We start from the raw sequence: 96,334 nt of genomic DNA, 5'->3' as shown, positions 1-96,334 counted from the left end.
CCCCCCCCCCGCTTTTCTGCGCCCGGATGTCTTTGCCGCTCAGGACCCGTCCCGCCGCAGGAGAACCGCATGGTGCACTTCCTCCAGGGCGGCGGCGATCTCGTCCCGCCCTACGCCGGCGATGTACTGCAGGACCAGTCCGTCCAGTGCAGCGAACAGGGAACGGGCAACCACGCGGACGTCACCCTGGATACCGAACGCCTGCAAGCCCTCGGACAAGGCGTCCACGTAACTCTCATACAGCTTGGCCACCGGTCCTGCCAGTTCCGGGCGGCGCCGGGCCTCAAGGATCATCTCGTACTGGAAGACCTGCAGGCCCGGGTCTTCCAGCAGCAGGTCCAGCAGCGCCTCCGTGAACGAGGCCTCGGTTTCCGCCGCTTCCCGGAGCCGGGAGGCGGCAATGGACTGCTCGGAGGACCACTCCAGTGCTGCGGCGATCAGGGAGTCCCGCGTCCCGAAATGATGGGCCACCAGGCTGTTGTTGACGCCCGCTGCTTCAGCAACGGCACGGTAGGTGAGCCCGCGCAGACCTTTTGCCGCAACCACATTGACGGCAGCCCGGAGCAATGCCTCCCTGCCTTTGCCGTATGCGGGCGTGGCGGAGCGGGCTGCGGAAGCGGTCATAGCGTCGATTCTAGCGAGCGCCGGTTCCCGCAGGGCCCGCCGATTGACTTAAAACTAAGCAATTGCTTAGATTGCTTTCACGCGGTGACGCTCATCGCAGGAGCGGCCGTCCCATCACCACCACGGCAACGCCTTTGCGACGAGCCGCCCAGCCCTTGGAGTAACCATGACAACAACCCCTGCCTTCACCACGTCCTCTTCCCTTGACCCCGCCAAGAACGAACCCTTCGAACTGGGGCAGGTCCAGTGGGTCCGCCGGTTTGGCGAGGGCGGCCGGGACGCCCTCGCCTGCGGTTACTGGCACGTCAACCCCGCAGAGGCCCCCGAGCCCTTCGATCTCCTCATCGAAGCCGACGAGACCATCCACATCATCGACGGCCACCTTCGGATCGAGGTGGAGGGCGGCGATACGTACGACCTCACCGCCGGCTGCGCGGCGTCCTTCAACAAGGGAGCGCAGACCAAGTGGGCCGTATTGGCTCCCACCGTCGAGTTCTTCGTCTACTCGTAGGACGCTGCGCCATGAAACAGGACAACAGCGCGGACCCGCAGGATCTGGATGTCATCGTCGTGGGTGCCGGGTTCGCCGGCCTCACCGCCGCCCGTGAGCTCACCCGACAGGGCCTTAGAGTCCGCATTGTCGAGGCCCGGGACCGCATCGGCGGCAGGACCTGGCTGGAGCACCGGCTGGGCCGCGACCTGGAGATCGGCGGCACGTGGGTCCACTGGACCCAGCCGTACGTCTGGGCGGAGTTGAAGCGGTACGGCATCGGCACTGTCGCCAGCCCGGAACCGCAGCGAGCATTCTGGTGGGCCGACGGCGGCCGCCGGGAAGGTGACCCCGGAACCTTGCTTGACCTGATCGGCCGGCACAACGGCCAATTCATCAAGGAGTCCCGAACCTACTTCCCCGAGCCCTTCAGTCCGCTGGCCTCAGATGCCTACAAGGAGATTGACCACGTCTCGGTCCAGGACCGGATCCGTGAGCAGTTCCCGCCGGGAGCGGCCCGGGGCATCCTCGAATCCTTCTGGGCCCTGAACTTCAACGGCCCCCTCCAGGATGCCGCGCTGACGCAGGCCATGCGCTGGGTGGCCCTCACCAACGGTGACTGGGCCGTCAACTTCGAAGCCTGCGCCACGTACAAGATCCAGGGTGGAACCGCCGCGCTCGCCGAGGCCATCGTCAAGGACTCCGGCGCCGCCGTCACCTTCGGTTTCACCGTGGAAGGCATCACGGACGACGGCGGCTCCGTCACCGTCCGCGGCAGCGGCGGGCGGAGCTTCAGCGCGAAGGCCGCCGTCGTCACCGTTCCGCTTCCTGTCCTGGGGACCATCGACTTCCAGCCGCCGCTGCCGCCGGCCAAGGAAGAAGGGGCACGGCTGGGACAGGTGTCCAAGAGTGTCAAGGTGTGGATCCGGCTGCGGGGTGAGCATGCTCCCTTCGTGGCGCTGGGAGAGGCGGACTGGCCCTTGAACTTCTTCCAGGCGGAGTACACGCTCGACGGCGACACGATCGTCGTCGGCTTTGGCCCGGACGGCTCGAAGATCGACGCTGCAGACCCCGCGGCGGTCCAGGCCGAACTCGCCCGGCTGGTGCCCGGCGTCGACGTGCTGTCCACCGCCACCCATGATTGGGTGTCTGATCCGCTGGCGGGGGAGACCTGGCCGATGCACCGGACAGGCTTCCTCGGGAACCATCTGGCCGCCATGCAATCCGGGCACGGCCACGTACTTTTTGCCGGGTCGGACATTGCCAACGGCTGGGGCGGCTTCATCGACGGCGCCATTGAAAGCGGCATGGAAGCGGCCCTGGCCGCCGCATCACTTCTCGCCGGCCGCCCCGCCGTCCAGGAACCCGCACGCCAGTAATCCGCACTGCGCTGACAAACAACAACTGGGCGCTGGCGGACAAAGCCCTTTGGTGCCCCGGTGCCAAGCTGGATTCCACAGCAATTTTCCCGAACTCATGACCGTTAAGAAGGATCAAATGAGTATTTCGAATTCCGAGCCCCGGACCACTGACGCTCCGGCCAAGGAGCATTCAACGGCACTGCGCGCCGGCAGCATCGGCGTCCTGGGCATCCTCTTCTTCGTCCTGTCGGCACAGGCGCCCCTCACGGGGATCGTGGGCGCCTCGCCGCTGGCAGCAGGGCTGGGCAACGGCGCCGGCGCGCCGGGCGCCTACCTCATCGTGGGCATCGTCATCGTGATCTTCGCCGTGGGCTTCGTGGCCATGAGCCGCAGGATCCAGGCCAACGGGGCGTTTTACGCCTACGTCACCGCGGCCTTTGGCAGGAAGACCGGCGCCGGGGCTGCGTGGCTGGCCCTGCTTGCGTACAACACTGTCCAGGCCGCGATGTACGGCCTGTACGGTGCGGCGTTCTCCGGGCTGCTGGCCTCGATCGGGCTTGAAGTCCCGTGGTGGCTGCTGGCGCTGGCCACCATGGCCGGCGTCCAGGTGCTCGGCTCGCTGAACATCGAACTCGGCGCCCGGGTCCTGGCCCTGCTGGTAGGGCTCGAGGTGGCCATCCTCCTGCTGTTCGGCTTCACGGTCCTGTTCAATGGCGGGGGTCCCGAGGGCATCAGCGTGGCCGCGTCCTTCTCACCCGAGGCCATTGGCGCCGGGGCGCCCGGCGTGGCCATCATGTTCGCCGTGGCCTCCATGTTCGGCTTTGAATCCACCGCCATCTACTCGGCGGAGGCCAAGGACGCGCACCGCACCGTTGCCCGGGCCACCTACCTGTCCGTCGGCGTCATCTCCATTTTCTTCTCCTTCATCTCCTGGATGCTGGTCAGCTACTACGGCCCGTCCCGGGTGATGGATGCCGCCGGCGCTGCCCTCCAGTCAGGGGACGCCACATCCTTCGTCCTGGGACCCCTGGTTGAACTCTTCGGCCCCTGGGCGGGCATCGTGGCGGGCATCCTGCTGGTCACGTCACTGCTGGCCGGGATCATCGCGTTCCACAACGGCATTAACCGCTACCTGCACTCCCTGGCCCTGCGGGGTTCCATGCCCGCAGTCCTGGCCCGGACCAACCGGCACCGCGCACCTGCCCTTGCCGCCTGGGTCCAGTCCGCAACCGCCGTCGTCCTGGTGCTTCCGTTCGCCATCCTTGCCATGGACCCGGTCCTGACCCTTTTCTCCTGGTTCAGCGGCCTGGCCGTGGCCGCCCTGCTGGTGCTGTACATGCTGTGCTCGGTGGCCGTGGTCAGCTTCTTCCGCCGCGAACGGGAAGGGGCCAAGCTGTGGCAGACGCGCATTGCACCTGTCCTTGCCACAGTGCTGCTCGCCTGGGTCCTGTCCCTGGTGCTCAGCAACTTCACGGCCCTGATCGGAGGCAGTGCCGAGACAGCCATCGCACTCCTGGCGGCCGTTCCGGTGGTCTTCCTGGCCGGGCTGCTGGTGGAGTCGGGGATCGAGCGCCGGCACCACGTCGCCGCCGGCAGTCCTGTGCTCAGCCAGCCGTAAGGCGCTCCGGCCCTACTTCCTGCCCCTCACCGCTTATACCGGCCCGGCGCGGACCATCATGTCCGCGCCGGGCCAGCGCGCGTGCTGCCACGAAGAGTCCTGCCAGGAGCGCAGCCGCCACCAGCGCTGCCCAGGAGTTGCGGGGCCACAGGCCGGCCAGGCCCAGGAAGGCCGGGACCGTGGCGGTCACCTGGCTGGCAAGGACAAGGGCCCAACCCGTGAACGGTTCCAGCCGCGCGGCACCCATAACGTTGGACGCAAACAAAAGCCCCCACAGGACCGCCCAGCAGACCCAAAGGACGGCGAGCAGCGGGTCGACGGCGAGCCACGCCGCGGCCAGCAGAAGGCCAACGAACGCCACCATGCCGCAGAACCACCCGAGCCCCCTGGAGCCCAGCCCCAGCAGGACGTCCATTCCGCCATACACGTATGTCAGCCCGAACAGGAACATGCCCGCGGCGGTCATCAGCGCTTCCGCACCATTCCCGGCTGCGTAGAGATGCACGACGCCGAGCACCAGCTGGGTGCCGCCCAGCACCAGGCTGAAGGCGGCAGCGTCACGGCGGGGGAGATGCCCCAGGCCGGCCAGGCCGTTGACCAGCAGTGCGGCGCCCGAGAGGAGCAGGCAGACGTAGGGCATCAGGACGCCCGCCGGCTACTGAAAAGAACCACCGGGGTTATCGATTGGTGGAATATCGCTATCACAATACGGATGTTAGCCGGGAGTGCCCCCGGCGCCTACTGCCCCTCAGTCGCAATCCGACAGGTTGTGCGAGGTTCTGCGCTAGCTGCCCCTTGCGCCACTCGGTGGGTGAGATGCCGAAAGCGTCCCGGAAGGTCCGGCTGAAATGCGCCGCATCCAGGAATCCCCAGCGGGCAGCCACCGTACCGACGGACTGCCCGGCGTGCAGCGGGTCACGAAGGTCGCGGCGGGCACCCTCGAGCCGCTGGGTCCGGATCCAGCTGGCCACGGTGCTGCCCGACTCGTGGAAGACATTGTGCAGGTGCCGGGTGGAGATGAAGTGGGCGGCGGCGATGGTGGCGGGGGACAGCAGCGGATCGGCGAGGTTTGCCTCAATGTACTCGCGGATCGAGACTGCCAGCAGCGCCTGCGGCTTCATCCGGTCCGGGGCGATGTCCATTTCCGCGTGCAGCATGGTGGACACCAGGTCCAGGGCATTGGTGGCAAGCCTGGCGCCGCTGGGTCCGTTCAGGACTTCCAGGTTTGACGAGAGCTGCCGGATGAACTGCCCTACAATCCCGCTGAGGCCTCCGCTTCCCATGCGTACCGCTGCGAGCTGTCCCACGAAATCCGGCGGCAGGGACAGGGTGTCGCAGGGGAACATCAGGACCATGATCCTGGTGTTCTCTTCAAAGGCGAGGGTGTAGGGCCGGTTGGTGTCGTAGATGGCCAGGTCACCGGGCTGCAGGACCACTTCGCGGTTGTCCTGGATCAGCAGGCCGGTGCCCTCCAGCTGCAGGTTCAATTTGAAGTAGCGCTCGTGGGCCTGGACGATCAGGGCGGGGGTGCGGTGGACCTCGTGCGAGCTCGCGGTCACTTCCGCGATGGACATCCGGTCCAGGACGCGGGAGCGAATCCGGCCCTGGAAGCCGTCGACATCTGCCGTCCGGGCGGTGAGGGGTACAAATGATTCCGCCACCAGGTGCTTCCAATGCTCAAACGACGTGGCAACGCTGGAGGTGACGTCCTGGCGCTGGGCGTGGGCGGTTGTAGCTGATGGCATGGTGTTCCTCGCGACGGATGGCCACTCGACGACTTTCCCCCGGGTCTGTGCCCTGCGACACATGCATTCAGGTTAACGCTCGCGTAATCTTTTTTCAACGGTTGGCGAAAATAAAAATTCCTTTTCCATTCAGCGAAGTCCAAGTCTGCCGTGGCAAGATCTGCCAATGAACTCCATGCCGGCCGCCGTGGACCACCATCGGAACTTCAACTCCCGCGCGCACCACTCGCGGCTACGGATGATCGTGATGCTTGCGGTCGGCCTCCTCGCCGCCCTGGCCACCGGCTCGCTGGGAAACTGGACCTACGCCCCGGCCCTCGGCTGGGCCGCCGCCTCGGCCACGTACCTCATCTGGGTGTGGAGCGTCATCGGCCGCCTGGGCCCTGCAGCAACGGCTGCCCACGCCAGAAGGGAAGACCCCGGCCGGGTGTTCTCGGACGCCCTGGTCCTCACCGCCACGATGGCCAGTTTCGCGGGCGTAGCCCTTATCCTGCTTGACGCCTCCAGCGAGCAGGGCGGTGCCAAGGACGCCACTGTGGCCATGGCCCTGGGCAGCATCGCCCTCTCCTGGTTCCTGGTGCATACCCTGTTCACCCTCCGGTACGCCGCCATTTACTACCGCGACGGAACCGGCGTCGACTTCAATGAGGAGGGCCAGCCCCGGTACTCGGACTTCGCCTACCTGGCCTTCACCGTCGGCATGACTTTCCAGGTCTCGGATACCAACCTCAAGACCAACGCCATCCGGTCCACGGTGCTGCGGCAGGCACTCCTCTCCTACCTCCTGGGCGCCATCGTCCTGGCCACCACCATCAACCTGGTGTCCGGGCTCATCCACTAGGCGTGCCGTTCCGCCGGCGGGGCCGGTGCACGTGCGGTCTGCCGGAAGCCTATTCTGGGCGCATGGTTGAGTTGAGAGTTAATTGGCACCGGCGGCACAAAGAGGGCCTGACCGCGGGCGACAGGGCCGCGGACACCCTGCGCAACGGCATGGGCAGCTGGCCGTTCGTGGGCTTCTTCATCGGGTTCATGGCACTGTGGGCCGCGGTGAATTCCTTCCTCCTGGCGAACAACGCCTGGGACCCCTACCCCTATATCCTGCTGAATCTGTTCCTGTCCATGCTGGCCGGCCTGCAGGGTGCCATCCTGCTGATCGCAGCCAAGCGCCAGGACGCCATTGCCTCGGCAATGGCCCAGCACGACTACGAAACGGATGTCCGGGCCGCGGCGCAGGTCGAAATGCTGATGAACATGAACGCCGAGCAGCTGAAGCTGCTGCAGGAACTGCGGGACATGAGGGATAAGTCCTAGGAAACGCCAATGGGTGCAACTCCTTGCGGAGTCGCACCCATTCTTGGGGCGTCGATTAATCCTTCTTGAAGGCGTCCTTGACGTTTTCGCCCGCCTGCTTCAGGTCCGATTTGGCCTGGTCGGCCTGGCCCTCGGCCTTCAGGCTCTCATCGCCGGTAGCGCTGCCCGCAGCTTCCTTGCCCTTGCCGCCCAGCTTCTCTGCTGCATTGCCGATCTTGTCGTCCAAACCCATGGAGCTGCTCCTTACAGTTGGTGCTCTCCCTGGCCAAAGCCAGAGCCTGACCCCTCCATACTAAGCATGCTTTCCAGTTCGGCGCCCATCCGCCGTCGTATTTTTGCCCAGCAGGGCCAAGTAGCCCTCCAGTTGTTCCGCGTGGCCAAAATCCGTGTGGCCCTCCGCCGCAAGGGCTGCCTCAATCTGGGCTCCGAGCATCATGTTCAGCAGCTGGCCGGCGAGGGTTGAATCGTCGACGGCGGCATGGATGTCGCCGCTGTCCCTCGCCTCTGCGAGGAAGCGGCGGATGGCCGCCAGCCACTCATCCATGGACTGCCGGTGGATGGCGGCCTTCTGCGGATCGTTAACTGCCTTCTGCCAGAAGGGGATGACGATCCGCGCCTCGTTGATGCGTTCCTCGTCCAGGGGAAGGACCTCCAGGCAGAAGGCCCGCAGGGCGTCGAGCCCGGACTTGCCCTCGGTAACCTGCGCAATCCGCTGGTTGGTCCGGTTGAACACGTGGCCAAAGGCGAATTCCAGCAGGGTGTCCTTGGTGGGGAAGTAGGGTTTGAGGGCGCCGTTGGCAAAGCCGGCCTCCGTGGCAATCTCCCGCATGGTGGCACCTTCCATGCCGTGCCGGGCGATGATCCGCCACGTCGCGTCCACGAGTTCCATGCGGCGCTCGTCATGGTCAACAATCTTCGGCACCGCGGCCACTCCCCGGAAATATTTGCTCAAACCCTTGTGGGCCATCTTACTTAAAGCTTATTCTCTACAACTATAGAAAATAAACCAGTGGCCGGACACGGCCCGGACAAAGGTTCTCCCATGACTCTTGCACCCACCGAAACCGCCTCAGCCTTCCGTCTGGCCTCAGCGGAGGAAATCCTGGACGTCCGCTCCATCCTGGAGTCGGCAGGCCACCTGGACTCCGGGCACCGGATCGCCTATCTCGGCCTGCTGGACCCGGCGCGGGAAACGGACCCGAAGCCAGCGGACCGCCGGTTCCGGGCCTTCATCCACGATGTCTCCGGGGCTGCGCCGCGGGACGTGGTGGTCTCCACCACGCAGCAGAAGGTGCTCTCCGCCGCCGAACTCGACACCGCCGTGACCGGTGAACTCCCGGTGCTGGAGGAGGAGTTCGAGGTGGTGGAGTCGCTCCTCGCCACGGATGAACGCTGGCTCGCGGCGCTGGCTGCCCGGGGCCTCCAAGTCGAAAAGGTCCGGGTGGCCCCGCTCTCGGCAGGCGTCTTCGAGTACACGGAGGAGAAGGGCCGCCGCATCCTGCGTGGCCTGGCCTTCGTCCAGGACTTTCCGGAGGACAGTGCGTGGGCGCATCCGGTGGACGGCCTGGTGGCCTATGTGGATGTGGTCAGCAAGGAAGTCACCCAGGTGATCGACCTCGGCGCCGTGCCCATTCCGGCCGAGCACGGCAACTACACGGACCCGGAACTGACCGGCCCCATCCGCGAAACCCAGAAACCCATCAGCATCACCCAGCCGGAGGGGCCCAGCTTCACCGTCACCGGCGGCAACCATGTGGAGTGGGAAAAGTGGAGCGTCGACGTGGGCTTCGACGTCCGCGAAGGGGTGGTCCTGCACAACCTGGCCTTCCAGGACGGCGGCCGGAAGCGGCCCATCATCAACCGCGCGTCCATCGCGGAAATGGTGGTTCCCTACGGCGACCCGTCGCCCGTCCGGTCCTGGCAGAACTATTTCGACACCGGCGAATACCTGGTGGGCCAGTACGCCAACTCGCTGGAGCTCGGGTGCGATTGCCTGGGTGAGATCACCTACCTCAGCCCGGTCATCTCCGACGCGTTCGGCAACCCGCGGGAGATCCGCAACGGTATCTGCATGCACGAGGAGGACTGGAGCATCCTCTCCAAGCATTCCGACCTGTGGAGCGGAGTCACGTACACCCGCCGCAACCGCCGCCTGGTGATCTCCTTCTTCACCACCATCGGCAATTACGACTACGGCTTCTACTGGTACCTCTACCTGGACGGCACCATCGAATTCGAAGCCAAGGCCACCGGCATTGTCTTCACCTCGGCGTTCCCCGCGGGCGGATCGGACAACATCTCCCAGCTCGCCCCGGGACTGGGCGCGCCCTTCCACCAGCACCTCTTCAGCGCCCGGCTGGACATGGCCATTGACGGCTTCACCAACCGCGTGGAGGAGGAGGACGTGGTGCGCCAGGCCATGGGTCCCGGCAACGAACGGGGCAACGCCTTCTCCCGCAAGCGCACCCTGCTGGCCCGGGAATCGGAGGCCGTCCGTGAAGCCGACGCCCGCGCGGGCAGGACCTGGATCATCTCCAACCCGGAATCCAGGAACCGGCTGGGCGAGCCCGTGGGGTACAAGCTGCACTCCCACAACCAGCCCACGCTGCTGGCGGATCCGGATTCCTCCATCGCGCGGCGTGCCGCCTTTGCCACCAAGGACCTGTGGGTCACCCGCTACGCCGAGGATGAGCGCTACCCCACAGGCGACTTCGTCAACCAGCACGCCGGCGGCGCGGGCCTTCCCGCCTACGTGGCACAGGACCGGGACATCGACGGCCAGGACATCGTCGTATGGCACACCTTCGGCCTGACCCACTTCCCCCGGGTGGAGGACTGGCCCATCATGCCCGTGGACACCGTGGGCTTCAAACTGCGGCCCGAGGGCTTCTTCGACCGCAGCCCCGTCCTGGACGTCCCAGCCAACCCCAACCAGCAGGCGTCCGCCTGCCACAACGAGGGCAACAGCGGTGGCTGCCACTAGCCTCGCTGCAGCCACGGCAGGGAGCACGACGGCGGCGGGGCGGGTCCGTGCCAGCGGGCCCGTCCTGCATCCCCGGCTCGTCGCCCTGGTCACCGCGGTGTCGTGTGGGGCGCACCTCTGGCTGGCCCTGTCCGGTCACCACACAGTATGGCTGGGCGTCCTGATGGTGGCACTCGCCGCCGTCTGCGTGCCCTGCACCGTCCATATCTGGCGGCACTGCAGGCCGGGCGCCCTGCACCAGGTCACGGCTGCCGCCGTGGCCATGGCCGCGCTGCACGCCATACTGCTGCTCGGCGGTGGTGCCGGGCATGGCCATGGCGGGGCGCCGCCGTCGTCCGCTGCTGCTGACTCAGGCGGCACCCAACTGTTGCTGGTGATCGGCCTGGAACTGGCGACCGCGCTGCTCGCCGCCACGCTGGTGGCCCGGCTCAGGCGGCTGGCTGTGTAGATGGGCCGGATCACCCGGCCGGGACTCCCAAGGCGCGGGCGACGTGCAGCTGTTCGTGCTCGACAAGCCATTGGATGGATTCAAGGATGGCTTGCTCCGGCTCGTACCGCGGCGCATAGCCGAGCGCCGTGGCGGCCTTGTCGATGCTGAAGCACTGGCTTCGGTAAAGGTGGCCCCAGCTCGATTCCGCGTACTCCCGGGAGGTGTCCTCGCGGAACCGCTCCCAGGAGACAGTCTCCAGCACGGCGGCATGCCCAAACCATGCCGCCGCAATGTCGGCGTAGCCGCGGACCGTGAGTGCCGTGGGCGCCACGATGTTGAAGTCCTCTCCAGTCGCCCCGTCCCGCCGGGCGATGGCCTTTTCGAAGGCCTGGGCAACGTCATCGGCATGCACGTGGTGCATCAGCTCGGCGCCGCTGCCGGGGACCCGGAGCGGCTGCCCTGCGGAAATGGTCTGCCAGACGTGGGGATCGAGGTTTCCCAGCGGGCCGATGGGGTGCCATCCCCGGCCCACGATATGGCCCGGGTGCAGGGAGGTGGTGGCCAGGCCGCCCCGCGCCGTTTCCTCCTTCAGCATCAGGGCGATCCTGTTCTTCTGGATCCCATACTCGCCAAAGGGCGCGGCAGCTGAGTCCGAACCTTCCCTGATGGGCAGCTTGAGGCTTTGCCCGTAGCGCCAGACGGAGCCGCAGTGCAGCAGGTGGCCCACCTCGCCGCGCAGCCGCTGCACCAGCGATATTGCCGAGTCCAGGGTGAAGCAGACCAGGTCCACCACGGCGTCCGGCTTCAGCGCCGCGACCCGGTCGCCAAACGTCCCGTCCCCGTCTTCCGCCTGCCGGTCCGCCATGACCTGGTGCACCTGCTGCCACTCCTCCGGTGACTCGGTGTAGGGCTTGCTGGTGCCGCGGCTGATGTTGGTGACGTCGTGGCCCGCGCGGACCAGCCGGGGGACCAGGAACGAACCGATGTGGCCGCTGCCGCCGATGACGGTGACTTTCATTGCTCTCCGATCGTTGCGTTCCCTCCACGGTAGGGCCGCGGCAGCAGGAAAGGGAGGCCCTGCCGGACCTCCCTTTCCTGGCGATAGGTGTGGAACCTAAGGGTCAGGCGGGCTTGGCGTACTCTGCCGCGCTTATGACCTCGTAGCCAACAAACGTCTCATCGCCCTCCACCCAGGCGTCGTGGCCTGCCGGAATGGAGTATGCGTCGCCGGCCTGGATGGTTATGCCGGTTCCGTTGTCCAGCTGGACTGTCAGGGTGCCGGAGGTGCAAAAACCAAGGTGATTGTTCTGGCAGCTGTCTGTATGAACAACCGTCTTGACGGTTTCCGACCACCGCCAGCCGGGCTCAAACGTGAACCGGCCCAGGGTGGCGCCACCAATGGCGACAACGTCTACTTGGGTCCTGGGTGGCCGGCGTTTTTCGTCGGGTTCATTGAAGGATTTGGATTCGAGGTTGGTGACCGTTACTGCGGGCATTGCTGGCTCCTGAAAAGGAGTAATTAATGAGTTCGTCCGGGGTGGGGACCCCCGGGAGGATAGGGCCGGCAGGGTGGGTGGTGCCCGTACAGAACCTGCCGGACCCCGCATGCGACGATCTCAATCTGCTCCCCGCCGCAGTGCATGTCAATGATGCTTTTCTTCCTGGAACCATTCCCGCGGAGGGTTGCTGACGCCTGGGGCGGAGCGGTCCAGGCCGGGCTGCGCGGCCCAGCGCACCCCGTTGGCCAGGACCCGCTGGATCTGCGGGTGGTGGTACACGGGGTACTCCTGGTCGCCGGGGCTGAAGTAGAAGATGCGGCCCTTGCCGCGGGTGAACGTGACGCCGGACCGGAACACCTCGCCGCCGGCGAAGGAGCTGATGAAGATCAGGTCGTCAGGGTCAGGAATGTCGAAGAGCTCCCCGTACATCTCCTGTTCCGGGATGACGATGGGGCTGTCCACGCCTTCTGCGATGGGGTGCGAGGGTTTCACGGTCCACACCAGCTCCCGCTGGCCGTCGTTCCGCCACGCCAGCGAGCAGCTGGTGCCCAGCAGCTTGGTGAAGATCTTCGAAAAGTGCCCCGAGTGGAGCACCATCAGCCCCATCCCGCCCAGCACGTGCCGGTAAACGCGTTCGACGACGGCGTCGCCCACCTCGGCGTGCGCCACGTGGCCCCACCAGAGCAGGACGTCCGTCTCCGCGAGCACCTCCTCACCCAGGCCATGCTCGTCGTCCGTGGCGAGGAGCGCCGTCGTGATGTCCGCGTCCGGAAGGTGGGAGCGAAGCCCTGCAGCGATGGCTCCATGGATGCCGTCCGGGTACATGTCCCCGATGTGGGGCGGCTGCTTGTTCGCCTCATGGACGCCCTCATTCCAGACCAGGATCCTGAGTTTGCCGTTTGTCACAGCCGAACCTCCCTTTGCTCCAGCGCCGACTGGTAGCACGCGTCGATGATCTGTGCCCGGTAGAGCGCCAGGGATCCGTCATGCCTGGCCCATTCCGCTGGGCCGCCGCGTACTGCGGTGACAAAGTCCTCCACCACCTCATCATGCGCGCGGCCCGGCAGGACAGGGGGCAGGTAGTCCGCGGACGCCCCATCCCGGTCGGTGAACACCCGCAGTTGACCCACCGGGGGGAATGGTGCCCCGTGCGCCCTGAGTTCGGCTCCGCCATCGGTCCCGTACACCGTGAAGTCCAGCTGGTCGTCCGTTTCCCGGTAGGCCGCCCAGCTCGCCTCGATCAGCAGCGTCCGGCCGCCCTCGAGACGCAGGAACGCCGAGGCAAAGTCTTCCACTTCGAACGCGTGGCTGGACGCCTGGGCCGTGAACCGGCTTCCGCCGCCCCGCCCGCGCGGCCCCAGCTCTGAATGGGTGGCCGCGGAAACAGCCACCACCTTGGGCTCGCCCAGAAGGTACAGGGCAAAGTCGATCACGTGGACGCCGATGTCAGCGAGCGGGCCGCCGCCCGCGAGCTCCGGGTTGGTGAACCAACTGCCCAGCGTGGGAATGCCCGAACGCCGCAGCCACGAGGCCTTCGCATAGTAGGGGCGGCCCAGCCCGCCGCCGTCGATCACTTCCTTGAGCGCCTTGATATCACCCCGGCGGCGATGGTTGAAGGCAACGTCCAGGACGCGGCCGGCCTTGCGGGCAGCGTCCACCATGGCCCGGCCCTCCACGGCGTTGCGGGCAATGGGCTTCTCGCTGAGGACGTGGATTCCCCGTTCCAGGGCGGCGATGGCGATGGGCGCGTGCAGGAAGGTGGGCACCGCCACGCTGACTGCGTCCAGGCCGCCGTGGTCCAGCATCTCCTGCCAGCCGGCAAAGGCGTCCGGGATGGAATACTCGGCCTGCAGGGAGTCCCGGAGGTCCGGCTCCATTCCTGCCACTGAGGCAATCCGGACGCCGGGAAGGCCGGAGTAGGCCTTCAGGTGCTGCTGGCCGGCCCACCCGATGCCCACTACACCCACCCGCAACTCCTGGGTAAGGGCCTCTCCTGGCATGGGCGGCTGCTGGCTTGGGGACTGATCGCTGGTCAAAGGGCTGCCTCTTTCCTTGCCGGCTGGTCCGCTGCCGCCGTCGTCACTGTCACGTGGAGCATTCTTTCCGCCAAGCCTCTGCACCCCGCCCCGCGCAAAGCCGCGGTTCCGTCCCGGGCGCCCCGTCAAAAGCATGCCTGGCGTGACGGATCCGTACCCGGCATTCCACGAAACATGCAATTAACCTGGGCGCCGGACAACGGAAATGTGCTTTTGGCTAATCTGATGCAACAAGGTTTACTCTTAGCTAACACCAACCCGGACAGGAATGTTTCGATGACCAGTGTCGCAACCCCTGCTGTAACCCCCGCCCCCGGCCTTGCCGGGCAGGCGCCGTCATCGCTGGCGGAAAGCATCACCCTGGCGGACATCGCCCGGGCCCACGACGTCCGCTTCCTGCTGGCCACCTTCGTGGACATGACCGGCAAGCCCTGCGCCAAGCTGGTCCCCGTCGAAGCCGCCGGCGAACTCGAAGCAGGCGCCATGGGCTTCGCCGGCTACGCCGCCGGCCTCATCGGCCAGAAGCCCCAGGACGGGGACCTCATCGCCATCCCGGACCTCGCCTCCTTCACCCCGGTCCCCTTCATCAGGGAGGGCCTGGCCATCATCCACTGCGACCCGCACGTGGACGGCAGGCCCTGGCCCTACGCCCCGCGCGTCATCCTCAAGAACGCGCTGGCCCGCCTGGCGGACAAGGGCATGCAGGCCAAGGTGGGCGCCGAGGTGGAGTACTTCCTGGTGAAGAAGAACGACGACGGGACGCTGAGTACCGCCGATGCCCGCGACGATTCGCCCCGCCCCTGCTACGACGCCCGGAGCGTCACCCGGATGTACGAACACCTCACCTCCATCAGCGATGCGATGAACTCGCTGGGATGGGGCAACTACGCCAACGACCACGAGGACGCCGCCGGCCAGTTCGAGCAGAACTTCAACTACGCGGACGCGCTCACCACCGCGGACCGGGTTGTCTCCCTCCGCTACATCCTGAACATCCTGGCGGAGCAGCGCGGCATGACCGCCACCTTCATGCCCAAGCCGTTCACGGACCGCACCGGCACCGGGCTGCACTTCCACCTCTCGCTGTGGTCGGGCGCGGAAGCGCTGTTCCCGGCGGGGGAGGAAACGGACGGCGACGGCCGCGGCCTTGGGCTCTCCGGCCTCGCCTATTCCTTCATCGGCGGCATCCTGGACCACGCCCCGGCGCTCCAAGCCTTCCTCGCCCCGACGGTCAACTCCTACAAGCGCTCCGGCGCCACCACCAGCTCCTCCGGCGCCACCTGGTCGCCGCGGAAGGCATCCTTCGGCGGCAACGACCGCACCCATATGATCCGGGTGCCGGACGACAAGCGGATCGAGCTGCGCTCCGGCGACGGCTCAGCCAACCCCTACCTGGCCATTGCCACCGCCATCGCTGCCGGCCTGGATGGGGTGGGGAAATCCCTTGACCCGGGGACGCCGTCCGGGCCGGGGGAGTCCAGGCCGGATGCGCACCTGCTGCCCGCCACCCTCCTGCATGCGGTGGAGGCGCTCCGCGGCGACCCGGTGATCCTGGCCAGCCTCAGCGGCGACCCTGACATCGGTGCCTACTACGCGGATGCCAAGGAAGAGGAATTCCTCAGCTGGCACAACCAGGTCAGCGACTGGGAAATCCGCACGTATTTGACCTCCATCTGATCCCTACGAAGTAAAGGACTCCCACCATGTGCGGAATCGCCGCGCTGCAGCTGCGCAATCCCTCGCTGCACCCCCAGATGGGCAGCCTGCTGTCCTCAATGCTCTGCCAGATCGTGGACCGGGGACCGGACTCCGCCGGCCTCGCCGTCTACAACACCCCCGGCCTGGTCGCCCCCGGCGCGTCCACCCTGAGCCTGCTCGGCAGGAACCAGGGCATGGCGACGGCGGACATCACCGCAGGCGTCGCGGCGCTCCTGCCGTCCGATGCGGCACCCTCAGTGCAGGTGGTGGGCGACACCACCCTGGTAAGCGCCGCCGTCGGCACGGACCTCCTGGTGAAGGCCGTGACCGAAACCCTGCCGGACGCCACCATCATCGGCCGCGGCGAGCATGTGGCCGTGATGAAGAGCGTGGGCCACCCGATGGAGATCGCCGCCGAGCACGGGCTGGAAGCGATGGCCGGAAGCCAGGGCCTCTCCCACACCCGGATGGCCACCGAATCCGCCGTCACCGCGGGCGGCTCGCACCCCTTCTCCGTCGCCGACGACCTCTGCCTGGTGCACAACGGCTCCTTCTCAAACCACGCCACCGTCCGCCGTGAGCTCAAGCGCGAAGGCGTGGTGTTCGATTCCGAGAACGACACCGAAGTGGGCGCCCGCTATGTGGCCTCCCGGCTGCAGCAGGGCGACACCCTCGAGGAAGCCCTGGTGAACCTGGGCAAGGTCCTGGACGGCTTCTACACCTTGGTGGTCACCACCGCGGACAGCATGGCCGTGGTCCGCGACCCCATCGCCTGCAAGCCCGCCATCATCGCTGAAACCGGCGACTACGTGGCCATGGCCTCCGAATACCGTGCCCTGGCGGCCCTGCCCGGCATCGACAACGCCCGCATCTTTGAACCGGAACCCGGAAAGGTTTACACATGGTCACTCTGACAGCCCCCGAAGCCACTGCCCCCGCACTGGACGGCCCCACCGTCGTGGACCTCGCCGGAGCCCCGGTCCGCGACCTGAACCAGGCCCTGCACCAGGCCGCCGACGGCCAGTCCTGGAGCATCACCAACCCCGGCGGAAAGCACAGCCTGGCCGTCGGCATCAACGCCGACGTCTCGGTCACCATCGAAGGCCACGCCGGCTATTACGCAGCCGGGATGCACCAAAAGGGGACAGTGAAGATCACCGGCAACGCCGGCGTCGGGCTCGCCGAGAACATCATGTCCGGCACCGTCCACGTCAAGGGCGACGCCTCCCAGTCCGCGGCCGCCACCGGCCACGGCGGCCTGGTGGTCATCGACGGCAACGCCGGCGCCCGCTGCGGGATCTCCATGAAGGGAGTGGACATCGTGGTGGGCGGCAACATCGGCCACATGTCAGCGTTCATGGCCCAGGCCGGGCGGCTGGTGGTCTGCGGCGATGCCGGGGATGCCCTGGGCGACTCCATCTACGAGGCCCGGATCTATGTCAAGGGCACCGTGGCCTCGCTCGGTGCGGACTGCATCGAAAAGCCGCTGAGGGCCGAGCACCTCGAAGAGCTCGAGGACCTGCTGGCCGCCGCCGGCCGCACCGACAACCCGGCCGATTTCAAGCGCTACGGCTCCGCCCGGAACCTCTACCACTTCCACGTCGACAACTCGACTGCCTACTAGGAGGCCCCCAATGACCATTACCTCCGTCCCCACTCCCGCCGCAGCACCCGTCCAGGACATCGCTGAGCTGGGCCTCCGCGAGTCCGCCACGTTCGACCGCGCCACCATCGCCGACATCCAGCGCGCCGCGGCCACCGGCGTCTACGACATCCGCGGCTGGGGCGCAAAGCGCAAAGTCCCGCACTTCGACGACCTGCTCTTCCTCGGCGCCTCCATGTCCCGCTACCCGCTGGAGGGCTACCGCGAAAAGTGCGATACCGACGTGGTCCTCGGCGACCGGTACGCCAGCAGGCCGCTGCACCTGGCCACCCCGGTGACCATCGCGGGCATGAGTTTCGGCGCCCTGTCCGCCAACGCCAAGGAGGCGCTGGGCCGCGGTGCCAGCGAGGTGGGCACCTCCACCACCACGGGCGACGGCGGCATGACCCCTGAGGAGCGCGGCCAGTCCAAGCACCTGGTGTACCAGTATCTGCCCTCCCGCTATGGCATGAACCCGGACGACCTCCGCAAGGCCGACGCCATTGAGATCGTGCTGGGCCAGGGCGCCAAGCCCGGTGGTGGCGGCATGCTGCTCGGCCAGAAAATCACCGAACGGGTGGCCGGGATGCGCACCCTGCCGGTGGGCATCGACCAGCGCTCCGCCAGCCGGCACCCGGACTGGACCGGCCCGGACGACCTGGAGATCAAGATCGGCGAACTGCGCGAAATCACCGACTGGAAGACCCCCATCTACGTCAAGATCGGTGCCTCACGCCCGTACTACGACACCGCGCTGGCCGTGAAGTCCGGCGCCGACGTGGTGGTGCTGGACGGCATGCAGGGCGGCACCGCGGCCACCCAGCAGGTGTTCATCGAGAACGTCGGCATCCCCACCCTCGCCGCCATCCCGCAGGCGGTCCAGGCTCTGCAGGAACTCGGAATGCACCGCAAGGTCCAGCTGATCGTCTCCGGCGGCATCCGCACCGGCGCCGACGTCGCCAAGGCCATGGCCCTGGGCGCCGACGCCGTCGCCATCGGAACCGCTGCGCTGATCGCCCTCGGCGACAACGACCCCCGCTACGCCGCCGAATACTCGGCCCTGGGCTCCGCCGCCGGGTTCTACGACGACTTCCAGGACGGCCGCGACCCTGCCGGCATCACCACCCAGGACCCGGAGCTGTCCTCCCGCCTGGACCCGGTGGCCGCCGGCCGCCGCCTGGCCAACTACCTCCGCGTCCTCACCATGGAAGCCCAGACCATCGCCCGCGCCTGCGGAAAGTCGCACCTGCACAACCTGGAGCCGGAGGACCTGGTGGCGCTGACCATCGAAGCCTCCGCCATGGCCCGGGTGCCGCTGGCCGGGACCAGCTGGATCCCCGGCGTGCAGGGAAGCTTCTGATGGCGGAGTCCTCGGACTATGTGGTGGTGGGCGCCGGCCTGGCCGGTGCCGCCACCGCCTGGCAGCTCGCCGCCCGCGGCCACCAGGTCACCCTCCTGGAACGCGACATCCCGGCGGCGCACGACGGCAGCTCGCACGGCTCCGCCCGGATCTTCCGCTACGCCTACCCGGACCCCTTCTACACGCAGGCGGTCCAGGATTCGAAGGTGCTCTGGGACGGGCTCGCCCTGGAGGCCGGCACCGAACTGATCACCCCCTTCGGCGCCGTGGACTACGGCCCCAAGCGTAACCCGGCGCAGCTCGCTGACGTGTTGGCCGGCGCCGGCGTGGACCACGAGCTGCTGTCCGCCGCGGAAGCCCGGTCCCGCTGGCCGCAGATCGTCTTCGACACCGAGGTCCTCTGGCACCCCGGCGCCGGCGTGATCGACGCCGAAACGTCCGTCCATGCCATGGTGGCGCTCACAGTCCGGCACGGGGCGAAGGTCCTGACGGGCTGGGAGCTGCACAGCGTGGAATCACGGGACGCCGGCTACCGGCTGCACTCCTCCACCGGGGAAACGCTCGACGCCGGCAACCTGGTGGTCAGCGCCGGCGGCTGGCTGCCGCGGCTGCTGGAGTCCCTGCCGCTCCCGGCAGGGTTCGTTGGAGGCCTGCCGGAGTTCAGCGTCCGGCAGGAGCAGGCCTTCCACTTCCGCTACCGGGAGGACTCCGGCTCTTCCGGCGCCAGCTGGCCCACCTTCATCCACAAAGCCGCTGATATCCAGGCCTACGGGCTTCCCGGCGGCCGCGACGCGGGCTTCGCCGGCCAGAAGGTGGCCGAATACAACGGCGGACCGCGGATCCGTTCAGCAGCTGACCAGACGGGTGAAGTGGACCCGGCCAACCGCGCCCGCGTGGTGGACTACGTCCGCCGCTACCTGCCAGGCCTGGACCCGGAACCCTACGCCGAAACCACGTGCCTGTTTACCAACACCCCCAACGAGGACTTCCTCATCGACCGCGCGAACAACCTGACCATCGTCTCGCCGTGCTCCGGGCACGGGGCCAAGTTCGCGCCCCTGATCGGGCAGTGGGCCGCGGACCTGGCCACCGGTACCGGCACTGTTCCTGCCCGGTTCCGCAGCGCATCGACCACAGCATTGACCTCGTAGAACGGATCCCCGTGAGCCTTTCCCAGACAGCACCCGTGCTTCCCGCGGTACCCGCCGAAACTGCCGGCGCACCAACTGTGGCCGGCCTCCTTAAGGACATTTCCGGCGTCGGACGCGACACCACCCGCGGCGGCTACTCCCGCCCGGTGTTCTCCACGGCCGAAACCGACCTTCGCGCCTGGTTCATCGAACAGGCCGGCCGGCGCGGGCTGGACGTGCACACGGACGCCAACGGGATCATCTGGGCCTGGTGGGACACCGCAGGGGGTGTCCGGACTGACGCCGTGGCCACCGGCAGCCACCTCGACTCCGTCCCCGGCGGCGGCGAGTACGACGGTCCGCTCGGTGTCGCGTCGGCGCTGGTCGCCGTCGACCTCCTCAAGGCCCGGAACTTCCGGCCCCGGCGCCCGCTGGCGCTTGCTGTGTTCCCGGAGGAGGAGGGTTCGCGGTTCGGTGTCGCCTGCCTCGGCTCCAGGCTCCTGACCGGGGAATTGGACGCTAACAAGGCCCGCAACCTCAAGGATCCGGACGGCAACACCTATGCGGACGTCGCCGCCGGGAACGGCCAGGACCCGCGGTTCATCGGCCCCGACTATATGGCCCTGCAGCAGCTGGGGATGTTCGTTGAGCTGCACGTGGAGCAGGGAAGGGGGCTGATTGACCTCAACCAGCCGGTGGCCATCGGCTCGTCCATCCTGGGCCACGGCCGCTGGAAGCTGAGCATCGCGGGGGAGGGGAACCACGCTGGCACCACCCTCATGAAGGACCGAAAGGACCCCATGATCGCTGCAGCCAACATCATGGTGTCCATCCGGGATACGGCCCGAAAGTACAAGGACGCGCGGGCCACTGTGGGCCGCGTGCAGCCTGTTCCCGGGGGCACGAATGTCATCGCCTCCCGGGTGGACCTGTGGATCGATGTCCGGCACCCGGAAGACTCGGTGACGGCGGCTCTCGTGGAGGCCATCGGGTTGGACGCCCAGGTCCTCGCTGCCGAGGAAGGCTGCACGGCGGTCCTGGGCACGGAGTCGCTCAGCCCCACCGTGCATTTCGACGGCGTACTGCGGGACCGGCTGCGGGAACTGCTGCCTTCCGCCCCCGTACTCGACACAGGGGCAGGACACGACGCCGGGGTGCTGGCGGCGCAGCTGCCCACTGCCATGCTGTTCGTCCGGAACCCCACCGGCATCTCGCACTCGCCGGACGAACTGGTGGAGGACCAGGACGCCGAAGCCGGCGCACTCGCCCTGGCGGACTCCCTTGCGGGGTTGCTCGGTGAGGCGCGGACCATTGCCTAGCGCCGGCGTCGTACACGGCACCTCCCGCGGCCCGCCTAAGATGGCTGACATGACCGAACAGGCCGGAGAGCGCGGCGACGACGTGAGCCGCGACCAGGAAACCGGCCAGCCAGCCGGCCGGCTGGAGCAGGTCATCGCGGCGCAGGTGCGGCACTACCGCACCACGCAGGGTCTTTCCTCGGCCGAACTCGCGGCACGCACCGGCATCTCCAAGGCGATGATTTCCCGCGTCGAAACCGCCACCACCTCCTGTTCCCTGACTACGCTGCAGCGGCTGGCGGACGGCCTGAAGGTTCCCGTCACGGCGCTGTTCCGCGGCGCGGACACCGACCGGGACGCCACCTTCACCAAAAGCGGGCAGGGCAGCCTCACCGTACGCAGCGGCACCCAGCACGGCCACGAATACCGCGTCCTGGGCACGCTCAAAGGCCGCACGGATGCGCTGGAACCCACGCTGGTGACCCTCACGGACGCCAGCGACGTGTTTCCGCTCTTCCAGCACCCCGGCACCGAATTCATCTACATGCTCGCCGGGAAGATGGTCTACGGCCACGGCTCCTACGAGTACGCCATGGAGCCGGGCGACTCACTGTTGCTCGACGGAGAAGGCCCACACGGCCCGCTGGAGCTGCTGGACCTGCCCATCCGGTTCCTGGCCATCTCCGCTAAATAAGGCCGCCCGTTACGGCTGGCTCCTCCAGTAACTTCCTCCGGTAACTCCTGCGCTCTGCGGGACAGCTGAAACCGGCGTGCAGATGACTGAAACGATCATTTAACACACCGGAAACCCACCCAAAAATCACCGCCATACATTGGTATCAGACGGCAACAGCCGCCCCTCCGCTGAACGTGGTTTCTCCGGCCACGTCCGTCCGCAGAGCGGCTCTGACGGCACTCGGCCGTTATCTCTTCGCATCACGAAAGGGGTTTCCCATGGATTCGGGAAATGTCGCTTGGATTTTGGCCAGCTCGGCGCTGGTGTGCATGATGATCCCCGCCCTGGCCCTGTTTTACGGGGGCATGGTGGGGTCCCGCCGCATTCTCAACATGATGATGATGTGCTTCGGCGGCGCCAGCCTGGTGGCCGTCCTCTGGGCACTGTTCGGATACTCCATGGCCTTCGGCAACTCGGTGGGCGGCCTTGGCCTGATCGGTGACGTCACCGAATTCCCCGGCATGGGGCAACTGCTGGCCAAGGATGATTCGGCGTCCATCCCGGTCATCCTGTTTGCCGCATTCCAGCTCTTCTTCGCCTGCGTCACCACCGCACTGGTTGCCGGGGCCGCCGCCGGGCGCATGAAGTTCGGCGCCTGGATGGTCTTCGCAGGTATCTGGGCCACCGTGGTCTACTTCCCCATCGCGCACTGGGTGTTCGCGTTCGACTCTGCGGACGGCAGCACGGTGGGCGGCTGGATCGCCAACGGCATCAAAGCCATCGACTTCGCCGGCGGCACCGCGGTGCACATGAACGCCGGCGCCGCCGCACTGGCCCTGGCCCTGGTCCTGGGCAAGAGCTCCGGCTGGCCCAAGGTTGAACATGCCAAGCCGCACAGCCGGCCGCTGGTCCTGGTGGGTGCAGGCCTCCTGTGGGTGGGCTGGTTCGGCTTCAACGCCGGCTCCGCGCTCGCCGCCGGCCAGTCCGCGGCCGTGGTCTTCCTCAACACTGCCGTCGCCGCCTCGGCCGGCCTGCTCGCCTGGGCCCTCGTGGAACGGTTCCGCCACGGCGCAGCAACCAGCATGGGTGCCGCCTCCGGCCTGATCGCCGCCCTGGTGGCCATCACTCCGGCCTGTGGCGCGGTCAGCCCCCTGGGTGCACTGGCCATCGGTGCCATCGCGGGCGCCGTCTGCTCCCTGGCCATCGAATGGAAGTTCCGCCTGGGCTTCGACGATTCGCTTGATGTCGTGGGCGTCCACCTCGTCGGCGGCATCCTTGGCACCCTTCTGATCGGCCTCTTTGCCACGGACAAGGCTCCGAACGGCGTCAGCGGCCTGTTCTACGGCGGCGGCTTCAACCTGCTCGGCGTCCAGGCACTGGCCACCGTCACGGTGCTGGTCTACTCCTTCGGTGTCACCTGGATCCTTGCGAAGGTCCTGGACAAGGCCATGGGCGGCCTGCGCATCAAGCCGGAGGACGAACTGCGCGGCATCGACCTCGCGGCCCACTCCGAGCTGGCCTACCTGATGGACGAGGATCCGGTGGAACTGGGCTCGCCCCAGCGGGTCTAGCTCCGGCAGGACCACCACACACTGCCGGGCGCCCGCCTGCTGGGGGCGGCGCACGGCACCTGCTTCACCAGTCCCAGCGCACGAACAGGGCCAAACCCTGGACCGGTGCCGGCAGCAGCCGGCTTATAGTTCCAGGGTTTGGCCCTTCGTTGTGCCCTGGCCCCCGTATCGCCGCCGCGAACATCGATGCGCATATGAGGCGCCGCGGCGCAGATTACCTGGCGCTGCGCAGATGTGGGCCGCGGAGCGGAAGGTGCGCGTCGAAACTGTCGGTGCGCGTCGAAGCTGCGGCCCTACTCCTTGAAAAGCCCGGCCAGGTCCTCCGCCGTGATGGCCCCGCCGGCCAGGGCGTCGCCTTCCATCACGTCCGCGAACAGCTGCGACTTCCGGGTCTTCAGCGCCATGACCTTTTCCTCGATGGTGTCCTTGGCCACCAGTCGGTAGACCATCACGTTCCGGGCCTGGCCGATCCGGTGGGTCCGGTCCACTGCCTGCGCCTCGGAGGCCGGGTTCCACCAGGGATCCAGCAGGAAGACGTAGTCCGCCTCGGTGAGGTTAAGCCCAAAGCCGCCGGCCTTCAGCGAGATCAGGAACACCGGCGCCGTGCCGTTCTTGAACTCGCTGACCACGTCCGCGCGGTTGCGGGTACCGCCGTCGAGGTAGCAGTACTCGATCTCCTCCTCGTCCAGCCGCTCCCGGACCTTGCCCAAAAAGCCCGTGAACTGGCTGAAGATCAGTGCCCGGTGCCCCTCAGCCACCAGGTCCTCGAGCTGCTCGAACAGGACATCCAGCTTGCTGGAGCGAACAGCCGAGAGCGAAGGATCCACCAGCGAAACATCCAGGCTCAGCTGCCGCAGCAGGGTCAGCGACTGGAAGATGGTGAACCGGTTCTTGTTGACGTCCTCGATCAGACCCAGGATCTTCTGCCGCTCACGCTGCAGGTGGGTCTGGTACACCTTCTGGTGCCGCGGATTGAGCACCACTTCCAGGACCTGCTCCTGCTTGGGCGGCAGGTCCTTGATCACCTGGTCCTTGGTGCGGCGCATCATCAGCGGCCGCACCCGGCGGCGGAGCTTCTCCAGCTGCCCCTTGTCCCCATTCTTCTCCACGGGCTTCTGGTAGTACTCGGCGAAGCGCTTGGGGCTGGAGAAAAGGCCGGGCGCCACGATTGACGTCAGCGCCCAGAACTCCATCAGGTTGTTCTCCAGCGGCGTGCCGGTGATGGCCAGCTTGAACGCGGCCGGCAGCTTCCGGGCGCACTGGTAGGCCTTGGACTGGTGGTTCTTCACGAACTGCGCCTCGTCCAGCACCAGCCCGTTCCACGAACGGGAAGCGTAGGACTCGTAATCGATCCGGAACAGCGCATAGGAGGTAATCACGACGTCGGCCCCGCCGAGAACGGCCGCCACGTCCAGGCCGTTCTTGGCGAAGGTTTCCCCTACCGTCTGCACCGTGAGTCCAGGCGCAAAGCGGGCGGCTTCGGCGGCCCAGTTGCCCACCACGCTGGTGGGCGCCACCACCAGGAAGGGCGCGACGGCGGCGGCCCGGCCTTCGCCGCCGGCCTCAGCACCGGCGTCGGGCGTTTCCAGGGACGAGGCTGCCGCGACTGCCAGCTCCTTCGCCGCGCACATCAAGGCCAGCGCCTGGACGGTCTTGCCGAGGCCCATGTCGTCGGCCAGGATGCCGCCCAGCCCGTGCTTATAAAGGAAGCTGAGCCAGTTGAAGCCCTCGAGCTGGTACGGGCGCAGCTCGGCATTCAGCGTAGGCGGCAGCGGCAGGCCGTCCGTGCCGCCTTCCAGGAGGCCCCCCACCGCGGACCGCCATGCAGCGGCCTGTTCGTCCACCACCCCCAGTTGCGCCAGTTCGTCCCACAGCCCGGCCTGGAACCGGCTGATCTGCAGCGGTGCGTCCTTGTTGTCCTGCAGCGACCGCGCTTCCTCTATCAGGGCCCGCAGCTGGTGCAGCTCGGGCAGGTCCAGGGAGAAGTACGCGCCGCTGGGCAGCAGCATCTTGGTCTGGCCGGCAGCCAAGGCGGAGAATACGGCAGCGAAGGACACCGGCTGGCCCTCCAGCGAAATCTGGATGCCCAGGTCGAACCAGTCGCGCTGCTCCGTTGCCTTGGTTGAGATCGAGACCACCGGTGCTTCCCCGGCTTCGCGGTAGTCCGCGATGTCGCCGGCCGTCTCCACCTCCACGTCCGGGGCTTCGCGGAGCCGGGGCAGCACTTCCTCGGTGAAGGCCAGGGTGTCCAGGCCGGCCAGTTCGGCGGAGGCGGCCAGGCGGGGAGTGCCCCAGCCGCCCGTAGCGGATTCACCCAGTGCCGGAACCACGTCCCACGGGCGGCCGATGCCTTCCAGGATCCGCGACTCGGCGGTGTCGTCGCGGTAGCCCTGGTCGCCCGGATGCCGCCACAGCGGCTGCGCCGTGACCAGCTTCCCGGTCCGGTAGTGCCACTCCCAGTGCAGCCGCACCCGGTGGTCCGCCCCATAGTTGGCCAGCGATGACAAGGTGGGGACGGCCAGTTCGGGCAGTTCCACGGACTCGTCGCGCGCCGTGACCCGGGCTGTCTGCTTGAGCTTGGGGTAGAAGCCGGTCAGGAACCGGGATTCGTCCCTGGCCGGGATGTGCAGGGTGCTGCCGGCGGTGACGAACGCCAGCAGTTCCTCGCTCAGCCCGTTCTCCAGCGGTGCCAGCGTGATGGCCCCGTTGGGGTCGGGGACTCCGGGCAGCGCCGCCTCGCCTGAGGTGAGGAAGATTCCGTGCGCGGGCCGCCCAATCGTGCCCACCGCAGCCGGATCAACCTCCTCCCCCTCCACGGTGATGGCGGGGGAAAGTTCCAGGCCGCCGTCGGAGGTCGCCGCACCGTCTCCCGCGCCGCCGGGTTCAGCCACGGGAGCGCCGTACCGTCGCAGGGACAGCCCGACGGCGGCCGGGGACCCGGCAACCCGGACCGGGTCGGTGCCCCGCGAGTGGACCAGGGCGAGGCCGATCTTCCGGGCATCGGAGAGCAGGCTCCACAGGTTCCTGCCGGCGTAGGAGTTCAGGCTCAGCCACAACCCCGCGGAGTTGTGCATCCGGCTGGCGGAGGGGGAATGGCCGGCCAGGAACTCCTGCAGCCATTCCACATGGGCCTGGTTCGATTCGCGCCGGAAATTCACGTAGCTGAGGGTGTTCCACGAAACATCGCCGCGGATCCACTTACCTTTGGCACCCATGATGACGGGCCGGACCTTGAGCTGGCGGACCCCGCGGACAGGGTCCCGGCGTCCCGTATAGGAGAAGTGGGGTGGCGGTTCCTCAATCTCGAACTGCAGCGCCAGGGGAACGCCGCTGGTCGAGGAGGCGGAGCCGGGCTGGGAGATCAGCGGACCCAGGGCCTGCTCCCAGTCGGAAAGGGCGGTCGCGGGGGCACGGGAAACCTGGGTTGCGGTGGACGGTGCCAACAGTTGCACCCTTACTGACGGGCTGTCCTCGGCCGCGAAGAGCAGGGCGGCCACATGCTTGCAGTCCTTGCGCACAGGGCAGCTGCACACGCCCACGGTGCAGCTCCAGCCGGCACCCTTCCGGACCAGCTTGGCCGTGGTGGAGTACGGCAGCTCCGCCCCGCCCCGGACTTTTCCCAGCAGGAGTCCGGTGCCGCCGTCGAACGATATGCCCGAGACCCTGCCCGCCATGGCATACGCCAGCCCGGCCGCCAGGGAGCGGTCGTTGATGGCGGGTGTCTGAATTGCCAGGTCCGCACTTTCGTCCGGTTGGGATGGCATGGTGAGCGCTACTTTCGGCAGGCCACGGCGGAGCCGGGTCCGGTGGGTGGTTATCTGATCCATCTTAGTTCTCCGCAGGGGACGCCCCTGCCGGCACCCTTCCAGGGCAGCCCCGAAAACTTCGCTTGCCGTTCATGTCCTCCACGCTGCCTGCGTGAAGCTGTGCCCGTAGCGTGAAAGCGTCCCGCGCACCACCACCCGGCAAGGATTCCCATGAACCCCATCAACCAGCCCGTCATCCTCACCAGCAGCAGCATCGAAGGCAGGGACGAGGAGGTGGTGGAGGTGAATGCGGCCATCGTCGACGCCCTCCACCATGCCCTCCCGGGCGCGGATCTGTCGCCGGTGGCTGTCCGCAGCTACTTCGTGGATTACTACCTTTCGCAGGCGCTTGAGGGTGGATTTGAGCAGTACGCCGCGATGGCCGGCGGCCGGCTGGGCACTGACAGGCTGGTCCGCGAAGGGATGGCGGCCATGGGCGCCATGGCACACCTGGAACTTTTCGAGCGCGCCGTGGGCGCGTGCGACCCACCGAAAGATTCCCTGCGCATCGGGGAGCTTGACCGTGAATTCGAGGAGCTGCTGGAACGCGAAAACATTACCGCCCTCAATGCCCGCTGGCTGCGCGGCCAGCCCGACCTGCTGGTGCTGGACGACGAGGAGGTCGGCCCGTACATCCAGCGGCTGGCGGTCCTTTTCCCGCACCCGGCGGACCGCAGCGCCACCCGGGACAAGCCGGCGGAAAAAAATACTTTGGGGCGTCCGTAACTTTTCCGGGACCGCGGGCGATGTAGTGCGTGATGGGCCCGCCCGGCGGGCCCAATCCGATGTGTTGTCTAGGTTTGGAGAAGTCTTATGTCTGTGTTCACCGTTCTCGCCACCAGCAAAGTCGCCGCCGGAGTCCTGGCCGCCGGAACCCTGGCCGTAGGAGGCACCGGCGCCGCCGCCATCTCGGGCGTCCTCCCCACCCAGGCCCAGCAGACCGCCCACGAAATCTTCGGTGCACCTGCCCCCAAGCTTGCAGCCGACGCAGCTTCCGACGCCCAGGCCACCCCGGCCCCCACCGCAACCGCAGCGGTCACCGATGCTGCAAAGGCAGACGCTACGGCCAAGGCTTCCGCCACGGCTGAGGCCTCGGACGACAAGGCCAGCGCAGAGGCAACCGAATCGGCAAAGGCCGGCACCGCCGTTGACGCCGCAGGTCCGGCAGCCTTTGGCCTGTGCACCGCCTTCACCCACGGTGGCCTGGACGCTTCCTCCAAGGCGTTCTCCTCGCTGTCCATCGCGGCCCACGGTGATGCCAACATCAAGAGCTACTGCACCGACGTCGTGGCCAAGGCCGATGCCGCAGCGAAGGCCGGCGCCGAAGCCAAGGGCTCCGCTTCCGTCCAGGCGGAAAAGCCGGCTGTTCCTTCCGCTCCGGCAGTGCCCGCAGTCCCGGCCGTTCCGGGTGTCGGCGGCGAGACCGCTGTTCCCGCCGTTCCGGCTGTTCCCGCCGTGGGCGGCGGCACTGTCCACGCGCCGTCGGTTTCCACCCGCTAAGACCCATTGGCTAGTCTGGACTGCGGCTGCGGCCGCAGTCCGGGCAGCCGGGTGGTCCGCCCCTTGGGGGAGATACCCCTGGAAGGCCCGTAAGGGCAGCCGGAAGACCGGGGGACTGGCAGTCCGTACCGGAAACCGGGGAACGGCGTAAGCCGCATCCCGGGATGGAGGAGCCGCAGGTGCCGGACACTTTGGCCCATAAAGAGATGGACATATTCGACAACGCAGCCGGAACAGATCCGGCCGCGTTGTTTGGCGCTGCTTATCGAACCTTCGCGGGTCCGGTGCAGGGATATCTCAAAGCGCGCGGGCTTGATGATCCGGAGGCTGTCACCCAGGACGTCTTCATGGCCTTTTACGGCAGGATCGGCACCCTCACTGGCGGAATCCAGGGGGCCAAGTCGCTGATCTTCTCCATCGCCCACGCCCGCATGGTGGACCACTACCGGCGGCTGGAACGCAGGCCTCAGCTGACACCGTACGATCCCCAGTTCGACGGCCGGACCACACCCTCCGCCGAGGACCATGCAGTGGAACTCTCAGACGGAGCCGCGGCCATGCTGGAAGGGCTCAGCGACGAACACCAGGAAGTCCTGGCCCTCCGCGTCGTGGCGGACCTGTCCATAGAACAGGTCGCCGCCATCATGGGCAAGAGCGCCGGAGCCATCAAACAGCTCCAGCGACGGGCCCTGCAGAACCTGAAAGCACAAACGCTCAAGAGAAACCAGGCGAATCATGAGTGACACCGCAGGATCCCGCACCGAAGGGGCCGTTGACCGGCTCCTGCTGGAGGCTGGCATGGGCGGGGACGGGCAGCTCCGCGACGCCCTGCTCGACCTGCGCGCCCTTGCAGCCGATGCCCCGGCGCCCTCCGCCGAAATCGCCGCTTTGATGGCCGGCCCGCACGGTGCGGCCACGCCTGGTGCCGGCGCTCCCACCACGGCGCTTCCCGCCGTAGCGTCGACCGTTACGTCTGCGGTTCCGGCAACCCGGCCGGCCGACGAACTTGCCGCCCGCCGCAAGGCCAAGCGCCGCATCACGCTCACCACGCTCTCGGTTGCCGCGTCCCTCGCGGCCGGGGGGGCCGTTGCCGCCGCTTCCGACCAGGGCTTCCGCGATTCCTTTGCCCAGCTGAACCATGCCGTCACCGCTTTCGTGACGGGCTCCGCTGCAACGCCGGGAGGCAACACCGGCGGCCAGGCCCCTGCTCCCCAGCCCGGAACCACCCGACCGCCGGCAACCAGCAGCGCGGATGCCGTCCCGCATGCATCCGCGCCCGCTTCGGCACCCTCCGCTGTGGCGCCGTCGGAAGTTCCTGCGCGGCCCGACAACGTCCCCACCCATGGCGCTGCCGCCCAGAAGCCGGCCGAAGCCTCCACCGGCCCGTCACTGCCTGCCAACGTCCAAGAGGATGTCAGGAAGGGCCTGGAACAGTCGCCCAAGCTGCCGGTTCCCGTGCCCACGGAAATCCCGCTGCCAGGCAAGTCCCCCGGGATAGCCCTGAAGTAGCCGCGCCCGGGGCAGCTGCCCTAGTACGCCTGGTTGGCCGCCTTGATCATTGCTCCGGACGGATCCGACAGGTACCACACGCCGCCCACGCCCTGGCCCAGGATGTCGCCCGGCTTCGCGTCCTTGGCGAAGTAATACAGGGGCATGCCGTTCAGGGTCACCTGCTTCTTGCCGTCAGGGGTGCTGATGGTGCCCAGCTTTCCGGTGACTCCCTCTGCGGCCGGCGAACCCGAGGCAGTGGTCAGTGGCGGCCACTGGACCAGGCAGGAACCCGTGCAGGCGCTGGTCCCGGAGTCCTTGGTGTCCTTGGTGAAGAAGTACAGGCTCATTCCCTTCGCATCCACCACAATGCTGCCGACGGATGAGGACGCCGTTTTGAGGTCGACGGCGGCACTTGCCGTCGATGACGCCGCAGCGGATGAGGCGGCGCTGGAACCCGACGTGCCCGCGGCGCCCGGACTGGTGGCTGCCGGCGTGGTGCCGGTGCTGCTGCCGCAACCGGAAAGGGCTGCTGCCAGGGCCAGGATGGCAAGGCCTGCCCCGAGATGATGCTTCATGGTGTACTCCTTGGCTGTGCGACTCTGTGGCTGGTTGATTCCCGGGACGCGTCGGGCATCGGAACACCGGACGCTATTCCGTACCACGCCGTCCGGGGAAGAATGGTTCACAGGCGCGGTCGGATCCGGCCATTGAACCGTTCCGCGTCTCCGTACGTGGTTACAGCCAGGAGCACGGGCAGCAGGAACCGCGGCGCTCGGCAGGTTCGGGACAGTGCAGTGAGTGCGAAACAGAGTGACGGGAGGGGTGGGATGCCGCTCGACGACAGCGTGGTGGAGGCCATCTACCGTGAACACGGCACGGCCCTGCGCCGGTTCGTGCTCAGTGCCACCCGGGATCCCCAGCTTGCCGAGGACGTGGTGCAGGAAACCGTGCTGCGCGTCTGGCAGCATGCGCCGGACGTCAACGGAAGCGTCCGCAGCTACTTGTACCGCACAGCCAGGAACATCATGATTGACAACTACCGCCGGAGCCAGCGCCGGCCGCCGGAGGCCCTTGAGGGCAGCCCCGCAGATCCGGTCGAGGTGATGGGCCGCGTTGACGAGCTGCTGAACCGGGTGCTGATGGAGGAAGCGCTGCTGCGGCTGAGCAAGGAGCACCGGGACGTCCTGGTGGCCCTGCATTACCGCCGTTTCACGGTCAACGAGGCCGCCATCCAGCTCAACATCCCCAGCGGCACCGTGAAGTCGCGGGCCTACTACGCCCTCCGCGCACTGCGCACCATCCTCGACGAAATGGGGGTGGAACGGTGAGCACCAACCCGCACCACCTGCTGGGCGCCTACGTCCTGGGCGGCCTTGACCCCTCGGACGTCACCCTGTTCGAGAACCATCTTCACGGGTGCGCCGGCTGCCGGAAGGAGCTGGCGGTGCTGGAGAAGGTGCCGGCACTCCTGGACGCCCTCCCCGCGCCCGACGCCATGGCGCTTACCGCCGTCCCTGCCGGTGTTACGGCACAGGCCGTCCCTGCCCGCCTTTTCGATGAACTGGCGCGCCGCCGCCGGACCCTGCGACGGCGGTGGGTTGCGCTGGCAGGCGCCGTCGCTGCCGCCTGCCTGGCCGTCGGGCTGGCGGCCGGACCGCTCCTTGTCAGGCCGCCGCAGCCGGATGCCACCTACTCCGTGGCGTCCGGGGGAGGGCTGCAGGTGAACATTGACATGGCGCGGAAGGCCTGGGGGACCGAGCTTGCCGTCAGCGGCAGCAGCCTTCCTGCCGAAGGAACGTTGTCGCTGTGGGTCCGGGACCGCGCAGGCAGCGAGGACCGTGCCTGCGCCTGGACCGCAACCCCCAGCGGGAAGGTCAAGGTGACCGGGGCGACGCCCATCCAGCTGGGCAGCATCTCCAGTGTGGAGCTGCGCGACGGCGCCCAGCACGCGGTGGCGGTCATTACCGTTCCGTAGCCCCTTTCAGGGCCTTGAACTCCGCCACCAGGGATTCGTCCTCGCAGGCACGGGCGAAGGCGCCAATCCGGCGTTCGATCTCGTACCCGAGGATCCAGCCGCCGATCCGCTCCATGAGGGGCCGGAGCAGGGCCGGGCGGCACGAAAAGGTGTACTTCCAGACTGCCCGGGTGCCGCCGTCGTCAGCGGTGAAGCGCCAGCCGCCGCCGAAGTTGGTGAAGAACCAGGGACCGGACACCATGGTCATCCCCACGTTCCGGGGCGGCGCATAGGAGACGTACCGGCTCACCATGGCCAGGCCAAACCGCGACCTCGTGCGGGTGCGGACCCCTTTTCCCGGGGCCTGTGCCCCGTCAAGGAATCCCTGGGCGGAGATGAAGGGATCCCACTTGAGCCGGAAATCACCTGTGGTCTGGGAGAAGGCGAAGGCAGTCTCCGGATCGATGCGGATGAAGCGTTCGGCGCGTACTTGGGGCATGGCCCCACCTAACCATGCTGCCGGCGGTCACCGGGTCATTTTCGCCAGCCGGGCGCGCATGATCATGTAGGCGCCGTAGCAGACAAGCCCGGCTCCCACCGCGGCCAGCAGGTAGGGCCCCATAGGCTGGTCCCGGAGGGCCCGCAGGCCGCCATCCAGGCCGGTGGAGTCCTCCGGGTGCTCCTTGATGGTGGCGATGACGATGAGCAGTCCGGTCAGCAGCAGCACCAGGCCTTTGGCCAGGTATCCGGCAATACCCAGGGACAGCACTGCCTTTTTGGCTGTATCGGTGGCCGGCATCCGCAACTGCTTCTCAAAGCTCCGCTTCGGGCCCCGCATGCCGTAGGCCACCCCCGTGACAGCGACTGCCAGGCCGATCACGATCAGCACGGCCATGCCGCCCGGTGCGGCCATCATGGAGATGGTGAAGTCACTGGTGGCCTTCCCATTGTCGTTGCCCGTGCCGGTACCGGTGGCGAAGTGCCACACTGTCAGCGCGAGCACGGCATACACGACTGCCTGCAGGGCTGCCTTGGCCTTGTTCTTGACCTTCTTCTTGGTGGCCTGGTGGTTGAAGTCGAAAATGGCGTCGCCGGCCTGCCAGAGTGACAATGCCGAGCAGGCCGCGAAGCTTCCCCACAGCAGGAACGGACCCACGGGCGTGGTGGCCAGCTCGGACACGGCGCCGCTGAAATCGGCGTGCCCGGTGCCGCCCATGGCAAGCCGGATCGCGATGGCACCCACCAGCAGGTGCAGGATGCCGCTGACCGCGAACCCGGCCCTGGCCAGGAACTCAAGGACCCGGGAATTGGTGACATCCTCGGCCTTGTCAACAACCTGCTTCAGTTCTTCTTTGATCGTCTTTCCTTTGGACAGGCGCGGTAATGCGCTGGCGTGCGTGCCCTTCCTACAAGGCCAATCGTCCCACGCCGGCCGGGCGGGGAACAGTTCGCGGGCCATCCCCGGGCCATGGGGAGGGATGCCCATCGTCCGGATACGCCACCTGTGCAACCATAAGGACCAGCGATTGACACATAAGCACATTTCCCGGGGGAACCATGACTTTTTACGGCGCAGACATCAGCCAGTTGCGGGCGCTGGCCAAAGCGGCGGACCAGGCAGCGTCCCTGCTGAGCAGCCGCGCCGGCTCCCTGCACAGCCAGATCCAGTCGGCGCCGTGGAAGGGCCGCGACGGGGAACGCTTCCGCCAGGAATGGAGCGCCAGCCACCGGCCCAGCCTGGACAAAGTGGTTGCCACCCTGCGGGAGAACTCAAAGATCCTGATGAAGCAGGCCGACGAGCAGGAGAAAGCCTCCACTGCCGGCACCGGCGGCTCCGGCACCAGCACGTGGGACCGGCTCACCTCCCTGGCCTCGCAGGCCCGTGAGTGGTTCCAGGAAAAGGCCGAAGCCGCCCGGGCTGCCGCTGAACACCGCCGGGAGCTGGAAACGGGGCTGGGCCGGATGCTCGATGCCACCCCGGTAGAACAGGCAAAGTGGTGGGCCGGATTGTCCGACGCCGACCGCGCCTACCTGATCGAGGGCGAGGGCGCCGACGGTCCCTTCGCCGATGACCTCATGCGCATGGACGGTGGTATCCCCGCAGCCGCGCAGGAACTGGCCAAGAAGCACCTGCAGGAGCTGGCCAGGGCGGATACCCCGATCTACACGGAGACGGGCAAAGCCTCCATCGAAGCCCGGGTTGCCTGGGTCCACGGCGGTGCCGAGGTGGGAACCGAAGTGGTGGAAAACGCCGACGGCTCCGCCACCGTGAAGGTGTATGGAAACCTGGGCCTGGGAGTCAACGACACCAGCGGCACCGTGGGGGCCACGATGACCGGGGAAGTCTCCCGCGAGTACACGTTCGGCAGCCTGGCGGAAGCCATGGCCGCCCGCGGGCAGATGTACCGTGACCTCCCGCCGGACACCATCGGTGAAATCAGGGATGTGGCCGGAAATCCTCCCGGGTACGTCCTGGACACCATCAACGACGCCGCCAGGGACAACGGTTCCACCGGGCAGATGGACAAGGCCAAGGGAACGTTCTCGCTGGATGCGTCGGGCGAGTCCGGCACGGCCTCCGGGGGCGCCAAGCTGGATCTGTCCTACGAGCGGAACCTGACGGACGGCACCTCCACCGCCAGTGGGGAGGTCTCCGCGCAGGGCCAGCTCAAGCTGGACGGCCGGGTCTTTGAAGCTTCCGGCAAGGCCGGCCTGCAGGTCAACATGGACAAGGCCAACAACATCGATTCAGTGTCCGTGTCGATGGACGGGACCATGGCCCAGGGCGTCACATCAGGCATGAAGTCCGAAGCCGCCAAGTTCGATTCCACCGTGACGGCAGGAACCCAGGGCACCGTCAAGATCGATGTCGACTACTCCCCGGAGAACCGGCCCGTCATCGACAGCTACCTGCGCAACGTTGCGCTGGGCAATGACGCCGGCGCCGCCCGTGACGCAGCCACGCTGTACGAGGCCGGCTCCGCCACCGTCCAGGTGAACTCCGTGGTGACCGCATCCAATGAGGCAGGGTTCGATGTCAAGGTGGGCGAGGTCAAGGTCAGCACCGAGAACCAGGCCATCACCAATGTGTCCACGTACTATAAGGTCCCCAACGACACCAAGCTCGAGAGGCTCTGAAACCTATGTCAGTGCACATCGAATCCCCGCTGGGCTTCACCGCAGACTTCCCCGAGCACACGCAGGTCCTGGATGATTCCGCCGCGGGCCCCAACACCGAGCAGTATGGCCTGGTGGGCGGCGTCCTGGTCACTGTGATCAAGGACGACACCTCCGTGCAGGACGCGCCCCAGGCCAACGGCTGGGCCCACCTGATGTCAGGGTTCTACCTCGAGGAACGGGGCGGCACCCTCCTGGCCGAAGGCGAGCTGAAGCTGCCCGGCAAGGCCGCATACGCAGTGGTGGTGGGGTATGACCACGACGGCGGAGCCGCCAAGGTGGCGGCCACGGTGGGCGTATGGGAAAACGGGCGGTTCATTGGCCTTGTGGTCATTTGGCCGTACCTGAACCCCGAGGCGGAACCCCGGGTGGACATGCTCAAGGAAATCGTGGCGTCCATCAACGTCGCCTGACCTGGACCGGACAGATTCACCGGCCCTGCACAGGGGGATGCTCAGCGGCGGCGGTAGCAGAGGTCGAAAATCATCCGGCCCGCCTCGTGGGCCTTTGCCTCGAAGCTGGTCCTGATCCTGCCTTCGAACCGCGGGGCCCAGCCACCGGTTTCGTCCACCCCTTCATTGGGGCCGGTGTGTTCCGTGCTCACCGGAGCGCGCCCCTCGCGGACGGGAGCTCCGCCCACAACGGATTCGACGCCGGACTGCCACACCTGAGTCAACGGACTTTCGGGCCCCCGGCGCTCACCGGTGTGCAGGTTCTCGAAATCCTCTGAGCCTGCCATGACGTCCCTGACGTGGACGGCATAGTTGGACCAGTCAGTGGCAATCCTGAACAGGCCGCCCGGCTTCAGCGCCCGTGCTGCCAGTTCCGCGAACCCTGGCTGGATGAGGCGGCGCTTGTGGTGCCGCGACTTGTGCCACGGATCCGGGAAGAAGACCCACAGTTCGCTGACAGAGCCCTCGGGCAGCATGGTTGCCAGCACTTCCGGAGCGTTTGCCTCCACCACGCGCACGTTGTCCAGGCCCCGGCTGTTGATCTTGATGATGGTGTTGGCCAGCCCCGGAGTGTAGACCTCCACCGCCAGGAAATTCGTGCCCGGGTTTTGCTCGGCTGCATGGCAGATGGCGTCGCCCAGGCCCGAGCCGATTTCGACGATGAGCGGGGCTTGGCGCCCGAACTCTGCCGTGGCGTCAAAAGTGTAGTCGGGGTGGACCGAGGTGTTGGCCACGTGCCGCGGAACGTTGATTGCCCACCGTTCGGCGTGCTCAGCCCAGGCAGCCTGCCGGCGGCCCTGCAGCCGGGTACCGCGGCGCACAAAGCTGACCGGGCGGCCTCCGTAGGTGCCAAAGGAGGCCTGGGTTCCAGGCGTGACAGGCCTGGGGACATGCGGCTGCTGGGGGTTTTCAGGGGATTCGCTCATCCCTTCCAGAATAGCGCCGACGGAACGGCCCGGCCTCTTGGTGTCCGGAATGCTGCGTGGGGTCAGAACACGCCTATGACGTCGAGGGCCGGACCGAGGGCCAGGGCGAAGACCAGGCCGCAGATACAGAGGGCAACTGCCGCCGCGGACCAACTCCCTGATCCCCGTGGCAACTGTTTCAGGGCTGGGAGTGCGCGGCGTAGACCGAGCGAGGCGAAGAGGAGAGGCAGGCTGAACAGCACCAGGGGAGTCGCCCACGGCCTCGGGGAGGGTCCCTGGCTGGGGTAGGTCAGCAACATGGCGAACATGGAGGCGGGGCCGGTGAGGAACATGCTGGCCGGAGCGAGGATCGCCATGACCAGGCTGTTCGTGGCCTTGCTGTTGGCTCCGGCATTGTTGGGAGGCGGGCTGGTCCGCGCTGGAGGAGGCGCGCTCTCCCCGGCTGGGTGGTGGGGGGACGGTTGCGGGGTCGGTTCCATGGTGCTCCCGTTGGTAGGTGCGGCCCGGTGCCGGGCCGCGGTTGGTTACAACCTATGAATCAGGCCACCATGGAGGAAGGTGCGCGGGTGACTATGTGGAAAACTCCCCTTCGGCGCTCGCCTGCAAGAATGGGCGCATGATGGACGCAACGAATGCCGAAGCGGGGAAGCAACGGGGCACGGCCGGCCCCGCGGCGGCCGGGGGCAGGACCCGGACGGGCAGCAGCCTGGTAAACCCCAGCACCCTGGTTGATGCGGAGATCGACGAACTGCCGGCGGCGGAGCCCACCCGGGTGGGCGGCCGGCGCGCCCTGGCCTACCTGGGCGTGTGCCTGGTCCTGATCGGCCTGAACCTTCGCAGCGTCTTCTCCAGCCTGTCCGCAGTCCTGCCGGAAGTGACATCGAAGGCCGGGCTGCCCGGCTGGTCCGTGGTGGTGCTGACTACCGTTCCCGTGACACTCCTGGGCGTGTTCGCGCCGGTGGCCCCGGTCCTTGCCCGCCGGTTTGGTGCGGAGCGGGTGCTGCTGGGCGCCATGGCATTACTGACCGCGGGCCTGCTGCTGCGGCCCGTGGATGCCGGGGCAGGCACGGGTGGGGCCGGCCACCTGCCGGCCCTCCTGGTGGGAACAGCAGCCTGCGGTGCGGCAATTGCTCTATGCAACGTCCTCCTCCCGGGCCTGGTGAAGCGCGACTTCCCGCACCGGCTCGGGCTCATGGGCGGCCTCTACACCACCGCAATCTGCGCCTCCGCGGCGCTGGGTGCCGGATTCACCTACCCGGTCTACACGGCAACGGGGGAGTGGACCAAGGCGCTGTGGGTGTGGGCGCTTCCCGCCGCCGTCGTGCTTGTCCTGTTCCTTCCCGTCGCCGTGCGGCAGGGGACTGTCCGGCACCAGGCGGTCCGGGATGGAGTCAATGTGTGGCGTTCACCGGTTGCCTGGCAGGTGACCATCTTTATGGTGCTGCAGGCCATGATGTCCTTCAGCGGTTTCGCGTGGCTGGCACCCATCCTCCGTGAACGGGGTGTTGACGGGGCCACCGCCGGACTGATCGTTGCCGTCTGCATCGTGCTGCAGATGCTGGGCTCGCTGTTCGCGCCGGCGCTGGCCGCGAGGTTCCGGGACCAGCGCGCCATCAACACCGTGGTGGCGCTGATGACCGGTGGCGGCTTCGTGCTCAGCATCCTCGGCCCGCTCAACCTGATCTGGGTGTGGGCCGGCCTGCTGGGCCTGGGCCAGGGCAGCCTCACCGCCTGCGCCCTGACCCTGATCATGCTGCGGACCCGGGACGGGCACACCGCCGCGCACCTGTCCGGCATGATGCAGGGAGTCGGCTACGGGGTGGGCTCCACGGGAACCCTTATGGTCGGCCAGCTGCACCAGGCCACGGGGTCGTTCGTTCCTGCGGGCGTCCTGTTCATGGTGGTGGGCCTGCTCGCTGCGGTCTTCGGCTACCGGTCCGGCCGGGACCGGTTCGTGGGTTAGGAAAAGCCGTGCAGGACTCCACCCTCCCGGCCGCCCACCAGGCCACCGGGATCTTCCGGCCCCCGTATTTCTGGGTGACCGTGGGGACCTGCGCCCTGGTATTCCTGGCCGCCTTCGAATCCCTTGCCGTCACCACCATCATGCCCCTGGTCAGCCGGGAACTGGACGGCGGAAGCCTCTACGCCCTGGCCTTCGCCGGGCCGATGGCAACAGGGGTCATCGGCATGGTGGGCGCCGGGAACTGGTCCGACCGGCGCGGGCCGGCGATGCCGCTGTACGCCTCGGTGGCATTGTTCGTGCTGGGCCTGCTGATCGCCGGAAGTTCGGTGTCCATGCCCATGCTCGTTTCGGGCCGCCTGGTCCAGGGGCTCGGCGGCGGCGCCCTTACCGTGGCGCTTTACGTGCTGGTGGCCCGGTTCTTTCCCGGACCGCTGCACCCCCGGATCTTTGCCGCGTTTTCCGCCGCCTGGGTGGTTCCGTCGCTGGTGGGCCCCTTCGCCGCGGGCGTGGTGGCCCAGGTCTTCAGTTGGCACTGGGTGTTCCTGGGCGTGGTGGGACTGGTCATTCCCGCGCTGGTGATGGTCGTGCCGGTCCTGCGCGGCCTGGACGAGCCTGAAGAGGTTGACGGGACACGGGTTGCTGCGCCGCCCTGGGCCATCCGCCGGCTCGGGTGGGCGGCGCTCGCCGCGCTCGCGGTGCTGGGGCTCAACCTCTCCGCGGATGTCAGCATCCCGGCGATGCCGGCCGCCACGGCGCTGCTGGCGTGCGCCGCCGTCGTGCTTGCCCTGGTGGCCGTCCGGCCGCTGGTTCCCGCCGGCACCCTCGCCGCCCGCCGCGGGCTCCCCAGCGTCATCCTGGCACGCGGGCTCGCGTCCGCGTCCTTCTTCGGTGCGGAGGTGTATCTTCCCTACCTTCTGATTGACCAGTTCGCGTTCCCGCCCACACTCGCGGGCCTGACCCTGACCGGGGGAGCGCTCGCCTGGGCCGGGGCCGCAGCGGTGCAGGGCCGGCTCGGGTCCCGGCTGCCGCATCGGAGCGCAGTCCAGGGCGGGGCGCTCATGGTCCTTGCGGCAGTGCTCCTGGCCCTTGCCACCACGGCGCTGCATTGGCCGGCAGCCGTTGCGATCGCCGGGTGGGTGCTGGCCGGCGGCGGAATGGGCCTGCTCTACCCGCGCCTGAGCGTGATGACCCTGGCCCTGTCCACCAAGGAAAACGAAGGGTTCAACAGCTCCGCCATGTCCATTTCAGATTCCCTGGGCGGGGCGCTGTCCCTGGCCACCACGGGGATTGTCTTCGCGGCATTTACGACGGCGGTCCAGTCCTTCGCCGGCGTGTTCGCCTTCACCGCGGCCATCGGGGTGGCCGCGGCACTGGTGGCGCCGAGGGTCATTGCCGGCAAGGCCTGAGGCGGTCAGGCGAGGCGGGTGGCGCGCAGGACGACGTCGGCGATGACCGCTTCCTGGCCATCCGGCCCCGTCGCCGGCCGTTCCCGGTTGGTGAGGACCTCAATCTGCCAGTCGCCGCCGTCCAGACCGAGCTCCCGCACCAGCTGCTCACCCGTGTAGAGCATGTCGCGATGCTGATGGAGGTTGGCGCCCCAGGGCGGCAGCTGGTCCGGGTGGTGACCCACCACCAGCAGGGTGCCGCCGGGCTTGACGGCTCCGGCGGCTGCCCTCAGCGGGATCCGCCAGTCGAGTTCCTGGGAGTGCAGGAACTGGGACGTGACCAGGTCGTAGGAAGCCTCCGGCTGCCACTGGGCCAGGTCCGCCAGCTGCCAGCTGATCCGGCTGCCGATGTCCGCGCTGGAGGGCTGCACGCGTTCCAGCGCCAGTTCCGCCAGTTCATGCGAACGCGCCCGTTCCAGGGCGACGGCTGACACGTCGACGGCGGTCAGCGACCAGCCCTGCCGCGCAAGCCAGATGGCATCGGCACCTTCGCCGCAGCCCAGGTCGAGCGCCCTTCCCGGACGCAGGCCACCGGCCTCACGGACCAGCTGGGGGTTGGGCTTACCGCTCCAGAGCCGGGTCTTGCTGCGGTACCGCTCGTCCCAGACTGCTGCGGCGCCCATGCTGCCGACGGCGCCCTCCCTGCCACCGCCGTCGTGCGCCTGATGCCCGTCTGGACCGTCCTGTGGCCCATGCTGCTGCGTGTCCTGTTGCTGGCCGGGGTGTTCGTTCATGCGTCAACACTGCCCCGCCCGGCCGTCGATGGCAACGCCGGAAACCGGTGCGGGCGGCGGGATGCTAGACTGGAGGAACTTGATGTGCAGTGATGCCGCCTGCTCCGGATCTGGAGTTCCTTCCAGGGAGTGGGCTTTTTTCATGTGAGAGGCACATCCTGCGTCGATGAACGCGTTCCATTTGGTCCCGGCCGGCTGTCCTATTTACAGCGCCCGGTTGATCACCTGACTTTTCTTCGGCGAAACCCCTGGTCCAACCGGCATCGGGGGCCGATATCCGCCCGGATACCGCCAGAAAGACCGTAAAAAACTACATGACTACTTTTGCTGCCCTCGGTACTCCCAAGGCCCTTGCAGACACCCTTTCCGCGCAGGGAATCGTTGAACCGTTCCCCATCCAGGTGAAGACCCTTCCGGACACGCTGTCCGGACGCGACGTCCTGGGCCGCGGCCGGACCGGATCCGGTAAAACCATCGCTTTCGCCATCCCGCTTGTAGCAAGACTCGCTGAGCGGGAAGCCAAGCACTTCCGCAAGCCCGGCCGCCCCATGGGCCTGGTCCTGGCACCCACCCGTGAACTGGCAACCCAGATCAACGCCACCATCGAGCCGCTGGCAAAGGCCGCCGGGCTGAACACCACCGTGATCTACGGCGGCATCTCGCAGGCACGCCAGGAGAAGGCGCTGCGGGCCGGCGTCGATATCGTGATCGCCTGCCCCGGCCGCCTGGAGGACCTGATCCGCCAGCGCATCCTCACCCTCGAGGCCGTGGAAATCACCGTCCTGGACGAGGCCGACCACATGGCCGACCTCGGCTTCCTGCCCGTGGTCAAGAAGCTCATGGACATGACCCCCAGCCAGGGCCAGCGGCTGCTCTTCTCCGCCACCCTGGACAACGGCGTGGACAAGATCGTCCAGCGCTACCTGTCCAACCCGCTGACCCACTCCGTGGATGACCCGCAGGCAGCGGTGACCACCATGGAGCACCACGTGCTGGTGGTCAACGACCAGACCGTCAAGAAGCAGCTGATCGTGGAGCTCGCCTCCGGCGCCGGCCGCCGCGTCCTGTTCATGCGGACCAAGCACCACGCCCGGAAGCTGGCCAAGACGCTGACCGACGCGGGCATCCCCGCCGTGGACCTGCACGGCAACCTGTCGCAGAACGCCCGCGACCGTAACCTCGCCGAGTTCTCCAACGGTGACGTCCGCGTCCTGGTGGCCACCGACGTCGCCGCCCGCGGTGTGCACGTCGACGACGTCGAACTGGTGATCCACGTGGACCCGCCCACCGAGCACAAGGCGTACCTGCACCGTTCCGGCCGTACCGCGCGTGCCGGTTCCGACGGCACCGTGGTGACCCTGACGCTCCCCGAGCAGCAGTCCGACGTCAAGAAGCTCATGAAGGCCGCCGGTGTCGACGTCAGCTTCGAGCGCGTCACCGCCACCTCACCCATCGTGGCCGAGCTCGTCGGCGACATCGCCGAGAAGGTTGACCCCCGCACCCGTGCCGCGCTGCTGGCCGCCAAGGCTCCCAAGCAGGGCGGCGGCACCTCCACCGGTGCCAACGCTGAGCGCAAGCGCGCACGCCGCCAGGCTGCCCCCACCACCGGGGGGCGTGGCGGACGTGGTGGGCGCGGCAAGGTTTCGGCCGAACCCGCCCGCAGTGACGCAACCCGCGCCGAGCGCCGCGCCGTTGCCTTCGAAGGCCGCACCGAGGCCCGCGCGGCATTCGACCGCAACGCCGAGCAGAACGAGGACCGCGCAGTAGCCGCAGCGGCTGCCCGCCGCAACGCCCGCGGCCGCGCCACGGCTGCCGGCACCCACCGCAACGACGTCCCCGCAGCAGGTGGCCGCTCATCGGCCGGCCGCGGATCCGACGGACGTGCAGCAGAGGGCCGCGGCGATTCCAGGATCACCCGCAGTGCCGCTCCGCGTGGCGGCACCGGACGTCCCGCATCTGGTGGACGGGGCGCCTCCGGCGGTGGCCAGCGCAGCGGCCGCCCGGCCACCGGGCAGCGCGCTGCAGCCACCGGCGGCAGCAAAGCTGTTTGGTCCTCCAACACGGGCGGTACGTCCGGCGGGTCCTACGGTTCCGGTAACGCCGGCTCAGGTAACGGCGGTTCAGGCCGCCCGGCCCGCAGCGGCCCCCGCCGCGCATCCGCCCCTGCGTCGAACGAGCGCCGCAGCCGCTCATAAGGCCCAGCCAATCCATCGAGTGCTCCGCAGTTGTCGTTATGACGCGTCTAAACGACAACTGCGGAGCACTCGATGCGTTTAAGGCCCTCCTACCAGCCTCGGGCCCGCCATTCGTCAAGGTGCGGCCGCTCGGCCCCCAGAGTGGTGGGCTTGCCGTGGCCGGGATGCACCACCGCGGTGTCCGGGTAAACGTCGAACAACCGCCCGGTGACGTCGGACAGGAGCTGGTTGAACCGCTCCGGATCCTTCTGCGTATTGCCCACCCCGCCGGGGAACAGCGAGTCCCCGGAGAAGATGTGCGGGGGGCCTTCCGGGTCCTCGTAGACAAAGGCGATGGAGCCGGGGGTGTGGCCGCGCAGGTGCACGGCCACCAGCTCAAAGCCGTCCACGGCTACCTTGTCCCCGTGCCCAAGCGGCCGCTCCACCGGAACAGGCAACGCATCGGCGTCGTCAGCCCCGGCGGCGGTTGGAGCGGAAGTTGCCTCCACCAGCTCCTTCAGTGCCCGCACGTGGTCCCAGTGCTGGTGCGTAGTGGCGATCAGGGCCAGGTGTGCCTTGGCACTGGTGTCCGCGGCGCCGTCGGCCAGCAGCTGCCTGATGGCGGCAGGGTCGTCGGCGGCATCGATGAGCACCTGCGCGCCGCTTTCCTTGGCGGTCAGCAGGTACACGTTGTTGTCCATCTGGCTGACGGAGATGCTGCGGACGGTGAGTGCCGGCAGGTCGTAAAGAAGTGAGTCCATGGGCTTCAGTCCCGGGAGGGCTGCAGGTCGAGCGGCATGGTGGTCGAGTACACCTGCTTGGACGGCGGGGCGGCGAGGATCTCATGGAGCCCGCTTTTGCCTTCCGGCGTCTTCCGCCACGCCGCGTAGTCGTCGTGGTCCTGCGTGGTTGCCCAGGTTTCCACCACCAGGATGTGGCAGGGGTCCGCGTCATCAACCAGCGCTTCGATGCCCTGGTTGCCGGGCCATGCCCGGGTGGCGGCAAGGGTTTCGGAGAGGTACTTGGCGGCGTCGTCGCGGCGGGCCGGATCGATCTGGACTTCGAAGTGGACGATGGCAGGCATGGTGCTCCTTGGGTTGGGGTGGAAACTGCCGGGCGTGGGGAAGGCGCTTATTCCCGTCCTTCAGACACCCACGTGGGGTTCGCGGAGCGGGATCCGACGACGGCGTCCGAGGCCGCATCCAGGACCTCCAGGTGGGCGGGGGTGAGGTCCAGGGCCAGCGCGCCGAGGTTCTCGTCGATGCGGGCGGCCTTGCGCGTGCCCGGGATGGGGACGACCGGCAGGCCGAGTCGGCTGCCCTGGGCGAACAGCCAGGCGAGGGCGACCTGCGCCGGCGTGGCGTTGAGCTGGTCCGCGACGGACCTGACGGCATCCACAACGGCCTGGTTGGCGCTGGCGGCGTCGGGGGCGAAGCGCGGGATGTTCCGGCGGAAGTCCTTGGCGCCAAGGCTTGCCGTGTCAACGGTGCCCGTGAGGAAACCGCGGCCCAGCGGGGAGTAGGGGACGAAGCCCACGCCCAGTGCGGCTGCGGCGGGTACCACGTTGCGTTCCACGTCCCGGCTCCAGATGGACCATTCGCTCTGGACGGCGGCGATCGGGTGGACCGCCGACGCGTCCTGCAGTTCCTGCGCCGTCACCTCGGACAGGCCAAGGTGCTTGACCTTTCCCTGGTTCACCAGCTCGGCCATGGCGCCCACGGTTTCCTCGATGGGCACGCGGACGTCCCGGCGGTGCATGTAGTAGAGGTCGATCACCTCGGTTCCCAGCCGCTGCAGGCTCCGTTCCACGGCCTGGCGGACGTACCCGGCGTCGCCGCGGATGTCCGTGTAACCGTCTGTTGGGGTTCCTACCAGCGCGAACTTGGTGGCGAGCTGGACCTCGTCCCGCCGTTCCTTGAGCAACTGGGAGATCAGCTCCTCATTGCTGCCGCCGCCGTAAATGTCCGCTGTGTCGATGAAGCTGACGCCGGCGTCAACCGCGTGGTGCAGTGTGCGCAGTGCTTCGGCGGGATCCACCTCGCCGTAAACGGGGGTGAGGGCCATGCCGCCGAAGCCGAGGCGGCTGACGGCGAATCCGTCGCCGAGCTGGACGGTGCTGCCGGGTCCGGTGCCGTTGCGGTCCGTGGGTGCGTTTGCCATGGGTGCTCCTGTGTCGTTTCCTGCTTTGAGAATTACAGCCAGGGGATGATGCGGTGGGCGGCCGGGCGGGTGGCCTGGATCAACCGGGCATTTGCCTCATCCGGTCCGTTCGCCCAGGCGACCGCTGCTTCCCGGTCCATCCCGAACGACACATGCCGGTCCACCAGCCTCTGCAGCCGGAGCGCAGGCGGCGTTTCCAGGAACCATACCTCGTCCAGCTGGGCCCGCACTTCCTTCCATGGCCCCTGCTCCGCCAGCAGGTAGTTGCCCTCGGTGATTACCAGCGGAACGTCGGCGGGGACGGCGATGGAGGCGGCTACGGGCTCATCAATGGTGCGGCGGAACTCCGGCGCGTACACCACGTCCTCGTCCCGGCGCACCAGGCGGCGCAGCAGCGAAAGGTAGCCACCGCCGTCGAACGTATCGATGGCTCCTTTGCGCTGCCGCAGCGGGGTGCCGTCAATTATTGCGTTGCCCAGGTGGAACCCGTCCATCGGTACCACCACGGAAATCCCGGGGCTGAACTGTTCCTGCAGCCAGGCGGCGAAGGTGGACTTTCCGGACCCCGGCGCGCCGGCAATGCCAATGATCACGCGCGTCCCGGGCGCCAACCGGTGGCGCAGGGCATCCACTGCCTGCGTGATCTCGGGGGAGTCCATGGCAAAAGCCTAGTCACTGCTGCGCGCAGCCGGAGCGTTATCTCCGGCCGGCAGTGCCTTGAGTCCCGCCGCGCAGCCCACTATGCCCGCGATGAACAACAGTTTGACGGTGCTGAAAGGTTCCACCCCGGTGGCCATGGCCCAGCCCACGGTCAGCGCGGCGCCGACGCCCACCCAGATGGCGTAGGCGGTGCCCAGGGGAATCCTGCGGATGGCCATGCCCAGCCCCAGCATGCTGAGGGTGGCGGTGACGGCGAAGACGGCGGTGGGCAGCGGCCTGCTCAAACCGTCGGACAGGCCCAGGGCCGTGGCCCAGACGGCCTCCAGGACAGCGGATGCCAACAGCACCAGCCACGGAAGGGTGCGCGGTGCCATCACGCCACCACCTTCAGGCCCACCACGCACGCGGCGATGCCGGACAACAGGAACAGCCGCGCCGCCGTCGGGCGTTCCACCCTGGTGGCCATGGCGTAGGCCGAGGTGAGCACAACGCCCACGCCCACCCACACCGCGTATGCGGTCCCTGTGGGAATTGACCGCATTGCGACGGCAAGGCCGCCCGTGCTTGCCGCAACGGCGGCGAGGAACAGGGCGGCAGGAGCGAGGCGCTGGCGTCCGGAGGCCTGGAAGGCCCGGTGCAGGGCGGCTGCCCACACGGCCTCGAGGGCTCCCGAAAGAATGAGGATTAACCACGACATGACCGGTTCCTTTGGCCAGTCTTGTCGCGTGCCGGGTACTGAACCGTCGTCCGGAGGCTCGGGTGCGGAGCCTTGGATTCCAAAATAGCAAGGCGCGGCGGCGGGCTGCCAGCGTTGGTGCCGAACCTCACCACCCGCTGAGGGCTAGGGCGCGGATTGGACCGGATCGACCGACACGACGGCCAGGAAGCCGCGGCCCAGGATCTCGGGGGAGTCCTCGTCCGAGCCGGTCACTGCGTCATACCGGCCCAGATCCACCGGCTCCGCGCCGGCTTCGCTGACCACGGCCTGCCCCTGCAGCAGCACCCCCAGCTGCCCTTCGAAAAGCGGGTGGGCGCGCTTTTTGGACAGCTCGATGATGGAGGTGAAGCCCTTGCAGGCGGCCGCGCGGGTAATGACGTTGAGGTCCCTGATGTCCCCGGTAGGCAGCTCCGCCGAAGTGGCAGCGCCGCCATCAAACCGGAACGGGCGGTACTTTTCCATCGCGTGCCCGGCGCCGTCCACGGTGAGGACCAGCAGTTCCCCTTCGATGACCGTCAGCACGCGTTCCATGCCGGGGAAGACGGAGAAGTCACCCGCCTTCGCCACGTCCGCGATGCTCACCCGCCAGTCCCAGCCACCGTCTTCGGATTCCTGGCGTGCGATTTCCCGGGTCACGCCGCCGCCGTTGCGCCACGGTTCGGCCTTGAGCTCTGCGAAGCGGATGATCTGCATCAGCCCAGCCTAGTTCCCCATGTGGCCGGCGTCGCAGTTGGGCCGAGTCCCTGCTACTCTCCTGCGGGGGGTCAACGCGAAAACAGCCTGAAGGAGCCGGGAATGTTCGTCAAAGTGTGTGGTCTCAGCACGCCCGAGTCGGTGCGCGAAGCCGTGGATGCCGGGGCGGACGCCGTGGGGTTTGTCCTCACCGCCAGCCCCCGCGTTGTCTCGCCGTCGCAGGCGGCCTCCCTGCTGGCGGCAGTCCCCGGGGACGTCTCCCGGATCGGGGTGTTCCGCGACGAGCCCGTGGCTGACGCCATCGCCATTGCCCGCGCTGCGGGGCTGCACTGGATCCAGCTGCATGGCACGCGGTCCCGGGGTGACGTGGCAACAGTGCACGACGCCGGCATGAAGCTGGTCAGGGCCATCACCATGGGTGCCGCCCAGGATGAGTTCGAGGACTGGGGCGAGGACATGCTCCTGATTGATGCCGCGGTGCCGGGCTCGGGGGAGTCCTGGGATTACGCCTCCGTTGCGGCCCTGCCCGTGCTCCAGGGGCGGCATTGGCTGCTCGCCGGCGGCCTGGACGCCGCAAACGTGGGCCACGCGTCGATGGCCGCGCACGCCTGGGGAGTGGATGTTTCCTCCGGCGTTGAAGCGTCCCGCGGCGTGAAGGACCCGGCAAAGATCCGTGCCTTCGTGAACGCCGCCAAAGCGGCCGCCACAGTCTAGGGGCGCCTGCCGCCCCTACGCAGTGCAGGGGAGCAGTTTCAGGGCAGGATCAGGGGAGTCCCCCACCTTTTTGTCGGAGGGGTAGGGGCAGAATGGGTGCATGAAGACACTCCTGAACATCATCTGGCTGGTTTTCGGCGGCCTGTGGCTCGCACTGGGCTATTTCCTGGCGGGCGTGGTGTGCTGCCTGCTGATCGTCACCTTTCCGTGGGGCATCGCCTCGTTCCGCATCGCCGCCTACACCCTGTGGCCGTTCGGCCGGATGGTGGTGGACAAGCCCGGCGGCACGGGGGTCTTTTCGCTGCTGGGCAACGTGATCTGGCTGCTGGTGGCCGGGATCTGGATCGCGATCGGGCACGTGGTGACAGCGTTCGCCATGGCTGTGACGATCGTTGGCATCCCGTTGGCCATCGCCAACCTCAAGCTCATCCCGGTGTCCCTGATGCCGCTCGGCAAGCAGATCGTGCCCAGCAATACGCCGTTTGCCAGGACCTACCCCGTCAGGACGTACCGCTAGGCACGTCGGCCACGCAGCCGCAGGCGTTCAGGCAAGCTCGCCGTTTAGGTTGCGCTGCGCGGCGTCCAGCCACAGTTCCCGGGCGCGCCGGTGGTGGAACAGCGGGTCCAGTTCCAGCAGGTGGCAAACGACGGCGGTGCGGCCGGCTGCGAAGTCGGCGTCACCGATGTGGGCGTAGTCTTTCCGCACGGCGGCTACGTAGCGGGCGTACTCGTCCGGCCCGGTGCCAAGGATTGAAAGGTCCGCGTCGCACAGGAGCGCGCCGTCGTGGTCGCCCGGTGCGGGGCGGTGGTCCGAGGTGAGACGCACCAGCCGCGCCGTTTCCGCCACTTCTGCCTCCGGCAGGCCGGCGTCGGTGAGGCGTACTTCTGCAAGCCGGGCCGATTCCTCCTCGTCGCGGCCGGCTGCGCCGCGGTACACGGCGTCGTGGAACCAGGCCGCCAGCAGGACGGTGCGCGGTGGCTCATTTGGCTCGGCCAGCAGGTCCAGCGCCTCCAGCACGGAGAGCAGGTGGGTGCTCCCGTGGTAGTGGCGGTGGGGTTCGCTCCACCGGTCCAGCAGGTCCAGGAAGAGCGCGTCGTGGCCGGGCATGATGGCCTCCCAGCGGTTCAGCAGGGGCACCTTCAGTGACTTGTTCCGCCGGCGGGCCGGGATCCGCAGGCCACTGGCAATGAGCTTGCGGACCAGCACCCGTGCCTCCACGGAGACCGCGCCGGCGGCCACGAGATCGTCAAAGCGGCGTTCCGGCACATCGTAATGGTCGCCGTCGAACGCCCTTTCGGGGATCCCCGCTGCGGCGGCGAACATGTGCAGCTCGTCCAGCGACGCATCCGAGACGAGGTGCGAAAAGTGCGTTCCGTGTGCAGGCCACAGTGGCGGGTCGATGTAGATGGCCATGGAAGGAGTCTAGTGCCGTCGGTCTTTTCGCCGGGCGGCTATCCGCAGGCGTGGCCCACCTCCATGTGCGTCTCAATGCAGTTCCCGCTGCCGCATCTGCGGACTAGGATCAGCTCATGGCCCTTATCCGCGTTTCCGAAGCCGCCCGGTTCCTGGGTGTCAGCGACGATACGGTGCGCCGCTGGACAGAGCACGGAACGCTCACACCGCTCCGTGACCCCAGCGGGCGGCTCGCCGTCGACGGCCTGGAGCTTGCCGCCCACGCACAGAAACTGGCCCAGCTTCCCGATGATCCGAAAAGCGGCGGCAGTTCCGCCCGGAACAGGTTCGTGGGGCTGGTAACCAATGTCATCACGGACAAAGTCATGGCGCAGGTGGAACTGCAGTGCGGGCCCTTCCGGGTGGTTTCGCTGATGAGCAGCGAGGCTGTGCGCGAGCTGGGCCTTGAGCCGGGCTCCGTGGCCACCGCCGTAGTCAAGGCAACCACCGTCATCATCGAGTCCCCGAAGGGCAGGGCTACCGCATGAGCCGGCATGTTTCCATCCTGAAGCCGCGGTTTGCCGCCGCCATGCTTGCCTTGGGCCTCGTCCTTCCGGCGGCACTCAGCGGGTGTGCCGCGGACGCCGGCTCCCCGAATACGGGCGCCCCGAATGCCGGCGCCGGCTCCACGCCGGGCGGCACCATCACCGTCTTCGCTGCCGCCTCCCTCAAAGCAACCTTCACCCAGCTTGCCCGGAGCTTCGAAGCCGAGAATCCGGGAACCACTGTCACGTTGAGCTTCGCGGGGTCCTCGGACCTTGCCGGCCAGATCAGCCAGGGCGCCCCTGCGGACGTTTTTGCCTCGGCAGACGCCGCCAACATGCAGAAGGTGGAAGACGCGCGCCTCGCGGACGGCGCGCCGAAAGACTTCGCCACCAACACCCTGGCCATCGCAGTACCGCCTGGCAACCCGTCCGGTATCCAATCGCTGAAGGACCTGGCCCGGCCGGGCACCAGGCTGGTCATCTGCGCCAGGCAGGTCCCCTGCGGGGCCGCCGCAGCCAAGGCGGCCGGCGCGGCGGGTGTCACGCTGAATCCCGTCAGCGAGGAAAACGCGGTCACCGACGTCCTGGGCAAGGTCATCTCCGGGGAGGCCGACGCCGGGCTGGTCTATGGCACGGACATCAAGGGCGCCGGGTCCAGGGTTGCAGGCATCCAGTTCCCCGAAGCGGGCAGCGCGGTCAACACCTATCCGATTGTTGGCGTGGCCGACGGCCGGAACCGGGCCACGGCACAGGCCTTCATCAACATGGTCACGGGCCCGGAGGGCCAGAAGGTCCTCGCCGCAGCAGGATTCGGGCCGCCCGCCACCGCCGGCGGAAGCGGCAAATGACAGGGAAAGGGGTGGCCGCGCAGCGGGCGGTACAGACACGCACCCCGGCACCGGCGTACTCCGGCATCCCCGGCTGGGTCCGCGTCCTTGCCGTCCTGGCGGCCGTCGTCGTCGTGCTTCCGCTGCTGGCCATGGTGCTGAAGGTGGATTGGGGGCACTTCGTTCCGCTGGTGACGTCGGAGCCGTCGCTGACGGCGCTCGGCCTGAGCCTGCGGACCGCGGCGGCCAGCACCCTGCTGTGCGTGGTGCTGGGCGTCCCGCTGGCGCTGGTCCTGGCCCGGGATACGTTCCGCCTGCAGGGCCTGCTGCGGTCCCTGGTGCTCCTGCCCCTGGTTCTTCCCCCGGTCGTGGGCGGGATCGCACTGCTGTACACGTTCGGCCGGCAGGGTCTGCTGGGGAAGACGCTGGATGTACTTGGCCTGCAGATCGCTTTCTCCACCACGGCGGTTGTCCTTGCGCAGACATTCGTGGCGCTGCCCTTCCTGGTGGTGAGCCTCGAAGGCGCGCTGCGGACCTCAGGCTCGCGGTACGAGGCAGTGGCAGCCACCCTGGGTGCCCGTCCGGGCACCGTCTTCCGGCGCGTCACGCTGCCGCTCGTCCTGCCGGGCCTTGCGTCGGGCGCCGTCCTGTCGTTCGCCCGGAGCCTGGGCGAGTTCGGTGCCACGCTGACGTTCGCCGGGAGCCTGCAGGGGGTCACCCGGACCCTGCCGCTGGAGATCTACCTCCAGCGGGAGACGGACCCTGATGCCGCCGTCGCCCTGTCCCTGGTGCTGGTGGCCGTGGCCGTCGCAGTGGTGGCCCTCGCGTACCGGCGCCCCGCCCTGGTCCGTCCTGCCCCGGCATCACGGACGACGGCGGCCGCACCGGCAGGAGCGGACGTCCCGTGACGCTTTCGTTCCACGCAGCCGTGCCCGCGCGTGGTTTCGACGTGGCACTGACCGTCCGGCCGGGCGAAACCGTGGCCGTGATGGGCCCCAACGGTGCCGGGAAGTCCACGCTCTTGTCCGGCATCTCCGGCCTGCTGCGTCCGGACGGCGGCCGCGCCGAACTCAACGGCAAAACCCTGTTCGACCTCGACGGCGGAAAGTGCACCTGGACGCCGCCCCATGCCCGGGGCACCGCCCTTCTCGCCCAGGAACCCCTGCTTTTTCCGCACCTCAGCGCCGAGGACAACGTCGCCTTTGGCCCCCGCAGCGCGGGAGTGCCTAAACGGGAGGCGAAGCAGCAGGCCCTGCGCTGGCTCCGCGAGGTGGAGGCCGAAGACCTCGCCCTCCGCCGCCCTGCCGAGCTCTCCGGCGGCCAGGCCCAGCGCGTTGCCGTGGCCCGGGCGCTTGCTGCCGATCCCGCTCTGCTGCTGCTCGATGAACCGCTGGCCGCGCTGGACATCCACTCCGCTCCGCTGCTGCGCCGCCTCTTCAAACGGATCCTTGCCGGGCGGCAGGCCATCATCGTCACGCACGACGTCCTGGACGCGCTGATCCTCGCGGACCGGGTGGTCATCCTGGAAAACGGCAGGATCGCCGAGGAAGGCCCCACCCGGGAGGTGCTGGAGCGGCCTCGCAGCTCCTTCGCCGCCGGCCTCGCCGGACTGAACTTCGTTCCCGGAACGCTGCAGGGGGCCGGCGTGCGCACCGAAGAGGGCCTGCAAATCGCCGGCCATGGAGAGGAGCCCGGTGGTTCCGGGGAACCAGCGCTGTTGTGCACGCCAGGCGGTCGAGGCGTCGCCGTCTTCCCGCCGTCGGCCGTTTCCGTGTTCCTGGATGACGCACACGGCAGTCCGCGGAACTCGTTCACCGTCACCATCACGGACCTGGAGCCGCACGGGGACCAGGTCCGCGTCCGTGCCGGCAGCCTCGCGGCAGACATCACGCCCGCTGCCTCCGCGGACCTGGGACTTGTCCCTGGCATGACGGTGCATTTCGTGGTCAAGGCCGCTGCCGTGGCCGTGTACGGGACGTAACGCCCCGCGGCGCTGCCCTGCGCGCGGGGGACCTCCGGCTCTGGACAGCTGTTTCGCCGTGGGCAAACATGGCAAGTGGACCTCGCCGTCCAAAGTTGAGCGTAGTAGACTCAACTTAGTCAACAAGCCCCCGAAAGGAGCTCTCTTTGGACATCAAATTCACCACCAAGAGCCAGGAGGCTCTTTCGGCCGCGGCAATGAATGCCTCAACAGCCGGCAACCCCCAGGTGGAACCTGCCCACCTCCTCAAAGCGCTGATGGACCAGCGGGAGGGCGTGGCCGTTGCGCTCCTCCGCGCCGCCGGCGCGGATCCCGATTCCGTCAGCGTCCAGGCCAGCAGCGCCATCAAGGCCCTGCCCGCCACCTCGGGGGGCTCCAGCCAGCAGGCGCAGCTGTCCCGGCCCGCACTGCAGGCGATCCAGCATGCCAAGGAGGAAGCTGACCGCCTGGGTGACAGCTTTGTCTCCACCGAGGTGCTCTTGGTGGGCCTGTCCGCCGGCAATGACGCCGCGGCACGCGCGCTGCGCGACGCCGGCGCCTCCCGGGAAGCCCTCCTTGCTGCCCTTCCCGGCATCCGCAACGACCGCAAAGTGGACAGCCCGGACCCGGAAAACACCTTCCAGGCGCTGGAGAAGTACGGCACGGACCTTACTGCCATGGCCCGCGCCGGCAAGCTGGACCCCGTGATCGGCCGTGACTCGGAGATCCGGCGCGTAGTCCAGGTCCTGTCCCGGCGTACCAAGAACAACCCGGTTCTCATCGGCGAGCCCGGTGTGGGCAAGACCGCCGTCGTGGAAGGCCTGGCCCAGCGGATGGTGGCCCAGGACGTCCCGGAGAGCCTGCGCGGCAAGACCCTGATCTCCCTGGACCTGGGCTCCATGGTGGCGGGCGCCAAATACCGCGGTGAATTCGAGGAGCGCCTGAAGGCGGTCCTCGAAGAGATCAAGGGCTCCGAGGGCCAGATCGTCACCTTCATTGACGAGATCCACACGGTGGTGGGGGCCGGTGCCACCGGCGACTCCTCCATGGACGCCGGCAACATGCTCAAGCCCATGCTGGCACGCGGCGAGTTGCGGCTGATCGGTGCCACCACCCTGGACGAGTACCGCGAAAACATAGAAAAGGACGCGGCGCTGGAACGCCGCTTCCAGCAGGTTTACGTCGGCGAACCCAGCGTGGAGGACACCATCGGCATCCTCCGCGGCCTGAAGGAACGGTACGAAGCGCACCACAAGGTGTCCATCGCCGACTCAGCCCTGGTGGCGGCCGCCACCCTGTCCAACCGCTACATTTCGGGCCGCCAGCTGCCGGACAAGGCCATCGACCTTGTGGACGAGGCCGCGTCCCGCCTGCGGATGGAGATCGACTCCGCCCCGGAGGAAATCGACCAGCTGCGGCGCCAGGTGGACCGGCTCACCATGGAGGAACTGGCGCTGGCCGGCGAATCGGATCCCGCGTCCGTGGAGCGCCTCGCCGCACTGCGGGCCGACAAGGCGGACAAGGAAGAAGAGCTTTCCGCCCTGAACGCCAGGTGGGAAGCCGAGAAGGCCGGCCTCAACCGGGTGGGCGACCTGAAGGCGAAGCTCGACGAGCTCCGCTCCGCCGCTGACAAGGCCCAGCGTGAGGGTGACCTGGAAACAGCTTCCCGGATCCTTTACGGCGAAATTCCGGCCCTTGAGCGGGAGCTGAATGCCGCTGCCGAGGCCGAGGCCGCGGTGACTGATAAGTCCGCCCAGATGGTGGCCGAGGAAGTAACCGCGGAAGACATCGCCGAGGTCATCTCCGCCTGGACCGGCATCCCCGCCGGCCGCATGCTGCAGGGCGAAAGCCAGAAGCTGCTGCACATGGAAGAGGAGCTGGGAACCCGCTTGATTGGCCAGTCCAAGGCCGTGACCGCGGTGTCGGATGCCGTCCGGCGTGCCCGCGCGGGTATCAGCGACCCCAACCGCCCCACCGGATCCTTCCTGTTCCTCGGGCCCACCGGCGTCGGCAAGACCGAGCTGGCCAAGGCCCTGGCGGACTTCCTGTTCGACGACGAACGCGCCATGGTGCGCATCGACATGTCCGAGTACGGCGAGAAGCACAGCGTCGCCCGGCTGGTCGGGGCGCCTCCGGGATACGTCGGCTACGAGGAAGGCGGCCAGCTGACCGAGGCCGTCCGTCGGCGTCCGTACTCCGTGGTGCTGCTCGACGAGGTGGAAAAGGCGCACCCTGAGGTGTTCGACATCCTCCTGCAGGTGCTCGATGACGGCCGCCTCACCGACGGCCAGGGCCGCACCGTGGACTTCCGCAACGTGATCCTGGTGCTCACCTCCAACCTGGGCAGCCAGTTCCTGGTGGACCAGACCATGGATCCCGAAGCCAAGCGAAACGCCGTCATGGCAACCGTGAACGCCTCCTTCAAGCCGGAGTTCCTGAACCGGCTCGACGAGGTGGTGCTGTTCGACGCCCTCACGGTGGAGGAGCTGGCGCACATTGTGGACCTGCACGTGGCGGAACTGGGGCGGCGGCTGCATGAGCGGCGGCTCACCCTGGACGTCACCGACGGCGCCAAGGCGTGGCTGGCGCTGTCCGGCTACGACCCTGCCTACGGTGCCCGGCCGCTGCGCCGCCTGGTGCAGCGCGAGATTGGGGACCGGCTGGCCAAAGCGATCCTTGCGGGCGAGATCAGCGACGGCGACACCGTCCTGGTGGACACGGCGCCGGACTTCGGCGAACTCACCAGCGATAACGTGGACACGCTGACCGGCGCCCCGAGCTCCGGGCTGTCGGTGCGGCGGAAAGGCTAACAGGCGGGCGCAGCCTGGTGGGCGTGCTGTCCCGGCGGGTTGACCGTCAGGGCAGCACGCTCGCGTTAATGACGTTGCCGCCGTCGGCCGTGACGTAGCAGTCCACCCTGCGGTCGCCCGATTGCCAACTGGTGGAGCTGGGGTAGCTGCGCTGGTAGTTGAGTTGGAACTGCTTTGCGGCGGGTCCGAGCCTGGCCGCCTGGCATACCTCCAGGGCCTTGGCCTTGAGGGCATCGGATCCCGGGTACGCAGTGCTGTCCGGATAGCGGAGGGTGGCCACGAGCTGCGCGGAGTGGCCGGTGTCGCAGGCAACCACGGTGGAGGCCAGCGCCTGTGGATCGAAATCCTTGAAGCAGTCGCCTACAGCGTAGGCCGCCGGCGCGATCCCGTCGCGGGGGAGTGGCTGGGGGGTGGCGGGCGGCGTCGCTGCAGTCTGCAGCACGGCTGGCGCCTGGTTCTTCTCCGTGTCGCCGCCGGGAGAAGAATTCAGCCAGAGGGCAAGCCATGCCAGGGAGCCTGCAACGGCCACGATGACGACGATGAGGAACGCCCTCCACAAAGCCGGCTTCCTGTTGGCATGCTGATCCGGTGCAGGATCATGGTGCTGTTGGGACCACGTGACTGATTCAGGGGCGGGTGCCGAAAAAGGGCCGCCGGTCTGGATTCTTGGCAGGCTTCCGGTGTTGGGCGGGGAGGCGGGCTTGGGCGGGATGTCCTGGTGGTTCACTGGTGCGCATCCTCCTGGTTTTGGTTCCACGGCCCGCCGGCGGCCAGGCAAAATCTGCAGTTGTTAAGTGACTCTACCGAAGAAAAATGCCGGAATCCCGCGGGAGGAGGTGCGTCATGGTACCCCACAGGCCGCTCGTGGCCGATCGGCGGCGAGCGGGGCCCGCCGAAAGCATGTAATCTAGGTGTACGACAAATTGACCAAACATTCCGGGGCCTCACCGATCGCCAAGGTGACCACCTCCGGTCCAAGTACAAAAGGGGGTCACGCCATGGGGCGCGGCCGTCAAAAGGCAAAAGCTACCAAGCAGGCTCGGGATATTAAGTACTACTCCCCGAACACTGACTACTCGGCACTTCAGCGCGAGCTGACAGGCCCAGGCAGTCGGTCAACGAGCCATTACTCGAATGAGCCGGTTGAACCGGACTATTCGGCTTATGTGGACAAGTACGCGGATGATTTGGATGACGATGACGACGAGGTAGACAACCGTCGCATCGGCTAGTTGTCGCAAGCCTGCCGTGGTCCCAGGCCCGGCTGCTGTGGCGCCACTGCACATACTGATTCCGCCGGGAACCCTTACGCGGATGCAGGGAATGTGCGGAATCTCCTCTTGCCACCCGTTTTCGGATGACCGCTTACTTTGCGGAGCCCGCTGACGCCCGGATTACCGGTGCGGCAGCGGGCTTTCCGTGTTGGCCGGCGCATCGCGTTGGTAACCTGACCGGATGACTGTTCGCACAACCTACGCCAACGGCGAGCCCTGCTGGGCAGACCTGCAGACCCCGGATGTTGCCGCCGCCAAAGACTTCTACGGCCGGATCTTCGGCTGGACCTACCAGGACTTTCCCACCCCGGATGGCCGCAGCTACGCGCAGGCGTTTGCCCACGGGCAGCTCGTGGCCACGATTGCCCCGCAAAGCCCCCTGCAGCTGCAGGCAGGCACAGCAGCGAAATGGAATGTCTATTTCGCCGCCAAGGACGCCCGTGGCCTTCTCGAAGAGGCACGGCACGCCGGGGGAACCGCACAGTTCGGGCCGGAGCAGGTGGGCGACACCGGCGTCCTTGGCTTCCTTTCTCCGCCAGGCGGTGGGACCACGGGCATCTGGGAGGCCGGCACCCACTTCGGCAGCCACCTCTTCAACGAGCCGGGCGCGCTGGCCTGGGCGGAGCTCTTCACGCCCGAGCCGCAGGCCGCCGTCGGCTTCTTCCAGCAGCTTTTCGGGCATGAGGTCACCGAATACCCCCAGGACGACGGCGGCAGCTACAGTACCCTGCTCATCGGCGGCAACGAGGTGGCCGGCGTCGTTCCTGCGGACCCGGGCGACGAGGCGGACTGGCAGATCTACTTTGGCGTGGCAGGGGTGGGGGCGGCGGCAGCGGCCGCCCGGGAGGCAGGCGGCGAGGTCCTGGTGGAGCCGGATGAGCCAGCAGCGGAAGGTTCCCTGGCCACCATTGAGGATCCGCAGGGCGGGGTCCTGAACCTCATCCAGGTTTCTGCCTAAAGACAGGTTTTTGCTTAAAAGTGGAGGCTCCCCACCGGTGACAGTGGGGAGCCTCCAGTTGGCTGACTAGGCGTAGGCGTTGACCAGGCGGACGGCGCCGCCGTCCACACCCTTGGCGCCCTGCACGTAGTCGGGGCCGGACTTCACGATGGAGTCGGAATCTTCGGCAACCGTACCCATGATCCAGGAGGGCAGGCCGCGGTCATTCAGACGTGCCACGGCGGCATCGGCGGCTTCTGGGGACACGATGGCCACCATTCCGACGCCCAGGTTCAGCGTGCGCTCGAGGTCCGCCAGGGGAACGTTGCCCAGTTCGGATACGAGCTTGAAGATGGCGGGCAGTTCCCAGGTGGCGCGGTCAACCGTGGCCACCAGGCCCTGCGGCAGGACGCGGGCAAGGTTCGCGGCCAGGCCGCCGCCGGTGACGTGGCTGAAGCCGTGGACGGCGGCGCCGGCGCTGACCGGGAAGGTCCGGGCCAGGTCCAGGCAGTCGGCGGCGTAGACGCGGGTCGGTTCCAGGAGTTCCTCGCCCAGGGTGCGGCCGAGCTCGGAGACCTGCCGGTCCAGGGCCCAGCCGGCGTGGTTGATGACGCGGCGGACCAGCGAGTAACCGTTGGAGTGCAGACCGGACGACGCCATGCCGATCACGACGTCGCCGGCGCGGACGCGGTCCGGGCCGAGCAGGGCGTCCGCTTCCACCACGCCGGTGGCTGCGCCCGCAACGTCGTATTCGTGCTCGCCCAGCAGGCCGGGGTGCTCAGCGGTTTCGCCGCCCACCAGGGCGGTGCCCGCCACGGAGCAGGCGGAGGCGATGCCGCGGACGATTCCCGCGATGCGCTCCGGAACCACCTTGCCGCAGGCAATGTAGTCAGTCATGTAGAGCGGTTCGGCGCCAACTACCACGATGTCGTCGACAACCATGCCCACAAGGTCGAACCCGATGGTGTCGTGGATGTCCATGGCCTGTGCGATGGCAACCTTGGTGCCCACACCGTCGGTGGAAGTTGCCAGCAGGGGCTTCTTGTAGGTCAGCAGCTTTGAAACGTCGTAAAGGCCGGCGAAGCCGCCCACCCCGCCGATCACCGAGGAGTTGTGGGTTGCCTTGACGGCATCCTTCATGAGCTCGACGGCGCGGTCCCCGGCTTCAACGTCCACGCCTGCGGAGGCGTAGGTGATGCCGGAGTTCTCTGCGGCGGGGCTAGCGGAAGTCATACGGAGTCCTTCTTGTCGGCGCTGGTGGCGGCGTGTACGTCGGGCACGAGGTCGTCTTCGGTCAGCAGGTTCTCGAATTCCGAGTCCGGGCCGGGATCGCAGCCCGTGGCGCCGGCCTTCTCCGCCGGATCCACGGTGGCGTCAACGGCCAGGGCGGCCGTTTCGCCGGGAAGCGCGGACGGCGAAGGCTTCAGGCCACCAAGGTCGGTGCGCTCCAGCAGGTTCTTGCCCAGCTTGTCGGCGTCCGGAAGCTTGATGGGGTACTTGCCGGTGAAGCAGGCAGTGCAGAGGCGCTCGCGCGGCTGCCGGGTTGCCCCGATCATGCCGTCCTCGGAGATGTACGCCAGCGAGTCGGCGCCGATGGCCTGGGAGATCTCCTCGATGGTGGCGCCGTTGGCGATCAGTTCGGCGCGGGAGGCGAAGTCGATGCCGTAGAAGCACGGCCACTGGACCGGCGGGGAGGAAATCTTGACGTGGACGGCGGCGGCGCCGGCTTCCCGAAGCATGCGGACAATCGCACGCTGGGTGTTGCCGCGGACGATCGAGTCATCCACTACCACAACGCGCTTGCCGCGAATCACGGACTCAAGGGCATTCAGCTTGAGTCTGATCCCCAGCTGGCGAAGGGTCTGGGAGGGCTGGATGAAGGTGCGGCCCACATAGGAGTTCTTGACGAAGCCGTGGGCGAAGGGGATGCCGGATTCCTCGGCGTAGCCCACCGCTGCGGGGGTTCCTGATTCCGGAACCGGAATGACGATGTCTGCGGCCTGCGTGTTTTCCCGGGCCAGCTGGCGGCCCATCTCCACGCGGGACTCGTACACGGAACGGCCGGCGATGGCGGCATCAGGGCGGGCAAGGTACACGTACTCGAAGACGCAGCCGGCCGGCGTCGGCTCCGCGAACTTCTTGGACCGCACGCCTTCCTCGTCGATGGCGATGAACTCGCCGGGCTCGATCTCGCGGATGAAGCTGGCGCCCACGGTGGCCAGGGCCGATTGCTCGGAAGCAACTACCCAGCCCCGCTCCAGCCGGCCCAGGACCAACGGCCGGATTCCGAAAGTGTCACGCGCTGCGTAGAGGGTGCCTTCGTCCATGAAGACGAAGCAGAACCCGCCCTTGATCTTGGGCAACAGTTCGGTGGCGGTCTCTTCCAGGGTCTTGCCCGGCTCGCCCTCAAGCAGTGCCGTCACCAGGGCAGTGTCGGAGGTGTTGCCCTGCTTCATCTCGCCGGTCAGGTTGCCGCCGTTGCGCTCAGTGATCATGGCGTTGAGCTCGACCGTATTGGTCAGGTTGCCGTTGTGGGCCAGGGCCACGGTGCCCGTGGCGGTGGCGCCCAGGGTGGGCTGGGCATTCGCCCAGTGGCTTGCCCCCGTGGTGGAGTAGCGGCAGTGGCCAACTGCCAGGTGCCCCGTGAGGGTGTTCAGGGTGGTCTCGTCGAAGACCTGGGACACGAGCCCCATGTCTTTGTAGACGTTGATCCGTTTGCCGTCGCTGGTGGCTATGCCAGCCGACTCCTGACCACGGTGCTGCAGTGCATACAGCCCGTAATAAGTTAGTTTTGCTACTTCTTCGCCTGGGGCCCAGACGCCGAAGACGCCGCAAGCGTCCTGCGGGCCTTTTTCGCCGGGGAGAAGATCATGGGAAAGTTTTCCATCGCCGCGTGCCACTGGTTGATTATCTCACGACATGGGGTATGACTTTTGCGCCGCCCGTTTGTGACCTCCGGCCGGCAGGCCGCTAGGCCTGGGGATCAGTGTCCTGCCCGGAATCGGAAACGGCCTCCACTACGGCCCGTTCCTGCCGTTTGACGCTGCGGCGGTCCAGGACCAGCGCAAGTGCGGCACCCAAAAGGGCGCCGCCGGCGGCAAACATCACCATGAAGAAACCGAAGACTGAACCCGGGTCGAAGGTGGCGTCCCCCGGCAACGCATAGGCCACTATTGCAGCGGCCACCACACCCACCAGCGCGCCCACTATGAGGAACGGAACGTACTTGGGCGCGCGGCGGACGGTCACTTCGCGCCGCTCGGCAGGGTGTTCTTGAAAAGACATGCCATCCAGCCTACTGCCCCTGCCTGGGTGGACCCAGCGCCCCTGGCCGCCCGGTCTACCCCTTTGTCTTTCCCTGCCCGGCAACTGATATATCTATTGACACTCGGTATGCTCCCTGCCATATTCGTGGGGAAGCCTCATGTGCATCCTGTTGCGCGATACGCAATCCACTCGATGGTGCTCCGTTGGTGTGCCGACCCGGGGAGGTGGTTCCCGGGGAGGGCAGGTCAGCTAGATTGGCACTTGGTGCCGACTCCCGCGGGATCCGGCCGGATCCCGGAAAGGAACACAGACTCATGGTTCATAAAGTTCAAGCAGTAGTGGTCAAGGAGAAGAACGCTCCGGTGTCGCTGGAGACTATCCTGGTGCCGGATCCGGGCCCTGGTGAGGCGCTGGTGGACATCCTGACCTGCGGTGTCTGCCACACGGACCTGCACTATAAGCAGGGCGGCATCGGCGAGGATTTCCCGTACCTGCTGGGCCACGAGGCCACCGGGGTGGTCTCCGCTGTGGGCCCGGACGTGACCTCGGTTGCCCCTGGTGACCGGGTGATCCTGAACTGGCGCGCGGTGTGTGGCGAGTGCCGGGCCTGCGCCAAGGGCCAGCCGCAGTACTGCTTCAACACCCACAACGCCACCCAGAAGATGACCCTTGAGGACGGCACGGTCCTCTCCCCGGCTTTGGGTATCGGCGCTTTTGCGGAGAAGACGCTCGTCGCCGCCGGGCAGTGCACCAAGGTGGACCCCGAGGCTGACGCCGCCGCGGTGGGCCTGTTGGGCTGCGGCATCATGGCCGGCATCGGTGCCGCGATCAACACCGGCGAGGTCAAGCGCGGCGAGTCCGTGGCAGTGATCGGCTGCGGCGGCGTGGGCATCGCCGCGATCGCCGGTGCGAAGCTGGCGGGTGCGACGACGATCATCGCCGTGGACATCGATGACAACAAGATCGGGATGGCCACATCCCTCGGCGCCACCCACGGCGTGAACTCCCGGCAGGAGGACGCCGTCGAGGCCATCCGTGCCCTCACCGGAGGCCACGGCGCTGATGTGGTGATTGACGCCGTCGGCCGTCCTGAAACCTATAAGCAGGCGTTCTATGCCAGGGACCTTGCCGGCCGCGTGGTCCTGGTGGGTGTGCCGACGCCGGAAATGACGCTGGAGCTGCCGCTGCTGGATGTCTTTGGACGCGGCGGGTCGCTGAAGTCCTCCTGGTACGGCGACTGCCTGCCTTCCCGGGACTTCCCCATGCTCGTCTCGCACTACCAGCAGGGCAACCTGGACCTGGACGCCTTCGTCTCCGAACGCATCAGCATCGACCAGGTGGAGGAAGCCTTCGAGAGGATGCACGAGGGCAAGGTCCTGCGTTCCGTGGTGGAGATCTGATGGCGGTCAGCATCGAGAACCTGGTTACCTCGGGCACGTTCTCGCTCGACGGCGGCACCTGGGACGTGGACAACAACGTCTGGATCGTGGGCAACGACGAGGAATGCGTCATCATCGACGCGCCCCACGACGCCGCCGCGATCATCAACCAGGTCCGCAGCCGCAAGGTCAAGGCCATCCTGCTCACCCACGCACACAACGACCACATCGGCGCCGCACGCGACGTCGCCGGCGCTCTCGGCGCCCCCGTCCTCCTGAACCAGGAGGACCTGGTGTTGTGGGAGCAGGTCTACCCGGACGCCACACCCGACGGGTACCACTCCGACGGGGACGCCTTCGAGGTGGGCGGGGCAACCCTGCGGGCGATCCACACCCCGGGCCACTCGCCGGGATCCACCTGCTTCTACCTCGACAGCGAAGGAACGGTCTTCACCGGGGACACGCTGTTCAACGGCGGCCCGGGAGCGACGGGGCGGTCCTACAGCGACTACCCCACCATCCTGGCCTCCATCCGCGAACGGCTGCTGACCCTGCCGGCCGACACCGTGGTCCGTACCGGCCACGGCGATAACACCACCATCGCGGCCGAACAGGAAACCCTGGCAAAGGTCCCGCAGTAACCTGCAGCAATCATTGATGCGCCAGTGAAAAGCGCGCCGGGAAACCCGGCGCGCTTTTCACTGACCATCAAACAGCAGAGCCGTAAAGGAAGTTGGAACAATGAAGTTCGGTAAGCAGCCCGCCCCCGTCGCGGACATCAACGAGGACAACCTCGAAGTCCATAAGCCAAAGACCGAGGCCGCCGGGGTCAAAGCCGTGATGGTGGCCCTGGAGCGCGCCCTGGCGCAGGCAGGCGTGACGCGTACGGCCCAGTCCCTGCTGCGGTTGAACCAGCGCGGCGGGTTCGACTGCCCGGGCTGCGCCTGGCCCGAATCGGACAAGAAGCGCAAAGCGGCCGAGTTCTGCGAGAACGGCGCCAAAGCAGTGGCCGAAGAGAACACCCTGCGCACCGTGGGGGCCGACTTCTGGGCCGCACACTCGATTGCTGAACTTTCCACGAAGACCGAGTACTGGCTGGGCAACCAGGGGCGCCTCGCCGAACCGGTGGTCATCCGGGAAGGGGAGACGCACTATTCGCCGATCTCCTGGGCAGATGCGTTCGAGTTGATCGGGGAGCGCATCCGCGCTTCCACCCCGGACCGCTGCGTGTTCTACACCTCCGGACGCACCGCGAACGAGACCGCGTTCCTTTATCAATTGTTCGCACGGTCCATCGGGACGAACAACCTGCCGGACTGCTCCAACATGTGCCACGAATCCTCGGGGTCCGCGCTGAACCCGACCATCGGCATCGGCAAGGGCACCGTGTCGCTGGATGACATTCACGACGCCGAGCTGATCTTCGTCGTCGGGCAGAACCCCGGCACCAACCACCCGCGCATGCTCTCGGCGCTGAAGGAGTGCAAGGACAAGGGCGGCAAAGTAGTGGCCGTGAACCCGCTGCCCGAGGCCGGCCTGTTCAACTTCCGCGACCCCCAGACGCTGTCCGGTGTGGTGGGTGGGGGCACCCCGCTGGCGGACGAATACCTGCAGATCAAGGTGGGCGGCGACCTGGCATTGTTCCAGGCCCTTGGCCACCTGCTGCTGGAGGCCGAGGAGAAAAACCCGGGGACCGTCGTCGACCATTCCTTCATTGCCGCCCAGACGGACGGGTTCAACGCCTACCGTGACGCCCGCGCCACCCTGGATTGGGATGAGACGGAGCGCGCCACGGGCCTGGCCCGCGAGCAGATCGAAAAGGTTGCCGGCATGCTCATCACATCCAAGGCCTCCATCTTCTGCTGGGCGCTGGGCGTGACCCAGCAACCGCACTCGGTGGACACCATCAAGGAGATGGTCAACGTCCTGCTGCTGCAGGGCAACTTCGGCAAGCCGGGCGCGGGCGCCTGCCCTGTCCGCGGCCACTCCAACGTCCAGGGCGACCGGACCATGGGCATCTGGGAGAAACCCAGCGAAAAGCTCCTCTCCGCTATCGACGCCGAATTTGGCATCACGTCCCCGCGGCACCACGGCTATGACGCAGTCGAATCCATGGAGGCCTTCGAACGTGACGAGGTGGACGTGTTCGTGTCGATGGGCGGCAACTTCTCGCTCGCCTGCTCGGACACCGAAACCCTCGAAGCGGGCATGCAGCGGATCGGACTCACCGTGCACATTTCCACCAAGCCCAACCGCTCCCACATTGTGCACGGACGCACGTCCTTGATCCTGCCCACGCTGGGCCGCACGGACAAAGATGACAAGCACCCCAAAGGCGCCCAGTTCCTCTCCGTGGAGGACTCCATGTCCGTGGTCCACTCCACGCAGGGCCGCCTGGCCCCGGTCTCGGAGCATCTGCTGGCCGAGCCTGTGATCGTGGCCCGGATGGCGGAGGCCACGTTCGGCCCGAAGCACCCGGTGGACTGGCGGGGCATGGCGGAGGACTACGACGTGATCCGCGACCACATCGCCCGCGTCCTGCCCGGGTTTGAGGACTTCAATGCCAGGGTGCGGACCAGGAACGGCTTCGTGCTGCCCAATCCGCCGCGCGACACCCGGTCCTTCGCCACGGACATCGGAAGGGGCCGGTTCACCGTCAGCCCGCTGGAGTACCTGACACCGCCGCCGGGGCACCTGGTGCTGCAGACCATCCGCAGCCACGATCAGTACAACACCACCTTCTACGGCCTGGACGACCGCTACCGGGGGATCTCCGACGGCCGCCGCGTGATCCTGATCCATCCCGAAGACCTGGCCGAGTCCGGCTTCCAGGACCGGGAGCTGGTGGACGTGGTCAGCACCTTCCAGGGCGTGGACCGCAGGGCCGACAAGTTCCGCCTTGTGGCCTACCCCACGGCCAAGGGCTGCGCGGCCGCCTACTTCCCCGAGGCCAACGCCCTGGTCCACAAGGAGAACGTTGCGAGGGTGTCCAACACCCCCGGGTTCAAGGCCATGTTCGTCCGCTTCGAACCGCACCAGGGACAAGTGGCAGCGGCCCAGGAGTCTGCGGGGGAGCTGGCAGGTTCGCCCGCTTAGCCTGGCGACCACTTCCGCAACCTAGCCCGCGACGGCGGCACACCGGCAGCCCGGTGTGCCGCCGTTTTTGCGCTGCCTTTTCCAGACCGGAGCCCGCGTGCGAGGGCTATAACGCACGCTGTCGCGGCACCCCACGTAATGCTTTTTCGTCATATCTGAAATTGATTGACAGCGGGCGTGGCAGGAGTCACACTGTTGCATATGGTGATCGCTGTTGCGTTAGGTGCTTCCAGAATTTCGCTGGAGTCATCGCTTCTGTTCCCGATGGACCTCCCCACGTTCGGGACCCGGATGTTGTGGACATCCCCTGTTGCCCCGCCTGCTCCGTAATCACCCCAATTCGCTCACTACCCAGCCCTATTCGGGAGGAAACACATGACTACCTCAGTGAACGCGCCCCTCAGCGCACGCGGAAAACTCGCGTCAACAATGCCTGCCGACCAGCTGGCTGAGATCACCGAGCTGTTCGCCCTGCGGCGCACGGGCTACTCGCTGGACGCCCCCTTCTACACGGACCCCACGATCTTCAAGCTCGACATGGAGGCCATCTTCGGCCAGCACTGGATCTTTGCCGGCAGCGTTGCCGAGCTGCCGGAGCCGGGCGACTACATCACGGTGGACTACGGCCCCTATTCCCTGATTGTGCTGCGCACCGACGAGGGCGACGTCAACGTCCTGCACAACGTCTGCCGCCACCGTGGTGCACGCGTCCTGACCGAAGCTGCCGGCTCCACCGGAAACCTGGTCTGCGGCTACCACTCCTGGACCTACTCTCCCGAGGGCAACCTGATCCACGCCTCGGCCCCCGGCGAGGCGAAGTTCGACAAGAACTGCTTTGCCCTCAAGCGCGCCCACAGCCGCGAGGTTGCCGGGCTCATCTTTGTCTGCATCGCAGACGTTCCGCCCGCAGACTTCGACGAGACCGCCAAGATCTTCGAGCCCTACCTGGCACCCCACGACCTGTCCAAGACGAAGATTGCCTACCAGCAGAACATCATCGAAGAAGGCAACTGGAAGCTCGTCATGGAAAACAACCGTGAGTGCTACCACTGCGACGGACACCCGGAGCTGGCCTGCTCGCTCTTCCCCACGTGGGGCCTGACCGAGGGGCTGATCCCGACCCACCTCGAAGAGGTCTGGGACCGCAACAAGCAAGCACAGTCCTCCCTTGAGGAGCGCTGCCGCCGCTACGGCCTGCCCTACGAGGTGGTTGAGGAACTCGATACCCGCATTGCCGGTATCCGTATCTCCCGCGAATCCCTGGACGGCGAAGGCGAATCGTTCTCGGCCGACGGCCGCCGGCTCTCCAAGAAGCTGCTCGGCGACCTGCCAGACTTCCGCCTGGGCCGTTGCTCGATGCACCTGCAGCCCAACAGCTGGTTCCACTTCCTGGGCGACCACGTCATCACGTTCGGCGTCTTCCCCATCAACGAGCACCAGTCCCTGGTCCGCACAACCTGGCTGGTGGCTGACGACGCCGAGGAAGGCGTTGACTACGACCTCGACAAGCTCACCTACACCTGGAAGCAGACCAACCTGCAGGACAAGGCGTTCGTGGAGCTGTGCCAGCAGGGCGCCGCCAGCCCCGCCTACGAGCCCGGCCCCTACATGAAGAGCGAATACCAGGTGGAGGCCTTTATCAACTGGTACGTCCAGCGTGTGCAGGAGCACTTGGCATGATTGAGGTCCTCTCTGAGACGGCCGTCCAGGAACCACAGCGCATCCGCGGCCTTGAAATGCCGTGGAACCGGGTGATGGGCAGCCACGAAGGACCGGCCAGTGCAGCCAAGGCCCTGGGCCCGTGGCATCCGCAGGAGTTCATGGCCGAATGCGTCGAGACGGTTCCCGAAGCGGGCGGCATGATGACGTTCGTGTTCCGCCGCTGCGACGGCGCGCCCCTGGCGTTCCGCGCGGGCCAATACGTGAACATCGCCTTCCCGGTGAACGGGGACGACCAGGAGCCGGTGGACCGCAGCTACTCGCTGTCCAGTTCGCCCACGGAACCGTGGACCTTCAGCGTCACCGTCAAGCGCGACGCCGGCGGACTGGTTTCCCCCTGGGTGCACCAGAACGTCAGGCCCGGCACCGTCCTGGACATGCTGGGACCCGTGGGGGCCTTCCACCTGCCCGACGCCGACCGGCGCGCCCGGTACCTGTTCCTGGCCGCCGGCGCCGGCATCACCCCCATCATGTCGATGCTGCGGACCATCCACTCCCTGCCGGGGACCGCCGACGTCGTGGTGCTCTACCACGGCGCGGAAGCCGGCGGCTTTGCCTTCCACCGGGAGCTGGCCTACATCGCCTCCGTGGACACGCGGGTCAAGGTCTTCTACGCACTGGGCGACCGCGGCAGGCCCGAGGACTGGGAAGGCTTCAGCGGACGGCTGACCTCAGCCATGATCGATGAGGTGGCGCCCGACGCCAATGGCCGGCAGGTGTACGCCTGCGGACCCGAGGGTTACCTGAACACCGCCACTGAACTGCTCAGGAACGTGGGCGTCGACGATACGTCCATTTACATGGAGTTCTTCTCCGGCGACCGGCAGACCCTCCTTGAATACCAGGCCGAGCTCGCCCTGGCCGCGGATATCGCCGAGGAGATCGCCGAGGAAATCGCGGAGTCCGCAGAGGACTACTTCGAAGGCCAGCCGGCAGCGTTCGGGATCTACGAGCCCGGCTATGACGACGATGGGACCCTTCAGGCCAACGGACTGGCTCTGGAAGCCGCCATCCCGGAAGCCCCCGCCACCGGCACTCCGGCTGCGGGGACGGAGGCTGCGGCCCCGGAGGCGCAGGCCCCCGACGCCTCAAGCTTCAACACCGTGGGTACCGGCAGCCTCACGCTGTCCTTCATGCGCACCGGGATCAATGTTCGGATCGACCCGGAGGAGCACATCCTCGGGGTGGCGCAGCGTGCGGGTGTCCGGATCGGTGCCAACTGCAAGGAGGGCATGTGCGGCTCCTGCAAGGTGGTGAAGCTGTCCGGGGAGATCGACATGAACCACCAGGGCGGAATCCGCAAACGGGAAATTGATGCCGGCAAGTTCCTTCCCTGCTGTTCCACGGCGCGCACCGACATGGTGATCGACGCCTAGCCGTTCCCCGAAGCGGCGGCCGCCCCGCGCAGCCCCAAGATTCACGCAAGTGAAAAGTAAGAACCCACGGAAGGCCTGAGGCACCCAGCGTCAGGCCTTCCGTGGCAACCGAACGCCAACCATAGGAGCCATGCCCATGTCAGGTAACAAAGCCGTTGCGTACAAGGAGCCCGGAGTCGTCGAGGTCATCGACACCCCCTATCCCTCGTTTGAACTGAAAGCCGGCCCCGGCGTCAATCCCGCTAATGTCGGCCGGAAGGTCCCGCACGGCGTCATCCTGCGCACCGTGAGCACCAACATCTGCGGGTCCGACCAGCACATGGTCCGCGGCCGGACCACCGCCCCGGCCGGCCTCGTCCTGGGGCACGAGATCACCGGTGAAGTCATTGAGACCGGTCCCGACGTCGAGTTCATCAAGGTGGGGGACATCGTCTCGGTCCCCTTCAACATCTCCTGCGGGCGCTGCCGGAACTGCAAAGAGCGCAAGACCGGCATCTGCCTGAACGTGAACCCGGACCGTCCCGGCTCTGCCTACGGCTACGTGGACATGGGCGGCTGGGTCGGTGGGCAGGCGGAGTACGTCCTGGTTCCGTACGCCGACTGGAACCTGTTGCGGTTCCCGGACCGGGACCAGGCGCTGGAGAAGATCATGGACCTGACCATGCTGTCGGACATCCTGCCCACCGGCTTCCACGGCGCCGTGACGGCCGGCGTCGGCGTCGGGTCCACCGTGTACGTTGCCGGAGCCGGCCCCGTAGGCCTTGCCGCGGCGGCCAGCGCCCAGCTGCTGGGAGCCGCGGTGGTCATCGTGGGCGACCTCAACGAGGACCGCCTGGCCCGTGCCCGGTCCTTTGGCTGCGAAACCGTCAATGTGGCCAATGGCGACCCCGCAGACCAGATCGAGCAGATCCTCGGCGTCCGGGAGGTCGACTCCGGCATCGACGCTGTCGGCTTTGAGGCCCGCGGACACGGCCACGGCGCCCAGGAAGCGCCGGCCACGGTGCTTAACTCGCTGATGGACCTCACCACCGCCGGCGGGTCCGTCGGCATTCCCGGCCTCTACGTCACCGGCGATCCGGGGGCCGCGGACGAGGCCGCCCGGAAGGGAAGCCTGTCCCTGTCATTGGGCACCGGCTGGGCCAAGTCCCTGTCCTTCACCACGGGCCAGTGCCCGGTGATGAAGTACAACCGGCAGCTGATGATGGCGATCCTGCATGACAGGATCCAGATCGCCAAAGCGGTCAACGCTACGGCCATTTCGCTCGACGATGCCCCGCGCGGGTACGCGGAGTTCGACGCCGGAGCTGCCACGAAGTACGTCCTGGACCCGAACGGTTACCTCAGCAACTGATATCCGGAGTCCGGTTTCTGAAGAGCATGGGAGCCAGTCCCAAGGATCTACCTTGGGACTGGCTCCTTTTCCGTTGCCGCAGTGCGCGCTCCGCGGGCAACAAAAAGGTGGTTGGGCCTGCCGGTCTCGAGCAGGCCCAACCACCTGGTCTTGGTGGGGCAGATCAGCCGCGCAGGCGCTCCATCCCCGGGTCCACCAGCGGCTCGGCGGAAACCGTGGCCGCCACACGCCGCCCGAAGTACTCGATCTCCACAGAGTCACCGACCCCAACGGCGGACGGCAGCCAGGCGTAGGCGATGGGCTTGCGGACGGTGTAGCCGTAGGCCGCACTGGTGACGTACCCAACGGCTTCCCCGGCCACGAACACCGGTTCCTTGCCAAGCACCACTGACCTGCCGTCGTCGACCGTCAGGCAGCGCAGCGTCTTGGCAGCCGGCTGATCCTTGAGTCCGGCGAGTGCCTCGGCGCCTACGAACCCGGTCTTGTCCTTGGCCACGGAGAAACCCAGGCCTGCCTGGTACGGGTGGTGCTCGGACGTCATGTCCGTGCCCCACAGCCGGTAGCCCTTCTCCAGGCGCATGCTGTTGAAGGCGCCGCGGCCGGCAGCGATGATGCCGTGCTCCTGGCCGGCCTCGAACAGGAGGTCCCAAAGCTTCAGCCCGTACTCGGCGGTGGTGTAAAGTTCCCAGCCGAGTTCGCCAACGTAGGAGAGCCGCATCGCCGTGACAGGGATGCCGCCCACCGAGATCTCCTTGGTCCGGAAGTACTTCAGGCCCTCGTTGGTCAGGTCATCCGTGCAGACCTTGCCGATGACCTCGCGGGCCAGCGGGCCCCACAGGCCGATGCAGCAGGTGCTGCCGGTGATGTCGGTGACGTGCGCCCACTGGGTGGGATCGGCCGCTGACTGCCGGCGGGCCTCCACCCGGAGGTAGTCGAAGTCCACGTTGCTGTTCACGCCCAGCTGGAACTCTTCCTCCGCGAGCCTGGCCACGGTCACGTCGCTGCGGATGCCGCCGTCGTCCGCCAGCAGGAGGCAGTACGTCACGGCACCCGGCTTCCTGGCGATGTTGCCCGTGCTGAGGCGGTGCAGCAGTGCCTGGGCACCGGGCCCCGTGACGGCGAGCCGCTTCAGCGGCGTCATGTCGAAAAGTCCGACGGCGGTGCGCGTCTTCCACGCTTCGGCGGCGGAAATGGGGGAGTGGAACATGCCGGACCACCCGTCGCGCTCCGGGGCCTGCCATTCTTCCGGCAGTTCGGCAAGGAGTCCGCGGTTGGCTTCGAACCAGTGCGGGCGTTCCCAGGCGGCGGACTCCAGGAAGAAGGCGCCGAGCTCCTTCTGCCGGACGTTAAAGGGGCTGACACGCAGGTCCCGCGGGGACTCCCGGGGCTGGAGCGGGTGCATGACATCGTAGATCTCCACGAAGTTCTGCTGCGAGGTCTCGCTGACATACGCGTCGGAGGTCTGCACCTTCTCGAAGCGGGTCAGCTCGCAGCCGTGCAGGTCGGTCTGCGGCTGGCCGTCGATGATCAGCTCTGCCATGGCCTTGGCAACGCCGGCCGAGTGCGTGACCCAGACGGCCTCGGCCACGAAGAAGCCCTCGAGGTCCGGTGCCTCGCCCATGAGCGGGCCGCCGTCCGGGGTGAAGGAGAAGATGCCGTTGAAACCGTCCTGGATCTCGGTGCTGCGCAGTGCGGGCAGCAGTTCCTGGCTGTCCTCCCAGGCGGGAAGGAAGTCTTCCAGGGTGAAGTCCAGGCGGGAGGGCATGCGGTGGTCCGACATGTCCTCGGCAGGGACCTTCGGCAGTGCGGACATGTCCACGGGCATGGGACGGTGGGCGTAGCTGCCGATGCCGATCCGGTCGCCCCATTCGCGGTAGTACAAGTCCTTGTCCTGGTAGCGCAGAATGGGCTTGCCGGCGCCGTTGGGAAGCTCGTTGACGTTCTCGAGTTCGGCAAGGGGTGTGGTGACGGCGTACTGGTGGGCCAGCGGCAGCAGAGGCACCTCCAGGCCCACCATCCGGCCGAGTTCACGGCCCCAGAACCCGGCGCAGGACACCACGATGTCCGCCGGGATCACACCGGAGGAGGTCTCGACACCGGTGACCTTGCCGCCCTCCTGGGCGATGCCGGTGACGGTGGTCGAGCCGCGGTAGGTGACGCCGCGTTCGCGCGTACGCCCGATCAGCAGCTGCACGGCCCGGGCCGCCAGGGCGAGCCCGTCCGTGGGGATGAGCAGGCCGCCCAGGACCTGGCGGCCGCCGGAAAGCTTGCCGGTGTTCAACAGCGGGTAGATCTTTTCGCATTCGTCGGCATCGATGATGCGGCTTTCGACACCCCAGGAGGTCATCACGCCCATCTTGCGCTTGAGGTCGGCCAGCCGCTCCGGCGTCGTGGCCAGCTCCAGGCCGCCCACCTGGTTGAAGCAGGACTGGCCGTCCTTGCTCAGGGCGAGGAGCTTGTTCACGGTGTAGGTGGCGAACTCCGTCATGGTCCTTGACGGATTGTTCTGGAACACCAGGCCCGGGGCGTGCGACGTGGAGCCGCCTGCCAGCTCCAGCGGGCCTTGCTCGACGACGGTGATGTTGTTCCAGCCGCGGCTTGCCAGCTCGTCGGCGAGGTTGGTTCCGACAATGCCGGCTCCGATGATGACGACGCGGGGTGATGCGCTCATGATTTTGGGTTCTCCTGGTTGCTGCTGGAATCCGCCTGACCGGGTGATGGGACTTGCTTCGCTATGAGCAACGCGCATCACTATATGCAACAGGGTGGCCCAGCTCACAGGTGACGTCAAGGGTTTGCCGCTTTGTTGCGGGGGTGGCGGCATCTGTGTCGATAGGCAGCAAAGAGGCCCTCGCCGCTGGTGCGGCGAAGGCCTCTTGTAGTGACTCTGCGTCCCGGTGTCAGTGGGAGACGTTGGCTGAGATCTCCGCGAGGGTACGCCCCTTCGTCTCGGGCGCGAGCCACTGCGAGAGGACTGCACCGAGCAATGCAACGATGGCGGCCACGACCATGCTGGGGCCCAAGCCGATGTTGCTGATTGCCCACGGCAGGGCGAAGGTGCCGAGTGCGGCTCCGATGCGGCTGAAAGCCGCGGCAAAGCCCATGCCGATGCCGCGCAGGGGGGCCGGGAATACCTCGGCCGGATAGACCTGGGTCAATGTGGTGTAGCCGGCATTGAAGAAGGAGAAGGCGAGGAACAGGGCGAGCACGAGGATTGCTGGTGCGTCCGCCCAGATACCGATGACCAGCAGGATGCCTGCACAGAGCCACTGCCCGGGCACGGTGAGGATTCGGCGGCCCAGCTTGTCGATCAGGAGCACGGTGGTAACAACACCCGCGGCCGCAAGTGCGGACAGGCCGACTCCGCCGGCCCAGCCGCCGCCGAAGCCGAATTGGCTGAGTACGTCGTCGGCGAAGGTCGCGATCGCGAAGTACGGAGTGACTGCGCAGAACCAAAAACCGGCGGTGAAGAGGGTGGTGCGCCAGTGCTCCTTCGAGAATAGCATTCCAAAGGAAGCGTTCTTGATTTTGGTCCTGCCCTGCGCTGCTTGGGCCTCCTGGATCATCCGCAGGTCGATCTCCTCGGTGATGCTGTTCTGCATCTGTGGCGATTCGACGTATTTGTGGGCGATCGCGAGTGCTTCCTCACGCCGTCCCTTCGTGATGAGCCAGCTCGGCGATTCAGGGAGGCCTATGCGCGCGATGAACAGAACGAATGCCAGTACGGTGCTCGTGCCGATGACAAGGCGCCAGGGGGTGCCGGCGTCGTGCAGGAGCGTGCCAATGATGAATGCCATCATGAAACCGACGTACCAGGCGATCAGGGTCAGCCCGAGCAACCGCCCGCGGAGCTTTGGGGGGGAGAACTCTGACAGCAACGGGCCGCCGATTGAGTACTCGCCACCGATCGCGACGCCCATCATGAACCGGATGATGGCCAGCTGGATCACGGCGCCGTCTCCGGAGGTTACGAAGAACTGGGCCGCTGAGGCGACCAGGAACAGGCCCATGTCCACGAGGAACATGGGCTTGCGTCCGAACTTGTCAGTTGCCCAGCCAGCCAGTGGGGAGCCGACGAAGATACCAGCCAGGGGGCCTGCGGCGATCATGCCCAGTGAGAGTGCGTCCAGTTGGAGATCTGACCGCATGGGGCCCGTGACGGGGCCGATGATTCCGAGGATGTAACCGTCGAGGAACATCCCGCCGATGAAGACCGCGACGAGCCGCACCATGAAGCGGCGCTTGAACTTGGAGCTGGTGTCTTTTGTTGCGGAGGCCGTCGTCCCCAGTTTGCGGCGCTCCGTACTGCTTTGATCGATGGTGCTGCCACCTTTGATAGTCATAAACAGTTTCCTTTGGTGATTCAGCGCTGCCGCGAAGGTGCTGACATCGCTGTGCGGCCGATGCGAGAGCCAGGGCTCCCTTTCGGATCGGCCATCATGAATTCGTTCGTCCGTTTCCAAGGCCATCACGGTGGAGTCGGGGGACGCGAGGAGCATATCCGGGCGAGCTTCGTTCCGTGATGATCAACAACGTTCGCTCTATGCAACAAAATCGTGCGCTAGCTCACACCCAATGTCAAGAGTGTGACCTGTGAACGTCAGAGTATGTAAGCGTTCTGCTTGGTGCTTCGGGGCATGCCGAAAGCCCTACCCCCAGGATAGGGAGACCGCCCCGTCTGTCGTACCAGTGCCGGTGCAAGGGCCGGGCAAACATTTGTGTCAGGCCGGGATAATGACCTCCTGACGTAGCCGGGGAACCCGTTCCCGCCCCGTGTAGACGTTCAGGCTGGTGCCGCGGTTGAAACCCACCAGTGTCATGCCGGTTTCGGCCGCGAGGTTGGCCGCCAGGCTCGACGGAGCGCTGACTGCGGACAGGACCGGAATCCCGGCCAGCGCGGCCTTCTGGACAAGCTCGAAGGAGGCCCTGCCCGAGACCTGCAGGATCGTGCCGCGCAACGGCAGCAGGCCCTCCCGCAGGGCCCAGCCCACCACCTTGTCCACCGCGTTGTGCCGGCCCACGTCCTCGCGCAGGCACAGCAGCTCCGGTCCGTCAGCGTTCACATGGAACAGGCCGGCCGCGTGCACGCCTCCGGTCCTGTCGAATACGGCCTGGGCCTCCCGCAGCCGTTCCGGGAGCGCCGCAAGCACGTCCAGGGGTATATGGACCGGATGCAGGGATGTATCAAAGTGCTGGGTCTTCCGGACGGCGTCGATGGATTCGGTGCCGCAGATGCCACATGAACTCGAGGTATAGACGTTTCGCTTGGTGTCCGGCAGCGCCACCTCGGGGTGAAGCTGGGCATCGACGACATTGAACGTCTGCTCGCGGTCCAGGGCGCCTGCGCAGAAGCGCAGGGCGATCAACTCCGACGCGTGGTGCACCACGCCCTCCGAAACGAGGAATCCAGCAACAAGGTCGAAGTCGTCGCCGGGCGTCCGCATTGTCACGGCGAAGGAGGTGCCGTTGATGCGGATCTCGAGAGGCTCTTCAGCAGCGAGCAAGTCCTCCTTGACGCGGACGGGATGTCCGGTGCCGGTGTCGTCCAGGTGGAAGCGGTGGATCTTCCGGCGTTGGGTCATGCGTGCCACGCGGTGTTCCGTCCTTGCGCCACGGGTGTGCTTGCGGTTTCTGGTTGTGCCGCCCACGGAAGCGGGAGCACTGGAACGGGTCCGCCCGAGTCAACGCCCTGGGGAGGAACGGCCATGACGGCGTCTGCCCAGGCAAGCCCGCGCATCATACCGGGGCCGGCGTGCCCGACCGGGAATGCAAGGCCGGACAGGAACCGGCAGGGGAGGAGGCGGGTCCTTCCTGGATCACCCTCAATGTCGCTGCCGGACATCACGAGCTGCAACGGAGGCAGCTGTGTTCCCTCAAGCGAGGCGATCAGGGGTGCACCGATAGTGAGCAGGGCCATCACGGCCGCCAGGGGATTACCCGGGAGGCCGACAACGAACCGCCCGTCCGGAAGCCCTGCGAGCACGGCCGGATGGCCGGGACGCATCGCGATGCCGTCCACCAACAGCTGTCCACCCAAGGCGTCGATGGCGGCCCGGAAATGGTCCGTCCCGGATTTCCCGGTGCCGCCGGTGGTGATGATGACATCTGCGTGGCCGCCGGCGGGCAGGACCGGGCTGTCCAAGGCATCGAGCCAGCTGTCAAAGGAGTCGCCGATTCTCTGCGGACTGCCGGCGGCGCCACCCAGCAGGGAAACTACGTGCCCAAGCTGCGGGCCAAAAGTGTCCCGGACCTGACCGGGGGCGGGGACACCGTGCGTGACTACTTCGGACCCGGTCAGTACGACGGCGGCCGCGGGCCGGGCGAGGACCTCGACGGTGTCATGTCCCGCCGCTGCAGCCAGTGCCACATGTACCGGGTTAAGGACGGTGCCGGCAGGCAGGAGCACGTCGCCCGAACGGGCTTCCTGTCCGGCAGGGCGGATGTGTTGGCCCCTGCGCGGCTCGCCGGGCTTGGCGTCCGGACGGAGGCTCAGGACCTGGTTGCCGTTGGTGTCCCGGGCGGCCACGCCGCTTTCCTTCCGCAGGACGGCATCAGCGCCGTGTGGTACCAGGCCGCCAGTGGCGATCAGGGCGGCACTGTTTGCAGGTAAAAACCTGTTTCCTTCGCGGGACGGGGAGGCGTGCTGGCCGGATCCGGCAAGCAGCCACGGGCCTGGTCCGTTCACGGCCCAGCCGTCCATCGCGGACGAGGCATAATGCGGCAGGTCCTGGAGCGCGGTGACGTTCCGGCTCAAGGTCCGCCCGATGGCATCAGCGAGCGGGACGGCCACGGGTGGGAGCGGATTGGCCGAGCCGAAGGCGACGTGGCGCGCTTCGGACCAGGGTATGCGTCCCCGTTCCATGACGGCCCCGGACGCGGCTGTATTCCTGGAGACGGTGGCTGTCGGTCCGTTGGCAGGCATCGGTGTCCCCTCCTTGCTTATTTACGGGCAAATCCCGGTTGCGGGCCCCGTTTTCCGAAAACGGTGCTTCGGTGAGGAATACCTCCCCAGGTCTTAGGCCCACCGAAGCACCTTTTACGGAAAACGGGACACCGTTGCTGACGCTGTGCCTGGCCTGTCCTATCCCGCGGCTTCCAGGACCTGGGCATCCAGGCTGCGCGATCCCACATGCAGGGCCTGCGGCTGCAGGGAAGACAATTGCAGACGTGCGGCCTCCACGGTGTGGAGAAGCAGCAACGCGGTCGTCACGGACCCGACTCCCCCTGGAACCGGGGTCAGTGCTGCTGCCGTCCCCTTGACGGTCGCCTCGTCCACATCGCCCACCAGGGAGCCGTCGGGAAGGACGTTCGTGCCGACGTCGACCACCACCGTTTGGGAGGAGACGTGGCTGCCGGTCAGCAAGCCGGCGCGGCCGGCGGCCACCACCACTACGTCGGCGTCCTTGGTGTACTTCTCCAGGGGACCCGATTTCGAATGGCACAGCGTTACCGTGGCGTCGCGCCCCAGGAGCAGGAGGGACAGCGGCTTGCCCACTACGGCGGAGCGTCCAACAACCACTACATCCTTGCCCGCAACGGGAACCTGGTAGTGGTCGAGGATTTCGACGACGGAACGTGCGGTGGCCGGCGCAAAGGCCGGCTGCCCGACGGCCAGGCGTCCCAAGCTCAGCGGATTGGCACCGTCAACGTCCTTCTCCGGCGCAATGAGCCCCACGAGGCTCTCGGTCCGAACCCCCCGGGGCAGCGGGGTTTGCAGGATGATGCCGTTGACAGAGGGTTCGGCGTTGAGGTCACGCAGCACGCCGGCGAGTACGGGTTCCGTGGCCTCCTGGCCAAGATCGATGATCCGGCAGCTGACTCCCGCGCGTTCGGCGGCCCGTTCTATCGAGCGGACGTACCAACGGGTAGATTCGTCGGCGGTCGCCATGACTACCGCCAAGACCGGCAGGGTGCCGTCCAGATCCAGGGCGCGTACCTGCTCCTGCACCCTGCCCTGGATCAGTCCTGCCAAGGGCTTGCCGGAGAGTGTTTCAGTGGTCATCCAAGGATCCTTTCCCTGACGCGCGCCGACAGCGCATCTGCCGCCAGCACCGCCTTTTCTTCGATCCCGTCCGTTCGCCGGGCAAGCAGCGCACGTGCTTCCGGGTCCTTGACCGCCACGACGTTGATGTCGATGTTGACGCGCGCTGTGGTGGCAGCGGCGCGGGCGGCATCTGCTGCGGCGGCGATGTCGCTGATGACGTTGGCGTTGGCGACATCGAACAGTTCGGTGGCGAGCCCCACCACCTCGGCTGCGAGGACTACCAGGCGGGCAGGCGTTTCCGCCGCCGCCACCAGCGCTGCCTGGATCCCCGCAGCACGGGCCGCCTTGAGCTCGTCCGATCCGGAAGGGAGTTTGTAGGCGTCGATGACGCCCTGGAAGGCTTCCTCATCCGCTTCCGCCAGGTCCAATGCCTGTGCGATGAGCCGGTCGGCCTCAGCGGTGACCCGCTGCACCAGGCCGGCGTGCTCTTCGAACTTGGCACCGGTGGTGTACCGGGCCACCATCGCCACCAGCGCCGCACCCTGCGCCGCATGGAGGGCCGCCGCGGCGCCGCCGCCGGGCGTTGGCTGTTTCGATGCCAGGCGGCTGAGGTAGCTGCTGACTGTTTCTGAACTGATCATGGCACTATCCGCGGAGCCGGGACATCGTGGGGTCGTACAGCGGGTCCTGGGTGACCGTGGCCACGATCCGACGCCCAAAGTACTCGATCTCCACGGAATCGCCGATGGATACCTCGGCGGGCAGGTAGGAGTAGGCAATGGGCTTGCGGACGGAATAGCCGTAGGCGGCGCTGGTGACGTAACCCACCGCCTGGTCCTTGTAGAACACAGGTTCCTTGCCCAGTACCAGGCTGCGGCCGTCGTCGACCGTGAGGCAGCGCAGGCGCCGTGCGGAATTCTCCTCGGTGCGGCCCTCCAGGGCTGCCTTGCCCACGAAGTTGTCCTTGGCCATCTTCACCGCAAAGCCGAGGCCGGCCTCGAAGGGGTCGTGCTCGGTGGTCATGTCGGAGCCCCAGGAACGGTAGCCCTTTTCCAGGCGGAGCGAGCTGAAAGCGGCGCGGCCTGCCGCGATGATGCCGAACGGCTGGCCGGCCTTCCACAGCGCATCCCAGAGGCGCTGGCCGTTGTCCGCGCTGGTGTACAGTTCCCAGCCAAGCTCACCGACGTAGGACAACCGCATTGCGGTGACCGGGACGCCGCCGATGACAACTTTTTTGGCGCGGAAGTACTTCAGGCCGTCGTTGGAGAAGTCATCGCTGCTGACCGCGCCAACCACCTCACGGGCGAGCGGACCCCAGAGTCCGATGCAGCAGGTGCCGCCCGTGGTGTCGCGCACCTGGACCCAGTCCCCGGCACTGCCGCTTTCGGTCTGGTGGCGGGCTGCCCGCTCGAAGTAGGCGGTGTCGATGTTGCCGTTGGCGCCGAGCTGGAAGGTTTGCTCATCCAGGCGGGCCACGGTGATGTCGCTTCGGACGCCGCCCTGGTCATCCAGCAGCAGCGTGTAGGTGACGGCTCCGGGCTTCTTGTTCAGGTCCGCGGTGGTCAGTTCCTGCAGCAGCTTCAAGGCGCCGGGGCCGGAGATTTCAAGGCGCTTCAGGGGCGTCATGTCGTACATGGCGACGGCGGTACGCGTCTTCCAGGCTTCAGCCGCGGCGATGGGGGAGCTGAACATGCCGGACCAGGCGTCGCGGGCCGGTGGCTGCCAGTCGGCGGGCATCTCCTTGAGCAGGTCGGCGTTCGCCTCGAACCAGTAGGGACGTTCCCAGCCGGCACCTTCGAGGAAGTAGCCGCCCAGTTCCCTGTGCCGGGCGTGGAAGGGGGACACCCGCAGGTTGCGCGGGGAGAGCTTGGGCTGCAGCGGGTGCAGGACGTCGTAGATCTCCACGAAGTTCTGCTGCGAGGTCTCGCTGACGTACTCGGGGGTCAGCTGCACTTCCTCAAAGCGGTGGATGTCGCAGTCGCCCAGGTCGATGGAGGACTTGCCGTCCACCAGTAGTTCGGCCACGGCCCGGGCGATACCGGCGGAGTGGGTGACCCAGACGGCCTCGGCCACGAAGAAGCCGTCCAGTTCCCTGGACTCGCCCACAAGGGACCCCCCGTCGGGGGTGAAGGAGAAGATGCCGTTGAAGCCGTCCTCGATCTCGCTCTCGCGCAGGGCGGGCAGGAGCTGCTTGGTGGCTTCCCAAGCCGGAAGGAAGTCCTCGAGCGTGAAGTCCAGCCGGGACGGCATGTTGTGCTCGCTGATTTCGTTCGGCTTGAAGGTGCCCAATTCGTCCAGGTCCACGGGCATGGGCTTGTGGGCGTAGGAGCCGATGCCGTAGCGGTCGCCATGCTCACGGTAGTAGAGGTCCTGGTCCTGGTGGCGCAGGATGGGAAGCTGCGCGCCATTCGGAAGCTCGTTCTTGCCCTGCTGTGCCGGTACCGGGGTGGTCTTGACGTACTGGTGGGCCAGCGGAAGCAGCGGCACGGACATGCCGATCAGCTCGCCCACCTTTGCTCCCCAGAACCCGGCGCAGGAAACCACGATGTCAGCCGGGATCACGCCGTCGGGCGTCTGGACGCCGGTGACCCGGCGGCCTGACTGCTCGATGCCCGTCACTTCAGTGTTGCCGATGTACTTCACGCCGGCGGCCTCGGTGCGCTTGATCAGGAGCTGCACGGCGCGGGCGGCCAATGCAAGGCCGTCGCTGGGGACGTGCAGGCCGCCGAGGATGTCCTCTTCGTTAATGAGCGGGTAGAGCTCCTTGCATTCGGCCGGGGAGAGGATGGAACCCTCGATGCCCCACGCCTGTGCGTAGCCGAGCTTGCGCTTCAGGTCTGCGAGGCGGGTCTCGGTGGTGGCAACTTCCAGGCCGCCCACCTGGTTGAAGCAGCTGACGCCGTCCTCGGTGAGGGACAGGAGCTTCTCCACCGTGTACTTGGCGAACAGCGCCATGGACTTTGAGGGGTTGGTCTGGAAAACCAGGCCGGGGGCGTGGGACGTGGAACCGCCCGGCATATTAAGGGGGCCCTGGTCCAGGACCGTGATGTTGTTCCAGCCCCGGGTAACGAGTTCATCCGCCAGGTTGGTGCCGACGATTCCGGCTCCGATGATGACGATGCGTGGCGACGATTCCATAGAGGTCTCTCCTGCTGCTTTTAAGTATTGTGTCTGCGGACGGGCGTGCGGTTACCGGAACACCACGGTGCTGGTCTGGTCCAGCAGAACCCGGTGCTGGCAGTGCCAGCGGACGGCGCGGGACAGGGCGAGGGCCTCGGCATCCTGGCCCACGGTGGACAGCTGGGCCGGGCCGTAGGTGTGGTCCACCCGGATGACTTCCTGCTCGATGATGGGTCCCTCATCCAGGTCAGCGGTGACGTAGTGGGCCGTGGCACCGACCAGCTTTACGCCGCGGTCGTAGGCCTGGTGGTAGGGGCGCGCGCCCTTGAAGCCAGGGAGGAAGGAATGGTGGATATTAATGGCCCGGCCCTCCAGCGCGCGGCAGAGGTCGTCCGAAAGCACCTGCATGTAGCGGGCCAGGACCACCAGGTCGGCGTTGTACTCATCCACGAGCTCCAGGAGCCTGCGCTCGGCGTCGTCCTTGGTGTCCGGGGTGACGGGGACGTAGATGAAGGGCAGGCCGGCGGCTTCCGCCATGGCGCGGTGGGTCTCGTGGTTGGAAACGACCGCCACCAGTTCGCCACCGAGGCTGCCGCCGCGCCAGCGGAAGATGAGGTCGTTCAGGCAGTGGCCGAACTTGGAGACCATGACCAGTACGCGCTTGGGGGTCTGGTCGTGGAAGCTGAACTTCATGTCGAACCGCTGCGCGATCCCGTGGAATTCTTCTTCGAGCGTGGCAGGCGTGTAGGTGGGGGAGCCGGAGAACGCCGTGCGCAGGTGCAGCGTTTCGCGGAGGCTGTCGTCAAACTGCTGGTGCTCGTCGATGTTGAAACCGCGCTCGAAAAGGAACGTGGTCACCGCCTGCACGATCCCGGCCTGCTCGCGGCAGGACAGGGTCAGCACGAACTTCTGTGCCTGCTCGTCCTTGAGCTCCGGCCGGACGGCCGTGGCGGGTGCTGTTTCCATGAGGGTCATGTCCCTCCTCCTTCTAGATATATTCAAAAGTTGAAGACTGATATATTAGATTGATGGCCAGCGTATACTGGTCAGCAGGCGAGGTCAATAGTTTTTTTCCGGCCCGAGGGAAGGGGCTCACTGTGGTATTTGAAACCTTGGCAGTGGCAGAGGACGCCGGCAGGAAGTCCCTGGCGGATGTCGCCTACGAGAACATCCGGGACTGGCTGCTCACCTTGGAGATCAAGCCTGGTGAGCTCCTCAATGACGAACTCCTTGCCAAGAGCCTGGGTGTGGGGCGGACTCCGGTCCGTGAAGCGCTCAAGCGGCTGGAACTGGACCGGCTGGTGAAGACCTACCCCCGCCGCGGGACATTCGCCACCCGGGTGGACGTCACGGACCTGTCATTCATTTCCGAGATCAGGGCGCAGCTTGAGCCCCTCGCCGCCGCCCGTGCCGCGCGCGTGGCTTCCCCGGTGGTGCGGGATGAACTGCGCGCCACCCTGAAGCTGGTGGAGGCGTTCGACGTCGGGTCGGCTTCCGTCACCGAGACCCTCCAGTTGGATGCGCGGGTGCATCAGGGCATCTACGCTGCCGCGGCGAATCCCCACCTCGAGGACATCCTGATCCGCTATGACAACCTGGCCATCAGGATCTGGTGCATGGTCATGGATCGCCTGCCGGACCTGTCCCACCATGTGCGCGAACACCTCGATTTGCTCCGAGCGGTCATCGACGGGGACGAGGAGCGGGCGTCCGAGCTTGCCAAGGTCCATGTCAGTGGGTTTGAGAATGCCGTCCGGGAGGCGCTCTTCAACGCCTAGTTCCGCCCGCCCCTTCCGCTGCTGTTGACACTCGAGTGTGACCTGCACCATACTCAAAGTCCGCATTGATATATCAATCAGATATCAGGCTATCTGGAGTAGAGGCAACGATGCCGGGGAACGGAGAAGAGAGTGAATCCACAGGCGACCCTTGACGCCCGTACCACTGCGGACAGCCGTGGAAAGGGCGGCAATGCCGGCAAGGGAAACGAGACTGTCCAGCGGCCACTTGCCCTCCGCGTTGACTGGGCGCGGCTGCCCGGCCACGCCGTTGAGGTGTGGCTTCAGGGCGAATACATTGCCGCCGGTGTGGTGGAGCAGGCCACCGAGGACGACTCCGTACTGTGGATCGCCGGTGAAGGGATCTGCACCCGCCGGTTGTTCGACAAGTCCTCGGGCTACCAGGTCTGGGTTTAGCGGCCGGAAGCCGCGCATGTTCCGGCTCAGCGCAGCCCCTGGCTGTGCGCCAGAGCGATGGCTTCGGTGCGTGAAGCGACCCCCAGCTTCCGGAACAGGTTGCGGACATGGAACTTGACGGTGTTCTCGCTGATGTTCAGGTTCGAGGCGATGCTGCGGTTTCGCTGGCCTGAGGCCAGCAGCTGAAGGACTTCCAGCTCCCTCGCGGCCAGGTTCCAGCCGGAAACGTCGGCGGGAGCAGATGGCGGGTCGAGGGGCAGTCTGACGGAAATGTCGGCTCCCCAGCCTGGCATGAGGTCGATCTCCATTTCGCCGTCCAGTGCCTGGACCTGCCGCTGGAGGCGCCCGATGTTGGGCGCGTCGGGAGTGAGCCCGCCACGTCCGTCGTCCCGGACGTTGATCAGGAGGTTCTCGCCGTCGCAGTCCCACTGGGTGCGGACCCGACGGACCTCGGGTTGCTCCATCATGGCGAGCAGCAGGCCCCGCACGATGGCGCGGGCCGCGATGGCAACCTCGCCGGGGAGCGCCCTGCCGTTCCGGGGCGGTTCGACGAACTGCACGTCAATGCCGCTGAACCGGGTGAGGGGCCCCAGGTCTTCCCGCAGCCGCTGGAATGCTGTGGCGACGGGCTCTTTCACCAGGTCCACGGTCTGGTCATTGTGGGTCCGCAGTTCCACCAGCGCCTTCGCCGCCGCGTCACGAACGGTGGCGCGTGCGGTTGCGTCATCCATTGACCCGGAGCGGGAGGCGGCCAGGATGGTTTCCAGCGTGGTGGAATGCAGGTCCACGAGCTCGCTCGTGACCCGGATCCGCTCGGCGGATGCCGCCCGCGATTCCAGGAGGTACGACGGAGGGGCGTCAGTGACCTTTTCCTGGATCCGGCGCGCGGCCAGGTGCCAGAGGTACTGGACGAGTTCGACGTCGCTTGGCAGTTCCGGCCCGTCCTTCGAATCCGGGTAGGTGATCACCAGCAAGGCGTTGCTGGGCGGGTACCGGACGGCAAAAACATCCCTTTCCCTGCCCGCGATCAGCGCCCGTCCTTGCCAGGGCCCATCGCCGGCTACGTGGTCCCGCAGCTGCTGGAGTTCCCCGATGGATACCCGGGCCACCACTTCCTCATTGCCGGCTTTTTTCTGCGGGCGCCCCGTGCATTCCTCGGTAAAGATCACCAAGGCGTCGCCCCCGGCGGAAGGGACGACTGCGTCCCGCAAGGCCTCCGCGATGCCTGACAGGGGCGCCTCGGCGATGCGGGCGACGGCCCGGAGCAGAGGCCAGGGCGTGTCACGCTCCGGTTTAACGGCCCGCCCAATTGACGGGGTGTTCGCTGTCATTCACAAAGAGTATGCGACTAATCGCCCGGTCTCCTACCCATTCGGGTAGCTATAACCATCCGGATTTGGCGTTCTGCCTACCCGCCGGGCTCAGGAAGATGGACGTGAGGACCCGACAAGGAGGAGAAATGGAGTCAACAGTTTTGACGGCGCCCAGCATCACAGCGTCGGGTGAGGCCATCAGGGACAACGTCTCCCTGGTGCTGGGCGAGCTTGGAAACACCGCCGCCCAGGTCAGCACCGAACAACTCCACCAGGCTGCCAAGCTGCTGGCGCGCGCGGACCGTGTGTTCGTTGCGGGGGCTGGCCGCAGCGGACTTGTGCTGCGTATGGCCGCCATGCGCCTGATGCATCTGGGCCTGAATGTGCACGTGGCAGGGGACACCACCACGCCCGCCATCAGGAAGGGAGACCTGCTCCTGGTGGCATCCGGCTCGGGCAGCACCTCAGGTGTGGTCAAGGCTGCGGAGACCGCCGCGGGGGCAAACGCCCGGGTTGCCGCCTTCACCGCCAACCCCGGTTCCCCCCTCGCAGGCCTGGCGGACGTCGTCGTGGTGCTTCCTGCGCCGCAAAAGACGGACCACGGCTCCGGTGTCTCCCGCCAGTACTCCGGCAGCCTCTTCGAACAGGTCCTTTTCGTGGTGACGGAGGCGGTCTTCCAATCGCTCTGGGCCAGCGCCGATGTACCCGCCGAGCAGCTCTGGCTGCGGCACGCAAACCTCGAATAAACAAACATTCGTTTACGCCAAAACACCAAATAAAGAAAGCAGAAAAAATGAAACTCCAGGTTGCCATGGACTTGCTCACTCTCGAGGACGCCCTCGAGCTGGCCGGCAAGGTCGCCGAGTATGTCGACATCATCGAACTGGGCACCCCCCTGATCAAGGCCGAAGGGCTCTCAGCCATCACCGCCGTGAAGGAAGCCCACCCCGATAAACTCGTGTTCGCGGACATGAAGACGATGGACGCCGGCGAACTCGAAGCCGAGATCGCATTCAAGGCGGGCGCCGACCTGGTCACCGTCCTCGGAACGGCTGATGACTCCACCATCGCCGGTGCGGTGAAGGCAGCCAAGGCACACAACAAGGGCATCGTCGTCGACCTCATCGGCGTTGCAGACAAGGCCGCCCGTGCCAAGGAAGTCCGTGCCCTCGGCGCGAAGTTCGTCGAGATGCACGCAGGCCTTGACGAGCAGGCAAAGCCCGGCTTCGACCTGAACGGACTCCTGCGCGCAGGTGAAGAAGCAAAGGTGCCCTTCTCCGTGGCAGGCGGCGTAAATGCCGGCACCATTGCAGCCGTGAAAGCTGCGGGAGCCGACGTTGCCGTAGCCGGCGGCGCCATCTATGGGGCTTCCGATCCCGCACTGGCAGCCAAGGAGCTCCAGGCAGCCATCAACTAGCGCCCTGGCGAGCAGCGGCGGCTCCACCTGGACCGGGTGGGGCCGCCGCTGCGTTATGCCCCCTATCCAACCCTTCCTGAAACTACCGTCAGGCAATAGACAAGGACATGACCGTGACTGCAACAGCGTTGTTGCCCCCGCAAACCCGCAACCCGCGGCCTAATCCGTTGCGTGATCCAAGTGACCGCCGATTTAACCGGACCGCGGGTCCGTCGCCGTGTGCGTTGTTCCGGGTGGCGGGTGAGCTCGCCCGGAAGAAGTTGAGGTTCGTGGTCCATGAGCCGGCGAACCGTGGATTGTTGCCGTCGAGCTTCGCGGTGCTGGCCCGCGACGGGCGAAGCTGGAGAAGGCCGTGATCGTAAACCTGCCGGATACCACCACCTCCAAGGTGTCCAGGAAGCTCATGTCCCTGCGGGAGCAGGGCGGTGTGATCGCCCTGGGCCGGGTCCTCACCCTGCTAGTGGTTACCAAGTCCGGGCTCGAAGAGGAAGCGATCGAAGCCGCGAACGACGCCTCCCGGGAACACCCCTGCCGCATCATTGTGCTTGCCGATTCCGGGAAGGACGCCGAGGACCGGTTGGACGCCCAGATCCGTGTGGGCGGGGACGCCGGCGCCTCGGAAGTGATTGTGCTGCGCGGCTACGGCCAACTCGCGCATGAATCCGAGTTCCTGGTCGCGGCGCTGCTGCTCCCGGATGCCCCGATCGTGGCCTGGTGGCCGCACGGCGCCCCCGAGAACGCCTGCGAAACCTCCATCGGAGTGATCGCGCACCGCCGGATCACGGACTCTGCGAACGAACCCGACCCCCAGGCCGCGCTCGAACGCATCCACCGCACCTACAAAGCAGGCGACACCGACCTCGCCTGGACGCGCCTGACCTACTGGCGCATCCAGCTCGCGGCAGCATTGGACGAAGTGGACTCATCGGCGGTAATTGCCGCGGAAATCGAAGGAGCGGCTGATTCCCCCAGTCTCTTGCTGATGGCCGCGTGGCTTGCCGTAGCACTGGACGTGCCCGTGACGACCCTCGAGGACCCGGCAGGAGCAGGCATCCGTTGCGTTCGGCTCATCCTGGACGCCGGCGAAATCCGGCTTTTCCGTCCCGGGCTTTCCGCTGCGGAACTGACCCAGCCGGGCCAGCCCGCCCAGCGGGTCTCCCTCCCGCGCCGTAACCTCCGCGACTGCCTCGCCGAAGAACTCAGGCGCCTCCACCCTGATCCCGTCTTCGGGAAGGTGCTCGCCGCGGTCGGTCGTGTCCGCGTGGGGAGGCAGGAGGTGCTGCCGCCGGCGCAGGAGTCGCTGCCACCGCTCCGTGGCTCCCTGGTGGTGGTCTAGCCGGGTTGTAGCCTTAATGGTTTTGGCCCCGGCGCTTGAAGCACCGGGGCCAAAGCCTTCCCATGGTCGTGGGCCGTTAGGGACTGACCGTCAGCTGAGCCACTTGTCAACAGCCGACTGGTGGGCATCGACCCACTTCTTTGCCGCAGCTTCAGGGGTCATTCCGCCCTGGATGTCGGTGGCCACAGAGTTCTGGTCCTCGTTCGTCCAGGTGAAGCCCTTGGCCAGCTTGGCCGCGGGCGAACCGCTGTCGTCAAGCTTCTTGGAGATCACCTTGTTGAGCTTGTAGGTCGGGTAGTCGCATGCAACCGTTTCCGGGTTCGAATCGCAGCCTTCGGTCCAGGCCGGCAGATTCACTTTCTTGAGGGGCACCTCGGAAAGGAACCACTGCGGTTCGTAGAAGTAGCCGAGCAGGGGGGTCTTGTTCTGCTGCGCGGTCCGGAATGACTGGATCAGTGCCGCCTCTGAACCGGCGAAGACCACTTTGTAGTCCAGGTTCAGGTTTTTCACCAGCGCCTCGTCATTGGTGACAAAGGCGGGGTCGCCATCAAGTACCTGTCCCTTTCCACCGGACTCCGAGGTGGTGAACAGGGACGCATACTTGTTCAGGTTCTTCCCGTCGGTGATGTCCGGGTACTTTTCTGCCATCCATGGCGGAACGTACCAGCCGATGTGCCCTTCGTTGCCGGTGGGGCCGGCATCAACAGCCACCTTCTGGTCCGTTATGTACTGCTTGGTCAAGTCGGCGTGGCCCCAGTTTTCCATGATGACGTCCACTTCACCGGAAGCGAACCCCTGCCAGGAGACCTGTTCGTTAAGGTCCTTCTGGACCACCGTGCAGCCGAGCTTGTTCTTCGCCACATAGCTGTACACGGCAGCATCTGCCGTATAGCCCACCCATGCGTTCATGGCCACATTCACCGTGCCGCAGGGGGTTCCACTGGCGCCGCCGGCTGCTGCCGTCTGGTTCACCGACGCGCCACCACAGCCCGCGAGGAACAGGGCGGCGGCAGCGGCTCCAGCCATTGCCGGCAGGGTGCGTTTTATCAGCCTTTCAGCTTTCTTCATGTTGGGTCTCCTTGTTGGGGTGTAAGGGTCTTATGCCCAGGCGAAGGCCGGGCCTGCTGGGTTGAACCGGTGCCTGCAGAGTGCGGGCAGGTCAGGTGGTGGTCTTGGACGGGATGCTGCGCGCCGGCGCGGCTGCGGCTGCCTGGGTCATCCTGTCCATCATGATTCCGAGGAACACGATGGCCAGGCCTGCTGCAAGGCCCTTGCCGAATATCGAGCTTTGGACGAAGCCCGCGACGACGTCGTAGCCGAGGCCGCCGGCCCCTACCAGGGCGCCTACCACCACCATGGCCAGGACGTAGATCAGTCCCTGGTTGGCCGCGAGGGCGAGCGACTGCCGGGCCATGGGAAGCTGCACCTTGGTAATGACCTGCCAGGGCGTCGAACCGCTGGCAACAGCAGACTCGACAACTGTCGGGGAGATGCCGCTGATCCCATCGGCGGTGATCTTGATGGCTACAGGGGCGGCGTAGATGATGCCGGCGATGATCGCGGTGAAGCGGGTAGCTCCGAAGAGGCCAAGGAATGGCACCAGGTACACGAAGGAAGGCATGGTCTGGCCCGCATCAAGCAGTGGCCGCAGGAACTGGTCCACGCGGTTGGACCGGCCCATGGCGACACCAAAGACGATGCCCAGCACCATGACCACTGCCGTGGCCACGAGGGTACCGGCCAGCGTGACCATGGAGTCGCTCCAGAGGCCGAGATAGATGATGACCCCAAGGCAGGCCGTGGTCAGTGCCGCGAGCTTCCATCCACCCAGTGCAAAGGCCACGATGGCGAACACCGCGACGAGGATGTAGAAGGGGGTATCGGTGAGCAGGGACTGGAATGGGTTGAGGATGGCGTTGGTGACACCTTCCCGCAGGGAAACCGTGAAGAGGGACAGATTCGACTGCAGCCAGTGGCTGGCGGAGTTCACGGCCTGGACGATCTGCGGGCCCACGTTGAGGTCTGCCGGGAAGGCGGCGGCCCACAGCATGGTCCTGGACAACTGCACCATGGCCAGGACCACGGCAAGGGCAACACCAAGAAGGATGTAGCGGGTCCGGCGGCCCAGCCGGCGGCTGCGGGCTGCGCCTGGCTCCGCGCGGCGGCTCGCTGCCGTGGTCACCCGGTCCAGCACGATGGCCAGCAGGACGATGGAGAGGCCCGCATTGACTGCTGTGCCAACGTCCAGGGACTGCAAAGCCCTGATAACCGTCTGGCCAAGTCCCGGGGCTGCGATCAGTGCGGCGATCGTGACCATGGAGAGGGCCGCCATCGTCCCCTGGTTGATTCCCATCACAATGGTCCGGCGCGCCATGGGCAGCTGCAAGGTGAGCAGGCGCTGGAGGCCGGTGGTACCAAGGGAGTCGGATGCTTCGCGGGTGTTGTCGGGGATGCGGCGGATGCCGTGTGCCGTCAGCCGGATAACGGGTGGAGCGGCGTAGATCACCGTTGCGATCACCGCGGAGGCCGGCCCGATCAGGAAGACCAGGGCCAGCGGTGCGAGATACACAAACGTCGGCAGCGTCTGCATGAAGTCCAGTACGGGGGTTATCACCTTGGCAACCCGGCTGTAGATGCCCGCGAGGATGCCGAGGGGGATGCCCACCAGCAGCGTCAGCAGCACAGAGGTGAGGACCAGGGCGAAGGTGTACGTGGCCTCCACGAACAGGCCCTGGATGCCGAAGAAGACGAAGACTGCGGCCGTCAACAATGCCACCCGGAGGTTTCCTACGGCCAGCGCGATCCAGGTCAGCAGGCCCACCGTGCCCAGCCAGCCGATCTCCGGCAGGCGCAGGCCGGTTGCAGTGGCCGCAAATGTGGTGGTGAAAAGGTTCGCCACCGCGTCCACGGCGGACCGCAGGGGTGTGAAGACGTAAAGGAAAAGGGGGTTGTCGGCCCGGTTTGCCCCGACCCAGGCGTTGAACTGGTTGAGGGAACGGTGCAGGTCCGTCAGTTCTGACGCTGGCAACGCCAGCGTTGCCGTGCCGTTCAGGATAAGGAATCCAAGGATCCAGACGGCAGCGGCGCTGAGCAGCAGGATGGTACGCCGGCTGGGCCTGCGGCGGGGTTCGGGGACAATGGCAGGGGCAGCCTGGGCCGTTGGCCGTTCCTGGACAAGGGCCGACATCAGGCCGCCGCCTCTGCCGGCTGCAGCACCGAAAGAATGCTGTCGCGGTCGATCTGGCCGGTGATCCGGCCGCCCTCTTCGACCAGGACCGGGCAGGAAGAGTGCATTACCGCCGGGATGGCGTCCCGGATGATCATCCGGGAGTTGAGGACCGCGGCGTCCCCCGGCGTGCTGTCTGCAACAGGACGGGTAATCCACTTGAGGGTCAGGACGTCGGCGCGGGGGACTTCGGAGACAAAGTCCTCGATGTATTTGTCCGCCGGTGACCCCACGAGGTCGTCTCCAGTGCCGCACTGCACCGGCTCGCCATTGCGCATGATCAGGATGCGGTCTCCGAGCTTGAGCGCTTCCGAGAGGTCGTGCGTCACGAAGACCATGGTCTTGCCCATGTCCTTGTGCAGCCGGATGACTTCCGCCTGCATATCCCGGCGGATGAGCGGGTCCAGGGCTGAGAAGGGCTCGTCAAAGAGGATGGTGTCCGGATCCCCGGCCAGGGCACGGCCCAGGCCAACGCGCTGCTGCATACCGCCGGACAGCTGGTCCGGGTAGTGCTGTTCGTAGCCTTTGAGGCCAACAAGTTCAATGATTTCGCGGGCCTTGGCGTGGCGTTCGTTCCTGCCCGTTCCGCGTATCTGCAGGCCGTAGGACACGTTGTCCAGCACCGTGCGGTGCGGGAGCAGCCCGAAGTGCTGGAAGACCATGGATACCTTGCGCCGGCGGAGTTCCCGGAGTTCGGCTACGCCCGCCTGCAGGACGTCGTTTCCGTCAACCAGTACCTGCCCGGAAGTAGGTTCAATCAGCCTGGTGAGGCAACGTATGAGGGTGGACTTGCCTGATCCTGACAGTCCCATGACCACAAATACCTCACCCTTCGCAACGTCGAAGCTCAGGTTGCGGACGGCCGCCACGCATTTGGTGCGTTCGAGGAGTTCGGCAGAGCCAAGGGCCGCAAGTTCGCGGTTGCCGGGGATCTTCTCTCCCCCTGGTCCGAAGACCTTCCAAAGACTGCGAACTGAGATGGCGGGGTTGTTCATTGCTGTACTCCTGCTTGTGTGGAGGCTGTAACCAATGGCTGGGCCGTGGGCAGAGATGTGCCAGGTATCAATGCTTCGGGAGTCCGGTGGGGGCACTGGTACCGACATTGGGGAGGTATTCGGGCCGTGCTTGTTCGTGGGGGGATCGAGGGCCGGTAAGGCACGGCTCCTAAGTGCCTTACCTGCCATGGTGGCGAAGCGGTGGGCAAAATGCCCGGTAAACGAGGTTCTTTCTTCGGGACTGGCTTCCCAGTCAGGTAGACGCAACGGACTTCGTATTACGCAACAGAGTGATTTATGCCACTCTTCTTGTCAAGGCTTTGCCTAGGAAGTCCCGATATTACGAGCCGGCAGATAACAACTCCGGACGGGTCTTGACACGGATAGCATCCAGGCGCACTGTGTTGCATGTTGCGATTCATGTTGCGCACAAGGCGACTTCGGAAGGGGCGTTGTGCGGACGCCAGTGCTCATGGAAGCCTCGCAGGCGGTCGCCTTTCAGCCGCCAAAGCCGCCCGCTCCCCGGATCCCGGCGGACGGCTGATCATTCACCCGCAGGACTTCGATGCCTGCGAACGGTGCCGGCCCGGGATGGCTTCCAGGAGCTATGCCAGGGGGGCGGCCTCAACGTTTTCCGGCAGGATCGACCGCCGGTTTCGCGATTACCGCCGGTGGTAGCCCATATTGGCGCTGACCTGGAGCCCGGCCTCCTTGAGGGTATCGAGCAGTCCTGGAATCTTTTCCGGGTCGAACCGGAACGCCGGACCCGAGATGCTGACGGAGCCAATAACAGTGCCCTGGTGGTTGTAGACGGGCACCGCCACGGCGTTCAGGCCAATTTCAAATTCCTCCCGAACCACGGCGTACCCCTTGGCGGCCACCTCAAGCAGTTGTGCGTCCAGTTCCTCGCGGCGGGTGATGGTGCGGGCGGTGCGGGCGGCCAGGCCGGTCTCCTTCAGGATTCGGTCCCGTTCGTCTGCCTCCAGGGCGGCCAGGAGGACCTTGCCGCTGGACGTGGCGTGCAGGGGCGTCAGGCTCCCCACCCAGTCGTAGGTGGCCAGCGTGGAAGGGCCCATGGCCTGGTCCACGTTGACGGCATAGTTGGAACGCAGGACGGCGAGGTTGACCGTCTCCTTGAATTCCTCGGCCAGGCTTTCCAGCACCTGCCTTGCCTCGTGGACCAGGCTCAGCCGGCCGGGGATGGAGCTGGCCAGGCGCAGGATCCCAAAGCCGAGCTGGTACTTGCCGCGCTCACTGTTCTGGTGGACCATGTCACGGCTCACCAGCGAACCCATCAGTCGGGAGACCGTGGACTTGTGGATCCCCATCTCCTCGGCGATCTCACTGACACCGGCGTTGCCTTCCCTGGCCAGAATCTCCAGGACTGTCAGTGCACGCTCCACGGACTGGACCCCGCCGGACTGGCCGCCCTCGGCATCGGTGTCGGTATCGGATTCCGGTTCATTTTTTGAGGCCATACTTCCTGATCCTATGCCGGGAACTGTGACGCCCGTGACATTGGGGAGCAGGCGGTGATGTTCCAATGCTCCCGAAGGGCCTTAGCTGCCCCGGTAGGTGGAGTACGCGAACGGGCTGAGGAGCAGCGGCACGTGGTAGTGCTCGGGGCCGGTCACCTCGAAAACCAGGTCCACTTCGGGAAAGAAGGTGGCCGTCTCCAGTGCTGCGTAGTACTTCCCCGTGGCGAAGTTCAGTTTGTAGTGGCCCGGTTCCAGCTGCTCCGGCCCCAGGTCCTTCGCCCGGCCGTCGGCGTCGGTACTGGAGGAAGCCAGCTCACGCCAGGTGCCGCCATCGTTCTTTGAAAGGACGACGGCGACCCCCGCCGCCGGGCGCCCGGCGCCGGTGTCGAGGATGTGGGTGGTGACGTGGGAAACGCTCATTCGCTGATCAGTCCTTCGAGCCGCAGTACGGCGATTTCGCGCAGCTGCTGCGCCACGATGGTGTCTTCTTCTTCCGGCGCGTTGCCGAGCCGCTGGTTCAGTGATTCCAGGATCTCCGGTGCGGTGCGTCCGGCGGCCCGGATCAGGAAGACCCGACCGAACTTTTCCTCGTAGTCCCGGTTGCCGCGCGCCAGGGCCTCCGCGACCCCGGTGTCCGAGGGATCGACCCCCGCCTGTTCGGACCGGGACATGGACGCCTCGGTGCTTGCTGCCGTCGGGCGTTCCCCGATCCTTGGGTGGTGTGCCATGGCGGCGTCAACCTCGGCGGGAGTGAACGGGTTCGCCGCCTGGGCGGCGAACTCCAGGAGCTGGGTGCGGCCGGCAAACGGCCGTGCCCCGGCTACGGCTTCCACCCAGCGGGTGACGTCGATGCAGGGCCGGAGAGTGGCCTGGGCCGCGGCGGGGTCTGCGTTGTTGAATTCGGCAAGCTTCATGCTGGCGTAATCCTTGAGGGTCATGCTGGCATCCATGGTGACGGCTATGCGGATGCCGGACGGGCCCGGCGCCCGGGAGTGGAACACGGGCTTCCGCATCATGGAACTGTTATTTCAGCATACGTAATATTCAAGAACAGGTGGACAGCAGTGTCAAGCGGTTACGGGCTTGGCTGTTCCTGCGAGGAGGTCCGGGACAGCACCCAAGTGTTGGTCCCGTCCTGGCGCTCAAAGGTCACGGTGGTGACCAGGGCCTCGATCAGGGCCAGGCCCCGTCCGGACTCGGCGTCGTCATCCGGGGTGGAGGCCTCCATGGGGCCGAAGGGCGGCTTGGCGTAGTAAGCGCTGACCCGGGCCTGCAGCAGAGCGGGCTGCACGGTGGTTTCCACACCCAGCTCCACCTCGCGGTCGCCGGTCGGCTGCGCATGCTGGACGATGTTGGAGGCAGACTCGATGACGGCGGTGGTGAACGTCATCTGGTCGATGTCGTTCACGAACGGGACTTCCAGCCAGAGACTGTCGAGGTCGTTGTGGACGGCTTCGATGGCGTCTTCGGCAGCTGGTCCCCGGAAGCTGCGCGCGGCAAGCACCTCAGTCATTGCCGAACGCCTCCTCGGCGGTGGGGTAGGCGGTGAGGACCTTGTCCATGCTGGTCAGCTTCAGGACCATGTTCACCTGCGGCTGCACGGCGGCGATGCGGAGGTCGCCCCCGGCCTGGCGCGCCGCCTTGAGGCAGCCAATCAGTGCGCCCAGCCCCGAGGAATCCATGAACGCGGTGTTTTCCAGGTTCACCACGATCCGGTTGGACCCGCCGGCGATGACGTCCGTGACGAACTCACGGAGCTTGGGGGCCGAAACCATGTTCAGCCGCCCGTCCGCCTTGACCTCCGCGTACGAATCTTTGACCTCGTAACTGAACTCCATCAGGATTCCTCTCTGTTTGCAGGTTCTGTGGCCGGTTCGTACCCCTTGTAGAGCACGGCGCGGACAAGGATGCTCATGACCACCAGGTCAAAGACCACCCAGACAACGTTGACCAGCGTGCCCAGCGGTTCGGCCAGGCCGGTCACCAGGCGGATGATCCCGACGACGGCGGCAAGGGCCAGCAGGACGGACACCACGATCTGGGGCCGGATAAGGCTCCAACTGGGTCCGCCGCTTTGGCGGGCCTTGGGGGTGACGGCAAAGCCCAGGGGACGGCCGAACCATACGTTGCGGGCCGCCGTCGTGCAGGCCTTGATCCAGGTGGGGAACAGCGCCAGGCTGTACTGCTGGCCGCGCCAGGTGGGGATGCCGCGGCCGGCCACGGCGAACAGCAGCTGGTTGACCACCATGAACGGGATGAAGCGGATGAAGAAGTCCCAGCTCAGGCTGCTGACCGGAAGGATGCCCAGCAGCAGGTAGATGATGGGGGCCGCGAAATAGATGATGGCGGCGAACCCGCTCAGGTAGGTCCACATGGTGGCGAAGTACATCAGGCGCTGGCCCAGCTTGAGGCCCTTCTGTACCAGCGGGTTTTCGCGCAGCAGCACCTGGATGGTGCCCTGCGCCCAGCGCAGGCGCTGGGTGAGCATGGTCTTCAGGTCCTCCGGTGCCAGTCCGTATGCCAGGATCTCGTGGTGGTACACGCTCTCCCAGCCCATGGCGTGCATGCGCATGGCGGTGGCCATGTCCTCCGTGACGGAGATGGTGGCCAGCGGCATCACCGGCTGGGCCTCATTGCTGCGCTCCACGGTCAGCGCGTCCAGGACCGCCTGGACGGATTCCAGCGCACCCAGCGGCGACCAGTCACGGGCGGACATGCGCTTGACGGCGTCGTCTGCCACCACGGGAACGCCGGCCTCACCCACGTGCGCCAGTTCCATGGCCGCGATTTCCTCAAGGTCCGCCTGGAGGGCTGCGACGTCGGCCTGGACCAGGGTCTGGACCGCGGCGTCCACCCGGCGCCGGACACGGTACGTCACTTCGCTCAGTGGCCGCCCGGCGTCCACCTCCTCCTGGGCTTCGCGGGTGGCGGCCTCCACTTCGTCCAGCACCCCGGCCACCAGGGGCGACTCAACGTCGGCGGACCTCCTGGCCTGCTTGATGGCTGCGCGCGAGGCAGCCAGGGCGCGCCGGATGCTCTTCTCGGTTTCCTTGACGTATCCCACAAGTCCCAGCTGCATCAGGGCCTCGCGGCGCAGGAGGGCGTTGGAGCCGCAGAAGAAGGCGGCGTTCCAGCCGTCCTTGCCCTGCTGGATGGGGCCGTAGAACAGCGGTGCCTGGCTGCCGAGCGGATCGGAGGCGGGAACATTGCTGAAGTACTGGGGTGTCTGGACCAGGGCCACCCGGCGGTTGTTGAAGTACCCCAGGGTCTTTTCCAGGATGTCCGGCTCCGGGATCT

Annotated in this window: 91 protein-coding genes, 1 pseudogene and 1 riboswitch (1 of these 93 running past the window's edge); of the genes and pseudogenes, 46 read left to right on the top strand and 46 right to left on the bottom strand. The window is 66.8% G+C overall.

Annotated features, from left to right (window positions below):
* Nucleotides 1-39: 39 nt before the first annotated feature.
* Nucleotides 40-624 (bottom strand): TetR/AcrR family transcriptional regulator, encoded by a 585-nt coding sequence (locus VXJ37_RS10570; RefSeq protein ID WP_331322994.1) that lies wholly within the window; start codon nt 622-624, stop codon nt 40-42.
* A gap of 166 nt (nt 625-790) precedes the next feature.
* Between VXJ37_RS10570 and VXJ37_RS10565 the strand changes: the two genes are divergently transcribed.
* The 3 genes from VXJ37_RS10565 to VXJ37_RS10555 all read left to right on the top strand — a co-directional run bounded on the left by VXJ37_RS10565 (nt 791) and on the right by VXJ37_RS10555 (nt 4,093).
* A complete protein-coding gene (locus VXJ37_RS10565; RefSeq protein ID WP_331322993.1) occupies nt 791-1,135 on the top strand; it encodes a cupin domain-containing protein in 345 nt (114 codons plus the stop codon).
* A gap of 11 nt (nt 1,136-1,146) precedes the next feature.
* Nucleotides 1,147-2,493: a flavin monoamine oxidase family protein gene (locus VXJ37_RS10560; protein WP_331322991.1), complete on the top strand. Its 1,347-nt coding sequence runs from the start codon at nt 1,147-1,149 to the stop codon at nt 2,491-2,493.
* Between the two features lie 118 nt (nt 2,494-2,611).
* A complete protein-coding gene (locus VXJ37_RS10555) occupies nt 2,612-4,093 on the top strand; it encodes an APC family permease (RefSeq protein WP_331322990.1) in 1,482 nt (493 codons plus the stop codon).
* Here VXJ37_RS10555 and VXJ37_RS10550 read toward each other — a convergent pair.
* Together VXJ37_RS10550 and VXJ37_RS10545 are read right to left on the bottom strand one after the other, a co-directional pair.
* The gene (locus VXJ37_RS10550; RefSeq protein ID WP_331322989.1) at nt 4,080-4,733 is read right to left on the bottom strand and encodes an AmiS/UreI family transporter; all 654 of its coding nucleotides are present in this window, start codon (nt 4,731-4,733) and stop codon (nt 4,080-4,082) included. The genes VXJ37_RS10555 and VXJ37_RS10550 overlap by 14 nt on opposite strands.
* 151 nt (nt 4,734-4,884) lie before the next feature.
* Nucleotides 4,885-5,838, bottom strand: a pseudogene (locus VXJ37_RS10545) (helix-turn-helix domain-containing protein); the annotation flags it as partial.
* A gap of 166 nt (nt 5,839-6,004) precedes the next feature.
* Here VXJ37_RS10545 and VXJ37_RS10540 point away from each other — a divergent pair.
* Together VXJ37_RS10540 and VXJ37_RS10535 are read left to right on the top strand one after the other, a co-directional pair.
* The gene (locus VXJ37_RS10540) at nt 6,005-6,679 is read left to right on the top strand and encodes a DUF1345 domain-containing protein (RefSeq protein WP_331322986.1); all 675 of its coding nucleotides are present in this window, start codon (nt 6,005-6,007) and stop codon (nt 6,677-6,679) included.
* 62 nt (nt 6,680-6,741) lie between these two features.
* Nucleotides 6,742-7,149, top strand: a complete 408-nt coding sequence (locus VXJ37_RS10535) for a DUF1003 domain-containing protein (RefSeq protein ID WP_331322985.1) — start codon at nt 6,742-6,744, stop codon at nt 7,147-7,149.
* A gap of 55 nt (nt 7,150-7,204) precedes the next feature.
* Here the strand turns inward: VXJ37_RS10535 and VXJ37_RS10530 are convergent, their stop codons facing one another.
* The gene (locus VXJ37_RS10530; RefSeq protein WP_141945450.1) at nt 7,205-7,381 is read right to left on the bottom strand and encodes a CsbD family protein; all 177 of its coding nucleotides are present in this window, start codon (nt 7,379-7,381) and stop codon (nt 7,205-7,207) included.
* A 60-nt stretch (nt 7,382-7,441) separates the two neighbouring features.
* Entirely contained in the window at nt 7,442-8,071 is a 630-nt protein-coding gene (locus VXJ37_RS10525) for a TetR/AcrR family transcriptional regulator (RefSeq protein ID WP_331322984.1), read from the bottom strand.
* Between the two features lie 120 nt (nt 8,072-8,191).
* Here VXJ37_RS10525 and VXJ37_RS10520 point away from each other — a divergent pair, with 120 nt between their 5' ends.
* Entirely contained in the window at nt 8,192-10,132 is a 1,941-nt protein-coding gene (locus tag VXJ37_RS10520; protein ID WP_331322983.1) for a primary-amine oxidase, read from the top strand.
* Nucleotides 10,119-10,580, top strand: coding sequence for a hypothetical protein (locus VXJ37_RS10515; RefSeq protein WP_331322982.1), 462 nt, complete (start codon nt 10,119-10,121; stop codon nt 10,578-10,580). The genes VXJ37_RS10520 and VXJ37_RS10515 overlap by 14 nt, the downstream gene beginning before the upstream one ends.
* 10 nt (nt 10,581-10,590) lie before the next feature.
* Here the strand turns inward: VXJ37_RS10515 and VXJ37_RS10510 are convergent, their stop codons facing one another.
* The 4 genes from VXJ37_RS10510 to VXJ37_RS10495 all read right to left on the bottom strand — a co-directional run bounded on the left by VXJ37_RS10510 (nt 10,591) and on the right by VXJ37_RS10495 (nt 14,061).
* Nucleotides 10,591-11,580: an NAD-dependent epimerase/dehydratase family protein gene (locus VXJ37_RS10510; RefSeq protein ID WP_331322980.1), complete on the bottom strand. Its 990-nt coding sequence runs from the start codon at nt 11,578-11,580 to the stop codon at nt 10,591-10,593.
* Nucleotides 11,581-11,683: 103 nt separating this feature from the next.
* Nucleotides 11,684-12,058 carry a cupin domain-containing protein gene (locus VXJ37_RS10505; protein ID WP_331322979.1) on the bottom strand — a complete coding sequence of 125 codons (375 nt, stop codon included), beginning with the start codon at nt 12,056-12,058 and terminating at the stop codon, nt 11,684-11,686.
* 147 nt (nt 12,059-12,205) lie between these two features.
* Nucleotides 12,206-12,967: a ThuA domain-containing protein gene (locus VXJ37_RS10500; protein WP_331322978.1), complete on the bottom strand. Its 762-nt coding sequence runs from the start codon at nt 12,965-12,967 to the stop codon at nt 12,206-12,208.
* Entirely contained in the window at nt 12,964-14,061 is a 1,098-nt protein-coding gene (locus VXJ37_RS10495) for a Gfo/Idh/MocA family protein (RefSeq protein WP_331323018.1), read from the bottom strand. The genes VXJ37_RS10500 and VXJ37_RS10495 overlap by 4 nt, the downstream gene beginning before the upstream one ends.
* Before the next feature lie 312 nt (nt 14,062-14,373).
* Between VXJ37_RS10495 and glnT the strand changes: the two genes are divergently transcribed.
* The 8 genes from glnT to VXJ37_RS10455 all read left to right on the top strand — a co-directional run bounded on the left by glnT (nt 14,374) and on the right by VXJ37_RS10455 (nt 23,472).
* Nucleotides 14,374-15,774, top strand: coding sequence for a type III glutamate--ammonia ligase (gene glnT / locus VXJ37_RS10490; RefSeq protein WP_331322977.1), 1,401 nt, complete (start codon nt 14,374-14,376; stop codon nt 15,772-15,774).
* 26 nt (nt 15,775-15,800) lie between these two features.
* A complete protein-coding gene (locus VXJ37_RS10485; RefSeq protein ID WP_331322976.1) occupies nt 15,801-16,709 on the top strand; it encodes a glutamine amidotransferase in 909 nt (302 codons plus the stop codon).
* Nucleotides 16,697-17,419, top strand: a complete 723-nt coding sequence (locus VXJ37_RS10480; RefSeq protein WP_331322975.1) for a protein glxC — start codon at nt 16,697-16,699, stop codon at nt 17,417-17,419. Before VXJ37_RS10485 ends, VXJ37_RS10480 begins: the two co-directional genes overlap by 13 nt.
* A 10-nt stretch (nt 17,420-17,429) precedes the next feature.
* A complete protein-coding gene (locus VXJ37_RS10475) occupies nt 17,430-18,797 on the top strand; it encodes an FMN-binding glutamate synthase family protein (RefSeq protein ID WP_331322974.1) in 1,368 nt (455 codons plus the stop codon).
* Nucleotides 18,797-19,948, top strand: a complete 1,152-nt coding sequence (locus VXJ37_RS10470) for an FAD-dependent oxidoreductase (RefSeq protein ID WP_331322973.1) — start codon at nt 18,797-18,799, stop codon at nt 19,946-19,948. Before VXJ37_RS10475 ends, VXJ37_RS10470 begins: the two co-directional genes overlap by 1 nt.
* An 11-nt stretch (nt 19,949-19,959) precedes the next feature.
* Nucleotides 19,960-21,246, top strand: a complete 1,287-nt coding sequence (locus VXJ37_RS10465) for an allantoate amidohydrolase (RefSeq protein WP_331322972.1) — start codon at nt 19,960-19,962, stop codon at nt 21,244-21,246.
* 49 nt (nt 21,247-21,295) lie between these two features.
* Nucleotides 21,296-21,919: a helix-turn-helix domain-containing protein gene (locus VXJ37_RS10460; RefSeq protein ID WP_331322971.1), complete on the top strand. Its 624-nt coding sequence runs from the start codon at nt 21,296-21,298 to the stop codon at nt 21,917-21,919.
* 260 nt (nt 21,920-22,179) lie between these two features.
* On the top strand, nt 22,180-23,472 hold the full coding sequence (locus tag VXJ37_RS10455) for an ammonium transporter (protein ID WP_331322970.1): 1,293 nt from the start codon (nt 22,180-22,182) through the stop codon (nt 23,470-23,472).
* Between the two features lie 293 nt (nt 23,473-23,765).
* Here the strand turns inward: VXJ37_RS10455 and VXJ37_RS10450 are convergent, their stop codons facing one another.
* Nucleotides 23,766-27,236, bottom strand: a complete 3,471-nt coding sequence (locus tag VXJ37_RS10450) for a DEAD/DEAH box helicase (RefSeq protein WP_331323017.1) — start codon at nt 27,234-27,236, stop codon at nt 23,766-23,768.
* A 213-nt stretch (nt 27,237-27,449) separates the two neighbouring features.
* On the opposite strand from VXJ37_RS10450, the gene VXJ37_RS10445 reads away from it, so the two are divergent.
* From VXJ37_RS10445 to VXJ37_RS10430, 4 genes are all read left to right on the top strand, one after another.
* On the top strand, nt 27,450-28,004 hold the full coding sequence (locus VXJ37_RS10445; protein ID WP_331322969.1) for a DMP19 family protein: 555 nt from the start codon (nt 27,450-27,452) through the stop codon (nt 28,002-28,004).
* A gap of 87 nt (nt 28,005-28,091) precedes the next feature.
* A complete protein-coding gene (locus VXJ37_RS10440) occupies nt 28,092-28,778 on the top strand; it encodes a protein tyrosine phosphatase (RefSeq protein ID WP_331322968.1) in 687 nt (228 codons plus the stop codon).
* Between the two features lie 164 nt (nt 28,779-28,942).
* The gene (locus VXJ37_RS10435; RefSeq protein ID WP_331322967.1) at nt 28,943-29,521 is read left to right on the top strand and encodes an RNA polymerase sigma factor; all 579 of its coding nucleotides are present in this window, start codon (nt 28,943-28,945) and stop codon (nt 29,519-29,521) included.
* Entirely contained in the window at nt 29,514-30,287 is a 774-nt protein-coding gene (locus VXJ37_RS10430) for a hypothetical protein (RefSeq protein ID WP_331322966.1), read from the top strand. Before VXJ37_RS10435 ends, VXJ37_RS10430 begins: the two co-directional genes overlap by 8 nt.
* Nucleotides 30,288-30,307: 20 nt before the next feature.
* On the opposite strand, the gene VXJ37_RS10425 is transcribed toward VXJ37_RS10430, so the two are convergent.
* On the bottom strand, nt 30,308-30,844 hold the full coding sequence (locus VXJ37_RS10425; RefSeq protein ID WP_331322965.1) for a COG4315 family predicted lipoprotein: 537 nt from the start codon (nt 30,842-30,844) through the stop codon (nt 30,308-30,310).
* Nucleotides 30,845-31,096: 252 nt separating this feature from the next.
* Between VXJ37_RS10425 and VXJ37_RS10420 the strand changes: the two genes are divergently transcribed.
* Together VXJ37_RS10420 and VXJ37_RS10415 are read left to right on the top strand one after the other, a co-directional pair.
* Nucleotides 31,097-31,597 carry a sigma-70 family RNA polymerase sigma factor gene (locus VXJ37_RS10420; protein WP_331322964.1) on the top strand — a complete coding sequence of 167 codons (501 nt, stop codon included), beginning with the start codon at nt 31,097-31,099 and terminating at the stop codon, nt 31,595-31,597.
* Nucleotides 31,594-32,244, top strand: coding sequence for an anti-sigma factor family protein (locus VXJ37_RS10415; RefSeq protein ID WP_331322963.1), 651 nt, complete (start codon nt 31,594-31,596; stop codon nt 32,242-32,244). Before VXJ37_RS10420 ends, VXJ37_RS10415 begins: the two co-directional genes overlap by 4 nt.
* Here VXJ37_RS10415 and VXJ37_RS10410 read toward each other — a convergent pair.
* Nucleotides 32,231-32,722 carry an SRPBCC family protein gene (locus VXJ37_RS10410; RefSeq protein ID WP_331322962.1) on the bottom strand — a complete coding sequence of 164 codons (492 nt, stop codon included), beginning with the start codon at nt 32,720-32,722 and terminating at the stop codon, nt 32,231-32,233. The genes VXJ37_RS10415 and VXJ37_RS10410 overlap by 14 nt on opposite strands.
* A 27-nt stretch (nt 32,723-32,749) precedes the next feature.
* Nucleotides 32,750-33,568, bottom strand: coding sequence for a DUF1206 domain-containing protein (locus tag VXJ37_RS10405; RefSeq protein WP_331323016.1), 819 nt, complete (start codon nt 33,566-33,568; stop codon nt 32,750-32,752).
* Nucleotides 33,569-33,780: 212 nt separating this feature from the next.
* Between VXJ37_RS10405 and VXJ37_RS10400 the strand changes: the two genes are divergently transcribed.
* Nucleotides 33,781-35,361 (top strand): hypothetical protein, encoded by a 1,581-nt coding sequence (locus tag VXJ37_RS10400; RefSeq protein ID WP_331322961.1) that lies wholly within the window; start codon nt 33,781-33,783, stop codon nt 35,359-35,361.
* A gap of 5 nt (nt 35,362-35,366) precedes the next feature.
* Complete coding sequence (locus tag VXJ37_RS10395; RefSeq protein ID WP_331322960.1) at nt 35,367-35,813, top strand: hypothetical protein; 447 nt, start codon at nt 35,367-35,369, stop codon at nt 35,811-35,813.
* 41 nt (nt 35,814-35,854) lie between these two features.
* Here VXJ37_RS10395 and trmB read toward each other — a convergent pair whose 3' ends face one another.
* Both trmB and VXJ37_RS10385 read right to left on the bottom strand, forming a co-directional pair.
* Complete coding sequence (trmB, locus tag VXJ37_RS10390) at nt 35,855-36,778, bottom strand: tRNA (guanosine(46)-N7)-methyltransferase TrmB (protein WP_331322959.1); 924 nt, start codon at nt 36,776-36,778, stop codon at nt 35,855-35,857.
* Between the two features lie 62 nt (nt 36,779-36,840).
* Nucleotides 36,841-37,134 carry a hypothetical protein gene (locus tag VXJ37_RS10385; protein ID WP_331322958.1) on the bottom strand — a complete coding sequence of 98 codons (294 nt, stop codon included), beginning with the start codon at nt 37,132-37,134 and terminating at the stop codon, nt 36,841-36,843.
* A gap of 260 nt (nt 37,135-37,394) precedes the next feature.
* On the opposite strand from VXJ37_RS10385, the gene VXJ37_RS10380 reads away from it, so the two are divergent.
* Nucleotides 37,395-38,741, top strand: a complete 1,347-nt coding sequence (locus tag VXJ37_RS10380) for an MFS transporter (RefSeq protein ID WP_331322957.1) — start codon at nt 37,395-37,397, stop codon at nt 38,739-38,741.
* A gap of 8 nt (nt 38,742-38,749) precedes the next feature.
* Nucleotides 38,750-40,147: an MFS transporter gene (locus VXJ37_RS10375; RefSeq protein WP_331322956.1), complete on the top strand. Its 1,398-nt coding sequence runs from the start codon at nt 38,750-38,752 to the stop codon at nt 40,145-40,147.
* A gap of 5 nt (nt 40,148-40,152) precedes the next feature.
* Here VXJ37_RS10375 and VXJ37_RS10370 read toward each other — a convergent pair whose 3' ends face one another.
* Nucleotides 40,153-40,920, bottom strand: a complete 768-nt coding sequence (locus VXJ37_RS10370) for an SAM-dependent methyltransferase (RefSeq protein WP_331322955.1) — start codon at nt 40,918-40,920, stop codon at nt 40,153-40,155.
* Nucleotides 40,921-41,234: 314 nt separating this feature from the next.
* Here VXJ37_RS10370 and VXJ37_RS10365 point away from each other — a divergent pair, with 314 nt between their 5' ends.
* Entirely contained in the window at nt 41,235-43,115 is a 1,881-nt protein-coding gene (locus VXJ37_RS10365; protein WP_331322954.1) for a DEAD/DEAH box helicase, read from the top strand.
* An 89-nt stretch (nt 43,116-43,204) separates the two neighbouring features.
* On the opposite strand, the gene VXJ37_RS10360 is transcribed toward VXJ37_RS10365, so the two are convergent.
* The 7 genes from VXJ37_RS10360 to VXJ37_RS10330 form a co-directional block, all read right to left on the bottom strand.
* The gene (locus VXJ37_RS10360; RefSeq protein ID WP_331322953.1) at nt 43,205-43,855 is read right to left on the bottom strand and encodes an MBL fold metallo-hydrolase; all 651 of its coding nucleotides are present in this window, start codon (nt 43,853-43,855) and stop codon (nt 43,205-43,207) included.
* A gap of 5 nt (nt 43,856-43,860) precedes the next feature.
* The gene (locus tag VXJ37_RS10355; protein WP_331322952.1) at nt 43,861-44,178 is read right to left on the bottom strand and encodes a putative quinol monooxygenase; all 318 of its coding nucleotides are present in this window, start codon (nt 44,176-44,178) and stop codon (nt 43,861-43,863) included.
* 47 nt (nt 44,179-44,225) lie between these two features.
* Nucleotides 44,226-45,254 (bottom strand): aldo/keto reductase, encoded by a 1,029-nt coding sequence (locus VXJ37_RS10350; protein ID WP_331322951.1) that lies wholly within the window; start codon nt 45,252-45,254, stop codon nt 44,226-44,228.
* Nucleotides 45,255-45,286: 32 nt separating this feature from the next.
* Nucleotides 45,287-45,913 (bottom strand): nucleoside/nucleotide kinase family protein, encoded by a 627-nt coding sequence (locus VXJ37_RS10345; RefSeq protein WP_331322950.1) that lies wholly within the window; start codon nt 45,911-45,913, stop codon nt 45,287-45,289.
* 9 nt (nt 45,914-45,922) lie between these two features.
* The gene (locus VXJ37_RS10340) at nt 45,923-46,288 is read right to left on the bottom strand and encodes a DMT family transporter (RefSeq protein WP_331322949.1); all 366 of its coding nucleotides are present in this window, start codon (nt 46,286-46,288) and stop codon (nt 45,923-45,925) included.
* Nucleotides 46,288-46,611 (bottom strand): DMT family transporter, encoded by a 324-nt coding sequence (locus VXJ37_RS10335; RefSeq protein ID WP_331322948.1) that lies wholly within the window; start codon nt 46,609-46,611, stop codon nt 46,288-46,290. Before VXJ37_RS10335 ends, VXJ37_RS10340 begins: the two co-directional genes overlap by 1 nt.
* 10 nt (nt 46,612-46,621) lie before the next feature.
* Nucleotides 46,622-46,687: riboswitch (guanidine-III (ykkC-III) riboswitch) on the bottom strand.
* A 68-nt stretch (nt 46,688-46,755) separates the two neighbouring features.
* Complete coding sequence (locus VXJ37_RS10330; RefSeq protein WP_331322947.1) at nt 46,756-47,325, bottom strand: HutD/Ves family protein; 570 nt, start codon at nt 47,323-47,325, stop codon at nt 46,756-46,758.
* Between the two features lie 102 nt (nt 47,326-47,427).
* Between VXJ37_RS10330 and VXJ37_RS10325 the strand changes: the two genes are divergently transcribed.
* Together VXJ37_RS10325 and VXJ37_RS10320 are read left to right on the top strand one after the other, a co-directional pair.
* Nucleotides 47,428-48,039 carry a phosphoribosylanthranilate isomerase gene (locus VXJ37_RS10325; RefSeq protein WP_331322946.1) on the top strand — a complete coding sequence of 204 codons (612 nt, stop codon included), beginning with the start codon at nt 47,428-47,430 and terminating at the stop codon, nt 48,037-48,039.
* A gap of 100 nt (nt 48,040-48,139) precedes the next feature.
* Nucleotides 48,140-48,556 (top strand): YccF domain-containing protein, encoded by a 417-nt coding sequence (locus tag VXJ37_RS10320; protein WP_331322945.1) that lies wholly within the window; start codon nt 48,140-48,142, stop codon nt 48,554-48,556.
* 27 nt (nt 48,557-48,583) lie between these two features.
* Here the strand turns inward: VXJ37_RS10320 and VXJ37_RS10315 are convergent, their stop codons facing one another.
* Complete coding sequence (locus VXJ37_RS10315; protein ID WP_331322944.1) at nt 48,584-49,453, bottom strand: DUF4031 domain-containing protein; 870 nt, start codon at nt 49,451-49,453, stop codon at nt 48,584-48,586.
* A gap of 116 nt (nt 49,454-49,569) precedes the next feature.
* On the opposite strand from VXJ37_RS10315, the gene VXJ37_RS10310 reads away from it, so the two are divergent.
* The 5 genes from VXJ37_RS10310 to clpB all read left to right on the top strand — a co-directional run bounded on the left by VXJ37_RS10310 (nt 49,570) and on the right by clpB (nt 55,574).
* Nucleotides 49,570-49,980, top strand: a complete 411-nt coding sequence (locus VXJ37_RS10310; RefSeq protein WP_331322943.1) for a TOBE domain-containing protein — start codon at nt 49,570-49,572, stop codon at nt 49,978-49,980.
* Nucleotides 49,977-50,825 (top strand): molybdate ABC transporter substrate-binding protein, encoded by an 849-nt coding sequence (modA, locus tag VXJ37_RS10305; protein ID WP_331322942.1) that lies wholly within the window; start codon nt 49,977-49,979, stop codon nt 50,823-50,825. The genes VXJ37_RS10310 and modA overlap by 4 nt, the downstream gene beginning before the upstream one ends.
* Nucleotides 50,822-51,712 (top strand): ABC transporter permease, encoded by an 891-nt coding sequence (locus tag VXJ37_RS10300; protein WP_331322941.1) that lies wholly within the window; start codon nt 50,822-50,824, stop codon nt 51,710-51,712. The genes modA and VXJ37_RS10300 overlap by 4 nt, the downstream gene beginning before the upstream one ends.
* The gene (locus VXJ37_RS10295) at nt 51,709-52,785 is read left to right on the top strand and encodes a sulfate/molybdate ABC transporter ATP-binding protein (protein WP_331322940.1); all 1,077 of its coding nucleotides are present in this window, start codon (nt 51,709-51,711) and stop codon (nt 52,783-52,785) included. Before VXJ37_RS10300 ends, VXJ37_RS10295 begins: the two co-directional genes overlap by 4 nt.
* A gap of 146 nt (nt 52,786-52,931) precedes the next feature.
* Nucleotides 52,932-55,574, top strand: coding sequence for an ATP-dependent chaperone ClpB (gene clpB, locus VXJ37_RS10290; RefSeq protein ID WP_331322939.1), 2,643 nt, complete (start codon nt 52,932-52,934; stop codon nt 55,572-55,574).
* Between the two features lie 46 nt (nt 55,575-55,620).
* On the opposite strand, the gene VXJ37_RS10285 is transcribed toward clpB, so the two are convergent.
* The gene (locus VXJ37_RS10285; protein ID WP_331322938.1) at nt 55,621-56,301 is read right to left on the bottom strand and encodes a septum formation family protein; all 681 of its coding nucleotides are present in this window, start codon (nt 56,299-56,301) and stop codon (nt 55,621-55,623) included.
* 271 nt (nt 56,302-56,572) lie between these two features.
* Between VXJ37_RS10285 and VXJ37_RS10280 the strand changes: the two genes are divergently transcribed.
* Together VXJ37_RS10280 and VXJ37_RS10275 are read left to right on the top strand one after the other, a co-directional pair.
* Complete coding sequence (locus VXJ37_RS10280) at nt 56,573-56,806, top strand: DUF3073 domain-containing protein (protein ID WP_018772127.1); 234 nt, start codon at nt 56,573-56,575, stop codon at nt 56,804-56,806.
* Between the two features lie 223 nt (nt 56,807-57,029).
* A complete protein-coding gene (locus VXJ37_RS10275; protein ID WP_331322937.1) occupies nt 57,030-57,806 on the top strand; it encodes a VOC family protein in 777 nt (258 codons plus the stop codon).
* A 66-nt stretch (nt 57,807-57,872) separates the two neighbouring features.
* Here the strand turns inward: VXJ37_RS10275 and purM are convergent, their stop codons facing one another.
* The 3 genes from purM to VXJ37_RS10260 form a co-directional block, all read right to left on the bottom strand.
* Nucleotides 57,873-59,018, bottom strand: a complete 1,146-nt coding sequence (gene purM / locus VXJ37_RS10270; RefSeq protein ID WP_331322936.1) for a phosphoribosylformylglycinamidine cyclo-ligase — start codon at nt 59,016-59,018, stop codon at nt 57,873-57,875.
* Complete coding sequence (gene purF, locus VXJ37_RS10265; protein WP_331322935.1) at nt 59,015-60,685, bottom strand: amidophosphoribosyltransferase; 1,671 nt, start codon at nt 60,683-60,685, stop codon at nt 59,015-59,017. The genes purM and purF overlap by 4 nt, the downstream gene beginning before the upstream one ends.
* A 70-nt stretch (nt 60,686-60,755) precedes the next feature.
* Nucleotides 60,756-61,070, bottom strand: coding sequence for a hypothetical protein (locus VXJ37_RS10260; RefSeq protein WP_331322934.1), 315 nt, complete (start codon nt 61,068-61,070; stop codon nt 60,756-60,758).
* Between the two features lie 296 nt (nt 61,071-61,366).
* Here VXJ37_RS10260 and VXJ37_RS10255 point away from each other — a divergent pair, with 296 nt between their 5' ends.
* The 6 genes from VXJ37_RS10255 (at nt 61,367) to fdhA (ending at nt 69,973) form a co-directional block, all read left to right on the top strand.
* Entirely contained in the window at nt 61,367-62,452 is a 1,086-nt protein-coding gene (locus VXJ37_RS10255; RefSeq protein ID WP_331322933.1) for an S-(hydroxymethyl)mycothiol dehydrogenase, read from the top strand.
* Entirely contained in the window at nt 62,452-63,072 is a 621-nt protein-coding gene (locus tag VXJ37_RS10250; protein WP_331322932.1) for an MBL fold metallo-hydrolase, read from the top strand. The genes VXJ37_RS10255 and VXJ37_RS10250 overlap by 1 nt, the downstream gene beginning before the upstream one ends.
* A gap of 100 nt (nt 63,073-63,172) precedes the next feature.
* On the top strand, nt 63,173-65,527 hold the full coding sequence (locus VXJ37_RS10245) for an FdhF/YdeP family oxidoreductase (protein ID WP_331322931.1): 2,355 nt from the start codon (nt 63,173-63,175) through the stop codon (nt 65,525-65,527).
* Between the two features lie 375 nt (nt 65,528-65,902).
* Nucleotides 65,903-67,207 (top strand): aromatic ring-hydroxylating oxygenase subunit alpha, encoded by a 1,305-nt coding sequence (locus VXJ37_RS10240; RefSeq protein ID WP_331322930.1) that lies wholly within the window; start codon nt 65,903-65,905, stop codon nt 67,205-67,207.
* The gene (locus VXJ37_RS10235) at nt 67,204-68,622 is read left to right on the top strand and encodes a ferredoxin reductase (protein WP_331322929.1); all 1,419 of its coding nucleotides are present in this window, start codon (nt 67,204-67,206) and stop codon (nt 68,620-68,622) included. Before VXJ37_RS10240 ends, VXJ37_RS10235 begins: the two co-directional genes overlap by 4 nt.
* Nucleotides 68,623-68,758: 136 nt before the next feature.
* On the top strand, nt 68,759-69,973 hold the full coding sequence (gene fdhA, locus VXJ37_RS10230) for a formaldehyde dehydrogenase, glutathione-independent (protein WP_331322928.1): 1,215 nt from the start codon (nt 68,759-68,761) through the stop codon (nt 69,971-69,973).
* A 163-nt stretch (nt 69,974-70,136) separates the two neighbouring features.
* On the opposite strand, the gene VXJ37_RS10225 is transcribed toward fdhA, so the two are convergent.
* From VXJ37_RS10225 to purU, 8 genes are all read right to left on the bottom strand, one after another.
* The gene (locus VXJ37_RS10225; protein WP_331322927.1) at nt 70,137-72,644 is read right to left on the bottom strand and encodes a GcvT family protein; all 2,508 of its coding nucleotides are present in this window, start codon (nt 72,642-72,644) and stop codon (nt 70,137-70,139) included.
* Between the two features lie 229 nt (nt 72,645-72,873).
* Nucleotides 72,874-74,316 (bottom strand): MFS transporter, encoded by a 1,443-nt coding sequence (locus tag VXJ37_RS10220; protein ID WP_331322926.1) that lies wholly within the window; start codon nt 74,314-74,316, stop codon nt 72,874-72,876.
* 378 nt (nt 74,317-74,694) lie between these two features.
* Nucleotides 74,695-75,564, bottom strand: a complete 870-nt coding sequence (gene fdhD / locus VXJ37_RS10215; RefSeq protein ID WP_331322925.1) for a formate dehydrogenase accessory sulfurtransferase FdhD — start codon at nt 75,562-75,564, stop codon at nt 74,695-74,697.
* A complete protein-coding gene (locus tag VXJ37_RS10210; protein ID WP_440589795.1) occupies nt 75,552-76,895 on the bottom strand; it encodes a molybdopterin molybdotransferase MoeA in 1,344 nt (447 codons plus the stop codon). Before VXJ37_RS10210 ends, fdhD begins: the two co-directional genes overlap by 13 nt.
* Nucleotides 76,896-77,054: 159 nt before the next feature.
* Nucleotides 77,055-77,975, bottom strand: a complete 921-nt coding sequence (locus tag VXJ37_RS10205; protein ID WP_331322924.1) for a bifunctional 5,10-methylenetetrahydrofolate dehydrogenase/5,10-methenyltetrahydrofolate cyclohydrolase — start codon at nt 77,973-77,975, stop codon at nt 77,055-77,057.
* Nucleotides 77,972-78,598: a cyclodeaminase/cyclohydrolase family protein gene (locus VXJ37_RS10200; RefSeq protein ID WP_331322923.1), complete on the bottom strand. Its 627-nt coding sequence runs from the start codon at nt 78,596-78,598 to the stop codon at nt 77,972-77,974. The genes VXJ37_RS10205 and VXJ37_RS10200 overlap by 4 nt, the downstream gene beginning before the upstream one ends.
* 4 nt (nt 78,599-78,602) lie before the next feature.
* Entirely contained in the window at nt 78,603-81,095 is a 2,493-nt protein-coding gene (locus tag VXJ37_RS10195) for a GcvT family protein (RefSeq protein WP_331322922.1), read from the bottom strand.
* 51 nt (nt 81,096-81,146) lie between these two features.
* A complete protein-coding gene (gene purU, locus VXJ37_RS10190) occupies nt 81,147-82,052 on the bottom strand; it encodes a formyltetrahydrofolate deformylase (RefSeq protein WP_331322921.1) in 906 nt (301 codons plus the stop codon).
* 122 nt (nt 82,053-82,174) lie between these two features.
* Here purU and VXJ37_RS10185 point away from each other — a divergent pair, with 122 nt between their 5' ends.
* A complete protein-coding gene (locus tag VXJ37_RS10185) occupies nt 82,175-82,855 on the top strand; it encodes a GntR family transcriptional regulator (protein WP_331322920.1) in 681 nt (226 codons plus the stop codon).
* Between the two features lie 132 nt (nt 82,856-82,987).
* Complete coding sequence (locus tag VXJ37_RS10180) at nt 82,988-83,272, top strand: hypothetical protein (RefSeq protein WP_331322919.1); 285 nt, start codon at nt 82,988-82,990, stop codon at nt 83,270-83,272.
* Nucleotides 83,273-83,298: 26 nt separating this feature from the next.
* On the opposite strand, the gene VXJ37_RS10175 is transcribed toward VXJ37_RS10180, so the two are convergent.
* The gene (locus VXJ37_RS10175) at nt 83,299-84,603 is read right to left on the bottom strand and encodes a helix-turn-helix transcriptional regulator (protein WP_331322918.1); all 1,305 of its coding nucleotides are present in this window, start codon (nt 84,601-84,603) and stop codon (nt 83,299-83,301) included.
* A 128-nt stretch (nt 84,604-84,731) separates the two neighbouring features.
* Here VXJ37_RS10175 and hxlB point away from each other — a divergent pair, with 128 nt between their 5' ends.
* From hxlB to VXJ37_RS10155, 3 genes are all read left to right on the top strand, one after another.
* Nucleotides 84,732-85,331 (top strand): 6-phospho-3-hexuloisomerase, encoded by a 600-nt coding sequence (gene hxlB / locus VXJ37_RS10170; protein ID WP_331322917.1) that lies wholly within the window; start codon nt 84,732-84,734, stop codon nt 85,329-85,331.
* A gap of 47 nt (nt 85,332-85,378) precedes the next feature.
* Nucleotides 85,379-86,002: a 3-hexulose-6-phosphate synthase gene (gene hxlA / locus VXJ37_RS10165; protein WP_331322916.1), complete on the top strand. Its 624-nt coding sequence runs from the start codon at nt 85,379-85,381 to the stop codon at nt 86,000-86,002.
* A gap of 352 nt (nt 86,003-86,354) precedes the next feature.
* Nucleotides 86,355-87,338, top strand: coding sequence for a glucose-6-phosphate dehydrogenase assembly protein OpcA (locus VXJ37_RS10155; protein ID WP_331322915.1), 984 nt, complete (start codon nt 86,355-86,357; stop codon nt 87,336-87,338).
* 90 nt (nt 87,339-87,428) lie between these two features.
* Here the strand turns inward: VXJ37_RS10155 and VXJ37_RS10150 are convergent, their stop codons facing one another.
* The 9 genes from VXJ37_RS10150 to VXJ37_RS10110 form a co-directional block, all read right to left on the bottom strand.
* Complete coding sequence (locus VXJ37_RS10150; protein ID WP_331322914.1) at nt 87,429-88,406, bottom strand: ABC transporter substrate-binding protein; 978 nt, start codon at nt 88,404-88,406, stop codon at nt 87,429-87,431.
* Between the two features lie 91 nt (nt 88,407-88,497).
* Nucleotides 88,498-90,525 (bottom strand): ABC transporter permease, encoded by a 2,028-nt coding sequence (locus VXJ37_RS10145; RefSeq protein ID WP_331322913.1) that lies wholly within the window; start codon nt 90,523-90,525, stop codon nt 88,498-88,500.
* Nucleotides 90,525-91,559, bottom strand: coding sequence for a quaternary amine ABC transporter ATP-binding protein (locus VXJ37_RS10140; RefSeq protein ID WP_331322912.1), 1,035 nt, complete (start codon nt 91,557-91,559; stop codon nt 90,525-90,527). The genes VXJ37_RS10145 and VXJ37_RS10140 overlap by 1 nt, the downstream gene beginning before the upstream one ends.
* A gap of 662 nt (nt 91,560-92,221) precedes the next feature.
* Complete coding sequence (locus VXJ37_RS10135) at nt 92,222-93,037, bottom strand: IclR family transcriptional regulator (RefSeq protein ID WP_331322911.1); 816 nt, start codon at nt 93,035-93,037, stop codon at nt 92,222-92,224.
* An 81-nt stretch (nt 93,038-93,118) separates the two neighbouring features.
* Nucleotides 93,119-93,457 (bottom strand): hydroxyisourate hydrolase, encoded by a 339-nt coding sequence (gene uraH, locus VXJ37_RS10130; RefSeq protein WP_331322910.1) that lies wholly within the window; start codon nt 93,455-93,457, stop codon nt 93,119-93,121.
* Complete coding sequence (gene uraD / locus VXJ37_RS10125) at nt 93,454-93,951, bottom strand: 2-oxo-4-hydroxy-4-carboxy-5-ureidoimidazoline decarboxylase (RefSeq protein WP_331323014.1); 498 nt, start codon at nt 93,949-93,951, stop codon at nt 93,454-93,456. Before uraD ends, uraH begins: the two co-directional genes overlap by 4 nt.
* Nucleotides 93,952-94,112: 161 nt before the next feature.
* Complete coding sequence (locus tag VXJ37_RS10120) at nt 94,113-94,550, bottom strand: ATP-binding protein (protein WP_331322909.1); 438 nt, start codon at nt 94,548-94,550, stop codon at nt 94,113-94,115.
* Complete coding sequence (locus VXJ37_RS10115) at nt 94,543-94,875, bottom strand: STAS domain-containing protein (RefSeq protein WP_331322908.1); 333 nt, start codon at nt 94,873-94,875, stop codon at nt 94,543-94,545. The genes VXJ37_RS10120 and VXJ37_RS10115 overlap by 8 nt, the downstream gene beginning before the upstream one ends.
* Nucleotides 94,875-96,334 carry the 3' portion of a glycosyltransferase family 2 protein gene (locus VXJ37_RS10110; protein ID WP_331322907.1) on the bottom strand. It continues 499 nt past the right edge of the window, so 1,460 of the gene's 1,959 nt are visible here — the last part of the coding sequence; its start codon lies off the right edge, out of view; the stop codon is at nt 94,875-94,877. Before VXJ37_RS10110 ends, VXJ37_RS10115 begins: the two co-directional genes overlap by 1 nt.

The organism is Pseudarthrobacter phenanthrenivorans (genome assembly GCF_036455295.1).
Taxonomy (GTDB): domain Bacteria; phylum Actinomycetota; class Actinomycetes; order Actinomycetales; family Micrococcaceae; genus Arthrobacter; species Arthrobacter phenanthrenivorans_C.
This window is presented reverse-complemented; position numbering and strand designations above follow the sequence as displayed.

Bases quoted from the DNA above. Each gene is read 5' to 3' on its own strand.
- VXJ37_RS10380 (WP_331322957.1), top strand. From the start codon at position 37,395: ATGATGGACGCAACGAATGCCGAAGCGGGGAAGCAACGGGGCACGGCC.
- VXJ37_RS10445 (WP_331322969.1), top strand. From the start codon at position 27,450: ATGAACCCCATCAACCAGCCCGTCATCCTCACCAGCAGCAGCATCGAA.
- VXJ37_RS10385 (WP_331322958.1), bottom strand. From the start codon at position 37,134: ATGGCGATCCTCGCTCCGGCCAGCATGTTCCTCACCGGCCCCGCCTCC.
- VXJ37_RS10565 (WP_331322993.1), top strand. From the start codon at position 791: ATGACAACAACCCCTGCCTTCACCACGTCCTCTTCCCTTGACCCCGCC.
- VXJ37_RS10140 (WP_331322912.1), bottom strand. From the start codon at position 91,559: ATGAACAACCCCGCCATCTCAGTTCGCAGTCTTTGGAAGGTCTTCGGA.
- hxlB (WP_331322917.1), top strand. From the start codon at position 84,732: ATGGAGTCAACAGTTTTGACGGCGCCCAGCATCACAGCGTCGGGTGAG.
- VXJ37_RS10470 (WP_331322973.1), top strand. From the start codon at position 18,797: ATGGCGGAGTCCTCGGACTATGTGGTGGTGGGCGCCGGCCTGGCCGGT.
- VXJ37_RS10335 (WP_331322948.1), bottom strand. From the start codon at position 46,611: ATGTCGTGGTTAATCCTCATTCTTTCGGGAGCCCTCGAGGCCGTGTGG.
- VXJ37_RS10555 (WP_331322990.1), top strand. From the start codon at position 2,612: ATGAGTATTTCGAATTCCGAGCCCCGGACCACTGACGCTCCGGCCAAG.
- VXJ37_RS10360 (WP_331322953.1), bottom strand. From the start codon at position 43,855: ATGGACTCACTTCTTTACGACCTGCCGGCACTCACCGTCCGCAGCATC.
- VXJ37_RS10365 (WP_331322954.1), top strand. From the start codon at position 41,235: ATGACTACTTTTGCTGCCCTCGGTACTCCCAAGGCCCTTGCAGACACC.
- glnT (WP_331322977.1), top strand. From the start codon at position 14,374: ATGACCAGTGTCGCAACCCCTGCTGTAACCCCCGCCCCCGGCCTTGCC.
- VXJ37_RS10195 (WP_331322922.1), bottom strand. From the start codon at position 81,095: ATGGAATCGTCGCCACGCATCGTCATCATCGGAGCCGGAATCGTCGGC.
- VXJ37_RS10120 (WP_331322909.1), bottom strand. From the start codon at position 94,550: ATGACTGAGGTGCTTGCCGCGCGCAGCTTCCGGGGACCAGCTGCCGAA.
- VXJ37_RS10315 (WP_331322944.1), bottom strand. From the start codon at position 49,453: ATGGCCATCTACATCGACCCGCCACTGTGGCCTGCACACGGAACGCAC.
- VXJ37_RS10400 (WP_331322961.1), top strand. From the start codon at position 33,781: ATGACTTTTTACGGCGCAGACATCAGCCAGTTGCGGGCGCTGGCCAAA.
- VXJ37_RS10240 (WP_331322930.1), top strand. From the start codon at position 65,903: ATGACTACCTCAGTGAACGCGCCCCTCAGCGCACGCGGAAAACTCGCG.
- VXJ37_RS10410 (WP_331322962.1), bottom strand. From the start codon at position 32,722: ATGCCCCAAGTACGCGCCGAACGCTTCATCCGCATCGATCCGGAGACT.
- VXJ37_RS10475 (WP_331322974.1), top strand. From the start codon at position 17,430: ATGACCATTACCTCCGTCCCCACTCCCGCCGCAGCACCCGTCCAGGAC.
- VXJ37_RS10480 (WP_331322975.1), top strand. From the start codon at position 16,697: ATGGTCACTCTGACAGCCCCCGAAGCCACTGCCCCCGCACTGGACGGC.
- VXJ37_RS10220 (WP_331322926.1), bottom strand. From the start codon at position 74,316: ATGACTATCAAAGGTGGCAGCACCATCGATCAAAGCAGTACGGAGCGC.
- VXJ37_RS10370 (WP_331322955.1), bottom strand. From the start codon at position 40,920: ATGAACGAACACCCCGGCCAGCAACAGGACACGCAGCAGCATGGGCCA.
- VXJ37_RS10210 (WP_440589795.1), bottom strand. From the start codon at position 76,895: ATGCCTGCCAACGGACCGACAGCCACCGTCTCCAGGAATACAGCCGCG.
- VXJ37_RS10485 (WP_331322976.1), top strand. From the start codon at position 15,801: ATGTGCGGAATCGCCGCGCTGCAGCTGCGCAATCCCTCGCTGCACCCC.
- VXJ37_RS10425 (WP_331322965.1), bottom strand. From the start codon at position 30,844: ATGAAGCATCATCTCGGGGCAGGCCTTGCCATCCTGGCCCTGGCAGCA.
- VXJ37_RS10235 (WP_331322929.1), top strand. From the start codon at position 67,204: ATGATTGAGGTCCTCTCTGAGACGGCCGTCCAGGAACCACAGCGCATC.
- VXJ37_RS10205 (WP_331322924.1), bottom strand. From the start codon at position 77,975: ATGACCACTGAAACACTCTCCGGCAAGCCCTTGGCAGGACTGATCCAG.
- VXJ37_RS10450 (WP_331323017.1), bottom strand. From the start codon at position 27,236: ATGCCATCCCAACCGGACGAAAGTGCGGACCTGGCAATTCAGACACCC.
- VXJ37_RS10495 (WP_331323018.1), bottom strand. From the start codon at position 14,061: ATGCCAGGAGAGGCCCTTACCCAGGAGTTGCGGGTGGGTGTAGTGGGC.
- VXJ37_RS10435 (WP_331322967.1), top strand. From the start codon at position 28,943: ATGGAGGAGCCGCAGGTGCCGGACACTTTGGCCCATAAAGAGATGGAC.
- VXJ37_RS10570 (WP_331322994.1), bottom strand. From the start codon at position 624: ATGACCGCTTCCGCAGCCCGCTCCGCCACGCCCGCATACGGCAAAGGC.
- VXJ37_RS10510 (WP_331322980.1), bottom strand. From the start codon at position 11,580: ATGAAAGTCACCGTCATCGGCGGCAGCGGCCACATCGGTTCGTTCCTG.
- VXJ37_RS10325 (WP_331322946.1), top strand. From the start codon at position 47,428: ATGTTCGTCAAAGTGTGTGGTCTCAGCACGCCCGAGTCGGTGCGCGAA.
- VXJ37_RS10200 (WP_331322923.1), bottom strand. From the start codon at position 78,598: ATGATCAGTTCAGAAACAGTCAGCAGCTACCTCAGCCGCCTGGCATCG.
- VXJ37_RS10320 (WP_331322945.1), top strand. From the start codon at position 48,140: ATGAAGACACTCCTGAACATCATCTGGCTGGTTTTCGGCGGCCTGTGG.
- VXJ37_RS10440 (WP_331322968.1), top strand. From the start codon at position 28,092: ATGTCTGTGTTCACCGTTCTCGCCACCAGCAAAGTCGCCGCCGGAGTC.
- fdhA (WP_331322928.1), top strand. From the start codon at position 68,759: ATGTCAGGTAACAAAGCCGTTGCGTACAAGGAGCCCGGAGTCGTCGAG.
- VXJ37_RS10250 (WP_331322932.1), top strand. From the start codon at position 62,452: ATGGCGGTCAGCATCGAGAACCTGGTTACCTCGGGCACGTTCTCGCTC.
- VXJ37_RS10245 (WP_331322931.1), top strand. From the start codon at position 63,173: ATGAAGTTCGGTAAGCAGCCCGCCCCCGTCGCGGACATCAACGAGGAC.
- VXJ37_RS10135 (WP_331322911.1), bottom strand. From the start codon at position 93,037: ATGGCCTCAAAAAATGAACCGGAATCCGATACCGACACCGATGCCGAG.
- trmB (WP_331322959.1), bottom strand. From the start codon at position 36,778: ATGAGCGAATCCCCTGAAAACCCCCAGCAGCCGCATGTCCCCAGGCCT.
- VXJ37_RS10275 (WP_331322937.1), top strand. From the start codon at position 57,030: ATGACTGTTCGCACAACCTACGCCAACGGCGAGCCCTGCTGGGCAGAC.
- VXJ37_RS10350 (WP_331322951.1), bottom strand. From the start codon at position 45,254: ATGGCAAACGCACCCACGGACCGCAACGGCACCGGACCCGGCAGCACC.
- purU (WP_331322921.1), bottom strand. From the start codon at position 82,052: ATGACCCTCATGGAAACAGCACCCGCCACGGCCGTCCGGCCGGAGCTC.
- VXJ37_RS10255 (WP_331322933.1), top strand. From the start codon at position 61,367: ATGGTTCATAAAGTTCAAGCAGTAGTGGTCAAGGAGAAGAACGCTCCG.
- VXJ37_RS10310 (WP_331322943.1), top strand. From the start codon at position 49,570: ATGGCCCTTATCCGCGTTTCCGAAGCCGCCCGGTTCCTGGGTGTCAGC.
- VXJ37_RS10550 (WP_331322989.1), bottom strand. From the start codon at position 4,733: ATGCCCTACGTCTGCCTGCTCCTCTCGGGCGCCGCACTGCTGGTCAAC.
- VXJ37_RS10395 (WP_331322960.1), top strand. From the start codon at position 35,367: ATGTCAGTGCACATCGAATCCCCGCTGGGCTTCACCGCAGACTTCCCC.
- purM (WP_331322936.1), bottom strand. From the start codon at position 59,018: ATGACTTCCGCTAGCCCCGCCGCAGAGAACTCCGGCATCACCTACGCC.
- uraH (WP_331322910.1), bottom strand. From the start codon at position 93,457: ATGAGCGTTTCCCACGTCACCACCCACATCCTCGACACCGGCGCCGGG.
- uraD (WP_331323014.1), bottom strand. From the start codon at position 93,951: ATGAAGCTTGCCGAATTCAACAACGCAGACCCCGCCGCGGCCCAGGCC.
- VXJ37_RS10340 (WP_331322949.1), bottom strand. From the start codon at position 46,288: ATGGCACCGCGCACCCTTCCGTGGCTGGTGCTGTTGGCATCCGCTGTC.
- VXJ37_RS10420 (WP_331322964.1), top strand. From the start codon at position 31,097: ATGCCGCTCGACGACAGCGTGGTGGAGGCCATCTACCGTGAACACGGC.
- VXJ37_RS10115 (WP_331322908.1), bottom strand. From the start codon at position 94,875: ATGGAGTTCAGTTACGAGGTCAAAGATTCGTACGCGGAGGTCAAGGCG.
- VXJ37_RS10540 (WP_331322986.1), top strand. From the start codon at position 6,005: ATGAACTCCATGCCGGCCGCCGTGGACCACCATCGGAACTTCAACTCC.
- VXJ37_RS10530 (WP_141945450.1), bottom strand. From the start codon at position 7,381: ATGGGTTTGGACGACAAGATCGGCAATGCAGCAGAGAAGCTGGGCGGC.
- hxlA (WP_331322916.1), top strand. From the start codon at position 85,379: ATGAAACTCCAGGTTGCCATGGACTTGCTCACTCTCGAGGACGCCCTC.
- VXJ37_RS10225 (WP_331322927.1), bottom strand. From the start codon at position 72,644: ATGAGCGCATCACCCCGCGTCGTCATCATCGGAGCCGGCATTGTCGGA.
- VXJ37_RS10460 (WP_331322971.1), top strand. From the start codon at position 21,296: ATGACCGAACAGGCCGGAGAGCGCGGCGACGACGTGAGCCGCGACCAG.
- VXJ37_RS10345 (WP_331322950.1), bottom strand. From the start codon at position 45,913: ATGGACTCCCCCGAGATCACGCAGGCAGTGGATGCCCTGCGCCACCGG.
- VXJ37_RS10505 (WP_331322979.1), bottom strand. From the start codon at position 12,058: ATGCCCGCAGTAACGGTCACCAACCTCGAATCCAAATCCTTCAATGAA.
- VXJ37_RS10150 (WP_331322914.1), bottom strand. From the start codon at position 88,406: ATGAAGAAAGCTGAAAGGCTGATAAAACGCACCCTGCCGGCAATGGCT.
- VXJ37_RS10300 (WP_331322941.1), top strand. From the start codon at position 50,822: ATGACAGGGAAAGGGGTGGCCGCGCAGCGGGCGGTACAGACACGCACC.
- VXJ37_RS10560 (WP_331322991.1), top strand. From the start codon at position 1,147: ATGAAACAGGACAACAGCGCGGACCCGCAGGATCTGGATGTCATCGTC.
- VXJ37_RS10260 (WP_331322934.1), bottom strand. From the start codon at position 61,070: ATGTCTTTTCAAGAACACCCTGCCGAGCGGCGCGAAGTGACCGTCCGC.
- VXJ37_RS10520 (WP_331322983.1), top strand. From the start codon at position 8,192: ATGACTCTTGCACCCACCGAAACCGCCTCAGCCTTCCGTCTGGCCTCA.
- VXJ37_RS10175 (WP_331322918.1), bottom strand. From the start codon at position 84,603: ATGACAGCGAACACCCCGTCAATTGGGCGGGCCGTTAAACCGGAGCGT.
- VXJ37_RS10430 (WP_331322966.1), top strand. From the start codon at position 29,514: ATGAGTGACACCGCAGGATCCCGCACCGAAGGGGCCGTTGACCGGCTC.
- VXJ37_RS10455 (WP_331322970.1), top strand. From the start codon at position 22,180: ATGGATTCGGGAAATGTCGCTTGGATTTTGGCCAGCTCGGCGCTGGTG.
- VXJ37_RS10145 (WP_331322913.1), bottom strand. From the start codon at position 90,525: ATGTCGGCCCTTGTCCAGGAACGGCCAACGGCCCAGGCTGCCCCTGCC.
- VXJ37_RS10330 (WP_331322947.1), bottom strand. From the start codon at position 47,325: ATGCAGATCATCCGCTTCGCAGAGCTCAAGGCCGAACCGTGGCGCAAC.
- VXJ37_RS10355 (WP_331322952.1), bottom strand. From the start codon at position 44,178: ATGCCTGCCATCGTCCACTTCGAAGTCCAGATCGATCCGGCCCGCCGC.
- modA (WP_331322942.1), top strand. From the start codon at position 49,977: ATGAGCCGGCATGTTTCCATCCTGAAGCCGCGGTTTGCCGCCGCCATG.
- VXJ37_RS10535 (WP_331322985.1), top strand. From the start codon at position 6,742: ATGGTTGAGTTGAGAGTTAATTGGCACCGGCGGCACAAAGAGGGCCTG.
- VXJ37_RS10280 (WP_018772127.1), top strand. From the start codon at position 56,573: ATGGGGCGCGGCCGTCAAAAGGCAAAAGCTACCAAGCAGGCTCGGGAT.